The sequence below is a fragment of the Rhizobium sp. PAMB 3182 genome (assembly GCF_052908355.1).
This window is the reverse complement of the sequence record NZ_CM128607.1, coordinates 2018926-2110000: the sequence shown is the minus strand read 5'-3', so window position 1 is coordinate 2110000 and position 91075 is coordinate 2018926. Positions and strand designations below refer to the sequence as shown.

Genomic DNA, 91075 nt, shown 5'->3' with positions numbered 1-91075 from the left:
CTGTTCGAACATGGGGAGACCACTCTCCAAGCCTAAGTACTCGTGCATGACCGATAGCGAACAAGTACCGTGAGGGAAAGGTGAAAAGCACCCCGACAAGGGGAGTGAAATAGAACCTGAAACCGGATGCCTACAAACAGTTGGAGGGGGCAACCCTGACAGCGTACCTTTTGTATAATGGGTCAACGACTTAGTGTAACATGCAAGCTTAAGCCGGTAGGTGTAGGCGTAGCGAAAGCGAGTCTGAATAGGGCGACCATAGTATGTTGCATTAGACCCGAAACCGAGTGATCTAGCCATGAGCAGGTTGAAGGTTGGGTAACACCAACTGGAGGACCGAACCCGCATCTGTTGCAATAGATTGGGATGACTTGTGGCTAGGGGTGAAAGGCCAATCAAACTCGGAGATAGCTGGTTCTCCGCGAAATCTATTTAGGTAGAGCGTCGAGCGAATACCCCCGGGGGTAGAGCACTGGATGGGCTATGGGGACTCACCGTCTTACTGATCCTAACCAAACTGCGAATACCGGGGAGTACTACTCGGCAGACACACGGCGGGTGCTAACGTCCGTCGTGAAGAGGGCAACAACCCTGACCTCCAGCTAAGGTCCCCAAGTCATGGCTAAGTGGGAAAGGATGTGAGGATCCCAAAACAACCAGGATGTTGGCTTAGAAGCAGCCATCATTTAAAGAAAGCGTAACAGCTCACTGGTCTAAATAAGGGTCTTTGCGCCGAAAATGTAACGGGGCTAAAGCCATGCACCGAAGCTGAGGATGTGCAGTTTACTGCACGTGGTAGCGGAGCGTTCCGTAAGTCTGTGAAGGGATACCTGTGAGGGGTCCTGGAGATATCGGAAGTGCGAATGTTGACATGAGTAACGATAAAGGGGGTGAGAGACCCCCTCGCCGAAAGACCAAGGGTTCCTGCTTAAAGTTAATCTGAGCAGGGTTAGCCGGCCCCTAAGACGAGGCGGAAACGCGTAGTCGATGGGAACCACGTTAATATTCGTGGGCCTGGTGGTAGTGACGGATTGCGACTGTTGTACTGACTTATTGGATTGTCAGTGCTGCTTAGCGGTTCCAGGAAATAGCTCCACCGTATAGACCGTACCCGAAACCGACACAGGTGGTCAGGTAGAGTATACCAAGGCGCTTGAGAGAACTGCGTTGAAGGAACTCGGCAAATTGCACGCGTAACTTCGGAAGAAGCGTGACCCTTATTTACGCAAGTAGATGAGGGTGGCACAGACCAGGGGGTAGCGACTGTTTATCAAAAACACAGGGCTCTGCGAAGTCGCAAGACGACGTATAGGGTCTGACGCCTGCCCGGTGCTGGAAGGTTAAGAGGAGGGGTGCAAGCTCTGAATCGAAGCCCCAGTAAACGGCGGCCGTAACTATAACGGTCCTAAGGTAGCGAAATTCCTTGTCGGGTAAGTTCCGACCTGCACGAATGGCGTAACGACTTCCCCGCTGTCTCCAACGCAGACTCAGTGAAATTGAATTCCCCGTGAAGATGCGGGGTTCCTGCGGTCAGACGGAAAGACCCCGTGCACCTTTACTATAGCTTTACACTGGCATTCGCCAAGGCATGTGTAGGATAGGTGGTAGGCTTTGAAGCAGGGACGCCAGTTCTTGTGGAGCCATCCTTGAAATACCACCCTTATCTTCGTGGATGTCTAACCGCGGTCCGTCATCCGGATCCGGGACAGTGTATGGTGGGTAGTTTGACTGGGGCGGTCGCCTCCTAAAGAGTAACGGAGGCGCGCGATGGTGGGCTCAGACCGGTCGGAAATCGGTCGTCGAGTGCAATGGCATAAGCCCGCCTGACTGCGAGACTGACAAGTCGAGCAGAGACGAAAGTCGGTCATAGTGATCCGGTGGTCCCGCGTGGAAGGGCCATCGCTCAACGGATAAAAGGTACGCCGGGGATAACAGGCTGATGACCCCCAAGAGTCCATATCGACGGGGTTGTTTGGCACCTCGATGTCGGCTCATCGCATCCTGGGGCTGGAGCAGGTCCCAAGGGTTTGGCTGTTCGCCAATTAAAGCGGTACGTGAGCTGGGTTCAGAACGTCGTGAGACAGTTCGGTCCCTATCTGCCGTGGGTGTAGGAATATTGACAGGATCTGTCCCTAGTACGAGAGGACCGGGATGGACATATCTCTGGTGGACCTGTTGTCGCGCCAGCGGCATAGCAGGGTAGCTATATATGGAAGGGATAACCGCTGAAGGCATCTAAGCGGGAAACCCACCTGAAAACGAGTGTTCCCTATCAGAGCCGTGGAAGACGACCACGTTGATAGGCCGGGTGTGGACGTGCAGCAATGCATGAAGCTTACCGGTACTAATAGCTCGATCGGCTTGATCGTTCTCATTGATCAATGATCATCGAAAAAAAGATGATCATCTTGTCCTGACGCTGTCGCGGCTTTCGCCGCTACGCTCCGGACGGGCCGCGCCAAAAGGCGCGACGGCCGTTCGGCCTTGCGAAGCTTCGCTTCGTCAAGTGCCAGACGGACAGGCCCAAACGCGATCAAAAATCCAGCTTCTCATGTTTTGCCCTTTGCCGACCTGGTGGTTATGGCGGGGCGGCCGCACCCGTTCCCATTCCGAACACGGCCGTGAAACGCCCCAGCGCCAATGGTACTTCGTCTCAAGACGCGGGAGAGTAGGTCGCTGCCAGGTCTGCAAAAGGCAAAACAAATCTTCTCATTCACAAACCCAAGGGCCTCATGCCCAAGACGAGGCCGCATCCAAAGCGGCCTTTTGCTTTTGAGGCAGACACTCATCAGGCTAAGCCTGAAATCGCTCCCGGGACAAAACCCGGAAACATATAACGCGGGGTGGAGCAGCCCGGTAGCTCGTCAGGCTCATAACCTGAAGGCCGCAGGTTCAAATCCTGCCCCCGCAACCAACGATCCCTGCGATAACAAAGAGCCCCCTCCGTGGGGCATTTTGCGTTTCTGAACGCCAGTATTCGCCGAACTACGAAGCAGCCCCTCGAGCGCTGCAACCTCGGCCAAAAAGGCCGGGTTCTTCTGGCCGCAGGCAAAGGTCAGGATCGCGGCCAGATCGCCGCGTAGCACGATCGCCAGTTCCTCGCCGTCAGGGACGAGATCGATCCGGCTCATCAGCGTGCGGATCCGTTCCGCTTGACCTGCCACTGAGAATTTCCTCCAGATTGGATTAGAGTCCGGCCCATCAAAGGACGGACGAATGAAGAAGCAGCGATTTACGGAAGAGCAGATTATTGCGGTGCTGAAGGAGCAGGAGGCTGGCGCGAAAGCGGCCGACCTTTGCCGCAAGCACGGGATTTCAGAAGCAACGTTTTATAATTGGAAAGCCAAATACGGCGGCATGGAAGTCTCCGAGGCGAAGCGGCTGAAGGCACTTGAAGACGAGAACGCGAGACTGAAGAAGCTGCTGGCCGAACAGATGTTGGATGCAGCCGCAGTTCGCGAGCTTCTTGCAAAAAAATGGTAGGGCCCGCCGCCAAACGCGACGCCGTCACGCATCTGAAGACCGTCATGGGTCTTTCGGAACGGCGGGCCTGCCAGATTATATCTGCGGATCGGAAGATGGTGCGATATCGGTCCTGCCGACCGCCGGAGGTAGAATTGCGGGCGAAGCTGCGCGACCTCGCCAATGAGCGAAGGCGTTTCGGATACCGGCGACTGTTCGTCCTGCTTCGGCGGGACGGAGAGCCGTCCGGCGTCAATCGCATCTACCGGCTCTATCGCGAGGAAGGTCTTTCCGTTCGCAAGCGAAAAGCCCGGCGGCGTGCGGGCGGCACGCGTGCGCCGATCCTGGTTGAAGCGAAGGCCAATGCCCGCTGGTCGCTGGACTTCGTGCATGACCAGTTTGCCTGCGGCAGACGCTTCCGCGTGCTCAACATTGTCGATGATGTGACGCGCGAATGCCTGGCGGCCATCCCGGACACATCCATCTCCGGTCGACGTGTCGCCCGAGAACTGACGACGCTGATCGAACGACGCGGCAAGCCAGGAATGATTGTCTCCGACAACGGCACCGAACTAACCTCGAATGCCATCCTTGCCTGGTCGAAGGATCACAAGGTCGAGTGGCACTACATCGCGCCGGGAAAGCCGATGCAGAACGGCTATGTCGAGAGTTTTAACGGTCGGATGCGCGACGAGTTGCTCAACGAGAGCCTGTTCTTCGGCCTCGATCATGCCCGAAGCGCCATTGCCGAATGGGCGGACGATTACAATACTTTTCGGCCGCACTCATCGCTCGGATACCAAACCCCGGCAGACTTTGCCGGGACCATCGCCGCAACCGGCTCCAACGCTGCGCAAGATGAAAGCTTCGCGTTTCCGCCGGTTGCTCACACCGCGCCTGTTGGCGTATTCAAAACCGCCGCGGCTCTAGTCGCCGCTGGGTGAAAGTTCAGTGGCAGGTCAGTCCCGGCCTGCGTCACCGCACTCAACTCATCTATTCTATTGGTCGGAAGCCGCGCTACTTCGAGGTTTCGATATACGGATGGTGATTTCGTTCAGAAAGGTCATCAATCGCGTCGTGGTGGTTGGCACGCAGCTTAGGGCGAAAGCCTTCTTGGAGTGGCGCTACAGCCGCCGCTTGATCCCTCAGTGATTGACGCGCATGTATGTCTTTGCTGCCTGGCTTCGTTATTTTACTGTTGTCGTGCCCGAGAAGAAGACTTGACCAATCTTCGCGAAATATGTGCTATGAGAATCAATAAAGCTCCCCTAAGTTGCGAAAGATGACTCTGTCGGCAATCGTCTAACCGAGGAAAGACCGACGAGCGATCGACGTGTACGAGGGCAGAGTGGACTCCAAGCTTGTGGCGCATCTGGCGCGTTGCGATTCAACCGCACTGATGGCGCTGCTTGGTGAGGCCACGATGGCTTTGTTGACGCGGGTTGGCAGCGAAGCCATCGTTCCTTCGGGCCTGGCGGAGCTCGTTGTTCATATAATCGGTGAGAGTGGGGCGCTCGGTAACGCGGCCGTTAGGAGCCTTCTTTTTGAGAAGTTGACTCCTGAGGAAGGGCAACATCTCTGCGAGCTTTTGATGGTGGCCACCTACGCGCCTGCGACAACGCTCGCGGGGGTCGACTTCGACAATGATCGGGTCAACGCTGACATGCTGCGGCGCTATTTCAATGTTGCGGCGGAGGGTGGTGACGCTTTTGCCGAGCCCACTCAAAATGCGACGGCAGACCACCAGCTCCGTGCACACCAAGTCAATGCCTATCGCAAGCTACGCCGCTTGATCACTGATCCGACGGCTTCCGCACTCGTCCACATGCCCTTCGGGGCTGGTAAACTTCGTACGGTGGCGACGGCAGTGCTGGATCTTTATAGAGGCGAGGCGGATGGGCGTCTGATAGTTTGGCTGTCGGCAGGAGAGGTCTTGTGCGACGAAGTGTTCGACGAATTGCATGCCGTGTGGCAGCAACTTGGCTCGCGCAATGTTACGGCGTTTCGGGTCTATGGTCGTCACCCAACGCCGGATCTCGATAAGATCGACAACGGGATCGTGGTGGCGGATGTCGAGAAGCTGTTTGATAGTGAGGCTGGCTTGATCAGCCTTGGCCAGCGAACACGTGCTCTTGTGCTTGGCGATGCTGAGCTGCTCAGCAATCCTAGGGCCGCTGGCATTGTCGATTCGATGTCGCGGGAAGGCGAGTTTTCAGTCATTGGCATCTCGGCGTCTCCGGCGAGTGTGATTAAAGCGCGGCCAACACTGCAGGCATTGGCGGGTAAATTCTCCGGGGCTTGTGTTTCGATAGAAGCCGATGATCCGGTGGCTTTGTTGCGCGCGGCGGGCGACGCGGACCCGATAATTGTTGAAGTAATGAAAATAGCGTCGGCAGGTCCAGACCCGCTGACGGCGACGGGCGTCGACCTCAGCACCGAAGAGATGAACGAGATAAGTCGGGATGTAGAACGCAATCATGCTCTCCTGGAAGTCGTGCTGACTGAAGCCAGGGCATCGGCAACGCCGATTGTTTTCTACGCTACGACAGCAGAGCATGCCCGGTTGTTCGCCGGGTTGCTTCGCCTTCGCGGTATGCGCGCAGCGGCTATTACCGGTGAGATGTCCCCGCAGCAAAGGTCACTCGCATTGCAGAAGTATGTCGCGCGCTCAGACAAGGTCTTGTGTCTGCATGATTGTTTTGTCTCGGGTGCCGAGATTCCTAACGTCTCGACAGCGATTCTCGCGCGCCCTACCACGTCGAGTGCCTTGATCAACGAAATGGTCGGGCGGCTCGCTAGTGGTAGGGGCCACCCCGAAAATCCCTTAAGGATTGTCGTGGCCGGTGATCCTCTTCCCGATTATCTGGTTCTGGCGCAAGGACTAGGCACCTGGGACGCCCTTAACATCTAGGAGCAACTATGCCGTTTCCTATTATTCCACAAAATCTTTCAATTACGGCGATGCGAAGCTCCGGTTATCGGGATAGCGCGCACGCCTTGGCCGAGTTGATCGACAACGCCATCCAAGCCGGGCAAGAATCAGGAGGCCAGACGCAGGTGGAACTGATCTGCGTCGATGAGGCGCCGTCGGATGGTATGCGCAAGCGCATTTCCCGTATCGCGGTCTACGACAACGCTGCGGGCATGGATACCGAAACGCTGAGAAAGGCGCTGCAGTTTGGCAATGGCTCTAGACTGGATCCGAAAAACCAGAAGGGTATCGGAAAATTCGGGATGGGTCTGCCGAACTCTTCAATTTCCCAGTGCAAGCGCGTTGATGTGTGGAGCTGGCAGCACGGAAAGGTCTTCCATTCGTTTCTCGACATCGACATGATCCAGAAGGGACGGATGATCGAGGTCCCAGATCCTACGGCATCTGCCATTCCTTCTGAATGGTTGACACTGATTGCCGGGGAGATCGCGCCGCACGGCACTTTGGTGGTCTGGAGTGACTTAGATCGGATTACCTGGAAGCAGAGCTCGACGCTGCTGCGCAATACCGAGTTTGTTGCCGGTCGGGTCTATCGACGTTTCATCACAAGGAAGTCGGTGAGAATTCGGTTGGCGGCCTATGAGCTTTCCGCTGGCAAATATCAGCCCAGCTACGAGAGCTTCGTGCGGCCAAACGATCCCCTATATCTGACCACAGGCACCAATACGCCGGCGCCGTTTGATCAGCTGACGGCGTTCGAACTCTTTGGTGAGCCGGTGCCTTTGACCGTAGGATATAATGGCCAAGAGCACCTGGTTACTATTCGCGCTTCTATTTCTAAGAAAGAGGCGCGGAAGGAGGGCGGGAACCGTCCGATCGGACGCCATACAAAGAAGAACCAAGGCATTTCGGTCGTCCGTGCTGACCGCGAACTTGAACTCAATCGAAGCTTCGAGAATTCGTATGATCCGCGTGAACGCTGGTGGGGCATTGAAGTTGAGTTCGAGCCTGCGCTCGACGATGTATTCGGTGTGACGAACAATAAGCAGGCCGCGACCGGCTTCTATAAAATGGATCTGGGCGATGATGCCTTGGCCGAGGGTATGGACGAAAGCGAATATCGTGACATGCTGAGGGCCGACCGCGATCCTAGACTTCCTATGTACCGGATTAGCCGCGAGATTGATAAGCTTCTGGATGCAATGCGCGCCCGCATCGCCAAGATGAAGGAAGGTGAACGGACAGCCAAGCGGCGTGAATCCGATGAAACAAAGGCCGAAAAAGCAGCCACTGACGCTGTCAATCGCCGGCGCGAGCGCATCGGTGACGCTGGCCGAAGCGACCGCGGTGAAAAAGAGTCATCGGAGGCCCGCACTCAGGCTCTAATGCTGGAAATCGTCAACGACGGTGTCGAGGAAACCGTCGCACAGCAGATCGCGGTTGACTATGTCGGCAAGAAAATCAAATTCCGCTTCCGTCATGCCGAAGTTTCCGGTCAGACCATATTCGACATCTCGACAACCGGAGGGATCATTCTCATAACGCTCAACACGCGCCATCCGGTCCATGAAAAGCTCTTTGAAGCTCTAAGAGACGAGGAAGCTCCGAGCAACGCATATGCTAAAGAGGTTTTATCGCTGATCGCTGCGTGGGCCCGACTTGAAGATGAAGCGCCAACGGAAAAGGCCCGAGTTGCGATTGAAGACATACGGCTGCAATGGGGCCGTATGGCCATGGATTTTTTCGAGCTCGAGGAAGATTGACGGTTTCTAAGTCGAGGGAGCGTGCCAATGAGCGGTCAAGACGCTGTCCGAGGGTTTGCAGTGCAGACGCTCATTTGCTTGCTGAATGCGCTTGAGACGGGCGCAACACAATGGCGGTTTGTCACCATCGAGCCTGATGTTGCCGGAGATAAGGTAGACATTCTGTGGGCCTTCGAGAACGACAGCCTTGCCCAACAGGTTAAGTCCTCGAAGAACCAAATCGGTCGTGCGGCCGTCGAAGCGTGGTGCCTCGAACTAAGCCAATCCAAATCCGCCAAACGATATCAATTGATGCTTGCAGGGCCAATAGCCGCCGCGGTCCTCGACGACGCTCCCTTCCATGGGGTCGAGGTACCTACACCGACATCGATGGACACCCTGGCGCTGATAGATCAAGCCGTTACCAAGCTCGATCGCTATCTTCTAGCGAAAGCGTTCCCTCCAATACCTCTTCCAATGCGCGAGGCAATGGTCAGCTTGGTGTCGGCGCGGCTTATCGACGGGTCAATAAGGGCGGAAAAAGTCTCTAGGGAGGTTTTTGACGGTTGGCTGCAAGAGTGGATATTGATGGCCTATCCTTCCGCCGTCGAACAGAGATTGTCGGCCAATTGCGATATCTTATGGAGCAGCCTGCAACTTGCGGGTCCTATGAGTCTCGGGAACCAGGCCTATGAGATCGTCCTGCCGCTGCAAGTTATCAATGGCGGGCTTACCGTTGCTGTTGTCGAATGGTTCTTGTTGCGGGTGCACCACAAGGATCGCCAGATGCTTTACCGGCCAGAAATGAGGCTGCCCGCGGACGGTGGCTCGGTCGATGATCTGCGCCTTGGGGCGGTCCCATTTGCTGAGTTCGCGGTGAACCCCGGGACAGGCGAGGCAGTCCGCGTTTTGTTTACCCCGATCGAGAGGACTGGGTTTGATACCGGCCTTTGGCCCGACGGTACGCATGAACTGGAACTGTGGGTCAAATACGCAGCCGTTCCAGATCCGCGGAAGATTAAGACGGTGTCCGCTCATATTTCGGTCGACCATCGAGTAGTGCTCGGATCGAGACAAACGCGGACAATTCGCCTCTCGTCGCTCGATAGCTTCCTTGAAATACTCTGATTTGTTTCAATTCGGCTAGCCGCTTGCATTTTAGTGGGGCCGAAATCGGAGGCAGCGTCATGTAAGAGGAGAATGCGGGAGTGCTGTTTGCGGGGTAACGCTTTATGCATGCAGTTTAAAGAGTTGTGTTGTGACGGCGTTTTGGACATTGATCGAATCAATACCTCGTCTACAACTTTACAGAGCTACGGGGGCGGAGCGTGTCAGAAACAGCATCTATACATACGTGGGTCAGGTTTCTTAGGAATTACGGGCCGATCCCCACCAATGACAATATGTATGACGAGACGATCCAGCGCGCGCTCCGGCGCCATAAGATCCGACCGATTGAGCTTCCCGCGCCACTTCGCGACGAGCTTGTTGAAAACTTTCGCGGCCGTTCCCCAGTATCATACATCATCACCGGCACAGCCGGCGATGGAAAAACATATCACTGTCGAGAGGTCTGGATCCGGCTCGGCGGTGATGGGAACCTCTGGAACCGGGGCGACAAGGTTCAGCGAATGGCCATTGGTGACGGCCGCTCACTGGTCGTCGTCAAAGATCTGAGCGAATTGCGCGACGATGAAAGTGCATCGCTTATCGCCGATTTCTCGGCCGACATCGCGAACCCGGACGCTGCAACATCATATCTCCTTGCCGCCAATCACGGGCAGCTCCTCGAGAAACTCAAATCCGCGCCGAAAACACCTGAGATCGAACGGGCCAGCCAGGTTGTCGAAGACCTCTTGGTAACGGGCGTGACAAACGACGCGGGAATTCGTCTCGAGGTGAAGGACCTCAGTCGATCTCCGGCGGCTCAGATGATAACGGCGATCATCGAGGCGATAACCGAGCACGAAGGTTGGCGGGGATGCGAAAGCTGCTCCGCGCGCAGCGACGGCGCTATCTGTCCCATTTTCGAAAATCGCCGACGGCTCATAGGTGCCGGCGAAGATGATCCGTTCAAGAAGCGGCTCGCGGCGGTCATTGAACTCAGCGAGCGCAACGGAAGCCATTTTCCGGTGCGTCAGCTCCTAGCATTGATCGCCAACAGTCTCCTCGGTCATCCCAACGCCCGGGACGGGTTGATGACATGCGCCGATGTGCCCGCCTTGCAGGACGCCGGACACCTCGATCTTGCGAGCATTTACCGGAACATTTTCGGCGAGAACCTGAAGCCAAGCAGGGCGGAGAAGACAGAGCTTTTCCGCAAGCTCAATGCGTTTGGAATTGGAGCGGAGACAAGCAACCGGGTTGACAATCTGCTGGTCTATGGTGCCGACGACCCAGCGTACAAGGCCGACTACGATGAACTTGTAATCTCGGATCCTATCTACGGAGCGACGGCCGCGTTCACCAACGCTCAACGCACTTATCTTGAGGGCGCGGATTCTAATGAACGCGCCGCTTTCCTCGGAGCGCTACGCGCTCAACGGCAGCGCCTGTTCTTTACGATGCCCCAGACAAAAATCGATGAATACGACCTCTGGGACCTCAGCGTCTTCCGTTACGCCGGGCTCTACCTCGAAACGTCTCAGAAGATCGCCGCCGGACAGGCCGCACCCCGGCAGGCGGTGAGCATGATCGTCCGCGGTCTTAATCGTATCTTCACGGGCATGTTGATCCAGAACCAGGATGAGCTCGTGCTCGCGACATCTGGCAGCTTCTCCCAGTCGAAGCGCAGTCCGCTGCTCGATGAAATCATCTCCGTGCCTCGGGCGAGCGGCGAAGAGGTCAGCATTGTCCCGGACACAGCTGGCCGAAACTTCGGAGTATCGGTCAAGCTGGTGCGCGGTGGCGAAATTCCGCCCGTGTTCCTGGCCCTGTCTCCGACCCGGTTCGAGTTTTTAGGGCGGGTAGCCGAGGGCGCCCTGCCCAGCAGTTTTTCGCTTGAATGCCACGAGGATCTACTGGCTTTCAAAGCCCGGTTGCTGCGGGAGACCGAAAACCGCCGCAAGCTCGATGGGGATGATGCGACTGCAGACGGTGAACTTGTACTGCGATTTATCGACGTCAGTTCCGATGGCCGCGCTCAGCCGCGACGTGTGATCGTGCGAGTATGACAATGGAATTTCTGGATCGCCCCACCCACTTTGAAGAACGCACCGGGCCTGCTTATTGGATCGACGAAGCGATCTGGGGACATCGCCTCCATGATGAGCAGTCACCGTGGTTGACATTCCTCGAGTTTTTGACGGTCCTGCTTTCGGAGCATCGTGAAGGCCGGGCACTTAGCGAAGAAACGTATAACAGCCTCTCCTATAAGCCGCAGCTTCAGCTGCGCCTGCGTAACCTCGTGTTCAACAATCCCCATGTGATGACCGTTCGCGCAGAAGCGGGGTCAGACGACGCGGCATGGTCGCTTTGGCTCGGCAAGATGGCGGAAACAGCGGGCGGCATCGACAAGCCTGATTTCAGCTATCTTCGCGATCGGTTCGAAACTTTTGATGATTTTGCGGCGGTCTTGAACTTCCTTCAGGGTTCGGCGATTGAAGGGTCAAGCAACAAGCGGTGGAGCTCCAAATTCGTCTTCCCGTTTGGCCCTAATTCTCTGTTCGAAGACGTCAACGTCAAGCCAAATGGTAGCGTGTCGAACGATCGCCGGTTTTTCGCCCGCACCGGCGAAATCCTCTATCTCATGTTAAGCAGGAGCAAACACGCTGACGAGCTTCGCGCCCTGCTAACCTCCCGTTTCCTGGACCAACCGGCGCCCTACGATACGATGGCACGCGCGCTTCAGGGAGATATCCAGCTCGCCAAGGCTGAACGTGGGGGCGCCTATCTGCCATGTGCACGGCATCCTGTCTTCGATCGGATGGCGGAAGATTGGCTTTCGATCCTGAAGTTGCCCATTCCCGGCCACGACGCAATCCCCCACCTTGTGACCACTGCTGGTCTAAATTTGCTTCTTTATCAACTCGACCGGGCACGAGAGTTGCTCGATCGCTCCCCTGTCGAACTCGTTTGCGAAATCGTCTCGCCCAAAAAGTCCGTTGTTCGGGATCTGTCCGCCGACTCGTATCAACACAATAACATGCTGCCGCAGCTGGCGATCGAGCGATTTATCATGCGCATTGCCGAGACGCCCGCTTGGACCGCCGCCGTTGCATCAGACGAACCCGTGTTGAGGGCCAGCGACCTGATGCAGCGCGAGTTTGGATGGCCGGACGGCGAAGATGACGAGACGGTCGGTGATCCAAAGCAACTGCTTGACGAACTGCTAGGGAAGGCCACCACCCGTCACAAGCAGCACGTTGGTAAGATTCACGCGACATGGTCACGCGCAATCGGATTGTCATCGCGCCGATCAAGCCGAAGGGTGCGCTATGCCCCTACCGATCGACTGCTAAAGACCTTGGTTGTGGCCTGCGTCGAAAACAGGCTTGAATTCAAAGACTTCCTGACGCGCTTAAACCAGCGCTACGGGATCATTATTGGCGACGCGCAGGCCCGGTCGTTTGTCGATACCGGGACCGCAGATCAAGAAGACTTTTCGGACAATGCGCATCGCCTTGAAGAGCGATTGGCGAGCTTGGGTCTTCTCAGGCGCCTGTCCGACAGCTGCGCCTATGTCGAAAATCCATTCCAGAGAGCGAGAGTCGAGTGAACCCCTCTGATCTCATTGGCGCCGCCGGCGCGACATCGATCCGCTTGCGTCTTGACGGGCTCTCGCCCGAAGATGGCATGGCGCGCTACCTCCTCGATCGTCTGACCGGCGAACAGGTGGCCGCTATCACCCAAGCCTTGCTTACCGATGCAAAAGTATCCGCGCTCCTCAAAATCGCGTTGCCGCGTAGCCTAGTCTCACCGTTCGGTCTCCCGGATAGCGTGATGACAGACGAACGGATGGTGGCGATCCGGCACGCCGACTATGACCGACCTGCACTACTTTTTGCCAACACGGATGAAGATCAAGGTGCCTCTCTCGGGGATGTCACCCTGATCGGGGCGAAGCAACTGACAGAGGAGCCAGGCCCTTGGGTCGAGGCAGCCGCCGTCGGGCTTGGTCTGAGCGACAGCCAGATCGCGACCTGGACGGCCGCGTTAAGAGGTCTGACCGCAGCCGATGACTGGACGCTTCATCAGATTGCGACCTATGTCGCCATGACTCGCTTCCGAATTGAAACCGAAGCGGTACCGGTCACGGACGCACTCGGGTGGGCCCTTCCGGCGTTGCGTCTGCCGCGCGATAGCGGTTTCTTCCTTGGGCTTGGCGAACGCGATCGCGAAGTCCCGCGTCGGTGGAAGAAGCTGTTCGAAAAGCTCGTCGCGGATCGAAAACCTTTGATGGTCAAGCAGCGCCCCAATCGTCAGCTTATCGAAAATGAAGAGTTGAGAGAGCAGTTTGCCGAGGTAAGGGACGATATCCCGGCCAATGTCCATCCTGCGATTGAAGCATTCATTGAGGCCGCACCGGGATGGGGGCCGGAAGCAGAAGCACTGAGCGTCTTCGAATGGGAGGCCGAAAGCGTTCTGCAGCTGTTTTCAGGGATTAAGCGGAAGAAAACCTCGCTTGCCCAAGAGACAATCAATTTCTTTGAGTTCACATTCCCGGACCGACTGAGTCCAGCCGACAACGACTACCTGCGCGTCCTCAAGGGGCGATCGCTGAAGGAAACGCGCGAGGACGATCGCGAATTCTTCGAGGCTCATCGCGATGATCTCGCGCAAGACAAGGCTCTCAGGGTCAAGTGGGAGCGCTTCGTCTTCGGTCGCCCGATCGAATGCACCGATTTCCTTGAAGGCTTGCTGCGTGTGATTGAACGTCTGTTTGGCCAGGTCAACCTTGGAGGCGGACCGCGCAAACTGAGCATCAAATCGGCCAGGCGCTCGCGCAACCAGTGGCTCGACCTCAATGCTGACGTTGGCCTTTATTTCGGCGTGCGCTACAGAGGGTTGCCGGCGCTCTTCGGATCAGCCGTGGACTGGGACGTACCGCATCTCTTTGCCTACGAAGAACTGCTCGATCGCGCCAAGACCCGTCAGAAGAAGTACCGGCGAAACGAGTCGACGGCACGAAGTGCCTTGCAGATCAAATTCGATGTGGCTCTGACGGCCGGACGGGAACGAGCAACCGTTCAGCTAGTATGGACCGCTCAGCCATCAGCCATTGGTCTGGAACTTCCGAAGGATCTCGGCCGCCTTCTTAAGCGACCATTCGGACGCAGCAGCGTCGCGCGCCTCTCTGTTAGTCGAAAAGGCGCCCTCCAAACGGTATCTCTAAGCGATACCGGGACACTGCAACCAGCCTTCGGCCAGGATTCCGGGACGCTCATCCCGCGCACCAACACCGGCATCGACCTTGCGAAGGTCTTCCCAAAGCTCTTGAAAGAGGCAAAGGAGGCCGGCCGGATTACACAGCCAGGTGCTGACGACATTGCCGCGGCATGGAAGGAATTCGCCTCCTTGTACGCCGACGCACTTAGCTCGCTGCAGTCGTCAGGGTACGCGTCCGCTACTCTTGTCGCGCAGGCCGACGCCTATGGGGCGCTGCTGAACAGCTTGGCCAAGAATGCCATAGGTGATCTTAACCGCCGCGACATTTGGGAGCCGGCGCTGCGTATCGGCACGATCGAAGTCCTGGGAAGCACGCCGTCAGCCATCGTTGCGCCGTGGCATCCACTGCGTCTGGTCGGTGTCGCCGCGAAAATGCGATCGGTGGCAGGCTTGGCCGACTATCTCTTGTCGGATGTCGATGTGAATTTCGGCGACTCGCGTCTGTTTTTCAGCGATCTTCGCGACGAACTTAGCCATCCGCTCTATCCCGAACTCGCCGTCGGCTATGACAGCGGCGAACCTGTCCTGCTTACGGAAACAAGCACGGTCAACGATTATAGCCTGCTTGAGCGGCCCGTCCGGGATCCGACCGAGGCAACCACGGACGTTGATCCATCGGAGGCCGCGCGCCAGATCCGCGCTCTGCTTGAACGCTACCTTGATCTCCAGCCGCATGAACGGTCGAACCTCAGCATCATGCTCTACAATTGCGACGCTGCCGGCTTGCCGCTCGCAACCGTGAGCGCGCTGAGTTCCGTGCAAGACCAGGAAGAAGTCCGTTGTAACGTGCTCGTCCGCCATCGCGACCGCAGCCGATTGTCCGGCGTTTACACCGAGCTGCTTGAACGATCGGAAAATGATCCCGATGCGGTGGTAGTCAGCGAGACATCACGAAATTTCATGTCGAAGCTGCGTATCGGCGTCATGCTAGACGTCGCGGGCGCATCAAAGTCGGGCGGAGCACGCGAGATAGACGTGGCATTCCTGCATGACGTTGTGTCCCGTCAAGCGCGCGAACAGTGGTTTCCGGTTCCGGCTCTGCCGGATAATCCATCGTTGCTGGAACACGTACCGGCGCGTTGGTCATACCGGCGGGTCACCGCCGAGGACGAACTCAAGGCGACGAGCTACCTGACGTGCCCGCGTCAGCCAGATGCTGGTTGGGCCTATATCGACGCCGTCGCGAACATTGTTCGTCGCCAGTCGCACGCGCCAGACGGGCACTATCTGCCGGCCCGCCAGATCTCCTTCCAGGATGGTGGGCTGAAGGGGATGTTCGACGAGGTGCATAAGATGGCGGAGTGGGTCGCCACCTACGATGATCTTCTCGACAAGCGGCAGCTTGCCGCCCAGGGGATCAACGTGATCCGGTATCGTCGCCAACGCACGCACGGCCGCAACATGGTCGTCTCGTCGACATCGGAGCTGCGAATACTTCACGTGCTGGTCAAGCGGCGGCTTGCGGAACTCTCCTTGGGTCTTGACGACGACCGCCTCGCAGGTCTCGCGCGACGAATGATTGAAGACGCCAATGCCATATCGGGCGATATCGTTCTGCGGGCAGCCAAACGGGGCGTCTCGGCCGGCGAGTTGATCGGTTTGGTGCTAAGCCGGGCCCTGATCGAAGAGGAGCTTGGTGAGCGCTCCGCTGTTGCTTGGTTCCTCCTCGATGATTATGCGGAATGGCTTGGGCAAAAAGAAGAGGGCATCGCCGACATCCTTGGCATCAGCCTCTCGACAGGAGAGGATGGTCTTCCAAAGCTCAGGGCAATCGTAACCGAAGCAAAATACGTCGATCAATCCGGTTTGGCGGAGGCGAGCCGCAAGTCACGCAGCCAGTTGCGGCAGACCGTTTCTCGCATTGATGATGCCCTGTTTGGCGATCCCGGGCGGCTTGATCGCGACCTTTGGCTCTCCAGGATCTCCGATTTGTTGCTGGATGGTACGGCAGCACTGGGCCAGGCAAATCTTCTCGAACGCGTCCGCGACGGAATTCGCCGGGGAGCGGTCCCTATCGATTTGCGCGGTTACTCACACATCTTCGTCTCCGGTCCGGCAACAGACAGCAGTTCGCCGGGTGAGCAGGATGAGTTGCCGGAGATTCATATGGGGCTTCAGGAGACATTTACGCGCGAGGGACTTCGCAAACTGATCAAGGCCTACGAGGCGAAACAAAGCCTTACAGAACTTCGCAGGCAGCTCGGCGAAAAAAACACCTGGAACTTGGTCAGTTATCGTCATCCGGCTCCGCCGGTGGATTGGACCAAGGCCATCCAGAAAGAGCCTTCGATTGCTGCGACCGAACAGGCCATCAGCCATGATTATGACCAGGATGACGACGAAGGGGATTCTGAAGGCGGGATCGTTATCGAGGCTGTAGAACCCGTCACCGGCAATAATCCTTCGCTCGCCGCGGGTGGCGATCGCGGTGGCCTGTCTGGCGGGGAAACCATGCCCGCCTCGGTCTCGGTGCAAACCAAGGACGAGACAGCTATCTCAACACCGTCTCTTAATAACACGCAGCCGGGTGCCCTGGAATTGCCGAGCGTCGAGGCGACTGCACCGACACCCGACGAATATGCCCACGCTCGTATCGATGTTAGTATTGCTGCTCTGGCCGAAGCTCGTTCCCAGAAAGTGCGTGAAAACTCGTCGGACGAACGCGACTGGCTGGACAGCACCGCACAAAAGTTGCGCTCTGCGCTTCTCGGCTACAATCTCCAGGCCAAAATTGTAGGGACGCGACTGACCCCAAATGCCGCACTCATCCGTTTCATGGGGTCGGATCGTCTGCGCGTTGAAGATATCGAAGCGAAACAATCATCTCTTCTCACAACGCATGGGCTTAGGCTGATCACGATTTCACCGTTGCCGGGCGAGATTGTCGTCGGCGTTGCGCGCCCACAGCGACAGGTCGTTTCCCTTTGGGATGTTTGGGGCCGACGGGAAATCAATCGCAATGCCGCAGGGGTGAACACCTCGTTTGTGCTTGGCCTGAAGGAACTCGATGGCGATATCCTCTATCTCAACCTTGGCGGTTCATTCGCCGGCGGCCAACAACACGAGCCTCACACACTCGTCGCGGGCGCAACAGGATCAGGGAAATCAGTGCTGATCCAAGCGCTTCTCCTCGACATCGCTGCGACCAACTCAAGCGATTTGGCGCACATTTACCTCATCGATCCGAAGATGGGTGTCGACTACGCCGCAATCGAGCGGCTGCCGCATCTGCAGGGCGGAGTGATCGTCGATCAATCGCGGGCGGTTGACGTTATGGAGGGTCTCGTCACGGAGATGGAGCGCCGCTATGAGCTGTTCCGATCAAAGGGGGCTCGTGACATTCGGGCATTCAATGCCAAGGTGGAGGCCAGCGAGCGGCTGCCATATATCTTTCTGGTTCATGACGAATTTGCTGAATGGATGCTGACAGAAGATTACAAGTCTGCAGTGACATCCAACGTATCGCGATTGGGCGTTAAGGCACGCGCTGCCGGCATACATCTTATCTTTGCAGCGCAACGGCCTGATGCCAACGTTATGCCAATGCAGCTACGTGACAATCTCGGCAATAGATTGATCCTGAAAGTTGCGAGTGCCGGAACATCCGAAATCGCACTGGGCGTTAAGGGAGCGGAACAGCTCTTAGGCCTCGGTCACCTTGCGGCAAGGCTCAGTGGGGAACCAGCGATCATCTATGCGCAAGCGCCGTTTCTGTCAGATGATGATATCGATATAGCGGTTGATTCAATTTGCTCAAGCGACGCGGGTAGCAGATGAAGAGAGAGCAATCTGCTATCCAACCCGCAATTCGGATTTTCACGTGCGGTTGTGGAAAGCCGGATTGCGTAATGGCGACCCTCGATCCGTTCCGCGAACATATAGCAGCCTTGATCCATGGGATATTTTCAGCGGGACACTTTGGCTTGATCGATGGCTGCGATGACACACAATATCCGTGGCCGGGTGTGACATTTCCCCTGCAAATGGCTGCCAGCATTGAGGACGTCTTCGCAGACCCGTCATATATCGACGAGTCGGATGCCGGCCTTTATTGTGGAAGCGCTTGGGATCACGATGAAGAAGATAGGCATGCAGCGTCAGAGTATGTTGCTGCTTTGACAATCTTCAATTTTGTCTGGATGGCATACGAAGACGCTATACGGCAGTCGAATATTGTTGCCTTTTCGCGTGAGAAACTTCCCGTGCGAGCCAGAAAGCACTTTGCTGAACATGCCAGCCAAATCGATCAGATACCTGCATTGATGTATCTTTATAGGATTGCTCGAAATTGCTGCCTACATGCAGAACCTATAGCTGACGAGGTTAAAGCGATAGAGACCAAGTACAAGCTGACTGGAGCCTCTGCGGCTGCTGAACTCGGGCGCGTGTTTAGGAACTATGTGGTGCACGGCTCTGATCCGATTCCATTGGACGGATTTCCGAAGGGCTGGGGACTCGCGCGGTTCTACACAGTGTCTCGTATGATCTTGGTTCTCATTCAGTGTCTGGTCAGATTGCGCTTAACCGACGCAGGAATGCCGATACCTCTCTCGCTCATGCGCGATCAAGAAGTAGAGGAGGCCGGCGTGATTTTCACGCGGTTGCATCAAAAAGCTAATTTATGGCGCCGATATCCATCGCAACAGGTGAGATAGCTGGCTATTTGTGGCAGACCACACAGCTACTTGTTGCTTCGTCAAGACCATAGATGTCATCGACCGTTTCCGCGGTTCTGCCGGATAGTGGGTTGATCCGCCGGCTGCGCCGCAGGCGTTCCCGGCGTTTCTCGTAATCGGACTTGATCTGTTCAACTCGCTCGGGTGAGATCAGATCCGTTAGGCTTTCGCCTTGGCTCCATGTGAACGGCGAGCCGTCTCGTAGCGCAGTCTTTTCATAGTCAACGGCCTCGGCAAATCGATCTGGATGGTGCTCGGCGAGCCGAACCCACTCGATCTTCTGCTGGTAGAAGCAAAATGTGCAGCCGGACCGGGAGCGCCATTGATAATAGGCTGGTTCGCCAACATCTGACTGCTCAAGTATTTCGATGACCCCGGTACGGTCGACACCTGCTTGACGAAGCGGAAGATGGACCCGCATATTGGGGTGCGTCGCTTGATAGCCCTCGCGGCTTGGCTCATCAGCGCGGATGGCAACGTAGGAGTGGACGATCGTTCCGTTTTCCAGATCCTTTTGCAGCCAATGCTCCAGCGGCCGGAGTTTGAGCTGGCGCGTGCACCAGCGGGTGCGGGGCGAGGGCAGAAAATTGCCGTACTCATCCAACCAGAAATCAAAATCCCGATCGGGGTTAAGCCGGCGGATCGGGCGGCCAAGAAAGCCTTCGAGCTTATCCAGGAATGTATAGACCTCAGGCAGCTCCTTACCGGTGTCTGTGAAGAAATACTCGATCGGCAACTCTGGATAATGCTGCCGCATGTAAACGGCGAGCGCGGCGCTGTCGCGCCCGCCTGAGAGACCGAGGATATGACGTTCCCTACTCATTGCCTACCAACCTCATCTTCGCCATCGGCAGCCATCATCGCGACTGCACGCGCCAATGCAGCAAGCTGCAGTCGTCCACTCTTGTTTTCTGATCTGAGCGAAGCCACCAAGCGATCAGCGATTCCGGCTGCGGCCAGCTTTTCGCTCTCGCTCAGCTCGAAGCTGCGCATCAGCGGCGGCGTCTTAGGGTCGAGGCCGACGACAAGTGCAAGGGCCTCGGTCTGGGAGCGTCGATCTCGCACAATCGCTAGAGCCTCAAGCTCCCGGAAACGTCGCCCGTATCGAGCAATCTCTGTCAAAGCCTCCTGTCGGTCTCTATCAGACCAATTTCGGGCGGGGCGGTGCAACAGGACGCTAACGGTGCTCTCAATGTCGCCTTTTCCGAGTTCCATTGCCGCAACGCGATCTGCGAACGCATCGAAATTGTAATCGTTCGTCAGGCCCTTCAGCAGCGATGCACGTTCCGCAATTCCCGCAAAACTCGCGGCATCGATACCGAGCGCCTTTGCAAGTGCGAGACGCAACTCATCGAGAAGCGCTGGATAGCTCGCTTCGGCGGCTTGGAGGGCATGATAGACCGCCTCGGGGGAGAGATCCTCACCGAGAGCAGCCGGAAGATCGTCAAACAAGAGACGCTCGGGGTCGTCCGACTTCATTACGATGCCGCGGATCTTCACCGCCAAGGGATCAAGATTGGTGGTCCGCTTTGCGAACTGTGAAAGCTCTTCGAACCGCTGAAATAGAGCTGCGGCAACAGGCAATGACCCCCCATGATGGTCAACGCCGAGGAGTTGCGCGAGTCCGCTGAGAAACGCGGTTTCGCGCACGGACCGGTCGATCCGCCTCAAACGGAAGAGGCCGGGCTTCTGCAAAAGCTTGTCGACGACGACGTCATCGATTGCTGTTTGATAGACCCCGTCGATATAGACAGCGACGCTTTCGTGTTTGGCAAGCATATAGGCAAGTGCCAGCACCGGCATGACACCGGCTTTGATGCCGTAGGGCGGCCGAGCCCACTCCGCATAAACAGCGTCGAGAGGCTTTTCGCCCGCAAGGTCGATTACCTCCCACGCAGGCCGAAGCGATGCTCCCTCTTGACTATCGTCTGGCTCTGAAAAACCAAACACGCCGCCCTTGATCTCTTTGTGCAGTCCGAACGGTCGAAGCAAAGTAAGATACAGGCCGAGCTCTGCAGGATACTGGGTCATCCCCAGCTGCTCATCTGCATACGAGTTGACCATCGCATGAGCCAGTTCACGCAAAGCCGCCATCGAATTCGACGATGGTTTGTCTCGCTGCAGCAACTCGCTTTTGATAATCGGCGCGTTGAAGAAACCGGCGTCGGCCAGTGCACTTGAGACGACCGTTAACGGTGCGCGAATGGCGTGGCCCGGTTGAGGCGCCAAGTACCAGCTTGCATTCCCAAATGCAGTCTCGAGTGTCCGATGAAGCTGATCGATACAGTGGGATTGTCTCGCGGCGATCTCCCGCCTCGCTATCCTGTCGCCCTCCAGCTGCGGGTGCTCACGGAAAACACGTTCGACCGCCAGCAACTCTGCGGCCGTTGACCGGAGGGCAAAACTGTCATTTGCACCCCCTACGGCAATCACACGCTCCTCCGTTGCCAGGGCTTCGGCGGCTTTCTGCGCAAATAGATTGACTGATTTTGTCGTCAAAGAACCGTCGCCGAGGAGCAATAGCAAAAGGCCGCTTCCACGAAGGGGACGAGCCAAAATGGCGCTCGTCAAGGACTCAATCGTATCTTGTGGACCGACGACCTGCAGCGCTATCTCAAAGGTCCTGAGCGCGCCTTTCTGGAAATAATGCCGCTTGGCTGTGGCAAAGCCCATCCCGACCCGGCGCGGAATATCCGCGAGTTCAAGCGCGTCCGCCGGCTGAATAGCCCGGCCAATCGCCTCCTCAAGATCGAAGTCGCTACCGGCAAAGAGGGCATATCCACCTAGGCGTGGCTGCCGGATAAGAATAGCCCAATCGACGAGATCCTTGATCGCTCCGCTGATTGCTTTCGTCGTAAAGCCTGGCACGGACGCGCTCAAAAAGTCGTCTGCAAGCACGACGCCAGATCCGTTCCGGAAAAACTCGATGATCGCGGCCGCTTTCGTCAATGCGACGTGTAGACCGGTTCCTTTGACACTGGCCCGCTCGATGGCCTCGAATGCGAGGCTGAAGCGGTTACCGTCCACACCCGCGGTAAGGGCCATTCCGAAGTTCGCAACAAGATAGTCCCAGAGCATTGCGGGATCGTAGGTTCCGGCCTCCAGATCGGTGGTCTCGAGAAACTCTTTGAAGCCGGAGGGTTCAGCTGAACTCAAGAAGCCAAACACGCTTCGCTCATTTTGGGCAAACCGCGCTCGCGAGATCGGCCCGAGCAGAAGTGCGCTCACCGGGTTAAGAGGCCATGTGTGCGCAAGTGCGTCCGCCAGAACGTCAACGTCCGTGGGACGACGTTTGGCGACCGCTTCAGCAACAATGCGGGCGCCGGACCTATCGTGATCAGAGCGCTCCGTGGCGATGGCCCGGCCAAGCAGCGCAACTGTTTCGTCTGCACCTGAAAGAAATGCGATGTCCTGGTAGCGGCCTTGAACCTTGCGCCACTCCTGACGAGCATCGCGGGCGGCACGCGCGGTGTACTGGTCAAAAGACTGGTGCAGAATGCCGATGACAACCAAGCGGCCGCTGCTGCGCGACGCATGCTCGGCGAGATCCTGAAGCAGATGAACGTCGCCGCCCTCAAGTGCTTCGTGCTCAAGAAGCTTGCCAAGTTCGTCGAGAATGAGGAGTGTTCCACTTGACGCGTCTTCGCCGCCCTCGACCAAAGCCTTGATAAGGCGATCATCGCTTGCTGCGAATTGTGACGCAATATCCGGCGACCAGCCAAGCGCGTTGCGTGCGGCTTCGACGATTGCATCCCGGAGCCGTGTACGGCTTCCGGTAACGGCGACAACTTTCCAGGCGCCGCCGGTTTCCGGGAACGCCTCGTCGAACAGGGTCGAAAGAGGCTCCCCCGCGATGTCTCGAGCAATCTTCCTGTTCTTCTTTGCGCCCGCCACCAGGTTCGCGAGCAGCAAGGCAGCGCTTGACTTGCCGCCGCCATAAGGACCGGTCCACGTGAAGGCGCCTTGATGGTGGTCCCGCTGGCTCTCACCAAGGGTACGCAGAGATTTCGCAACGCTTGCCTGCAAGACGTATCCCACCAAAGGCGGCGTGCCGTTCAGGTCCGCGTCGAGCCGGGCCGATCGCGCAAAACGGCGATCAATGGAAACTACGCTGGAAAGCTTGCTCATGCTGCGATCTGACGGTCGAGTTTGCGTGGGTAAGCGAGAGAAAGAACCGTCGTTGGATCGAACTCGGACGTGCGCTGGATCTGGCGAAGACCGGCCGTGTCTACCCATTGCCAAGCGCCTGCAGTCAGATCGTCAAGCCGCATCAGCCTGGAAACTACGCTGTCTTCGTCCAGTTTGAAAACGCGGCCTGGCGAGCCCGCTCCATAACATATCTGCTCAGCCGTCAATGTAGTCGCGCCGCCGGATCGTTCCCAGAACTGACCTAGTGCGAAAGCGAAAACGGCGTCATGGAGGCTTGGCTTGGGACCGCGAACAAACTCGTACCAGCCGCCAAGCCGCGCTTCTCGGATCAGTGCAAGTTCTGCCAACAGAGGCTCTGCGGCGTCTTCGTTCAGAGTATCTGCGCGCCGCACATAACTGCGCAACAAAACCTCGATGTCGCGTTTTAATGTTCCGCGCGTTGCCCGCCATCCGTTGCTCTCGACTAGGACCATGAGCTGGTCAAGCAACATCGCCGGGTCAAACTCGATCGCATTGAGCAAGTTGAATGCGTAGTAGGCAGTTGTTGTCATCACCGGCGTGCTGGCGATATGCCAATGAGCAAGCCAAATTGTTGACGGTTGCTCCAGGTAGGGGTCGAGACCGTCGTCGCTGAGAATCGCATGACCAACCCCGGTCGGGGCAATGACACGATCAATTTCGGAGAAAAAGCCAGAAGCGAGCGCCCAATAGCGCATCGACACGGCCATATTGCGCCCGACGCCGAAACGAGTTATTGCATCTTGTTCTTGGAATGTTCTATAATCAGCTCCGCTTCCGATTGCGTCGAAGGCTTTCTTCAACCATAGCAATCGAAGCGGGAAGGTTTCGTGTCCCGCAAATTGCCCTCTCGAATCGATCTTTATCATAGCGTGTCCCATGAAGGGACCTTACTGGTGAAGCTCTCCAGTTTCAAGCCGAGACAGTGCGGCAGCCTCAACAATGTAGTTGGCGGCGGTCAGTATCTCGTCAGGATCTTGGTAGCGATTACAGAAAATCCGTACAACGCCGCGCGCAGCTGTCTCCGAAAGGCCAATGGATTCAAGTACATGAGAAATTCTGATTTGCCCTGATGAGCATGCGGAGCCTGTTGAAAGCGATACATGGCGCGCAATGCGAGCGCACAGCTCGTCTGCATCAACGTCGAGCAACTGGATGGACGCGGTACCTGGAACCGTTAGCGCATCGCCGGTTATCCGCCGAAAGCGGAGCTGCCGTTGTTGAAGGGTTTGAAGCAACTGCTCGATCAGCCCGGCGCAGTGGTCCCGATCGGATTGAAGACGATGGGTTGCAACCTGTACTGCCGCGCCAAAGCCTGCAATGAGAGCGACCGGTTCAGTTCCTGGTCTTAGACCGCTCTGCTGACCGCCTCCGAAAGTCAGTGGAAGCGGCTTCGGCGCTGAAGCAGCGACAAAAAGCGCGCCTATTCCCATCGGTCCATAGCACTTGTGCGCCGAAAGTGTGAGATAGTCGACATCAAGTTCGAGGACGTCGCAGTCGATCTTGCCGGCAGCCTGCGCCGCATCGCTGTGGAAGAGCGCGCCGCTCGCATGCGCCAAGGCAGCAGCTTCTTTGACCGGTTGTATGACTCCGGTCTCGTTGTTGACCATCATCACGGATGCAAGGAGGAGGTCTTCGTCGACAAGACGTGCGAATTCGGCAAGATCGAGCCGGCCGCGATGATCGACGGGAGCGATGCTGATTTCAAATCCTTCGGACTTAAGGGCCTGTGCAGGTTCCAATACGGCTTTGTGTTCGACCGCCGAAACAAGGATTCGTTTGCGTTTGGGTTCTAGCGCGCGAGCCGCCCGCGCTACTCCCACAATCGCGAGATTGTCGGCTTCGGTTGCGCCCGACGTGAAGGTCATCTCGCTTGCCGCAGCGCCGATGAGATCGGCAACCGCTTGGCGGCCATCGGCAATTGTGCGGGCGGCAATTTCGCCTGAAACATTTGGCGAACCGGCATTGCCCGGGCGTGCCCAAACGGCAAGCATTGCATCGCGAGCTTCAGGCGCAAGTGGCAGAGTGGCAAAGCCGTCGAGATAGATTGGCTGCCCCATTTGAAAATCTTCCCGCTCAGAGCTCGCTTTCGATGCTAAAAAGAATCGAAGGGTGAGGTTTAAGATGTCGAACGATATAGCGAATGAGCCACTACAAGAAAATTCCAATAATTACAGCGCCGCAGAGCGCATCCGGATAGCTGATGTCTATCGAGAGCAGTATGCACATTTCCGGTCGATGAACGACATCTTGTATAAGATCCCTCCGCTTTTTACCGTCGCGCTAGGAGGCCTATGGTATTTCGCAGCTTCTCAGCTCAAAACTGATCGGATTATCGCGGCAGGTATCTTCATATTCTGTGTCATCCTGAGTTTAGCGTTTATAAACATCATGGACAGGTTCGGACGAGCGTTCAACGGTTATCTGAATAACCTTAACAAGCTGGACGGGGAGTATCGAGTAACCTTGAAGCCTTCAAGGATGCCATCGACTGTTAAGACAATCCAACTTCTTCTTCTGGCTTCGGCGGTTGTTTCGCTCGTCGGCGCAGGGCATGCGATCAGAATGCAATTAATACAATCGACCTCCATCAATGAGGCGGCAAAATTGTCAACGACGCCTTAAAGCGAGATCCCGAGAGAGGTTAGAAGATCAAGTCAACCGGCACCGGTTCCGGTTGGGCGGTTCGTATCTTTGGAGATCTAGACTCTTAGGATGTTGGGCGATTTTATCTGAGATTACGTGCTATCTCCAACTATGCGATCAAGGCTAAAATACATGGCGTCCGTTATCTTGCCAAGGGTCCCGTCTTTGCGAAAGCGCCTGCCGGAAACGACAAAGGTGACACGTTTCTCAGTAGAGTAGAGTGAAATCGACTCCGCTGAAATACGCGTTAGCACCCCATTCTGCTGCGACGCGACGATGTCGCCAGGCCTGATGCCGAGAACGGCTTGCGCAAGCTGCGATCGCTCGGCCTCGATTTGCTGCTCCCAACGCTCCAAGTCACTTTCAATATGGACAAATGCTTCGCGGGCCGCCCGAAACGGGCGTTCGGAGCCGAACCAGATCCGGTCCGCCATGGCCAAGGTCTCGTCCGGAACCGACCTGTCCAAGGCGTAGGCGGCGTGGGTGAGCATTTCGAAAATCCGCTCGGCCTCATCGAGTGCCTGCAAACGCGCGAGATAGGGTTTGACCTTTGCTTCGGAAATGCCTGGCGACAGGACCTTGTCCATGTCGCCATCCAGGAAGTCGATCGGCATGACGTCACGCAACTTGATCCTGCTCGTCGCGTGCCTTTCGGGTAGGTCATCCTCGCGCCACGACCGCCGATACCATTCTATCCAGGCCGCGTCTGGCGAAATGCAGAGGTAACTGTTCAGAATGAAATCTGATTCCGGCTGGTATAGATGCGTGCTCGACCATGCATGGTCTGCGGCTGACAGCGGTTGGACCACATGGCTGAGATTCTGGTCCCGCGCGATCCGCGCAAGTGTCGCTATCCTGGCCTGGAGTTCTGCCGTCCACCTGACGAATGCGATCGGACCTGCAGCCGAAAACGAATGTCGCTTGCCTTCTGTCTCGAAGGCCAGCAATTGCGGACGGGCAAGTGGCATCAATCGCTCGACGAGCTTTGCGATGCTTGGCCTGACCGACGTCCCCCATTTGACGTCGACCCGACCACTCTCTGCCCCTTTCTGTGCCTGCCCTTGGATCAAGAGCGTCGTCTCAGAAACTGCCGGGTTACCTGTTCAACTTCCATCGAGATTCTAACGTTCAAAAAACTCACGCCGCCAGCTTTGGAATCACGCGTTCGACCAGTCGCAGGAATCGTTGGTTGCGAGCCCCCGCAACCAATAAAAACACCCGCCGCAAAGGCGGGTTTTTTATTCTCAACGCGTTCAGAATTGAACCCCTCTTCACAGCCCCACAACAAGGCAAAGCCATCGTAGGGCCTATCGCGGTTCTGGACCCGGTTCGCCCAATGCAGGCAAAAGCTCTCACAAAGCTAAAGACGTCGCTTCAACTATAACTCCTCCTCGGATAAGCCATGGGGCTTTCGCCTGATGGCTTGCTGCGCTGTCACTCTGGAAGAATGTGCACCGGTGTGCCCTTGTAGGCCGGCGTTTTCGAACGCTTCTCGTGATAGGATAGCGGAACGAGCGGATTGAGCTCGGGGTAGTAGCCGGCGACGCATCCCGGCGGCAGATCGTAGGGGGTGACGGTCAGGCCGGAGACAGTCCGCTCTATGCCATCGTTGATGTCGCATGTCAGTGATACGGTCTGGCCTTCGTTAAGCCCCAGACGCCGCATCTCGTCGCGGTTGATCAGCACAACATCGCGGCTTCCCTCAAGTCCGCGCAGCCGGTCCGAATAGCCATAGATCGTCGTGTTGAACTGGTCGTTGGAGCGGAGTGTGATGAGGGTCATTCGGTCGGGCGAAGGCCCGGTGGCGCCGGCATCCTCGCCGAGGCTGGTGATCGTCGTCGGCGTCGTGAATTCCGCCTTGCCGCTTTCGGTGTCCCACTTGCGCTCGCGGGCCGAATTGCCGCGATAAAAGCCGCCCGGCTGGTGAAGCCGCGCGTTGAAATCGTGAAACTGGTCCGGATAGGTTTCGGCGATCAGATCGCGGATCAGGTCGTAGTTTGCGGTCCACTCATCCCACTGCAGCCTGGGATTTTCAGGGAGGGTTGCCTTGGCGATGCCGCAGACGATGGCGACTTCGGAAAGCAGCGCATCGCTTGGCGGCTCGGCATTGCCGATGGAACCGTAGACGTGGCTGAGCGAATCCTCCATCGATACCGCCTGGCGACCGGTCGCCTGCTTGTCGATATCGGTCCGGCCGAGACAGGGCAGGATATAGGAGGCGGAGCCGGGTGTCAGATGCGACCTGTTGAGCTTGGTGGCAACGCTGACGGTCAATTGAAGGCGCGGCCAGGCTTCTTCCATTCTTGTCCGGTCGGGCAGAGCCCGCACGAGATTGCCGCCAAGGGAGACCAGCGCCTTCACCGAACCGTCGAGAATGCCCTCGCAGGTCTCGACGGCATTGCGACCGTCTTCACGCGGGGCGGTGAAGTTGAACATCTCTTCGAGCCTGTCGAGCGGAATGCTCGCCGTCTTCTCGCCGATCCCGACCGTGCGCTGGCCCTGCACGTTGGAATGGCCACGAACCGGTGAGATACCGGCGCCCGGGCGTCCCATATGGCCGCGCAGCAGAAGCAGGTTGACGAGCATTCCAAGGTTCAGCCAGCCGTTGACATGCTGCGTCAGGCCCATGCCGTAAATGCCGATAACCCTTGGAGAGGCGAGATATATGTCCGCCGCTTCCGCGATCATGGCCCGGTCGAGGCCCGAATGCGCCTCGATGTCCGCCCATTGCATGGCTTCAACGGCCGCGCGCATCGACCGGAAACCCGTGGTCTCGTTGTCGATGAAAGGTCTGTCCAATACGGTTCCGGGAGCCGCCTCTTCCGCGGCGAACACGCATTTCATCATTCCCGCCAGCACCGCGATATCACCGCCCGGCCGCACCTGGTAATACCGGCTGGAAATTTTCGTCGACTTCCCCACTGTCATCTGGACGATGTTCTGCGGATCCACGAATTCGATCAGCCCGCGTTCACGCAAGGGATTGAACGTGACGATCTTGCAGCCGCGGTCGACTGCCGCCTTCAGCTGATGCAGGAAGCGCGGGCTGTTCGTGCCGGTGTTCTGGCCGAAGAAGAAGATCGCGTCGCACTTTTCAAAGTCCTCCAGCGTGCAGGTGCCGACGGGCGTGCCGATAAAGGTCTTGAGATTAACGGATGTCGTCTCGTGGCACATGTTGGACGACTGCGGCAGGTTGTTGTTGCCGTAGACGCGGGCGAGGAGCGCGTAGAGATAGGAGGCTTCCAGGCCGGCATGGCCCGATGCGTAGAAGACGGTCTCTTTCGGGTCCAGCGCCGTCAGCTCTGCGCCGATGTCGCGAAAGGCTTCGTCCCATTCCACGGCAACATAGCGGTCGGCCGCTGCATCATAGCGCATCGGATGCGTCAGGCGGCCGGCATGTTCGAGATCGTGATCCGGCCAGGTTCTGAGTTCCGTCACGGTATGTTCGGAGAAAAAGTCGGGCGTGACACGCTTCGGCGTGATTTCCCAAAGCGTAGCCTTGGCGCCGTTTTCGCAGAATTCGAAGGTCTTTGGGTTTGCTGGCTTCGCCCAGGCGCAGGAAGAGCACATCACGCCCTTCGGCTTGTTGAGTTTCGCGAGCACCTTGAGCGCCATGGGAGAGCTGCGCTCCTCGCCGTATATTCTCGCCACGCCTTCCAGTGAGCCCCAGCCGCCAGTTGCGTGTTCGTATTCGGGCGTTTCCGGATCATGCCCGACCGCGCTGTGCGACCTGCCTTCATCATTGTCGTTCATTGCCATTTTCTCCTCATGCTCCCGGCGACATCGAAGGACAGAGATTTCCGCAGACGGTCGCATGCAGCTGCAAATCCATTGTCGGGAGTTCGACAGGAAAACGCCGGGCCGTCAGCCTTTGTTCCTGGCTGCGACATCGGTGCCGGGCCGGATCAGACGCGTTCCGCGATCCGGCTTCTCAGAAATGCCAGCAGCAGGGATTCAGTCGTGCTCAATCCGGAATGGAGTTTCGCCCGCCGGCCGCGCCAGTTGCGGAAACGCTTCAGCATGTCCGCATCACCCGAGGCGAGCGCCAGAACGCGTGGATGGACATAACTCTTGCGGCATATGGCCGGCGTGTTGTGAAGTTCAGCCGCTGCGGCCTCGCAGAGGGACTTGATGGTTGGGCGCTCGCCTGCATCCAGGGCCGCGACGGCGCAACCGAAGGCGGCGACCGAGCCGCCCCAGGTGCGAAAGGATTTCGCCGAAATCGCCTGTCCGGAAATAGTCTTGAGATAGTCGTTGAGCCTGCCGGAATCGATCGCGGCGCGGCGCCCTTCTCCGTCCCGCCAGGCAAACAGCTGCCGCCCCGGAAGATCGGCGATCTCTTCCAGAACCTTCTGGAGACGCCTGTTCTTGAGCGTCTTCTGGACGCGGTTGCCGCCCTTCGCGACAAAGCGCAGCTTCAGCCGACCGTCTTCGATTTTCAGATGTCTCTTTTCGAGAGTCGTCGCGCCGAACGTCCGGTTTTCGATCGCGTAGCGCTCGTTTCCCACACGGATATGCGTGAGATCGAGAAGCATGACGAGCGCCGCCAGGACGACCTTCTCCGTGTCGGGACCATTGGCGAGGTCACGGGCAATGCGCCGGCGGATGCGTGGCAATGCGCTGCCCATCTGCTGGAGCTGGGCAAATTTCAGGCCGCTGCGATGCTCATGCCAGTCGGGGTGATAGCGATATTGCTTTCGCTTGCGCGCGTCGAAACCGGTTGCCTGAAGATGCCCGAGCGGATCGAGGCATATCCAGACATCGCTATAGGCCGGTGGAACGGCCAGTCCGTTTATCCTTAGGATCTCGGCCTTGTTGCGTAGTCGCTTGCCGTCCGGCGTATGGTAGATGAAACCATCGGTGGCAGCGCGACGCGAGATCCCCGGTTCGCAATCGCTCGAGAACACGAGGCCCAGATGTGAGATCGCCTTGCGCCCGTTTTTCAACGGATTGCCAAGGCTAGACATCATGGACGATGCATCAACCGGCTGACCTGCCATGTTTTCCTCCCAGACGGAGGGAACAGATTGGGCGTGGAATTGTTCCTGACGGTGCGAAGAGGTTCGGGTCGAAAATCCGGCTTTGAAGGTGACCGCTCTGGTTCATCCAGATGCTCGTTGAAGGAATGAACATGGCTCCGACATCCGGAACAGAAGAAGAGGACGACGGCAAAATGCCGGCTGACGAAAATTCGGCTACGAATCATGACGACGAGCATTTGAGCCGGAACGAAAAGCAGGAAGTGGACGAACGCGCCCAGCTCAGGCCTGTCGCCGTTTACGAGATTGTCAGGAAGGAGGGGGAATCGGAACTCGCCAGGCCGACCAGCAGCCTCCTGTGGTCGGGATTTGCAGCGGGTCTGTCCATCGGATTTTCGGTCTTCAGCCAGGCGGCGCTACGCCACTATCTCCCGGACGCGGACTGGCGACCGCTGGTGGAGTGCTGGGGCTACGCCGTCGGCTTCCTGATCGTCATTCTAGCCCGACAGCAGCTCTTCACCGAGATCACGCTGACCGCCATGCTGCCCTTTCTGGCGAAGCCGAACGTCAAATGCATGTGTGCCATCGCCAGGCTCTGGTCGCTCGTTTTTGCGGCCAATCTGGCCGGCACGCTGATTTTCGGAGCGGGAATTGCGTTCGATATCCTTCACACGCCCGAGGTCAGGGCCGCGGCGCTCGAGATCGCCCGGGAAGCCGTGGAGCCCTCGCGTGGCTACATGTTCCTGCGCGCCATTGCGGCCGGCTGGCTGATCGCCACAGTCGTATGGCTGTTGCCGTCAGCGGAAAGCTCTCGTTTCCCGGTCATCGCGCTGCTGACCTATCTTATCGCCCTGTTCCACCTTTCGCACATTGTTGCCGGTTCGGTGGAAGCTGCTTCGCTCATCTTTTCCGGCGGTCTCGACGTGGGACCCGCCATCACCAATTTCTATCTTCCAACACTTTTCGGCAATGTGATCGGCGGCAGCGCTCTCTTTGCCCTCGTCAGCTACGCCCAGATCGCCGAAGAACTCGAGACGTCTGTCGATCAGAAATAGGAACGGGGAAATCCGATGCAGGGTCGACTGCCCCTGCATCGGAGCAGCCTTGTCCGGCGAAACAAGGCGTTGTGGTCTAGGCCGCTCCAGCCGTGTTCCCCGTCAGCATTTCGATAACATCGGGCGGGATTGCCGCCATCACAGCCGGGCCAGGATTTGCATCATGACAATCACCACCAAGGTGGACCTTCGCGCCGCAAGACCATTATGGGCCGCCACCCCGGACATCAGCGTCGAAACGCAGGCGCTCCCGGGACGCAGGGATTACGACGTGATCATCGTCGGTGGCGGTGTTTCCGGTGCGATCGTTGCCCGGATGCTGGCAGGCGGCAACCGTCGCATTCTGGTCCTCGACAGACGATCGCCCGTCCATGGTTCGACGATGGCGAGCACCGCCATGATCCAATACGAGATCGATGTGCCGCTCTTCAAGCTCTCCGCAATGATCGGGGAAGACAAGGCCGTGAGGGCCTGGCGGAGGTCTGCCAGGGCCGTGAAGGATCTTGTCGACCTCTTGAAGGAGCATTCCATCGATTGCGCATTGGAGGAAAAGAAGACGCTCTTTCTCGCCGGCGACGACCTGGGTTACAGGGCGCTGCGCAAGGAAGCGGAATTGCGCGCTGCCAACGATCTCTCGGCGGAATATCTTGAGGGATCGCGGCTGGTTGAAGAATACGGGCTCGAAAGGACGGGTGCGATCCGCTCGGATTGTTCGGCCTCCGCCAATCCCGCCCGCATGACCGCGGGACTTTTCCGTTCGCTGTCGCAAGCCGACGTGACCGTGTGCAGTCCGGTCGAAATCACCGACTATCGGGAAAGCGGCGACGAAGTGGTGCTGGCGACTGCCGACGGTCAACTGCTTTCCGCGGGACACGTCGTCTTCTGCACCGGTTACGAGTTTTTAAAGCCGATGCGAAGCCAGCATCACCAGGTCATGGCCACATGGGCTGTCGCGACACGCCCGCATGCGCCGAGGCCGGCATGGCTAGGCTCTCACATCGTCTGGGAGGCGAGCGATCCGTATCTCTATTTTCGCGCCACGCCGGACGGTCGCATCATTGCCGGCGGCGAGGACGAAACAACGGCGGCAAACATCACCGATCCGGACATCATGAGGCGGAAGGTCGCCCGCATAGGCGACAAGCTCGAAGCGCTTCTCGGGCGGCGGGTCGGTAAATTCGCCTATCGGTGGTCGGCGCGTTTCGGAACGACGGATGACGGTCTTCCGATCATCGATCACGTGCCCGGATGCAGCCGGGTTCTCTCCGTCATGGGCTTCGGGGGAAATGGCATCACCTTCAGCATGATTGCCGGTCAGATTATAAAGTGCCGCATATCCGGCAAGTCCGATCCGGACAGCGATCTTTTCGCCTTTCGCTGACACGCAAAATGCAGAAATGGCCTGGCAGGGCTTTGGGAATTTACTGGCTGACCGGCGAAATGCAGGGGCGAATCACGCCGCTATAGGAGTGGTACGTATCGGTGCCGGCATCGTAGGAACGATAGCGGGACTGGCACCAGGCCACATGCGCCGGATCGCCGCCGGAATCCTTTTGAGCCATAGCCTGTTCGGTGGGCTTGCTTGCGGAGCCGGGAAACGCGCATGTGCGAATGTCACCGCTATAGGCCCGGTATGTGTTGGTTTGCGGATCGTAGGAACGGTAACGGGCGCCGCACCAGGCAAGCTGTTCAGGCGACACCTGCGCGACTGTGCCGCCAGATTGGTCATTGGTGTGCATTGCGTTGCGGTCTCCAGCCGACGCCGTTTCGCTAGCACTGTCGACCGGGAGCGTGGCAGACGTCGATTTGGGGTTCAAAGACGCAAGTTCGATCGTCTTCCGCTCGTCGTCTGTCACATAGGAAGAAAAACGTGGGGCCAAGCGCTCCAGGCTCTGTCTGGAAGTGTCGATGCGCACGGGTTTTGACACCCAAAGCTGATCGGATTCCATCGGACGTAGCGGGCTGCTGCCCGATGAAGGTGTGACCAGAGACGCCACCGCCACCCCCGTCCAGACCATTGCGATGGAACTGGCAATTCCAAAGGTAAGCGTTGCAGCCGAGCGCATTTGAACCTCCTGATAACCACGGATTTCACTTATTCATCGGGCAGGCTTCAGAAGAAGTTGAATATTGCGCCTGTTGCCTTGGCCCTCTTGCCTCAGATCCAATACGCGTGGCTGGGTATATTTGTTCCCTTCGAGAATTTGTTTTCAGCTGGCTTTTCCTCTTTTTCTCGAAACGGCTGCAGGTATTTCGTATTTGACCGAGGAACAAACCGCTGACGACTTCGTTTCCACTAGGCCTACAAAGGAGAGATGTCATGAATGGAATTATTTATCTCGTTGGCCTGGTGGTCGTTGTGGGATTTATTCTCTCGATGCTCGGTTTTGCATGAGTGTCCGCTGACGACCAAGGTCTTGAAAGTGAGCCGAAGTGCCGGATAGGGCTTCGGCTCCTTTGCATTCGGAAGCCTTTAACGTCTTTTGCATCCAACCTTTTCCGGTACGCGGATCCGGTCGATGGTTTGCCCGACTGAAAGATGCGACCGCTCGACCGGCCGCATAATCCCGGACGTCCAGTGACGGGAATGATTGAGCGGGCGCGATGCTGTCAAAATGGTGTCCGTGATTCAGGGTGAACCCACGGATGGTTTAAGCGCAAAGAAATCGGCGGCGAACTTGTCGTTATCCTCGGCCTTGCCGATGCTGACGCGGATGAAGTCGCGGAAGCCTGCCTGACGCCACGGCTTGACGATGGTGCCCGTCTTCAGAAGCGCGGTCGCGACGGCGTCCGAGGGCTGGCCGGCGTCGAAGAAGAGAAAATTGCCCGCCGATGGAGCGACCCGGAAGCCCTTCTCCGTCAGCATCCGCGCCAGCCTCTCCCGTTCGGAGAGGATATAGCGCACACCGGTCTGGACATGGTCGTCGTCGGCGATGGCGGCCAGCGCGGCGGCCTGGGCGGCCGCGTTGATGTTGAACGGCGTGCGGACCCTGTCGAGGTAGGATTTGAATTCAGGGCTGCTGGCAACGCCATAGCCGATCCGCAATCCCGCAAGGCCATAGGCTTTCGAGAGCGTCCGCAGGACAATCCAGTTGAGGCCCGACCCCTTCAGCTCTTCAAGCGCGGAGGGGAAATCCTCTTCCAGCGCCGCATATTCGAAATAGGCTTCGTCGACGACCAGCAGCGTGTCCGTCGACAGGGAACCGATCAGCCGGCGAAACGCGTCCGTGCCCAGCCAGGCGCCGACCGGGTTCATCGGGTTGGAGAAGATCAGCATCTTGGCGCGATTGCCTGCTTCGATCAGGGCGTCGAGCGGGATGGCAAAGTCACTGCCGATGACGACCCGTTCGACCGTTGCCCCCATCGTCGTCGCATAGTCTTCGTGCAGCGGAAACGAGGGATAGAGCGTCGCCACAACGTCTCCGGGGTTCAAGACCGCGCGGCAGACCGCTCCGATCAGGTCCTCTGAGCCGTTGCCGAAGATGATCGTCTGCGGATCAACGGACAGTTTGTCGGCCAGCGCGGCGCCGACGCTGCGGGCCAGGGGGTCGGGATAGAGCGCGATCGACGTACCAAGCGCATTCATCGCCTGAACGGCCTTCGGCGACGGCCCGAAGGGATTCTCGTTGGAGCCGAGCTTGGCGATGCTTGCTGGCTGGTAGGCCGCCATCACTTCCTCGATCGTCAGGCCGGCATTGTAGGGTGTCAGTGCCCGGACTTCATCGCGTATATGCTTGCCCAATGGCATGGTCTTTTCCCCTTCGCGGAAAGGATGTTGGAGATGCGGCTACCCTCAGTTCTGCGAGGGAATGAAGTGTGCGGTCAGCGTCCATTTGTGGCCCGGATAGGTCAGCCGGGCGAAGGTCACCGGTTCGCCGGCGCGCCATGTGCGCCGCTCGATGGCGAGGCATGGCGCGCCGGCGGCCATGTCGAGGTTTTTCGCCGTCGCCTCCGAAGCTTCTATGGCCGCGATCCGGTGTTCGGCCGCCGTCCATGGCACATGGTTGAGAAGCCAGGCGCCCGGCGACAGCGTCTTGAATTCCTCCTCTGCCGCATCCGGCACGGCGGCCAGATGTATGCTTCTCTCCTCCAGGCAGAATGGCTGTTCGTCCGCCAGATGCAGGCACTCGATGTCCAGCATCTGCTGCCGTTTGGATGGCTGCGATCCGGCTTCCTCATCCTTGGAAATCGGCCGGATGCGCCGTACCAGAATCTGATAGCGATATGGCAGGCCGAGCGCTTTCACCTCGTCCTTGACGTCCGAGATCTCGAGGATGGCGCTGTGGGTTCGTTGCGGCAGAACGAAGCTTCCGGTCTTTCGGCGCCGGACGATCAGGCCGGCCCGGGCAAGCTGGGCCAGGACCTTGCTGACCGTCATGCGCGAGCACTGGTATTGCTCGGTCAGTGCGATTTCAGAGGGTACCCTGTGTCCGGGAGGCCAGGCGCCAGTCAGGATGTTCTGCTCGATTTCGCCGAGGATGCGCTGATGCAATGACGGCGTGACGGTCGAAGCCTTGTTGCTGTCCTTCATCGGATCATCTCGTCTCGCATCTCCTGTTGGGGCCGGTCCATCCTCAAAGCAGGGCGGACGCACCGCGGTCCAGGTAGGTGTCCAGGAACTGTTCGAGCCGGGGATGGCGCGGCTTCTGGAAGACCTCGGAAGGCGGCCCCCGGAACAGCAGCTTTCCGTGGTCGAGGAAGTTGATCTGGCTGGCGACGGAGGCGGCAAAGCCGATTTCATGCGTGACGACAACCATCGTCATGCCTTCCTCCGCGAGGCTGCGCATGACGTTCAGCACCTCGCCGGTCAGTTCCGGGTCGAGGGCCGATGTCGCCTCGTCGAACAGCATGATCTTCGGTTGGCGTGCCAGCGCCCGGGCGATCGCCACGCGCTGCTGCTGGCCGCCGGAGAGCTGCGACGGGTAGTGATTGGCACGGTGCTCCAGCCCGACTTTCTTCAGCTGCATCATGGCCAGTTCCTCGGCGTCGGCCTTCTTCATGCCGTCAACCGTCTTCAGTGCCTCGCTGACATTGCCGAGCGCGGTCATGTGCGGCCACAGGTTGAACTGCTGGAACACCATGCCGATCTGCGAGCGCACCTCACGGATGGAGGAGACGGGCAGCCGTTCGCGCACACCTTTTGCGTTCTCGAAGAAGCCCAGGGCCTGGCCACCGATCGAGATGGTGCCCTGCGTATGTTCCTCGAGGAAGGCGATGCATCTGAGCAGCGTGCTCTTGCCGGAGCCGGAGGGGCCGATCAGGCAGGCCACCTGGCCCTGTGCGACTTCAAGATCGATGTCCTGAAGAACGGTGACGTCTCCGAACGTCTTGGCGAGGTTTCTGACTTCGATGGCGGGTGTCGTCATGGCTAGGAGAACCTGTATCTGGAGAGCCGGGTTTCGGCGGCCCGGCCCAATCGGCCGGCCAGTTCCACCAGACCCCAATAGATGATGGCGAGCAGGAAGATGGCTTCGAGGAAGGCATATTGTTGGGAGCCGAGGGCGCTGATCGTCAGCGTCATCTCGGGAACGGTGATGATCGAGAGCACTGCCGTTTCCTTGAGAAGGATGATCGACATGTTGGTCGATGGCGGCAGAACCAGCATGGTCATCTCCGGCAGCAGAATCCGCCGGATGATCTGGCCGCGGGTAAAGCCGAGGCATTCCGCCGCCTCGATGTGGCCTCTCGGCACCGCGACGAAGCCGGCGCGGAAGATCTCGCTGAAATAGGCAGCACCATAGACGCACAGGCAGAACAGGCCGGCCGGAATGGGATCGAGCGCGATCCCGGCATAGGGGCCGCCATAATAGAGAAGGAAGATCTGGATCAGGAACGGCGTGCCGCGAAGAACCTCGACGCTAAGGGCGAGGACCGCGGCAGCCGGTTTCGGACCATAGCGCCGCACGACCGCCACGAAGAAGCCGAGGATCACGGCACCGATCGTGCCGCCGATCCAGAGCGACAGGGTCACCAGCGCTCCCTTGAAGATCGCCGGCAGGCTGGCAAGGATCAGATCGATATCGAAAGTCATCAGGCTTGCCCCGGCAGGTTTCGTTCAACGACGCGTCCGAGCAGCGCGACCACCCAGTTGATGATCAGGTAGAGCAGTCCAGCGGCGGCAAAGATCTGCAGGGGCTGGAAGGTGCTTGCCGACAGGTCCTGCGCCATGCGGGTCAGTTCGACGACGCCGACCACGGAAATCAGGGACGAGGATTTCAGGATCAGGATGGCTTCGTTTATCAGTGCGGGAAGCGTCATCCGCACGGCGAGCGGCACGCGGATGCGCGTGAAGGTCTGGCGCGGGTTCAATCCGGCCATGTCGGCGGATTCGATCAGGCCTGTCGGTACGCTTTCAAACCCGCCGCGGAGATTTTCCGCCTGGTAGGCCGACGTGCAGAGCGCCAGGCCGGCGATGGCCGCGACCACGCTCGGCACGTTGATGCCGATGACCGGCAGGAGATTGTAGATCAGCAGCAGCTGCACCAGCAGCGGCACGCCGCGAAAGAAGCTGACATAGATGCGCGCAAGCTTGACCAGCCAACGCTTGCCCGAAAGCAGGCAGGCCGAAATCAGGATCGCCAGGATGAGACCGATCACGATCGATATGACGCTGATGACGACCGTGTGGACGGACGCCTGCACAAGCAGCCAGAACAGTTTTGTAGACATTGCCTAGGTCGTCCGCATTGGTTCGACGGCGGAGGGTAGGAGGCCGGAGATGGCACCTGTGGTGCCCGAAGCCGGCCTCCGGTCGATCAATGTCAGAGTGCGGGGTCCTTGACCGCATCTGGCGTATCGAAGCTTGCGCCGAACCACTTCTTCTGGATTTCGGCGAGGCGGCCGTCGGCCTTGATCTTCAGCATGGCCGCGTCGATCGCGTCCATCAGCGAGGCGTGGTCCGCGTCCTTCAAACCCGGATAGCCGAAATAAGCCTTCACGCCGAAGGGTGGCAGCACGACGGCGAATGTGTCCGGACGCTGCTTGGCGACGAAGGAAATGTTCGGCAGGGAATTCGCGACACCGGCGATACGGCCGGCGGCGAGATCGGCATAGGCCTCGGTGTTGCCGGGGTATTCGCGGATTTCGACCGGCTTGTCGAGCTTCTCGCCGAAGGTCTTGAGCTGATCGAGCTGGGCGGATGCCTTGCCGGCGCCGATGGCCTTGCCTGCGATGTCTTCCGGCTTGCTGATCGTGTCATCGCCGGCCTTCTTCAGGATGGCGACGGTCGCTTCGGCGATCGGCGGTGTGAAGCGGTAACGTTCGGTGCGGGCCTTGGTGATGGTTGCCGGACCGGCGACGATGTCGAACTTGCCGGCTTCGAGGCCAGGCAGAACGCCTTCCCACGGCAGGGCGACCCATTCGATCTTCACACCCAGTTCCTTGCCAATTTCGGCGAAGAGATCGACGTTGAGGCCGACATGATCGCCGGCGTCGATATAGTCGAACGGCGCGAAGGCGGTTTCCGTGCCGACCTTCAGGACGCCGGAGCTCTTGACGCTTTCGAGGACGTCTGCCGCATGCGCGGTCAGCGACGAGGCAAGAATGATGGCGGTGGCTGCGGCCGCCTTCAGAATACGATTCATCCGCATGGTTCTCTCCAGTTTTCCCCGTGACGACAGGGGTGATTGTTCCCGGTTATGGCGCGGGTTTTGGTCCCGCTTCTGTATTTGACTATACAAATAGATCGAGAAGAAAACGGTCTGTCAATATGCTTGTGTCGACTTTGCGGGCGACGCCGCCGGTTGCTTGTCTAGCCCGCAACCTGAGGTGCGGACAGCTTTGCCTGCTCGCGCGAAATGCCGACAAGCCAGTTCTTGAAGGCGGCGGCATGCGGCTTCTGAAGGGCGGCGCGATCCCATGCGAGCCAATAGCTTTCGGAAAGCTTCAGGCGGATGTCGAATGGTATGACGAGGCTTTGCGTCGCCAGTTCGTCGGTGATCATCGAGATCTGGGCGAGCACGATGCCGCGGCCGGCGACGGCAGCATCGATGGCGCCGCTCGAGAGCGTGAACGATAGGCCGCTGTCCGTTCGGCTGAAGGGGGCGGAGATCAGGGACGCCCAGTCGGCCCAGCGCGGTGGCGGTTTATACATCGGATCCCAGGCGATGTAGAGAAGCGGCAGCGAGAACAGGTCCTCCGGCCGTTCAAGCGTATGTCCGGCAAGGAGCTTCGGTGAGCACACCGGCACCGCCCAATCGGTGAAAAGCTCGACGAAATGCTCATGCCCCCCAATGGCTTCACCGTAGGTGATGCGGAAATCGGCGACATCTCGGCCCAGCCGCGGCTCGTTGTCCGTCCCGACGATCCGGATGTTGGATTCGGGGTGCTTTTCGTGCCAGTCGAAGATCCTCTGGCCGATCCAGCGTGAGGCCACCGACGGGAGGGCGCTCAGAGTGATGGCGTCTGCGTTGCGGGCGCGGTGGATCATGTCCTGGGCGCCGCGGATCAGCGAAAATCCCTTGGCGATCTCCTGATAGTAGAGCTTTCCCCAGGAGGTCAGTTCCACCGTCCGGCCGCTCCGCTCGATCAGTTTCACGCCGAGGTTTTCCTCGATGAGATGGACGTGCTGGCTGATGGCGCCCGGCGAAACGCCAAGATCGCGCGCGGCGGCCGTGACGCCGCCGCAGCGGCCGATCGCTTCAAACGCCTGCAGGTTTCTCAAGGATGGCTGTTCTGGCATGGGACACGTGGCAATTTTCCCGACAGTTTAGCTCAGCTAAAATTAAAAGCAACTCAGATTGCTTGTCCCGAAACCGGATCGCGATGAACATCAGGGGAGAGCAAGAACGAAAGAGGGTAACATGTTTCTGAAAAACGCTTGGTACGCCGCCGCCTGGGACCATGAGGTCGGCCGGCAATTGACCCCGATGAAGATCCTCGGCGAGCCGATTGTGCTCTACCGGACAGCGGACGGACGCCCGGTGGCGCTGGAAGATGCCTGTCCGCACAGAAAGCTGCCGCTCTCGATGGGACGGTTGAAGGGCGACCAGGTCGAATGCGGCTATCACGGCCTGACGTTCGACTGTTCCGGCGCTTGTACCCGGGTGCCGGGCGCGGAGCGCATTCCGCATGTGGCGCAGGTCAGGTCCTATCCTGTCGAAGAGCGCTACGGCTTGGTCTGGATCTGGATGGGCGAGGCCGAGAAGGCCAATCCCGACGAGATTTTCGAAGTCGAGCACTATGACGATCCGTCATGGGGCATCAATCGCGGCGACTCGATGCAGCTTGCCGCTAACTACCTCTACCTGACCGACAACCTGCTCGACCCCTCGCATGTCGCCTGGGTCCACCAGAGTTCGTTTGCGAGTTCGGCATGTGAGGAAACGCCGCTGCAGACAACCATCAAGGATGATGGCGTCGTGGTCTGGCGGTGGATGCTCGACAGCGAGCCGGCGCCCTTCTACGCGCCTTTCCTGCAGTTTTCCGGCAATTGCGACCGCAAGCAACATTACGAGGTGCGCTATCCGTCGAACGCCATCATCAAGGCCATCTTCACGCCGGTCGGTACTGGCGGTGACGAGACCAACCTGCCGCCCAAGGCCTTCTGGATGGACAGCTACAACTTCATGACGCCGGTCGACGAGAACAGCACCCGGTACTTCTGGTTCCAGATGCGCAATTTCGCTCCCGATGACCCGGATGTCTCGGCCCGCTTCGCCAAGTCGGTTCGCGGCGCGTTCGAAGAGGACAAGGCCGTGCTCGAAGCCGTCCATCATGGAATGGCCAACAAGCACACACCGAACCTCGACCTCAAGATCGACGTCGGCCCGCTGCGCTTCCGCCGGCGCCTGGCGCAGTTGATCGAGGCGGAAAACACAGTAACGGCTGAAGCGGCGGAATGAGCGGATTTCGCAGGTTCACCGTCGTCGAGAAGGTGCGGGAAAGCGCGGTCATCACGTCTTTCATTCTCGAGCCGGCAAAGCAAAGGGACTGGCTGCCTTTCAAGGCAGGCCAGTTCCTGACCGTCAACATTCCCGCCCTCACGGGCGAAGCGGGCAGGTCACTGCGCCGTACCTATACGGTGTCTTCGCCGCCGAGCCTTCATGGACGTTACCGGATCACGGTCAAACGCGAGAGCGCTCCCGGTATCGAGCACGCTTCGGCGCTGCTGCATGACACGGTCAATCCGGGCGACGAGCTCGAAATCGCGGGGCCGTCGGGTGATTTCACGCTCGATACAGACAGCCCGCGCGCCGTCCTCCTCTTGAGCGGAGGCGTCGGGCTGACGCCGATGATCTCGATGCTGCACGAGCTGGCGCACCAGAGCGATCGTCCGGTCTATTTCCTGCACGCCTGCGAGAATGGCGAGGTGCAGGCACTCGGCGGCGAGGTGCGTGCGCTGCAAGCCATCAGGCCCGGCATCCACAGCCACATCTGTTACCGGATGCCGACGGATCAAGACCATACCGCTGTCCGCTTCCAGACGGCGGGAACGATCACGCGCGAGGTGCTGCAGGGCTTCCTGCCGCTTGACGATTACGACGTCTACATGTGCGGGCCCGAGCCATTCATGCAGGCCATGTTCGGTCTCCTGACCGGGCTTGGAATTCGCGAAGAGCGGATCGCCTACGAGTTCTTCACGACCGGCAAGAAGCTTGGTGCGCCCACTCCAGCGCCGATCCGGAAGGATGAGGCGCCTGTCGTGCCGGCCGATGCGTCTTCTGGTCTCGCCATTCGTCTCTCGAAGTCGGAAAAGGACCTGATCTGGGATCCGTCCGCCGCCTCATTGCTTACCTTCCTCGAGGATCAGGGTCTCTCGCCCGAATTCAGCTGCCGTGCCGGGATCTGTGGTTCATGTAAGTGTAATCTTACGGAAGGAAGGGTGGAGCATTTCGAGGAACCGCTTGACGAGTTGGGCGAGAACGATGTTCTGCTTTGCTGCTCCAGACCGCTGCAGCCACTGGTGCTGGACCTGTAACGCCCCCGAAGAAAGACACCGCCGTGAACGCGATCGATAACAGTGCCATCCTGCCCGCGGGCTTCCTCTCGTCACTCGAAGAGGCTGTCGGACCGCGGAACGTGAAGACCGGAGCGGATGTGTTGAGCACCGATCCGGGCTGGCATCCAGACAATCTGCGCTGCGGTGTCATCGTCTATCCGGGCTCCACCGACCAGGTCTCAGCCGTCGTCCGGCTCTGCCGGGAACACCGCATCGCCATCGTGCCGCATGGCGGCAAGACCGGGCTGGTGGGCGGCGGCATCTCGAAGGCCGGCGAGATTGTCGTCAGCCTGGAACGCATGAACCGCATCGAGCGTCTCGATTCCGTCGAGCAGGTCGCCGTCGTCGAGGCGGGTGCCATATTGCAGACCTTGCAGGAGGCCGCCGCCGTTGAGGGGCTCAGCCCCGGCATCGATCTCGCCGCCCGCGGATCGGCGACGATCGGCGGTATGGTGTCGACCAATGCCGGTGGCATCATGGCGTTCCGCAACGGCGTCATGCGGCACCGCGTTCTCGGGCTCGAGGCCGTCCTCGCCGATGGCAGCGTGTTCTCGGATCTGACCCGCGTCGTCAAGAATTCCGCTGGCTACGATCTCAAACATCTCTTCATCGGCGCGGAAGGCACGCTCGGCATCGTGACGCGGGTCGCCGTCAAGTTGGAGCCGGTGGTGCCGGAGGCCGCGACCGCGCTCTTCGGGCTGCCGTCGCTCGCCGCCGTCTTCGCGCTACTGACGAAGGCTCGCTCTTTCGGATCCGGCCAGCTTGCCGCCTGCGAGGCCATGTGGAGCGGCTTTTTCGGCTTTTCAGCCGCCAATCATGGCTGGAGCGCGCCGGGATATCGCACCGACAATCCGGTGAACCTTCTTCTGTCCTTTTCCGGATACGACGAAGCGCGCATAAGCGACGAGATTGCCGGCTTCTATGAGGCGATGCTGGAGCAATTCCCCGAAACCGAGGCGGTGCTGGCGAGTTCGCTTGCCCAGAGGGACGCACTCTGGCGTCTTCGGGAAGACACTGAACAGATCTATCACGCCTACCCGGCGGCCCCGTCCTACGACGTGTCGGTTCCGCTCTCGGAGACCGAGGCCTATGTGGCGCGTCTCGAAGAGGGCTTGCGGTTGGTCGATCCGGACCTGAAGCCCTTCATCTTCGGCCACATCGCCGACGGCAACCTGCACATCATCCTGAACCGGCGCGGCGGCGACATGCCCGCCGAAACGCTCGCCGCCGCAGAAGCCGTCATCTACAAGGACATCCGCTCCCTCGGCGGCTCGTTTTCGGCGGAGCATGGCGTGGGCTCGAAACGCATCCACTCGCTGAACGAGACCGCCGACCCGGTGAAGCTGCACTGGATCGGCCAGATGAAGCGTCTGCTCGACCCGGATAACCTCTTCAATCCCGGCAAGCTTGTGCTGTAGGAAGCCGCCAATCACCACGGCAGCCTAGCCGCCGCCAGGGATGTGAAGCGCGTTCAGCTTGCCGGCTCCGGATCCGGATAAGCCTTCGACAGGTGCGACCAGAAATTTTCCATTGCCGAACTTCCGGGAATATCGCGGCGGAAGGCCAGGACATCGAGATTGACCTCCTCCAGGCCGTTATCCAGCGGAACGAGAGATCCGTTTTTGAGCTCTTCCGATACGGCGCTGTACGGCAGCCAGCCTATTCCCTTGCCCTGCTGGATCATGCGCTTGACGGCTTCGGACATCGAGTTTTCAAAGACCGCGTGCAGTTCGGGTGCCGACGACCGCATCTTGCGGATGAGGTCGGCCTGCACCTTTCCGAGAAAGCAATCCATGCTGTAGGACACGAGCGGTATTCCGGTCTTCTTGCGATCCATTTCCAGCGAGTAGAGCGCAGTCCCGTCCTCCTTCGCCTTCGTCACGAGAAGGAAGGGGTCCGTTCCGATCTTTCTGGAAAGAAACCGCCCCGCCTGCAGCACCGGTGGCCCCAGCGGGTGGCCGTAGCAGAGCGCAATCTCGCATCTTCCGAGCGACAGCGCTTCGATGCAGTCGTAAAAATCGGTGGCGCTCATTCGGGTGATGAACGGTCCCGCCATTTTTTCGATGTCGGTCAGCAGCTCGGGAAAGATGCTGAGTGCGATGGTGTGCAATGCGCTGAAGCTGATTGCCTCCGAACTCGCGCTCGCCTGCTGGCGGCAATCGTCGCGCAGGCGGTAAATTTCGCGCATCAGGTCGCGGCCGGTTTCGAAGAAAATTTCACCAGCCCTGGTCAGCTTGACCGGGAAGCTGCTTCTGTCGATGAGTTCGGTGCCCACCCAGTTTTCGAGAGCCTTGATGCGCCGGCTGAAGGCGGGTTGGGTCACGTGGCGCGCCGCGGCGGCGACGGAGAAATTGCGTACCGCCGCCAGTTCAACGAAATCCTCAAGCCAAATCAATTCCAAGCGTTGCCCTCGTCAAATGCGCATAGGTTATAAGGAAATGGCATTTGCCACAACGGGAGCCAGATGCATGATCGATGAAACACGCTTTCATCCAGCCTGTTTCATCGGAGCACCGCCAGCATGCGCACCGTTTACGTCAACGGCAATTATCTTCCTGAAAACGAAGCAACAATTTCCATCTTCGATCGTGGTTTCATTTTCGCCGACGCGGTCTATGAAGTGACCGCCGTCATCGATGGCAGGCTCGTCGATTTCCCCGGCCATCTTGCCCGTCTTCGCACCTCTTTGGCCGAGATCAAGCTGACACTGACGATGGACGACGACGCCTTGCTGGCCGCGCACCGGCAGCTGATTGAGCTCAATGGACTGGTGGAAGGCCTGATCTATCTGCAGGTGACACGCGGAGCGGCGGACCGTGATTTTCTCTTTCCCCCGGCAGGAACCGACGCGACGGTCATCATGTTCACCCAGAAGAAGACGTTGGTGGACAACCCGGTCGCCGAACGCGGGCAGCATGTGATCCTCGTGTCGGACGATCGCTGGCGCCGGCGCGACATCAAGACGGTTCAGCTGCTCTATCCGGTCCTCGCCAAGAACCTCGCCCGGGAAAAGGGCGCCGATGATGCCTGGATGGTCGAGGAGGGCTACGTCACCGAGGGCTGTTCCAACAATGCCTACATTGTCACGCAGGACGGCACGCTGGTCACCCGCCAGCTGTCGAGCGACATTCTCGCGGGGATCACGCGTCACTCGGTTTTGAAATGCGCCTCCGACCTGCAGATCAAGGTGGAGGAACGTGCCTTTTCCGTCGAGGAAATCAGGAACGCCCGGGAAGCGTTTTCGACGTCGGCATCGGGTTTCGTCAATCCGGTCGTGAAGGTGGATGACACGCAGATCGGCAACGGTCTGCCCGGGCCGGTCGCCCGGCGATTGCGGGAAGTCTACATCGAAGCCAGCAAGGCGATGGCGCTCTGAGCGCCGCCACGAGGCTTCACTCCGCCTCATAGATGCCGATTTCGGGTTCGCCGCCCTCGCATTGGGCGGCGCGGTACATGCCGGGCGTGTTGAAGATCATCACGGGATCCCCGGATGTACCGACCGCTATGATGCCGCCGCGTCCGTCGATTTCCATGAGTTCCTTCATCACCTTGCGAGACGCGGCGTCCGCCAGCGACAGGCCTGCATATTCCATCAGCGCGGCGATATCGCGGGCGACTGTCAGCCGGATGAACATCTCGCCATGTCCGGTCGCCGAGACGGCGCAGGACCGGTTGCTGGCATAGGTTCCGGCCCCGATGAGCGGGCTGTCGCCGATCCGGCCGGGCCGCTTGTTGGTCATGCCGCCCGTCGAGGTGGCTGCCGCCACATTGCCCATGCGATCGCGCGCGACCGCGCCGACGGTGCCGTATTTATTGTCGTTGTGATCGAGCGAAACCTGGTTCTTTGCCATCGCCTTGCGCAGCTGTTCCAGCCGGAAATCCGTCATGAAATAGGTATTCGGGACCATGGCCACGTCATGCTCCCGGGCAAAGCGTGATGCCCCTTCGCCCGCCAGCATGACGTGGCTCGACCGTTCCATGACCAAGCGGGCGAGGCTCACGGGATTGCGGATGTCGGCAACGCCGGCCACAGCCCCGGCGGCAAGATCGGAGCCGCGCATGATCGCGGCGTCAAGCTCGGCTGTTTCGTCCGCCGTGAGAACAGCGCCATATCCGGCATTGAATAGAGGATTGTCTTCCAGCGCGTTGACGGTGGCTTCCACCGCCGCCTCGCTGGCGCCGCCGGATTCAAGCACCTCGCGCCCGCGCGCCAACGCATCGGCGAGACCCTTTCGATAGGCGCTTTCGCGCTCTGCCGTCATGCTTTCCTTCAATATGGTTCCGGCGCCACCATGCAGCGCGATCGCCCAGCCGTTGGTCATGTCTCGTTCTCGTCGTTTTCAAAGCAGTCGCCGCAGCCAAGCATGCGGCGCGCGTTCCATCAATGCTTGCTGCTATGCAAAGACGGCATACGACATGCCGACTTTGCCTTGGACAGCAAGGAAATAGCCGTCTTTGATAGGTTTATTGTGCGGCGCAACAGATTTAACAATTGCCGCCAAAGGGGAACGATTTTGCATGGAAAACGGCGAGCCCGATGGGGTTGGACGTAACGGCAATCTGTTGGAAATCGAAGGCCTCGACATCGCGTTCGGCCACGGTCCGGCCACCTTCACGGCGGTTCGCAATCTTGACCTGTCGATAAGGCGCGGAGAGACCGTCGCGATCGTCGGCGAATCCGGCTCCGGCAAGTCTGTCAGCGCGCTGTCCATCATGCGGCTCGTCGAATTCGGTGGCGGACGGATTGCCGGCGGTTCGATCCGGCTTCAAAGGCGGGATGGCTCGGTCACGTCGATCGAGACCTTGCCGGAGGAGCAAGTGCGCGGGATCCGCGGCGATGAGATTGCCATGATCTTTCAGGAACCGATGACCTCTCTCAATCCGGTTCTGCTGATCGGCGATCAGATCATCGAGGCGATCGTCACCCACCAGGATAGGACGAAGAAGGAAGCAAGCCGGATCGCTCTGGACATGCTGGAGACGGTGCGCATTCCGAATGCAGCAGCCGTGATGAAGCGCTATCCGCATCAGCTTTCCGGCGGCATGCGCCAACGCGTCATGATCTCGCTCGCCCTTTGCTGCAATCCTCAGCTCCTGATCGCCGACGAGCCGACGACGGCGCTCGACGTCACAATCCAGGCCCAGATCCTTCGCCTCATCCGTGATCTTCAGAAGAAGACCGGCATGTCGGTTTTGTTCATCACCCACGATATGGGCGTAGTGGCCGAGGTCGCCGACCGGGTCGTGGTCATGTACCGCGGCGAGAAGGTCGAGGAAGGCAATGTGGAAACGGTGTTCAAGACACCGCAGCACGCCTACACCAAGGCGCTTCTCAACGCCGTGCCCAGTCTCGGCGCGATGCGCGGCACGACCTCGCCGGCGCCCTTCGAGCATCTGGCCTTCGGCGACAGGAAGGCGGCCGCCGCTGCGGGAGACGCGCCGCGCGTCGACTACAAGGCTCCGCCGCTCCTTTCGGTGCGGGGCCTGACGACACGCTTCGACATTACGGGTGGCCTGTTTGGACGCACCCAGTCCCGTGTCCATGCCGTCGAAGGGATCGATCTCGACATATGGCCGGGTGAGACGCTTGGCATGGTCGGTGAATCGGGATGCGGAAAGTCGACCACGGGCCGGTCGCTGCTGCGTCTGGTCGGATCGAGCTACCAGTCGTTCATGTTCGACAACCACAACATGTCGGACCTCGCCAAAGCCGATCTTCAGCGCCTGCGCCGGCAGGTGCAGTTCATCTTTCAGGACCCCTATGCCTCTCTCAATCCGCGCCTGACGGTCGGGTTCTCGATCTGCGAGCCGATGCTGATACACGGCATTGAAAACAAGGCCAATGCAATGGATCGCGCCGTCTGGCTGCTCGAGCAGGTGGGGTTGCAGGCCGACCATGCGCAGCGGTATCCGCACGCTTTCTCCGGCGGTCAGCGGCAGCGCATCGCGATTGCCCGGGCTCTGTCCACCAATCCGAAGCTGATCATCGCCGACGAGGCGGTCTCGGCGCTCGACGTCTCGGTCCAGGCCCAGGTCATCAATCTGATGATCGATCTGCAGCGGCGTTTCGGAATTTCCTATCTGTTCATATCGCACGACATGGCCGTCGTTGAGCGGATCAGCCATCGGATCGCGGTGATGTATCTCGGGCAGATCGTCGAGCATGGTCCCCGCCAGCACGTCTTTGAAAATCCGCAGCACAGCTACACCAGGCGCCTGATGTCGGCCGTCCCGATCCCCGACCCCGCTCTGCGCGACAGAGACCGTCCGTTGATAACCGGCGAAATCCCGAGCCCGGTCCGGGCTCTCGATGATCCTCCACAATTGGTTCAGTTCGACGAAGTCGACAAGGCGCACTTCGTTGCTCGTGAGATGCACGCATAAATCAACAACAAAGTCATAATCCCAGAAGGAGAGAACAAAATGAATTTATTCAGGAAACTGAGCCTCGGTACGGCGCTTGTCGTCGGCCTTGCCATGCTGCCGGCCGTTGCCGGCGCTGCCTCGCTCAAGATCGCGATGGACTCCGACGTCGATACGCTCGACCCGCAGGACAGCACGGCCAATGCGGTCGCATCCGTCTCCTCAGGCATGATGGAGCGCCTGATCGGCTTCGACAAGGACATGAAGCTGGTGCCGATGCTGGCGACGAGTTGGGAAGTGAACGACAACGCCACCGAGTTCACATTTCATCTGCGTCAGGACGTGATGTTTCATGACGGCACTCCCTTCAATGCCGAGGCCGTCAAGGTCAACATGGATCGCCTGGCCGACCAGTCGCAAGGGCTGAAGCGCAACGGCATGATGCGCATTGTCAAGTCGACGGACGTGCTCGACGAATACACTGTCCGCATCAACCTTTCCGAGCCCTTCGGCGCCATGCTGGCAACGCTCGCGCATCCGTCGATTGTCATGGAAAGCCCGGCGGCGCTCGCCAAATACGGCAAGGACGTCAGCAAGCATCCCGTCGGAACGGGTCCGTTCAAATTCAAGGAATGGGTTCCGGGCGAGCATCTGACGGTCGAGAAATTCGACGGATACTGGAAGAAGGGCTGGCCGAAGGTCGACGACGTGACCTTCCTGAAGGTCAAGGAGGCAGCGACCGGCATTGCGATGTTGCGGGCCGGTGAGGTGCAGTATGTCGACAACATGTCGCCGGAACTGGTTAAGTCCATAGAAGCGGAATCCGGCTACAAGGTTCTCGAGGTGCCAGGCATCACGGTGTGGACCGCATCGATGAACATGCTGAAGAAGGAATTCCAGGATCCGCGCGTCCGCGAGGCCTTCAACCTCGCCATCGACAAGCAGGCCTTTGTCCAGGTCGTCTTCTCCGGACACGGCAAGGTTCCGGATTCCCCGCTTGCTCCCAACACGGCCTTCTACTCCGCCCAGCAGCCCTATCCGCACGACGTCGAGAAGGCCAAGGCGTTGATGAAGGAAGCCGGCTACGGAGACGGTTTCAAGATCGAGGCCTGGGCCCGCAATACGACCAAGGAAACGCGCATCCTGCAGATGCTCAAGCAGCAGCTTGCGAAGATCAATATCGATGTCGAGATCTTCCCGCTGGAACCGGCGACCCGCTCCGCCAAGCTGTTTGGCGATGTGAAGCCGGAAGATCAGCCCTTTGGCCTGGCGGTCGGCGGCTGGTCGCCTTCCACGGGTGACGCCGACTGGCACCTGCGTCCGGTCTACGGCACGGAGGGCTGGGTTCCGAAGATCTACAACATGGGCTTCTACTCGAACTCCGATGTGGACAAGGACATCGAGACGGGCCTGAGCTCGGCCGACGACAAGATCCGCGGCGACGCCTATGCCGATGCGCAGAAGCGGATCTGGGATGACAAGCCGGTCATCTGGCTCGCCGTCGACAACAAGCTCGCCGGCGCGACGGCCAATCTCGAAGGTGTTTACCCGATGCCCGACGGCACGATGGTCTACGCCGACGCGGATTTCAAATAAGCAACCGCAAAGCGACCCGGCGGGCTGAACCCGCCGGGCTCCCTTTCAGGAACCGGCTGATGACAAGCTACATTTTACGGCGTCTGCTGGCGTTGATCCCTGTTCTGGCGATCATCTCCCTTTTCGTCTTCTCATTCGTCCACGTGCTGCCCGGCGATCCGGCGAGAATGCTGGCGGGCGAACAGGCGACGATCGATGACGTGAACGCGCTGCGCAAGACGCTCGGCCTCGACCAACCCCTGTTCATCCAGTATTTCGGCTTCCTGAAAAACCTCGCCACCGGCGAACTTGGCAATTCTCTGCGAACCGGCGAACCGGTCTACGACATGCTGGCGCGCGCCTTCATGCCGACCTTCTGGCTGTCGATATGTGCCATCGGCTGGTCGATGGTCTTCGGGCTTCTGATCGGGGTCTTCTCCGCCGTCCGGCATGGCAAGCTGCAGGACAAGCTTGGTATGGTGATCGCGGTTTCGGGTATTTCCATCCCCAATTTCTGGCTCGGCATCTTGTTGATGCAGCTCTTCTCGCTCAAGTTCAAATGGCTGGCGACGAGCGGTTTCGAAAAGCCGAGCGACCTGATCCTGCCGTCCATCACGCTCGGCACCACGGTTGCCGCCGTCATGGCCCGCTTCACACGCTCCGCGCTGATCGAGGTGGTCCGCGAGGACTACATCCGCACCGCCCGTGCCAAGGGGCTGGCCCCACGCCTCGTGATCTGGAAACACGCGCTGCGCAATGCGCTGATCCCGATCGTGACCATGACCGGACTGCAGTTCGGATTTCTGCTCGGCGGCTCCATCGTGGTGGAGCGGGTGTTCCGCTGGCCGGGGCTCGGTTCCATCCTGGTCGAGGCGGTCGCCTACCGCGACTACGCTGTCATCCAGGCGGAGCTCATGCTCTTTTCGCTGGAGTTTCTGCTGATCAATCTCGTCGTCGATATTCTCTACGCGCTGATCAACCCCGCAATCCGGTACAAGTGAGGCTCACCGTCCATGACAGACACGACAGAGATCACTCTGACTGAAATGGCCGCCTCAACCACCAGGGCAACTCTGCGCTCACCGCTCGGAGAATTTTGGCGGCGGATGCGCAAGGAGAAACTGGCGCTCGCGGCCGGCATCGTGCTTCTCGCCATGCTCGTTGCGGCCTTTCTGGCACCCCCTTTCATGCCCTTCGGGCCGGACGATTATGACTACGAACAGACCCTTGCCGGCCCGACGCTCGCCCATTGGGCCGGCACCAACGAATTCGGACAGGACATTCTCGTGCGAATTCTTTCGGGCGCCAAGCTTTCGCTCTACATCGGCTTTGCATCGGTGGCCGCCGGCGCGGTCCTCGGCATATTCCTCGGCCTGATCGCCGGATATTACGCCGGCTGGCTCGACGCCGTGATCATGCGCTTGTGTGACGTGTTGTTTGCTTTTCCGGGCATTCTGCTGGCGATCGGCATCATCGCTGTCCTCGGCCCCGGCCTCAACAACGTGATCATAGCAGTCGCGATCTTCTCGGTTCCTGCCTTCGCGCGGATCGTTCGCGGCGGAACACTGGGATTGAAGCAGACGACTTATGTCGAGGCTGCCCGTGCCGCCGGCGCCTCCGACGGGATCATCATGTTCCGCCATATCCTGCCGGGTGTCATGGGCAGCGTGATCGTCTACCTCACCATGCGCATCGGTTCGTCGATGCTGACGGCCGCAAGCCTTTCCTTCATGGGTCTCGGCGTCGAGCCTTCCACATCGGAATGGGGCGCGATGCTGTCGGCGGGGAGGGAATACATCATGGCCGGCGCGTGGCACCTGACCTTCTTTCCCGGCCTCGCCATCTTTATCACCGTTCTGTGTTTCAATGTTCTGGGCGACGGGCTACGGGATGCCCTTGATCCGAAACTGAACGATTCGAGATGAGGCATGCGCCATTTTCCGCAGGCTGAGAGCTGGTGGACCATACCGCCAGGTCCACGAAATGCGATCACCGATGTCGAAGGCGTGACCGTCGGCCATGCGACTTTTCTCGAAGGGACGGCCAGAACGGGTGTCACCGCCATCCTGCCGCACGGCGGTGACCTGTTCCGCCTTCGCCCTCCCGCAGGCGCCGCCGTCCTCAACGGCTTCGGCAAGAGCCTCGGTCTCGTCCAGGTCGCGGAGCTTGGCGAAATCGAAACGCCGATCCTGCTGACCAACACCTTCGGCGTTCATGCCTGCGCCTCCGCCCTGATCCGCAGGGCAATTGGAGCCAATCCGGCGATCGGGCGGCGTGACAGCACGGTCAATCCGCTGGTCTTCGAATGCAATGACGGGCAGATCAACGATATCCAGGCGATGGCGGTCGGCGAGGATCTCGCCACGGCGGCGATCGGAGATGCCTCGACAGACGTTGCCCAGGGAACGATCGGCGCCGGAACGGGCATGAAGACGTTCGGTCTGGCGGGCGGCATCGGCAGCGCCTCCCGGCGCATCCGCCTTCCCGGCAAGAGCCAGTTCATGCTCGGGGCGCTGGTGCTCTCCAATTTCGGCCAGGCTTCCGAATTCCGCATTTTCGGCCAGAGGGTCGGCAAGCAGGTGCCGCCGCCGGCCGAGGAAAAGGACAAGGGGTCGATCATTGTCGTCTATGCGACGGACGCGCCGATGGAATCCCGACAGTTGACCCGGCTCGCGCGCCGGGCGAGCGCCGCCCTCGGGCGGCTCGGCAGCCACCTGGGGCACGGAAGCGGAGACATCGCACTTGCCTTCTCCACCGCCAACTGCCGTGACATGTCGTCGAAGCAAGACGTCGTTTCCGCCACGCGCCTGCCCGAGCAGCATATGAATATTTTCTTCCATGCCGCCGTCGAGGCGGCCGAAGAGGCCATCCTCAACGCGCTGTGGAATGCGGAGACGATCGAGGGCTATTCCGGCCGCAAGCTGCCGACCCTGCGTGACCTGCTGGCAGCAGGCGGAATGCCCTCACTGGCAAGCTGAACACGCCGGACAGGCGTCAGACCATCGCTCCGGCAATCAGCGCCATGGCCGCCAGGCAGCCGATGGCCTGACGATGGCTTTCCGCCGCGAAGGTGATTTCGCGAGGTCCGGTGCGGATGACGAAGGGCAGGAGACTGACGGCGTCTGTCTGCTGCTGATGATGGAACAGCACCTTCAGGGAAAGAGGCGGCGTGCAGGGCGTTTCGACAGGCGCTGTCTTTGCCTTGGAAACGGCATCCGCCACATCCTTTTCGATCAGCGTGCGGGATTCACCAGGTGACAGGCTGTCGGTGGCATTGGCGCAGATCGCGCGCTTGACCACGATGCATTTTGCCGACGGAAATTGTTCGCCGATCTCTCCTGCCAGCCGGTCGTCGCCGCTGATGGCGAGGAGCGGGACGCCGATCGAGGCGGCATGGCCGGCAAAAAGCGTCGGTTCACCGGTCAGCACGCCATTCATCTCTATGCGCCGGAAGGCGATGCCGCTGATCGTGTGGGACAAGGTGCCGTAGTTGTCGGCTGCGGCGTGATAGCCGATGAGGAGCGCACCGTCGTATTCCTCCGTGATGCCCTCGATCATGGTCAGCGGACGCGGCTTTCCGGATATGAGCCGGGCGCGGGGATCCAGGTCCTCGGCGATGATGTTGCGCATCGGACCATGGGAATCGGCAACGGTTACGCTCGTTGCTCCGCCGGCAAATGCGCCACGAATGGCGGCATTGGCCTCCTCGGTCATCAGCCGGCGCGCCACCTCGTACTCCGGATTGCCCCGGCTTCCCTGAATTTTCTCGGCAACGCCGGCAATGCCCTCGATGTCGACGGAAATGAAGATCTTCATGAAATTGCCTCGTTGGGTGCACTGCATTTCAGGCCGCTTTCGCATATTCGATCAAGCGGCCGGGAGATCGGGGATCGCCGATCGGTGGGGAAGCGGCTGGCCGGGCATGTTCGGGGAAAACGGACTGCCGGATGAGGCCCGCGCCCACTGAGCCCCACCATGGCGTTCTAGCAAGGCAACTTGACGCCGGCCAATTCCGATTTTGCACGGGCTATGCATCGCTTGCATGCGGAGGCAGGTAGCGCGCTCGACGGGCTTGATTTCCGCCTCTGCTCCATCCGGTGCTGGCGGCGAGTGGTCACGGGTCTTTCGTCAGGCGCGCATGCGCAGCGCCCGTTCCGTCCTGTCCGCGATCTGGGTGACGAGGTAGGCGATGACCATGTAGATCACCACGGCGACGAGGAAGGCTTCGAGATAGTAGAAATTGAGGGCTGCGGTCAGCTGCGACTGGGCGAAGATGTCGACGACCTCGATCGCAAATCCGAGGGACAGCGCCTTCATGATCACCATGAAGGAATTGGCGAGGTCGGGAATGGCCGCGACGGTCACCTGCGGCAGGAGGATACGGCGAAACATCTGGCTGCCGCGGTAACCGAGCGAATAGGCCGCATCGGCCTGCCCGGTGTCGAACGAGTTCAGCGCGCCCTTCACCACTTCCGCCTGGAAGGCCGCCACGCAGGCGGTGAGCGCCACGATCAGCGTGACCCAGTTCGGGGTCGTGTGCCCGTTGAAGTCGATGCCGAGCGCCCCCGCGAGGAAGTGCAGCGTTGCGGGCAGGCCGTAATAGGCGAGGAAGACCACGACGACCATCGGCACGCCCTTGAAGGCGATCTTGTAGGCGATGACGAGGTGCCTGAGGACCGGAATGCGGCGGTATTCGGCAAGCGCGAACAGGCTGCCGACAAGCGTCGACAGGACGAAGATTGCAACGGCCATGGCGAGCGTGCGCGGAACCGCGCTCATGATGCTCACGAAATCCGGCCAGAGGACATTGATGTCAAACATGGATCTTTTTCCCTGATCAGACGCTGGGCATGGCGACGAGTTTCACCTGCGCGCCCTTGACCGTGTATTTGGCGGAACGCTGCTCGAAGAAGCGCACGATGAGCCAGGTGATGAGGCAGAGGATGGAGTAGATCACCGCCAGGAGGAGATAGGTCTCGAACTGGTACTGGTTGTAGTCCCTCTCCATGACAAGATGCGCGGTCGCCATCACGTCCGCCGCGCCGATATACATGACCAGGGCGACGTTGTGGATCAGGTAGATGATCGAGTTGCCGTAGCCGGGCAGCGCGATGTGCACGGCCTGCGGCCCGACGATCCGGGTCACCTTCTGCCGGAAGGTGTAGCCAAGGCTGTCGGCGGCGTCGTGCTGGCCGCGGTCGACGGCGAGATAGGCTGGCCGCATCACCTCCGAAAGGTAACCGCCGTGATAGAGGCTGAGGCCGACCATCGCGGCGACGTTTGCCGAGAAGAAATCCGCGACACCGACAAGGGCGACCACCAGCGGCATGCCGTAGAAGGCGACGAACAGCTGCAGGACGACCGGCACGCTGCGGGCATAGGAGACGTAGAGATCGGCGAACTGGCTCAGGACAGGGATCCTGCGGACCCTGAGAGTCGTCGCGAGGAGCGCCAGGCAGAAGCCGGCGGCCATCGCGACGAACATGATTGCCAGCGTCAGCGGCAGTGCCGAAAGCAATTCGGGAATCATCTCGGATAGATTCACGTTGAAACACTCCTTGGTGTGTCTTCAGCCTGCCGCTGACGATATTTCAGGAAATCCGGAGGCCGGATTACTTGATGTACTGGCTGATTTCTTCGCCGAACCACTTCTGGGACAGCTTGTCGATCGTGCCGTCCTCGCGCAGTTCGCCGAGCGCCTTATTCACATCCTCGGCCAGCTTCTCGTTTTCGGCCGACTTGTGGATGAGGATGTAGGTGTTGTTGATCACCACCGGCTCGGAGGCCTCGATGTCGAGCTTCTGGTTGTCGATCACCGTCTGCTCGCCGAGGTTGGACGGCAGGATGAGCGCGTCATACTTGCCGTTCTGAACTTCTTTCAGGCGGTCCGGATAGGGAATGCCGGCGCTCGAGGTGGTAACCTCGATCTTGGAGTCGGGATTGGCTTCCTGCCACTTGGTGACAAAGCGGTAGACGCCGCCGCCGGCCGTGACCGGCACGATCTTCTTGCCGACGAGATCCTTCATCTCCTTGATGCCGCTGTCCTTGCGGCTGTAGATCTTCATCATGCTCGCCCCTTCGGGGTTCTTCGGGATGAGGAACTGCTTGGCGCGGGCGTCGGACCAGTAGTAGCCGCCGGTCGCCATGTCGTATTTGCCGGTGACGAGGCCGGTTTCCTGGGCGATGTCGGCGGCGCCTTCCATTTCGAACTTGTACTGCGGCAGCTTGGCGTTGATGGCCTTCAGGAGTTCGGGCTCATAGCCCTGCGGCTCCTCGCCGAGCGCGCCCCAGGAGAGCGGCTTGGATTCCGCCGCCGTGGCGATCTTGATGGTGCGGACGTCTTCCGCGCCGGCGGGACCGGAGAGCGTCAGCGCCATGAGGACGCCGCCGGCCAGAGCGAGGCCGAACTGCCGGCGGGTAATCGAATGGATGATGGACATGTCTAAGTTCCCTTCTTATTGAAACGAGTATTCAGACTGCAGGAATTGCGCGAGGCGTGGCGTGGAGGGTTCGTCGAAGATGGCGTCCGGACTGCCGTCGGCTGCGACGACACCGCCGTCCATGAAGACGATCCGGTTGGAAATGCTTCGCGCAAATTTCATCTCGTGGGTGACGAGAAGCGACGTCATTCCTGACGACGCGACATCGCGGATCACCTTGAGGACTTCGCCGACCAGTTCGGGGTCGAGCGAGGACGTGGGCTCGTCGAAGAGCATCACGTCGGGCTTGACGGCGAGAGCACGGGCGATGCCGGTGCGCTGAAGCTGGCCACCCGAAAGCTGGGAGGGATAGTGGTTGAGCTTGTCCGAAAGGCCGACGCGATCCAGTTCCTGCAGCGCGATCGCGCGCGCTTCCTCTTTGGATTTGCGCTGCACCACGACAAGCGGGTCCATGACGTTTTCGATGACCGTCATGTTCTTGAACACGTTGAACTGCTGGAACACCATCGCCGTGCGTAGCCGGATCGCCCGGATGGCGGCCTTGTCGGCGCGTTCGTAATCCATGTGGATCTGGTCGAAGGTGATCGTGCCCGATGCCGGCTTGGCGAGGTAGTTGATGCATTTGAGCAGCGTCGTCTTGCCGGTCCCGCTGGGACCGATGATCGAGACGACGTCACCGCGCTTTACCGACAGGTCGACACCGTTCAGGATCCGGGAGCTTCCGTAGGACAGCTTCAGGTCTTTGATTTCGAGCATTTCTGGTTGGTGTCCCCTTGTTTCGTGGCGATGGAGATCGTGTCCGGCGTGGCGATATGGTTGCCGTCACCGCTATTTTTCGCTGTCGGCGTAGCCGAGCACATGCATCAGCCGGTTGGCCCAGCCGAAGATCGAGATGGCGTGGATGAGATCGATGATCTCGACGTCGTTCATGCCGACGGCCCGAAGTGCCGCGATGTCCGCCGCCGTCGCCTCGGAAGGCGCCGCCGACAGACGGTTGGCAAAGGCGTGGATCGCCGCGTCGCGGGGACCGAGATCCTCCGGCCGGTTGAGATAGAGGGCGGTGACCACGTCGTCGTTCTTCGTCAGCTCGGCATGCCGGCGGGCATGCACGACGGCGCAATACTTGCAGCCGTTGACCATTGACGCGCCAAGCGCACCAAGCTCGCGATCGGGCCGGGCAAGGCCGCCATCGACATACATGATGGCGTTGAAGAGCACGGTGCGGGCCACGTAGCTTTCCGGATCATGCGCCAGAGTGAGGACATAGTCCGACACCTTCTTGGCGGACGGCGTGACCTTCATGGCATCCAGCTGCTCGGGCGTTGCTTCGCTGAGCACGACCGGTTCGATATAGGGATGCCAGTTCAAGGGCTTCAAACGGACGGAAGACATTATGCCGACCTCAGCAGTCTGAGACCCGCGGCAACCCGGGTCTGGAAGTTGACGAAGGCGATCAGTTCGGAGAGCGCGACGATCTGGGCATTGCTGAGCCCTGCCGCTTCGAGCTTCTCGATGTCGCCCCTTGCCGCCTTGCTCGGCGTCATGGTGACGAGATCGACGTGGCGGGCGATCGTTGCCAGCGGCTCGTCGAGATCGGTTTCACCATGGGCCAGCGCCAGATGTCCCGGCGAGGGCTCAAGAGATGCAAGTTCCGCGTCATAGCTGTCCATCAGCACCTGGTCGGTGTTGAGCGCGGCCATGCGGCGGGCGAGTGCCAGGCGAAGAACGGGCGGCAGGCCCTGGTCGGTCTTCGGGGCCAGCACCGAAAGACGGCAGAGCTCCGCGCCCTCAACGAACTCGGGGCGGAACCGCCGCGCTTCGAAAACGGCGTCGTCCGGGGTAAGTCCGGCGGCCTTGTCCATGGCATCGATCACAATGCGGTCTCCTTCTGCAAGAGAGGGGTTGAATCTGTCCATTCGTCGCCAATGAGCTCGGGGACGTCATAGGCGACGAGATTGGCGTAATGGGTTTCGACATCTTCGGCGAAGAGCGATGCGGCGATGCCACGAACGAGACGGTCGGCACCTGCGCTGACGGCGGGAATGTCGCCGGAGACCTTGCCGTGGGTGAGCATGGCCGCGTCGTTGAAGCAGTGAATGTGCCTCAGCGCCGGGCACTCGCCCGGCACCTTTTCCTGGAATTCGAAAACGGGCCCGAGATCCGGTGCCTCGATCAGCGAGTCGCGCGGCGGCCCCATGTCTGGCTTGTATCTGCCGTCGGACCATTTGCGGATATGCGGTGCGATCGCGGCGAATTCCGGCCGGCCGTCGAAATTGTTGGTAAAGCCCGTCGCGGCAATCAGGTAATCGTAGCGCAGCGGTCCCTGCGTGGTCTCGATCAGCAGTTCGCCATCCTGCTCGGCCACGGAGACGATGCCGCAATCGAGAAGGAAGCGGGCATTCTCGTGCCGTGAGACGCGCTGTGTCGAGGATCGAGGCGGCGGTGTCTGCGTCGCGGCGGAATAGTCGAAGAATTTCCACTTCCAGTGATCGGCAAGCGGCAGCATCCCGTGCACCATGCCCTGGCTGCCGACGCCGGTCATCTTGTTGATGCGCGGCATTTCCTTGCGCCGGATCAAAAGATCGACGGCCCCCGCGCCGGCCTCGAGCGCGGTTGCCGCATTGTCCATGGATGAGGCACCGGCGCCGATCACGGCAATCCGCTTGCCCTTCAGGGCCTCGAAATCGATGTCGTCTGCCGAGTGCGCCCACAAGGCACGGTCGATGCCCTTGAGGAAATCCGGGACCGCGAAGCCGCCGAGGCCGGAGCGGCCGGTGGCAAGCACCAGACGGCGGGTATGGACCCGCCCCGTTTCCGCGCCTTCAAGATCGATCGCGATCAGGTCGTCTTCGAAGGAAATGCCGGTCATCTTCACGCCGTTGCGCACCGGCAGGTTCAGGATCTTGCGATACCAGACCAGGTAATCCATCCACTGGACCCGCGGGATCTTGTCGAGCGCCTGCCAGGCCTCCGTTCCCCATTGTGCGGTGAACCAGGCGCGAAACGTAAGCTGCGACAGACCAAGGGCCGGGCCGGTCAGCGACTTCGGCGAGCGCAGTGTTTCCATACGGGCGAAGGTGACCCAGGGGCCTTCGAGGCCTTCCGGCGCGGCATCATAGTCGACAACATTGGTGATGCCGGTCAGCACCAGTTTCGCAGTCGCGGCCAGCCCGCACATGCCGGCGCCGATGACGACGACATCGCGCACGCGTTCGCCGCCCGTATAGTGCTCGGGCACCCAGGACTTTGCGGGCATCTCGAGATAGTCGAGGTCTCGTGCCAGCTGCGCCTCAAGGGCGGCAAGGCCTTCTGCGTTCGGCGTCGTGTTGGTGTCCGTGTCGGTCATGCTTCATTTCCGTGGTTTGTGCCCGAGGTGGGGCCTGTCACCAATTGGCCGGCAAGGGCCGGGTCGAGCTTTCTGAATCCGGCAATCGATCGTGCGGCAACAGCTTCCACCGCGTCGATCAGTGCTTCCGCCAGCGGTCGCAGCGGCCGCCTTTCGCCAGCGATCACACCCCAATAGAACGGAACCGTTACGTCGATCGGCCGGATGACCACGCCCGGCAGGCTGAGGCCGTAGGCCGTGACCGGCTCGATGACCGCCACAACTCCGGTCTCGCGGACCAGCTGCAGGGCACCGTAGGAGATGTTTGTGCGGATAACCGGTCCGGTCTCGATGCCCTGGGATGCCAGTGCGCGCGCCACATGCAGCTGGAAGCGCAAGGGGTTGAGCATGGTGGCGAGCCGGCGGCCGGCCAGTGCCGAGAGCGGGACCACGTCGAGACTTGCGAGCGGATCGTCTTCGCGCAGCGCAATGACGTCCGGTGCCGAATAAAGCCGCAGGACATCGAGCCCCGGCGTGTCGAGCGGCAGGCTTGAAAAGCCGATCTCGGCCCGCCCGCTTCGCACTTCCTGAGCGACCACCGGCGGCAGGAATTGCCCAAGATGCGTCTCGTGCGGCAAGGTCGCGTTCTTGAGTTCGGCGAGCGCCGTCGGGATGAGGGCGGTTCCGATCGCCGACGTCGTGGCAATTTGCAGGATGCGCCCCTTGCCGGCTGCGATCGTTTTGGCCCGGGCCGCGAGTTCGGTGAACGACATCAGCAGTCGCCGGGCTTCCTCCTCGAAGGCGACGCCTTCTTCTGAGAGTTGCACCCGTCGACCCACGCGGTGCAGCAGCTCGAAACCAAGCTCGGCCTCCAGATCCTGGATGGTGCGCGTGACCGACGGCTGCGAACGGCCGAGCGCTTCGGCCGCCTTGGTAATACTGCCGCTGTCAGCCACGGCCAGAAAGGTCTGAAGATCACGCGTTTCCATGGGGCCTTGATGCAGATTTTGTATAAATCAAATCATGTCATCCAATTTTAGCATATGTCAATACGACGCGTTCAATCCCTGAGCAGATTCTATCTCTGCCTATTTACTGGGCTTGAAGGCGGCTGGCCGGACGGATTGTGGCAACCGGCATCGGCGATGCTGCGGAGCGCCAGGATGCCCTGGCGGCGACCTAGTGCGTCGTCATTTTTCTGCCGAGGCGTACATGCCGTTGGTGCGGAATTCGGTCGGGCTGATGCCGTAGGTCTTGCGGAAGACCTTCGAGAAATAATTGTTCTCCGGCATGCCGCACAGCGCGGCGATTTCCTTTACGCTCATCTCGCGATTGGCGGTCAGCAACCGCGCCGCCCGGCGCATGCGTCGCTGCTGGACATATTCGGCCGGCGGCAGGCCCGTCATGGATGCGAAGCTGCGTGAGAAATGGGCGCGGCTGAGCCCGGCGACGGAGGCCAGCACGTCGACGCTGAGATCGGCGCTGAGATGGGCGGCGATGTGCTCTATCGTGCGGGTGATCGAGTTCTGCTCCTTCAGCACCCGGTCCGAAGGTCCGAACACGTCGTCGTGCAGATGCATTGCAGCCTCATAGGCGATCGCCGAGGCCGCGCCCGGCGTTTCGGCCTCTCCCTTCAGAAGCCGCAGCGTGCAATTGGCCAGGCGGTCGATGGTCTTCGTCTTCAGTTTCAGGACCGGGCCGTGCGCGTTGAGCACGGTTTCGTGGATGCGCAGGGCGTCGATGCCGTTCATCGAGATCCAGAAATATTCCCAGCGATCACCTTTTTCGAGCCAATAGCGGTGATTGTGCGGGATGATCACAAGCAGCGTTTCACCCGCATGAATCTTTATGTCGCGGTTCTCGTAGCGCAGGGAGCCGCGGCCGCTGATTGTATGCTGAAGGACGGTGAAGGGGGTGTTGCCACGCAACCTTCCGTCCCAGGAATAGTTAGTGTTTTCACGCACTTCATAACCGGCGCTGGTCGGCATGGTGTGAAGATTGACGCGCGACCGGACGACGGAAAGGCTGCGCATGCCTTCGCCGTGAGAGATTAATTCCTGCAGCACAATTTTACCCTCAATAGCATAATGCTCCTCTTTTCATCTCATCAAATCTTGGCATATTCAACGGCGAAGAACGAGGAGTTGCCGACAATCTGGCCTTTGAGAACCGCGTGCCGGACATCCGGGCGGACTGGAGAGGCTTTGTTTTGTGGGGCGTGGAGGATGGAGAGTCACATGAGTTTCAAGATTGCGATCATCGGCGCCGGCAGCGTCGAATTCACGCGCAAGCTTTTTTCGGACATTCTGTCCGTGCCGGAATTTCAGGACGTCGAATTCGCCCTCACCGACATATCGGAGCATAATCTCTCCCTCATCGAAAAAGTCCTGAACACGATCAAGGAGGCGAACGGCCTGAAGGTGCGCATCAGCGCGACGACGGACCGCCGCAAGGCGATCGAGGGCGCGCGCTACATCGTGTCCTGCGTGCGCGTCGGTGGCCTTGAGGCCTATGCGGATGACATCCGCATTCCGCTGAAATACGGCATTGACCAGTGCGTGGGCGATACCATCTGCGCCGGTGGCATCATGTACGGCCAGCGCAACATTCCGGTGATCCTCGATTTCTGCAAGGACATCCGCGAAGTCGCCGAGCCGGGCGCCCGCTTCCTGAACTACGCAAACCCGATGGTCATGAACACCTGGGCGGCGATCGAATACGGCAAGGTCGACACGATCGGTCTTTGCCACGGCGTGCAGCACGGCGGTGAGCAGATCGCCGAGGTGCTGGGCGTCAGCCACGATGATCTCGATTTCATCTGCTCGGGCATTAACCACCAGACCTGGTTCGTCGACGTTCGCGTCAAGGGCCGCAAGGTCGGCAAGGACGAACTTGTCGCCGCTTTCGAGCGTCATCCGGTGATCAGCCAGCAGGAAAAGGTCCGCATCGACGTCCTGAAGCGTTTTGGCGTCTATTCGACCGAAAGCAATGGCCACCTCTCTGAATACCTGCCCTGGTACCGCAAGCGTCCGGACGAGATCTCCAAGTGGATCGACATGTCCGACTGGATTCACGGCGAGACCGGCGGCTACCTGCGCTACACGACCGAAAACCGCAACTGGTTCGAAACCGAGTTCCCGAGTGTTCTCGAAACCGCCCGACTTCCGTTCGGCGAATACGAGCGCTCCAACGAGCATGCGAGCTACATTCTCGAGGCGCTGGAAACCGGCCGGGTCTATCGCGGTCACTTCAACCAGAAGAACAAGGGCGTCATCACCAATCTGCCGGCCGATGCGATCATCGAATCGCCCGGCTTCGTCGACCGCTTCGGCATCAACATGGCCGCCGGCATCACGCTGCCGGAAGCCGCTGCCGCCACCTGCATGGCCTCGATCAACGTCCAGCGCATGTCGGTTCACGCCGCCGTCACCGGCGATGTCGATCTCCTGAAGCAGGCCGTTCTGCACGACCCGCTGGTCGGCGCGATCTGCACGCCGGAAGAAGTCTGGCAGATGGTCGACGAGATGCTCGTCGCCCAGGCCCGCTGGCTGCCGCAGTTTGCCGACGCCGTACCTGCGGCAAAGGAGCGGCTGTCGAAGGCGACCGTGAAGACACGCGACTGGCAGGGCTCGGCCCGCCGCGAGGTTCGCTCGATCGAGGAGCTTCGCGCCGCAAAGCTGGAGCGCAAGGCCGGCTAGGCTGCAAAGGGATGGGCGGTTGGAGGAATCGCCCGGGCCTTCCGTCGAGGATGGAAGCGCCGAACACTTGGCGACGGTCAAACCGTCATCGTCAAACAGGGGAGTGAAAATGAATAGCCGATATCTCAAGCTGACTGCGGCGCTGCTCATGGGCACAGCCGCCCTTACCGTCCAGGTCCGGGCCTCCGATCTGCAGCCCGTGCCGGCGCCGCCGGACTTTCCGGCGCAGACCAAGGTCCAGTATGTGGGCATCAAGGACATACTCGAATTCAAGGCGCTGCCGGAATATCACGAGCCGGCCTGGGTCACGAAGGATTTCGTCGACACCGGCAAGCTGCCGCCGGTCAAGGATCGTCTGCCGAAGGAGCCGATGGTCTACAAGGCTGGCAACATGCCCGACGGCATCGGCGCCTATGGCGGCACGCTTCGCCATGTCATCGGCGGTCGGCCCGAAGGCTGGAACTACAGCGCCGGCCAGAACCAGGGCTGGGGCGGCATCGATATCGGCATGTATGAGTGCCTGACGCGCACCGGTCCGCTGTTTCAGGTCAAGGCCGACGAACTGGAGCCGCTGCCGAACCTCGCCAAGAGCTGGGACTGGTCGGCCGACGGCCACAAGCTGACTATGCACCTGATCGAGGGCGCCAAGTGGTCGGATGGCGTCGACTTCACCTCCGACGACGTGATGTTCTACTGGAACGACAACGTTCTCGATCCGAACGTCTATCCGCTGAACGGCGCGACGCAGGAAACCTTCGGCCAGGGCACGACGCTGAAGGCGATCGACAAGTACACGATCGAGTGGACGTTCAAGGACGCCTTCCCGAAGCAGTTCCTCTACAACATGGCTTACGGCACCTTCTGCCCGGGCCCTGCGCATGTTCTTCAGCCGCAGCATCCGAAATATTCGAAGAACACATACGAGCAGTACAAGAACGCCTTCCCGCCGGATTACATGAATTTCCCGGTCATGGGCGCGTGGGTCCCGGTCGAGTACCGTCCGGACGACATCATCGTGCTGCGCCGCAACCCCTACTACTGGAAGGTTGACGAGAAGGGCAATCAGCTGCCTTACCTCGACGAGGTCCACTACAAGCTGTCGACCTGGGCCGATCGTGACGTGCAGGCCGTTGCCGGTTCTGCCGATCTCTCGAACCTTGAGCAGCCGGAGAACTTCGTCTCCTCGCTGAAGCGAGCGGCCCAGCCGGATGCGCCGGCCCGCCTCGCCTTCGGTCCGCGCCTCATCGGCTACAATCTGATGATGAACTTCTCGGGCAATGGCTGGGGTGATCCGGACGAGCGTGAGCAGGCCATCCGCGAGCTGAACCGCAACGAGCATTTCCGCAAGGCCGTCACCATGGCGATGGACCGCAAGAAGCTCGGCGAGGCGCTGGTGAAGGGTCCCTTCGTCGCGACCTATCCCGGCGGCATTCTCTCCGGCTCGAACTTCTACGACCGCGAATCGACCATGTACTACCCGTTCGATCTCGAAGGCGCCAAGAAGGAGCTGGCCGAAGCCGGCCTGAAGGACACCGACGGCAACGGCATCGTCAACTTCCCGGCCGGAACCGCGGGCGGCAAGGATGTCGAAGTCTCGCTTCTGGTCAACAACACCTACGGCACGGACAAGAACCTCGCCGAAGGCGTGATCGGCCAGATGGAAAAGCTCGGCCTGCGGGTCGTTCTGAACTCCCAGGACGGCAAGAACCGCGACCAGGCCAACTACGGCGGCAAATTCGACTGGATGGTGCTGCGCACCGGTGCCGAACTGGCCTCCGTCGTGCAGAACACGCCGCAGCTTGCGCCGACCGGCCCGCGTACCAGCTGGTTCCACCGTGCCAACGGCAAGGACGAGCTTGACCTGATGCCGTTCGAAAAGCAGCTGGTCGACATCGTCAACAAGTTCATCGCCTCCAGCGATCCGGAGGAGAAGGCGACGTTGATGAAGGAATACCAGAAGGTCTACACGACCAACGTCAACACCGTTGGCCTGGTCGAGTATCCCGGCGCCCTGATCATCAACAAGCGTTTCGCCAACATTCCGAACGGAGCGCCGATCTTCATGTTCAACTGGGCTGAAGGAGCCATCATGCGCGAGCGGCTTTATGTGCCCACCGACAAGCAGGGCGGCTACGAACTGCACAAGGACTCGCTCCCCGGCAAGCCCGGCGGCGCAGGTCCGATCACCGAGTAACCACCTCCCAGCGCCGCATCCCTTCCTGCTTCGGCGGGGAGGGGTGCGGATTGTGCAACCAGGGCGACACGATCCTTGACCATGGACAGCACCCTTCTTGCAGGAGCGCATGAATGATCCGATTTCTTATCCTCCGCATCCTGTCGGCGATACCGGTCCTTTTTGTCCTGAGCGTCGTGACGTTTGCGATCATTCAGGCTCCGCCCGGCGACTACAGCGATTACATCCGCTCGCAGCTCATCAATCTCGGCGGCGCTTCATTCGAGCAGGCCGACGCCCAGGCCAAGGCCTATGCGGTCGAACACGGGCTCGACAAGCCGATGGCGGTCCAGTACCTCAACTGGATCAAGGGCATCGTCACCGAAGGCGATTTCGGCACCAGCCTCTATTATAACAAGCCGGTGGCGGACGTCGTCGCCGAACGCCTGCCGCGCACGCTGCTTCTGGCGCTCACCTGCCACATCTTCGCGTCGATCCTCGGCATCAGTTTCGGCATCCTGGCCGCCACGCGCCAGTACAGCTGGGTCGACACGCTTCTGTCCGGTGTCGCCTTCCTCGGCATGACCGTGCCGCGCTTCCTGATGGCGCTGATCATGGTCTATGTCCTGGTGTTCCATTTTAACGTCAGCGAGATCGGCAGCTTCTTCTCGCCCCGCTACGGCGGCGCTCCCTGGTCATGGGGAAAATTCGTCGATCTCGTCAGCCATATCTGGCCGGTGGTCGCGATCGCCACGCTTGGCGGCCTCGCCTACAACATGCGCGTCATGCGCGGCAATCTGCTCGACACGCTGAATGCGCAGTATGTCGAGACGGCGCGGGCCAAGGGCCTCCGGGAAAGCACGGTCATCATGCGCCATGCCGTTCCCAATGCCCTGCATCCGCTCGTCATGTATCAGGGCGTCGTTCTGCCCTACATGCTGACCGGCGAAATCGAGGTCGCGATCATCTTCGCCCTTCCGACCGTCGGTCCGGCGATCGTCGGCTCCATGTATGTCGGTGACGTCTATGTCACGGCGACCTTCATGCTCGTTCTCTCGGCCACGCTGATCGTCGGAAACATCATTGCCGACATGCTGCTCGCCGCCCTTGATCCGCGCGTCAGACTGGGAGGCGCACGCTGATGCTGACACCCGCTGAATCCACCCTCGACAACGACGTACCGCAGGAGGCCGGTCGCAGCGAGAGCTATGCGGCACTCGTCTGGCGCCGCCTGAGGCATTCCGTGACCGGCATGCTCGGCCTGATCCTTGTGGCACTGCTGCTGTTCATGGCCGTCTTCGCCGGCTTCCTGTCGCCGGTCGATCCGAAGCTGACCGACAGCGCCTACATGCCGCCGGAATCGATCGCGATCCACGACAAGGACGGCAATCTCGTCTCGCCGCGCGTTTATCCGATCGTCGACGGCGACGAACTCGATCCCGTGACATTCCAGCCGATCAGCGGCCCGGATTACGACAATCCGCGCATGCTCGGATTCTTCGTCTCCGGCTTCGAATACCGGTTCCTGGGCATCATCCCGATGAAGACCCATCTCCTGGGCTCCGTCGGCGGCAAGCCGATCCATATTCTCGGCACCGACAAGTTCGGCCGTGACGTGCTGTCGCGCGCCATATACGGGTCGCGCATCTCGCTGATGATCGCGCTGACGGTGGTCTTCGTGGTTACTGTGGTCGGCACGACGATCGGCATGATCTCCGGCTATTTCGGCGGCGCCGTCGATGCCTGGATCCAGCGTTTCGTCGAACTGGTGCTCGCCTTCCCGCAGCTGCCGCTCTATCTGGCGCTCACCTCGCTCATTCCGGTCACCGCGCCGACCAACGTCTTCCTAGCCTTCGTCATTGTCGTCATGTCGGCGCTCGGCTGGGCGCAGATGTCGCGCGAGGTGCGGGGCAAGACGCTGGCGCTCGCCCGCATCGAATATGTGAAGGCGGCGATGGCGATCGGCGCGACCGACCGGCGCATCATCTTCCAGCACATCTTCCCGAACGTCATGAGCCACGTGATCGTCGCCGTGACGCTCGCCATCCCGACGGTCGTGCTCTTGGAATCCTTCCTCGGCTTCCTCGGCTTTGCGGTGAAACCGCCGCTCATTTCCTGGGGCCTGATGCTGCAGGATACCGCCAATTATTCGGTCATCGGCTCCTATCCCTGGATCCTGACACCGGTCGGCTTCGTCCTCGTCACCGTCTTCGCGTTCAACGCGCTCGGCGATGGCCTGCGCGACGCGATCGACCCCTATTGAGCCGGAAGGAGGACGAGCAATGACCGAAGATCTGATCCCGGCGGTACGTTTGGACGCGGACGAGAAAGGCGACAAGCCGATCATCGACGTGCGCAATGCGGGCGTTACCTTCAAGACCGAACACGGTTCGGTGGAAGCCGTGCGCGACATCTCGCTCCAGCTCTATCGCGGAGAAACGGTGGCCGTCGTCGGCGAATCCGGCTCGGGAAAGTCCGTGACGGCGCGCATGATCATGGGCTTGCTCACCAAGCGCGCGACGGTCAACCCGAATGCGACCGTGCTTCTTGACGGCCAGAACATCCTGAAGTTTTCGAGCGAGAAGCGGCGGGCACTACGCGGCGGCCGCATCGCCATGATCTTTCAGGAGCCGATGAGTTCGCTGAACCCGATCTACACCATCGGCAGCCAGATCGCCGAGGCGATCCGCGCGCACCAGAAGATGAGCAAGTCCGCCGCGCGCAAGCGGGCCGTCGAACTGCTCGCCGAAGTGCAGATCCCGCAGCCGGAACTGCGGGTCGACCAATACCCGCACCAGCTCTCCGGCGGCCAGCGCCAGCGCGTCATGATCGCCATGGCCCTCGCCAACAATCCCGACGTGCTGATCGCCGACGAGCCGACGACGGCGCTCGACGTGACCGTGCAGGCACAGATCCTCAACCTGCTGCGCGACCTGCAGAAGAAGCTTGGCATGGCGGTCATCCTGATCACCCATGACCTGACCGTGGTGCGGAAATTCTCCGACTATGTCTATGTCATGCAGAAGGGTGAGTTGAAGGAACACAACAGGACGGCGACGCTGTTCGAAAATCCGCGCCATGCCTATACCCGCCATCTGCTCGGCTCCGAGCCGACCGGCAAGGCGAAGCCGCTTCCGGCGGACCAGCCGATCATACTTGAAGGCCGCGACGTCAAGGTTGCCTTCACGCTGAGGGGCGGCGGCATCTTCAAGCCCACCACGCATGACCTGATTGCCGTCAACGGCCTGTCACTGACGCTGCGCCGTCACGAGACGCTTGGGCTGGTCGGTGAATCCGGCTCCGGCAAGACCACCTTCGGCCAGGCGCTGACCCGGCTGATCGAGAATGACGGTGGCGAGATCTTCTTCGACGGCAAGCCGATCCATGGGTGCAACCGCGACCAGATGCGGCCGCTGCGCTCGCGCATGCAGATCGTCTTCCAGGATCCCTTCTCCTCGCTTAACCCGCGCATGACCATCGGCCAGATCATCGGCGAAGGCCTGGTGGTCAACAATATCGGCACGGGCCGCAAGGAGCGGCTGGACCGGGTCCGCGAGGCGCTCGTCGCCTCCGGTCTGCCGGACAACATCACCAGCCGGTTCCCGCATGAATTCTCCGGCGGCCAGCGCCAGCGCATCGCGATCGCGCGTGCCATCGCGCTGGAGCCGGAATTCGTTCTCCTCGATGAACCAACCTCTGCACTCGACCTGTCGGTGCAGGCGCAGATCATCGAGCTTTTGAGAAAACTTCAGGACGAAAGAGGCTTGAGCTACCTCTTCATTTCCCACGACCTGAAGGTCGTCCGGGCGCTTTGCCACAGGGTCATCGTCATGCAGCATGGCAGGATCATGGAGGAAGGCCCGGTCGATGAAGTTCTGACCAATCCGAAAACCGAATACACAGAAAAACTCGTCAGGGCAGCCTTCGAGGTTGCGGCCTGATCCCGTGGAGATCCGTATGTCAAGACAACCAAAGATCACGTTCATCGGCGCCGGCTCGACAGTGTTCATGAAGAACATCATCGGCGACCTCCTGCATCGCCCGGCCCTGTCCGGCGCGACGATCGCGCTGATGGACATCAACCCGCAGCGACTGGCCGAAAGCGAGATCGTCGCCAGCAAGCTGGCGAAGACGCTCAACACCCAGGCGAAGGTCGAGACCTATTCCGACCAGCGCAAGGCGCTTGAGGGCGCCGATTTCGTTGTCGTCGCCTTCCAGATCGGCGGCTACGAGCCCTGCACCGTCACCGACTTCGAAGTGCCGAAGAAATACGGCCTGCGCCAGACGATCGCCGATACGCTTGGCGTCGGCGGCATCATGCGCGGCCTGCGCACGGTCCCGCATCTCTGGAAGATCTGCGAGGACATGCTGGCCGTCTGCCCCGAGGCCATCATGCTGCAATATGTGAACCCGATGGCGATCAACACCTGGGCCATCGCCGAGAAATACCCGACGATCAAGCAGGTCGGTCTCTGCCATTCTGTCCAGGGCACGGCCTACGAACTCGCCCGCGATCTCGACATTCCGCTCGACGAGATCCGCTACCGCGCCGCCGGCATCAACCACATGGCCTTCTATCTGAAGTTCGAGCACCGCCAGCCGGACGGCAGCTACAAGAACCTCTATCCGGACCTCCTGAAGGGCTATCGCGAAGGCCGCTTCCCGAAGCCCAGCCATTGGAATCCGCGCTGCCCCAATAAGGTGCGCTACGAGATGCTGACCCGCCTCGGCTATTTCGTCACCGAAAGCTCGGAGCATTTCGCCGAATACACGCCCTACTTCATCAAGGAGGGCCGCGAGGACCTGATCGAGAAGTTCGGCATTCCGCTCGACGAATATCCGAAGCGTTGCATCGAGCAGATCGAGCGCTGGAAGTCGCAGGCGCAGGAATACAAGGATGCCGACACGATCGATGTGAAGCCGAGCCATGAATATGCCTCGTCGATCATCAATTCGGTCTGGACCGGCGAACCATCTGTGATCTATGGCAATGTCCGCAACAATGGCTGCATCACCTCGCTGCCGGCAAATTGCGCCGCCGAAGTGCCCTGCCTGGTGGACGCGAGCGGCATCCAGCCGACCTATATCGGTGCCCTGCCGCCGCAGCTGACCGCGCTGATCCGCACCAACATCAACGTCCAGGAACTCACCGTCCAGGCGCTGATGACGGAAAACCGCGAGCACATCTACCATGCCGCGATGATGGACCCGCACACCGCAGCGGAGCTCGATCTCGACCAGATCTGGTCGCTGACGGACGATCTCCTAAAGGCGCATGGCGAATGGCTCCCCGCCTGGGCCCGTGGCTGAATGAAGCAAGGGAGGAGCCACGCAAGGCTCCTCCCTTTTCAGCGTAATGTCGGACAAATTGTAAGTTAATACTAACTAATACAGTTTCAGGCGGCGAACGCGCCGCACCCGGTGCCGTCCGCCTGATCACGGTGCAGAAACAGCACCGACAGGTCGAGCCGCTCGGCGAGTGCTCGTCCATCCTTTTCGCCAAGCACCATCATCGCCGTCGCCCAGGCATCCGCGCTCATGCAGTCGCGGGCGATCACGGTGACCGAGGCCGGAGCGCTGATGAGCGGCATGCCGCGACGGGGATCCATCGTGTGCGATAGTCGGCGTCCGCCAAGCTCCACCCAGTGGCGATAGTCGCCCGAGGTGGCGATGCCGGCGTTGTCCAGTTCGACGATGGAATGCGGTGCCCGCTGGCCGAGGTCGGGTCTCTCCACCGCGACGGTCCAGGGTGAACCGTCCGGCTGCGTGCCGCGACCGACGAGTTCGCCGTCGATGGCAAACAGGCCCGCCTCGATCCCATGCCGGGCCGCCACCGCCGCGAGCCGGTCGACGCCATAGCCCTTCGCGATGCCGTTGAGGTCGAAGCGCATCGCTGCGTGCTTGCGCGCCTTTCCATTGCGGATGTCCAGTTCCAGCACCTGATGAGCAGGATTGCGGTCTGCACGTCTGGCGTTTCGGATTGCCGTCTCGTTGGCTGTATCCGGACCGAATCCCCAGGCGGTCACCGCATCGCCCATGCCGATGTCGAAGGCGCCGCCGGAGGCCTGGCCGACCGCAAGTCCGGCGGCCAGCACCTCGATGATCTCTTGCGGCATGTTCAACCATTCGCCTGTCGGTGCCGCATTGAGCCGGTTGATGTCGCTCTCCGGTTTCCAGGTGGACATCTGGCGGTCGACCGCGCTCACGGCATCCGCCATCGCCCGCTCCACCTCGTTGGCATCGAAGCCGTGCGGCATGTGAAAGAGCGCCGACCAGCGTGTTCCCATGGTCGGGCCGTTCAGCGCGTGCCGTGTGAATTCAGTAAACGTCTTCGCCATAACGGCCCTCCGCCTTCAATGTCACGAGGCTTACCCCGTGCGGGGTCAGGATGTCCGCGAGAGCCGCGGCAACGCCGGCCGCCATGTCGCGACCACCGCAGACGAGAACCTGTCCGCCGGCGGTAATGAGTTTGCAGATCTTTACGGCGTCCTTGCGGATGAGATCCTGCACATAAGCCGGGCTCGCCGTCCGCGAAAAGGCGGTGGAAACGCCCGTCAGTCGGCCGTCCTTCTGCCAGTCGGTCAGCTCTTCCTCATAGAGCGCATCGCTCTTCGGGTGCCTCGTGCCGAAATAGAGGAACATCGGCTTGCGGGCATGATTGGCGCGGGCAAAGCCCGCGAGCGGCCCGATGCCGGTGCCGGCGCCGATCAGGATGACCGGCTTGCGGTTGGCCGCCGGGCGGAAGCCCGGATTGGGCCGCACGAAGGCCGAAACCGTGTCGCCGGGTTCCAGCGCGGTCAATTGCCCGGAACAGAGGCCGCCCGGCTGCTTGCGCACGCAGATTTCGAGGAAGCCGTCTCGGGAGCTGGAAGCCAGCGAATAGAAGCGCGGGACCTCCGAGCCTTCCGGCACGATGCCGACGAGATCGCCCGCCTCGAAGATTGGAACGGCGTTGCCCGTCAGCCGCTGCCAGAGCGAAACCTTCGGCAGGTCGAAGCGCAGGATCGCCGTCGTAGCCTGCACGCTGGCGCCATAGTCGCGGCGGGATGCAAGCTGAAGTTCCCAGGTCTTCGGCACCTCCGGCTGGTGATTGAGCTCGAAGTCGAGATGCAGCGCCTCTGCCAGCTGTCTGCCCCAGCGCGCGAAATCCTGCGGCGACTGTCGGTCGACGGTGTCACAGGGGATGAGCGTCGGCCAGCCGTTCTTCTTGGCAACCTCGGCAATGTCTCTGGCAAAGCCGCAGAAGTGATAGAAGCTCCGGTCGCCGAAGCCGAGAACGGCAAGCGGCAGGTGCTGCGCGGCAGGCGTTGCCCGGAAGCGGTCGAGAAATCCCTTTGCGGATGTCGGTGCTTCGCCGTCTCCGTAAGTGGCGGCAAACAGGATAAGACGCTCCGCCTTGTGCCAGAGGGCCGGGTTGAAGTCCGACATGGAACCGACATGGACCTGCCGGCCCTCCCGGGTGAGCGTGGCCCCCAGGGTTTCCGCAAAGCCCCAGGTGGAGCCGCCTTCGCTGCCGACGAGAATGATCGTGTCGGCGTGGCTTGCCGCGACGGACTTTGGCCGGCGCTTGCCACGCCCCCGTAGCCAAACGGCTATGCCGGTCCAGCTCAGCAAGGGAACGGACAGTGCCGAGAGGCCGAGAAACAGTCCGAGCGAGGCGAGGCCGCGGCCGGTGTGCAGCATCATGACGAACGCACTTGCCCGATCGACGAAGCTCGCATTCTGCCAGCCAAGCAAGGTGCCGTTGCCCTGGTCGATATAGCCTTCGCCCGCATCGGTCGTCAGCGTGTAGACGTCGGTGGCATCCCCATTAGCAGGGAAGCTCAGCGACACAAGCGTGTTGACGGGCGTTTGCTGGAGCCGTTCGATCGTACCGACCGGCATGCGGGTCTTGCCGCTGACGTCAGTAGGAAAGGGCGCTCCGTCCGCGCCTTCCGGCAGGAGGCCGAAGGTCGCGGCCGACATCCACAGCGCTGTCAGCGAAGAGAGAAAGAGGCCGGGCAAGGCGGCGCGGGAGACGATCGCATGGAGCCGTCCGTTGCCGCGACCTCTGGCGGGCTTCAGGATATGTCGCCACCCGCCGGAGCGGCGAGCGAGAATCAGGAGGCCGGACATCGTCAGCGCAAGCATGGCGACCGCGCCGACCGCGGTCGTGATCCGCCCGTAGTCGCCGAGGAACAGCGAACGGTGTAGATTGGTCAGCCAGCGCTCGGCGGGTGACTGGTCGGCGTTGCCGACCGGCTGGCCGGTTGACGGATCGATGACCGACGAGACCGGCTGGTCGCCGTTGAAATAATAGGCGGTGATCCGGCCCGAGGGCGCGCGCTTGATCTGCTCGACTGACGGTTCCGCTGACCACACCCTTGCAGCCAGTTCCGCCACGCTGATCTGTTGCGCGGCAGGTGTGGTGACCGCCTCGAAGGTGGGGAAGACCGACAGGGCCGCACCGCTCATCGCGATGACGACGAGCAGCACGGCGGCGATCAGCCCGAACCAGCGGTGGAGCGACCGGATCATGGCAATAGTCCTTCAATATCAATGCGTATAGGTGAAATCGGAAATATAGCGGGTGCCGGAAATGGGCTTGCCGGAGCCGGCGGAGGTCAGCGGCACGACAATCTCGTTCGGGCTCTCGCGCATGTCCTCTACCGCGGCGTCGATGTGCAGCTGATAGCCGGCATCGAACAGGGCGTCGGTCAGGTCGAGCGAGATCTTCAGCGACTGCCCCGAGCCGACGCTGGCGCCGGTGATGCCGTTGATCTCGGCGGTATTGCCGCCGGTGGCGCGGTACCAGCCGCTTAAGTGCTGATAATAGCGCGAACGACCGCCGGCCATCCACAGGCTGCCGGCATAGTTGCCCTGCGCGTCGGTCAGATAGTAGGCGAGATAGGCGCCGTTGCCGCCGTAGTCGCGCAGGTTTGTCGTCAGCGTCACCTGTCCCGCGGAAGCGATGCCGGGAAGGGTCAGCGCGGTGGTGACCGCCAAAGCGGCCAGAAGCGATTTCAGTCTCATTCCAGTCTCCTTCGTCTGTCCGTGGGTCAGTTGATCTGGACCTGCGGCTTGCTGCCCGGCGTGAACAGGCCGTTGGCCGGCGGGTTGGCCTGCTGCATCATCGGCATTCCCGGATTGCCGCAACCGCCGTCGTCGTCATCATCGTCATCCTCGTCGTCCTGGTAGCGGCAATCGTTTGCCGCATAATGGTCGTCGTCATCGTCGTGATGGCGACGGCCTTCATGGTCTGCCGCCTGCCAGAGGCCGGTGCCCACGCCGAGATGCTTCCATCCGTCGAAGGATTGCGCCTGACTGGCGAAGAGGGCGATGATGCCGGCACCGGCGAGGCCGGCAAGAACAAGCTTGGTATGTTTCATAGTCTGGTCCTCGGTGTTGAAAAGGGAGGCAACACGCCGTCAGCGATGGCCGTGGCGTTCCTCGATTTCGATGACCTCGAGCGTGACGGGATCGATCTTCGCTTCGAAACGGCGGCCGCTTTCATCGAGACCGTAGACCTCGTAGCAGCCGTCATCGATCTTGATGCGCTTGAGCAGCCAGCCGCGTTCCTCCGCCAGCGCGCGAACGGCGTCGCGGCCCTTCCAGTCGCGGGTCGGCTGTTCGCAGTCGTCCCTTGCCTGTGCGGATGTTGCTGCCATGATTGCCATGGCGACGGCGGGCAGGATGCCGGTTTTCATCAATCACGTCCTCTCGTTGTCAAAGCGATCATTTGCCGCCAGCCTGACGGGCACCTGACGAGCGCCGACGCATTGCTTCAGCTTCCCGTAAGGTGGCGGGTGGACTAGAAGGGACGGACAAGAGGAGAAGACCGTCCATGAGGGTTCTGTTGATCGAAGACGATGCGGCGCTGGGCGCGGCGATCCGCGACCAGATTGCCGCCGATGGTCACTCCGTCGACTGGATGACCCGTCTCGACCAGGCGCGCGACGCGCTCGCCGCAGCCAACTACGATCTGGTGCTTCTCGATCTCATGCTTCCCGACGGGCTGGGCATCCCGTTTCTCAAGACGCTGAGGGCACGGGGCGACGTGACGCCGGTCATCATCTTGACCGCGCTGGACCAGGTGACTGACCGGATTGCCGGCCTGAATGCCGGCGCCGACGACTACATGGTCAAACCCTTCGATCTCGCGGAACTTTCCGCCCGAATCGGCTCGGTCGCCCGCCGCTACACCGGCAATCCCAATCCCATCATTGCCCTTGGACCGATCACCATCGATCTCGCCGGCCGCAGCGTGCGGGTCGACGGCAAGCCGGTCGTGCTGACCGCGCGCGAATGGGTTCTCTTCGAAGCCTTCGTCCAGCGTCCGGGTCAACTGCTATCGAAGTCGCAGCTCGAAGAGCGCCTCTATTCCTTCGATGCCGAAGTCGAAAGCAACGCCATCGAGGTGCATGTCAGCCGCCTTCGCAAGAAGCTCGGCGCCAATGTCATCGAAACCGAACGCGGCCTCGGTTACCGGCTGGGTCGCCCATGAGGATGATCTCTTCGCTTCAGGCCCGGCTGGCGATCGTCATCGGTCTTTGCGTGACGCTGCTGTGGCTGGCTGCCGCAGCCGTGACGGCCCATCGCCTGAATGAGGAGATGGAGACGGTCTATGACGACGGGCTGAAGGCGACTGCCGAGCGCATCCTGCCGATCGCCCGCCATGACCTGCGCGAAGGCCACGCAAGGAAATACGAGACCGAAGACGATGACGATGGTGACGACGACGGGAGTGATCTGCGTGGCGCCGGCGAGGCCCGCTATGGCGAGGACGTTACGTTCGTCGTGCGGGATCGGTCCGGGCAGGTCCTGATCGCGTCAAAGGGCGCCGATGCCGCCATTTTCCCGGCCATGAGCGACGTGGGTTTCCAGAGCACCGACACGCACCGGCTTTATTATGACGCCTCCCCGGATGGCAGGTTGACGATCGCCGTCGCCGAGCCGCTGGACCATCGCCGCGACCTGTCGCGCCGCATGCTGATCGGCCTCCTGCTGCCGTTGCTGGTCGTCATTCCGTTGAGCCTTCTCGCCATTCTGTTTGCGGTTCGCTACTCGTTGCGGCCGGTGCGCGCCCTGCGTGAGGGGCTCGCCAGCCGTGGCGCACAGGATCTGTCTCCTTTGCCGGACAGCGGCCTGCCGTCCGAACTCCTGCCGATCTCGGCGAGTGTCAATCAGCTCATGGACAGGCTGTCGTCCGCCTTTAACGCCGAGCGCGCCTTTGCCGCCAACGCCGCGCATGAGCTTCGCACGCCGGTCGCCGGCGCGATCGCCCAGGCGCAGCGCATTCGTTCGGAGACGAAGGAGGAGCTCACCGCCCGGCGCGTCAACGAGATAGAGACGACGCTGAAGCGGCTGATGCGGATGTCGGAAAAGCTCATGCAGCTTGCCCGCGCCGAAGGCGGGCGTTTGCGGTCGGACGAGGCTTCCGACCTGCGGACGGTCGTCACGATGATCGTCGAGGATTTTCAGCGCATGGGAGAGGCTCGCATCGAGCTGACCCTGCCCGAGACCCCGGTGCTGTCGCTCCTCGATCCGGATGCGGTCGGCATATTGTCTCGCAACCTCGTGGAAAACGCGTTGAAGCACGGCGCGAAGGATCGCCCGGTGGAGGTCGCGCTGGACGCTCATGGCCTGCTGACCATTGCCAATGACGGAGTGCCCCTGCCGCCGGAGGCGATGGACAGGCTGATGCACCGGTTCGAGCGCGGCAATATCAGGATCGGCGGCGCCGGGCTCGGTCTCGCCATCGTCAAGGCGATCGCCGACCGCGCCGGGGCAACTCTTGAAGTGCTCTCGCCGCGACCCGTCGGCGAGGGTGGCGTCGAGGTCAAGGTCCGGCTTCCTGTCGCCTGATGTAAGGGTCCAAGAAATATGGCCTGTTGGTGCCTTCCGGCTTTCTCTATGATATGCAGCCGGAGACTGAAATGACGCGAGGGGAATAGAGGGCGTGCCATCCGAGAAACGACAGCCGCGGAAAGTCGGCATCAAGGACGTATCGCGGGAGGCAGGGGTCGCCGTCAGCACCGTTTCGCATGTCCTCAATGGCACTGCGCCGATTTCGCAGGAGGTGCGTGCCCGCGTTCTGGAGGCCGCCCGTGCCCTCGGCTATCTGGCAAAGCGCCAACAGAAGGGCGCCATCGCGTCCCTGAGCACGCTCTATCTGGCAGTGCCCCCGGGCAACCTCCCCCACAACGACATCAATCTCGTTTCCTGGACGTTACTGACCGCATTGTCGCGGGAGTGCGAGGCGCGCGGCATTCGCGTCGTCGCCCATAACGGCTCTCCGCAGCTCGACGCCGCCGAAATCATCGCCGGCGCCCGGGCGGCCGGGGCCGAGGGGATCGTGGTCGTCTATGACGACAGTCCGAAGCTCCTCAAGGGCCTGACGGCCAGCGAAATGGCCGTGGTGCTCCTGAACGGCGAGGATCCGTCGATGAAGGTCGACACTGTCGCTCCGGCCAATCGCTATGGCGCGCGGCTTGCCACCGAATGGCTGATCGAGCGCGGCCACCGCCGCATCCTGCATCTCACCTGGCGCGGCCGCAGCACCATTCTCAGGCGCGAGGACGGGTTTCACGACGCCTTCGGCGAACACGGGCTGCCGCCGGAGCAGGGCCGGGTTCTCTACACCGACGGTTACGAGCCGGCGCATGCGCGCGAGGCGTTGCGGGCTTTCGTGGCCGAGCATGGCGGCCTGGACGGCTTTACCGCAGTCTTCTGCGCTGCCGACAATCTGGCAATCGGTGCGCTCGGCGAGTTGCAGGCGCTCGGCTTCCGCATCCCCGCCGACGTCGCCGTCGTCGGGTTCGATGGCGTGGCGCCCGTGGACCTCACTCAGCCATCGCTGACCACCATCCGCGTCCCGCTCGACGAACTGGCCGCGGCCACCATGCAGGTTCTCGAGCAGCGCCTCTCGAGCGCCGGTGGCGTCAAGCCGGCGACACGCATCGAGCTCGGCTGCCGTCTCGTGGAACGCGACAGCGCGGGGGCTCTGCAGGGCGCCTGAATTTGTGAAAATAATTTTTAGTTTGCATTTCAGCCTGTGATGACCAATTGTCAAACACAGAGCTTTATCGCGTCCTTATAGCGCAATTCTTCGTGTCCATGGCTCGATCATGGCGCATACGTGAATAGAAATATTTTCACGATTGGGTTTTGGCTTTACGGATGCGTGCTTCATGACATTGCACCAGTTCTGCCGATAGAGACTTCTTCATGCCTGAGCCCAAGATCACGGAATTCGCAAATGAGGACGCCGGTTTCGGGGTCGGCCGCGGAGAGACGGTCACCGCTTGGGCGATGTCGGCAATCAATGCCTGGTATTTTCCCGGTAAGTCGGCGCTTGCCGAAGATCGCGTCAATTACCGCTTCATCAACGGCTTCGTCGATGTCGGCGACCTGCCTTGCCGCGTGGCTCTCTGGCAGGAGATCAAGACACGGACCGTCGAGCCCAATGTCGACTTTGCCGTCGACAGCCTCTACCTCCCGGGCTTCAGCCGCCGGGTCGAGTTCTCCGGCTTCTGGCACCGGCCGACACGGCTGGCGCGCTGGCTGAAGACGACGATCGTTCCCGGCAGCGCCGGTGATCATGACTTCCGGCTGGCGACCTGCGGCGGGGTCCGGATCTGGGTCGATGGTGTCGAATGCGTCGTCTTTGAGCCCTTCCAGCGCAACCGCGAATCCGAAACCGTCGTCCAGCTGCCTTTGAAGGCGGATGGATCGGAGGTTCTGGTGCTGACCGAGGAGCTCGCCGAGCGCGACGCGCTCTGGTATTTCGAGCTGACGTCGCTCGCCGAAGAGCCTCTTGTCGTCCGCCTGCCGGTTGCCGTGTCCGGCGCGACCATCGCCTTGCTGAAGGACCTTGCCACCGACGTTCATCCTGAACCGATGCATGTGCGTGACGGTCGCTTGCTGTTGAGGGTCGGTCGCCCGGCGGCGGTGGACGTTACGGTTCACGCCCGCATCCTGCCGAGCGTGCATATGCGCCATACGCCGCCGCTTCTCGATTCGAGCGGCGTTTTGAAAGCGGGTTCGACGCTTGTGGATCTGCCGGGAGCAGAAGCGCTGCCGGATGGCTACCATCCGCTCGACCTGACATTCTCCGTCGGCGAATGCCGGGTCGCGCGGCATATCGCCTTTGCCACCTTCACGGAACCCTTCCTGGACATGGCGGGCCGCCCGCTGGCCGAGCGCAAGCGGCTGGCGCTCGGCCACGCCGCAGCGAAGGGTGAGGCCCGCATCGGGCGGGCGCTCGCGAAACTGGCGATCGGCGAGCCGGTGGACGAAGTCTTCCGGAAAATCCTCGCAGATACAATTTGCGGCATCGACGAGCGGCGCGACTGCTCCGATTTCGTCATGGTTCCGCTCCTCTGGCTTTTTGCGGATTACGGCCAAAGCCTGCCGAAGGATCTGCAGGACGAGATCAGCCGAGCCATGCTCGACTATCGCTACTGGGTGGATGAGCCCGGCAACGACGTGATGTGGTTCTGGAGCGAGAACCACGTGCTCTGCTTCCATGTCTCGCAATACCTCGCCGGACGACTACTTCCGGACGATACATTCCGCTGCTCTGGCCGAAGCGGCGCCGAGCAGGCACGGCTCGGCGAGGAGCGGCTTGGAAAGTGGTTCGATTCCGTCGAGCGACATGGGCTCGCCGAATGGAATTCCGCCGCCTACTACCCGATCGACTTCATCGGCCTCCTGGCGCTCCATCACCTCGCCGACGGCTCCATCAAGGCGCGGGCAACTGCGCTTCTCGACCGGTTGATGGTGATGATCGGCCTTCATACGCTGGCCGGCGTTCCCGCCGGAACGATGGGGCGTGCCTATGACAAGGAACTGCGCGCCGGCCCGCTGACCGAACTTGCGCCTTTCGCCACCGTCGCCTTCGGCAAGGGCTGGCTGAATGATGGCGTTGCGGCCCTGCCGATGTTCTGTACCAGCGCATACGTGCCTCCTGAAACGGCCCTGTCCGTCGTCGAGCCCGCACCCGGCAAGGCGCTGACGGCGCATTACGTTCAGGGCCATGACGAGGCGGCGCGGCTGGTGCTCTATAAGTCGGCCGCCGTCCAGCTCTCCTCGATGATGGACGGCAAGCCCGGTGGGCGCGGACACCAGCAGCACATCGTCGACCTGCGCTTTGCCTCCAATCCCTTCGCGCGGGCCTGGATCAACCATCCGGGTGAAGACGATCCCTGGGGCAGCCAGCGTCCCTCCTACTGGGCCGGCAATGGCTCCATGCCGCGCGCTGCGCAATACGGGAACGTTGCGCTTCTCCTCTTCGATCTCGGCGAGGACGCCCGCCAGCCTTTTACGCACGCCTATGTCGAGGCTGGCGCATTCGACGCGGTCGAGCGCCACGGCAACTGGATCGTGCTGAGGGGCGGCCGTGGCTTTGCTGCCATCAATGCGACGGCGCCGATAGAGGCCGTGACCGAGGGGCCGGGCGCCGACATCGAATTCCGCGCAGCCGGTCGCCGGTGCGGCTGGGTCGCGGTGATGGGTGAGGGTGACGGCGAGGCCGGCTACGCCGCCTTCATCGGCCATCTCGCAGGTGTGACGCTGTCGCTCGCTGAAGCCGGGGCGAGGCTGACGCTTGAGCGCAAAGGTCAGGATAAACTTACGCTTGACTGGGGCGCCGGCCTCTCGTGCGGCCAAACGCCTTACATCTTTCCCAACAGGAGCCTCGATCCGGCCATCCGGACCATCGATGCCTTCTCGTTTTGACCAAGTGCTTGCTGACAGGACCACCGATGCCGATCGACCGAGATACCCTTTCCGAAACCCTCTCCCGCGTGGCGACGGGTCTTGCCCGTCTGAAGGGCATGAACGAAACCGCCGCCATTGCCGAGGGCATTTACGAGCTCCAGTTCGACGAGTGGGACTGGGAGGTCGGTGTCGGCATCTATGGCCTCATCCGTCACGCTGAAGCGGTCAACGACCAGTCGCTGATGGCGGCGATTGCCCGCTGGTACGACTGGCAGATCGGTCGCGGCCTGCCGCCCCGTCAGGTCAACTCCTCCTCGCCCATGCTGGCGCTCTCCGTCCTGATCGACCACGTTGATAGGCCGGACTGGGAAGCGCTGGTCAAGGACTGGGCGGAGTGGTTGGTGACCAAGCTTGCCCGCACCGAAGACAAGGGTTTCCAGCACGTCGTCAAGGAGCGCATGAACGACGGTGAGCTCTGGGACGATACGCTGTTCATGACCTGCCTGTTCCTTGCCCGTGCCGGAGAACGCTTCGGCCGGCAGGACTGGATCGAGGAGGCCTTCTACCAGTTCCTCGTGCACGAGCGCTACCTTGCCGATCCGGTCACCGGGCTTTGGTATCACGGCTGGACCTTCAACGGCCGCAACAATTTCGCCAACGCCTTCTGGGCGCGCGGCAATTCCTGGATCACGGTCGCCATTCCGGAGCTCTTTAGTCTCGTCTCGAAGGTCCCTGATCACCTGCGCCGGCATCTCACCTTCATTCTGTCGTCGCAGGTCAGGACGCTCGTCGCCAATCAGCTCGACAATGGCATGTTCTGCACGCTGGTCTGCGATCCGGGTTCTCCGCCGGAAACATCGGCCACGGCGGCGATCGCCTACGGCATCCTGCGCGGTATCGATCTCGGCCTGCTCGACGAGAGTTTCCGGCCGGCGGCCGACAAGGCGCTTGACGCCGTGCTTGCGCGCATCGACGAAAACGGCATCGTGCTCGAGGTCTCCGACGGCACACCGATGGGCCATTCGCTCGATTTCTACCGCCAGATCCCCAATGTCCCGGCACCTTACGGCCAGGCCCTCGTCATGCTGCTGCTGGTGCGGGTGATGATGGAAGCGGCGATACCTAGCCCAGTCGCCTGATGCGGCATATGCAGAAGGTCCTAGAGAGGCCGGCCGCAGTTGATCTGCGGCCGGTATCGCGTTTTGGATGAACGAAAGTTATAAACATTCCAAAACGTTTCGGGGCATTTTGACGGAAACGCTTTGGACAATGGCGTCATCTGTGTAAATTGCCTCACGAAGTGGGTGAGGAAGGGCTTTTGCAATGGCGACCTTGAAGGATATCAGCCGGCATCTCAATCTGTCGGTGACGCAGGTCAGTCGCGCCCTGAACGGCTACTCGGATGTCAACGAGAACACCCGAAAGCGCGTTCTCGAAGCCGCCAAGGAATTGAATTATCATCCGAATATTGCCGCGCAGAAGCTGGTATCCGGTCGCTCCGGCATGGTCGCCCTGGTGCTGCCCAAGCACCCGCAGCTGTCGTCGGACAACAATTTCCTTGAAGTCGTCAGTGGGTTATCGCAGGTCTTTTCCAGCCGCGACATGCAGTTCGTGCTGCATATCGCGCGCGAAGACGACGAGATCATTTCCGTCTATCGCAAGCTGATCGACCGTGGCGCACTGGACGGCTTCGTCGTGGTCGAGCCACTTCTGGAAGACCCGCGCATCAATTTCCTGCGCGAGCGGCGGGTGCCGTTCGTTGTGCACGGGCGCACGCGGACGCAGACGGACTACCCGTATTACGATATCGACAATGATGGTGTCGGTTATCATCTCACGCGCCATCTGCTCGACAAGGGCCACAGGCGGATCGCATTCATCAACGGTCTGGAAAAGAGAAACTATTCGCTCGCCAGAACCGACGGATACCGCAAGGCGCTGGAGGAGGCAGGCATCGCGTTCGATCCCGATCTGATGCGCTACGGTCGAATGAATGATGCTCTGGGCATGATTTCGGCGGTCCAGCTTTTCACCGGGGCGGCCCCAAGGCCGACTGCCGTGATCTGCGGTAACACATTGGTTGCGCGCGGTGTTTACGCCACGCTGAAGTCGCTCGGCCTCACCGTTCCCGACGATGTTTCGGTCGTCGCCCATGACGACGTGCTGCCGGATGTGCGCGGTTCCGCCTTCTATCCGGCCTTGACGGTAACGAAGGCGGCGCTGCGCAACAGTTGGGCGCCGATGGCCGCCTATCTTGTCGGTGCGATCAATGGCGAGCCGGTCGAGAGCCTGCAGGAAGTCGCGGTTTCCGAGTTCATCGAGCGGGCCTCCGTCGCGCCTCCGAAGTCCTGAAGCAACGCGTTTCTGCAACCTCCGATATCTTCGATGGTCAGTCGTATTGACAGCCATAATGGCTGGTGTTAGCTTTCCGAAACGTTTCGGATTTTCGGCCTCGCAATAGAGAGAAAACACGGAGCGTTAGAAGTCGCAACGGGCGTGGGAGTGCCCGTTCCGCAATTCAACGGGAGGAAATTGGCATGGATATGCAGGGAATTTGCCGTGCGCTGCGCGGCACGGCGGCAACGCTCGCCTTTGTTTCGGTGGCCGGCCTGGCGCAGGCGGAGGAGATCACCTACGTCTCCGGCGCCGTCGGCAATGCGGTTCGGGATTTCAAGACGATCGTCGCGCCGTGGGAGAAGGAAACCGGCAACAAGGTGACCCTTGTCCCGATGCCGGCTTCGACGAGCGACCAGTTCGGCCAGTATCGCCTTTGGCTTGCCGCCGGCAATGCCGATATCGACCTTTACCAGACGGATGTCATCTGGGCGCCGCAGCTGGCCGATCAGTTCGTCGACCTGACGGACTTGGCCAAGGATCTCATTCCGCAGCACTTTCCTTCGATCATCGAGTCGCAGACGGTCGACGGCAAGCTTGTCGCCCTGCCGATCTTCACCGATGCGCCGGCGCTCTTCTACCGCAAGGACCTGCTCGAGAAATACGGCATGGAGGTGCCGAAGACCTGGGAAGAGCTGACCGAGACGGCCAAGAAGATCCAGGACGGCGAGCGCGCCGCCGGCAGCAAGGACATGTGGGGCTATGTCTGGCAGGGCAATGCCTATGAAGGCCTGACCTGCAATGCGCTGGAATGGGTGAAGTCTTTCGGCGGCGGCCAGATCGTCGAGCCGGACGGTACCATCTCGATCAACAATCCGAAGGCGGTCGCCGCTCTCGAGCTGGCCAAGACCTGGCCCGGCAACATCTCGCCCGAAGGCGTGCTGGCCTATCAGGAAGAAGAAGCCCGCGGCGTCTGGCAGACCGGCAATGCCGTCTTCATGCGCAACTGGCCCTATGCCTACACGCTTGGCAATGGCGACGACAGTGCGGTCAAGGGCAAGTTCGACGTGACCACGCTGCCGACCGGCGGCGACAACAAGACGTCGGCCGCAACGCTGGGCGGCTGGAATGTCGCCGTGTCCAAGTATTCCAAGCACAAGGACGCGGCCATTTCGCTGGCGCTCTATCTGTCCGGACCGGAAGCGCAGAAGACCCGCGCGCTGATCGCCTCCAACCTGCCGACCATCGTCAGTCTTTATGACGATGCGGATATCGCGGCCAAGCAGCCGATCATCCCGCGCTGGAAGGACGTCTTCATGAATGCAGTGCCGCGTCCTTCCGCGCCGACCAAGGGCAAGTACAACGAGGTGTCGTCGAAGTTCTGGTCCGCGGTTCACAACACGCTCTCCGGCGACGGCAGCGCGGCGGACAATCTCGAAATCCTTGAGGCCGATCTCGAAGACCTCAAGGGATCCGGCTGGTAGCCTCCGGCCAGCCGCAGGCAGGACGGGGCGGTCTTCGACGGCCCCGTCCGCTGACCAGCATTCCCGGATTGCGCCTCTCGAAGGCCGCAACGAATTGCGACACTGGCATGGGAGCCCGTCATGTCGAGCATTCAGACCGAGACCTATCCATACCCGGCGGCCGACAGAGGGCCAAGCCTGCAGCAGCAGCGTGCCCGCGCCGCCTTCTGGTTCCTCGCACCCATGCTGTTCGCGCTTGTCTGCGTTGCCGCATGGCCGCTGTTCCGGACGATCTATTTCTCGTTTACCGACACCTCGCTCACCAATCTCTATGGCGGCAAATGGGTCGGCTTCGACAACTACCTTTCCTTCCGGCAACTGAGCTCCGGGCGCATTCTCTGGCGCGGCACACTGGTTGATCCGGCCTGGTGGAACGCCGTCTGGAACACGGTGCGCTTCTCGGTCGTCTCGGTCGCGTTCGAAACCGTGCTCGGCCTCATGGTCGCGCTGGTGCTGAACGCCCATTTCGTCGGCCGCGGCATCGTGCGCGCCGCCATCCTCATCCCCTGGGCGATCCCGACGATCGTGTCGGCGCGGCTGTGGGGCTGGATGCTGAATGACCAGTTCGGCATCATCAACGATATCCTGCTCAATCTCGGCATCATCGACCACAAGATCGCCTGGACGGCGAATGTCGACACCGCCATGTTCGCGGTCCTGATCGTCGACATCTGGAAGACGACGCCCTTCATGGCGCTCCTCTGCCTCGCCGGCCTGCAGATGATCCCGCGTGACATCTACGAGGCCGCCAGGGTCGATGGCGTCCACCCGGTCAAGGTCTTCTTCAAGGTGACGCTGCCGCTGGTCCGTCCGGCGCTCATGGTCGCGGTCATCTTCCGGGCGCTCGATGCGCTGCGCATCTTCGACCTCGTCTACGTGCTGACGCCGAATTCGAAGGCGACCAAGACCATGTCGATCATCAGCCGCGAAAACCTCATCGACTTCGACAAGTTCGCCTACGGCTCGGCGCAGTCGACGCTGCTCTTCGCCATCATCGCGATCTTCGTGTCGCTCTACATCTGGATCGGCAAGGTCAACCTGAGCGGGGAGGGCGAACGATGACCATGGATATCGTCAAGAAGACGGCCTTCTACGCCGTAGTCGTTCTGATCGTCGTGATCTCTGTCTTCCCGTTCTATTACGCGATCCTGACCAGCTTCAAGACCGGGACGGCGCTGTTTGAGGTCAACTATTTCCCGACGAGCTTCGATCTCGCCAACTACAGGTCCGTGCTGTCGGCACCCAATTTCACCCGCAGCATCCTGAACTCCGTGTTCATCGCCGGAGTTACCGTCATCTTCTCGCTGTTCCTCGCGGTGACGGCGTCCTACGCACTCGCCCGCGTCAGGTTTCGCGGTCGTGCGCTCCTGCTGATGACGATCCTCGCCGTCTCCATGTTTCCGCAGATCGCCGTGCTGGCCGGCCTGTTCGAGATGGTCCGCTATATCGGCATCTACAATACGCCCTGGGCGATGATCCTCAGCTACACGATCTTCACACTGCCGTTCACGGTGTGGGTGCTGACGACCTTCATGCGCGACCTGCCGGTCGAGATCGAGGAAGCGGCGATCGTCGACGGGGCGACGCCCTGGGTCGTCATCACCCAGGTCTTCCTGCCGCTGCTGTGGCCGGCGCTGGTCACCACCGGGCTGCTCGCCTTCATCGGCGCCTGGAACGAGTTCCTGTTCGCCCTCACATTCACCTCATCGGAAACGCAGCGTACGGTACCTGTCGCCATTGCCCTCCTTTCCGGCGCTTCGGAATTCGAAACGCCCTGGGGCAACATCATGGCGGCGTCGGTCATCGTCACCGTACCGCTGATCATTCTCGTTCTCATCTTCCAGCGCAAGATCGTGGCCGGCCTCACCGCCGGTGGCGTCAAAGGCTAGGTTTGGAGGCTCACACATATGGCCCAGATCAATCTCAAGAATGTCCGCAAGAGCTTCGGCGCGCTGGAGGTCATCAAGGGTATCGACCTTGATATCAAGAGCGGCGAGTTCATGGTGTTCGTCGGACCGTCCGGCTGCGGCAAGTCGACCCTGCTGCGGATGATTTCCGGACTGGAGGACATCACCTCCGGCGACCTCCTGTTCGACGGCGAGCGGGTGAACAATGTCATCCCGTCCAAGCGCGGCATTGCCATGGTCTTCCAGTCCTATGCGCTCTACCCGCACATGAAGGTCTACGACAACATGGCCTTCGGCATGAAGCTCGCCAACGCCACCAAGGCGGAAATGGACGAGCGGGTGCGGAAAGCTGCCGACATGCTGCAGATTGGCCATCTGCTCGACCGCCTGCCCAAGCAGCTTTCCGGCGGCCAGCGCCAGCGCGTCGCCATCGGCCGGGCGATCGTGCGCGATCCGCGCGTCTTCCTCTTCGATGAACCGCTGTCCAACCTCGACGCGGCCCTGCGTGTGGCAACACGCCTCGAGATCGCCAAGCTGCATCATGGCATGGAAAACGCCACGATGATCTATGTCACGCACGATCAGGTGGAGGCGATGACGCTCGCCGACCGCATCTGCGTGCTGCGCGACGGCCGGGTGGAGCAGGTCGGCACGCCCGCCGAACTCTATGAGCGCCCGGCTTCCATCTTCGTTGCCGGTTTCATCGGCTCGCCGAAGATGAACTTCCTGACCGGAGACATCGCCAAGTCCTTCGGATGCGAAACGCTGGGCATCCGCTCCGAGCATATCGATATCGTCGAAGGCGAGGGGCTTTGGTCCGGCGAGGTCGTCCATGCCGAAGACCTCGGCTCGGACAACTACCTTTTTGTCGACATCGGCGTCGGCGAACCCGTGCTGGTCCGCCAGCCCGGAAAACTGAAGATAACATACGGATCGAGGATCAACCTTAGACCGCAGGAACAGCACTTCCATCGCTTCGATGCGAACGGGAAGCCCATCAGCTGATTGAGCCCCCGCCGTCAGGCACGGCGGACCCCAAGTCCATTTTCAATCCGGCAACGCCTGGCGCCGGATGCTGGAGTTATTCATGAAGATCAGAACCGTTGTGTGGGGCGAAAACGTCCACGAACAGAAGAACAAGATTGTCTCGGATCTCTATCCCAAGGGCATGCATGCCTGCATCGCCGACGCGCTGAACACGAACGGCGACATCGAGGCGACGACGGCGACCCTGCAGCAGCCGGAGCACGGGCTGACGCAGGAACGCCTCGCCAAGACCGACGTGCTGATCTGGTGGGGACACGCCGCCCATGGCGACGTCTCCGATGCGGTCGTCGAGCGCGTCTGCGAAGCGGTCTGGTCCGGCATGGGCCTGATCCTGCTGCACTCGGCCCATTTCTCCAAGCCGTTCAAGCGGCTGATGGGCACGCCGTGCAACCTGACCTGGCGCGAGGCCGGCGAGCGCGAGCGCCTGTGGGTGACCAGCCGCAACCATCCGATCACGAAAGATCTGCCCGACCATTTCGAGCTCGAGAACGAGGAAATGTACGGCGAGCCCTTCGGCGTGCCGGAACCGCTGGAAACGGTCTTCGTCAGCTGGTTCCAGGGCGGCGAGGTCTTCCGCTCGGGTCTCACCTACAAGCGCGGTGCCGGCAACGTCTTCTATTTCCGCCCCGGCCACGAGACCTACCCGACATATCACGACGGAAACGTGCAGACCGTAATCCGAAATGCCGTTCGCTGGGCCTACAACCCGATGGCGCGCGTTGAGAACGTCACCGCTGCTCCGAATGTGCCGGTCGAGACCGCACCCGAGAAGATCGAGGAACGCGGCCCGAAACTGCACCAGGCCGGCGAGGAAGGCTACCGCTGAGCGCATGCCGCTCAAGCGCAGTCAAAGATCAGGAACAGGACAATGAAACAGGCCAACACATCCCTTCGGGTGCTGATCCTCGGCACCGGCGGCATGGCACGCGTCCACGCCGAATCCTTCAAGAAGATCCCCGGCGTCGAGGTCGTCGCCGGGGTCGACATGCGCGCCGATGCGCTGGACGTCTTCTGCGATACCCACGGCATCGAGCATCGCTTCAACTCGCTCGAAGCGGCGATCGAATGGGGCGGCTTTGACGCCGCCTCCAACGTAACGCCGGACTCCGTCCACTACGCCACGACACTGACGCTGCTTGCTGCCGGCAAGCACGTGCTGTGCGAGAAGCCGCTGTCGACCGATTTCGGCCGCGCCAGCGAAATGGCGGAAACGGCCAGGGCCGCCGGTGTGGTCAACATGGTCAACCTCAGCTATCGCAACTTCGCGGCAACGCAGAAGGCCGCGGAAATGATCAAGGCCGGCACGCTCGGCACGATCCGCCATTTCGAGGCCAACTACCTGCAGAGCTGGCTGACCCAGTCCAAATGGGGTGACTGGCGCACGGAATCGAAATGGCTGTGGCGCCTGTCGAAGCGCCATGGCTCGAAGGGCGTGCTCGGCGACGTCGGTATCCACATCATCGACTTCGCGACCTATATCGCCGACAGCCTGCCGGTCGAGGTGTCCAGCCGCCTGAAGACCTTCAGCAAGGCGCCGGGCGACAAGATCGGCGAATATGATCTCGACGCCAATGACAGCTTCGTCATGCATGCCGAGCTTGCCGACGGCGCCATCGGCACCATCACGGCCACGCGTTTCGCATCCGGTCACCACAATGACCTGACGTTGCGCATCCATGGTGACCTCGGCGGCATGGAAGTCTCGCTCATCAAGAACAAGGGCTATCTGCGAGTTTGCCTTGGTGAGGATATGCTGACGGAAGAATGGCGCGACGTGCCGCTCGATACCGTGCCGGACATGTACGAGCGCTTTGCTGCCGCCTGCATGGGCAAGGGGCCGATGGAACCGGACTTCGGCCGCGGTGCCGCACTGCAGCGCATCCTCGATCTTGCCGAGGATTCCAGTGTTGCCGGCGGTCTGTCTATGAAGGTCGGCGAACAGGCACTTGCACTGGACGGCGACGCATCGGTAGAGCCCGCCGCCGAGCCGTCCAGGGCGCAGACCG

General features: G+C 60.6%; 70 protein-coding genes, 1 tRNA gene and 2 rRNA genes (2 of these 73 running past the window's edge). 41 read left to right on the top strand and 32 right to left on the bottom strand.

The window, feature by feature from the left end; all coding sequences use genetic code 11:
- The 11 genes from ACU5AZ_RS10385 to ACU5AZ_RS10335 all read left to right on the top strand — a co-directional run.
- Window positions 1-2369, top strand: a 23S ribosomal RNA gene (locus ACU5AZ_RS10385); it begins 432 nt to the left of the window's first position.
- Between the two features lie 201 nt (window positions 2370-2570).
- A 5S ribosomal RNA gene (rrf, locus tag ACU5AZ_RS10380) occupies window positions 2571-2685 on the top strand.
- 152 nt (window positions 2686-2837) lie between these two features.
- A tRNA-Met gene (locus ACU5AZ_RS10375) sits at window positions 2838-2914 on the top strand.
- A 302-nt stretch (window positions 2915-3216) separates the two neighbouring features.
- Window positions 3217-4406 (top strand): IS3 family transposase gene (locus tag ACU5AZ_RS10370; protein WP_446822318.1). Its coding sequence is split into 2 segments (ribosomal slippage): window positions 3217-3469 and window positions 3469-4406, totalling 1191 coding nucleotides; the frame shifts between segments, so codons are not numbered across the junction.
- A 404-nt stretch (window positions 4407-4810) separates the two neighbouring features.
- A complete protein-coding gene (locus tag ACU5AZ_RS10365; RefSeq protein ID WP_446822317.1) occupies window positions 4811-6373 on the top strand; it encodes a DEAD/DEAH box helicase in 1563 nt (520 codons plus the stop codon).
- An 8-nt stretch (window positions 6374-6381) separates the two neighbouring features.
- A complete protein-coding gene (locus tag ACU5AZ_RS10360; protein WP_446822316.1) occupies window positions 6382-8157 on the top strand; it encodes an ATP-binding protein in 1776 nt (591 codons plus the stop codon).
- Between the two features lie 27 nt (window positions 8158-8184).
- Window positions 8185-9264, top strand: a complete 1080-nt coding sequence (locus ACU5AZ_RS10355) for a hypothetical protein (protein ID WP_446822315.1) — start codon at window positions 8185-8187, stop codon at window positions 9262-9264.
- Between the two features lie 275 nt (window positions 9265-9539).
- Window positions 9540-11309, top strand: a complete 1770-nt coding sequence (locus ACU5AZ_RS10350) for a hypothetical protein (protein ID WP_446822314.1) — start codon at window positions 9540-9542, stop codon at window positions 11307-11309.
- Window positions 11310-11311: 2 nt separating this feature from the next.
- The gene (locus tag ACU5AZ_RS10345; protein ID WP_446822313.1) at window positions 11312-12853 is read left to right on the top strand and encodes a hypothetical protein; all 1542 of its coding nucleotides are present in this window, start codon (window positions 11312-11314) and stop codon (window positions 12851-12853) included.
- 77 nt (window positions 12854-12930) lie between these two features.
- A complete protein-coding gene (locus tag ACU5AZ_RS10340) occupies window positions 12931-18300 on the top strand; it encodes an FtsK/SpoIIIE domain-containing protein (protein WP_446822312.1) in 5370 nt (1789 codons plus the stop codon).
- A 71-nt stretch (window positions 18301-18371) separates the two neighbouring features.
- A complete protein-coding gene (locus ACU5AZ_RS10335; RefSeq protein ID WP_446822311.1) occupies window positions 18372-19178 on the top strand; it encodes a hypothetical protein in 807 nt (268 codons plus the stop codon).
- Between the two features lie 4 nt (window positions 19179-19182).
- On the opposite strand, the gene ACU5AZ_RS10330 is transcribed toward ACU5AZ_RS10335, so the two are convergent.
- From ACU5AZ_RS10330 to ACU5AZ_RS10315, 4 genes are read right to left on the bottom strand one after another with little or no spacing between them, the layout of a single operon-like run.
- Window positions 19183-20022, bottom strand: a complete 840-nt coding sequence (locus ACU5AZ_RS10330) for a phosphoadenosine phosphosulfate reductase family protein (protein ID WP_446822310.1) — start codon at window positions 20020-20022, stop codon at window positions 19183-19185.
- Complete coding sequence (locus tag ACU5AZ_RS10325; protein ID WP_446825902.1) at window positions 20019-23327, bottom strand: hypothetical protein; 3309 nt, start codon at window positions 23325-23327, stop codon at window positions 20019-20021. The genes ACU5AZ_RS10330 and ACU5AZ_RS10325 overlap by 4 nt, the downstream gene beginning before the upstream one ends.
- Window positions 23324-24235 (bottom strand): DUF4007 family protein, encoded by a 912-nt coding sequence (locus ACU5AZ_RS10320; protein WP_446825901.1) that lies wholly within the window; start codon window positions 24233-24235, stop codon window positions 23324-23326. The genes ACU5AZ_RS10325 and ACU5AZ_RS10320 overlap by 4 nt, the downstream gene beginning before the upstream one ends.
- A gap of 21 nt (window positions 24236-24256) precedes the next feature.
- Window positions 24257-25426: a cysteine desulfurase family protein gene (locus ACU5AZ_RS10315; RefSeq protein WP_446825900.1), complete on the bottom strand. Its 1170-nt coding sequence runs from the start codon at window positions 25424-25426 to the stop codon at window positions 24257-24259.
- A 64-nt stretch (window positions 25427-25490) separates the two neighbouring features.
- On the opposite strand from ACU5AZ_RS10315, the gene ACU5AZ_RS10310 reads away from it, so the two are divergent.
- On the top strand, window positions 25491-25991 hold the full coding sequence (locus tag ACU5AZ_RS10310; protein ID WP_446825899.1) for a hypothetical protein: 501 nt from the start codon (window positions 25491-25493) through the stop codon (window positions 25989-25991).
- 113 nt (window positions 25992-26104) lie between these two features.
- On the opposite strand, the gene ACU5AZ_RS10305 is transcribed toward ACU5AZ_RS10310, so the two are convergent.
- The 3 genes from ACU5AZ_RS10305 to ACU5AZ_RS10295 form a co-directional block, all read right to left on the bottom strand.
- The gene (locus ACU5AZ_RS10305) at window positions 26105-26980 is read right to left on the bottom strand and encodes a hypothetical protein (protein ID WP_446825898.1); all 876 of its coding nucleotides are present in this window, start codon (window positions 26978-26980) and stop codon (window positions 26105-26107) included.
- Between the two features lie 466 nt (window positions 26981-27446).
- Window positions 27447-29771 carry an FdhF/YdeP family oxidoreductase gene (locus ACU5AZ_RS10300; protein ID WP_446825897.1) on the bottom strand — a complete coding sequence of 775 codons (2325 nt, stop codon included), beginning with the start codon at window positions 29769-29771 and terminating at the stop codon, window positions 27447-27449.
- A 146-nt stretch (window positions 29772-29917) separates the two neighbouring features.
- The gene (locus tag ACU5AZ_RS10295; protein WP_446825977.1) at window positions 29918-30979 is read right to left on the bottom strand and encodes a DNA topoisomerase IB; all 1062 of its coding nucleotides are present in this window, start codon (window positions 30977-30979) and stop codon (window positions 29918-29920) included.
- Between the two features lie 251 nt (window positions 30980-31230).
- Here ACU5AZ_RS10295 and ACU5AZ_RS10290 point away from each other — a divergent pair, with 251 nt between their 5' ends.
- Window positions 31231-32046, top strand: coding sequence for a formate/nitrite transporter family protein (locus tag ACU5AZ_RS10290; protein ID WP_446825896.1), 816 nt, complete (start codon window positions 31231-31233; stop codon window positions 32044-32046).
- A gap of 163 nt (window positions 32047-32209) precedes the next feature.
- Window positions 32210-33427: an NAD(P)/FAD-dependent oxidoreductase gene (locus ACU5AZ_RS10285; protein ID WP_446825895.1), complete on the top strand. Its 1218-nt coding sequence runs from the start codon at window positions 32210-32212 to the stop codon at window positions 33425-33427.
- Between the two features lie 40 nt (window positions 33428-33467).
- Here the strand turns inward: ACU5AZ_RS10285 and ACU5AZ_RS10280 are convergent, their stop codons facing one another.
- The 8 genes from ACU5AZ_RS10280 to ACU5AZ_RS10245 form a co-directional block, all read right to left on the bottom strand.
- Window positions 33468-34112 carry a BA14K family protein gene (locus ACU5AZ_RS10280; RefSeq protein WP_446825894.1) on the bottom strand — a complete coding sequence of 215 codons (645 nt, stop codon included), beginning with the start codon at window positions 34110-34112 and terminating at the stop codon, window positions 33468-33470.
- A gap of 563 nt (window positions 34113-34675) precedes the next feature.
- On the bottom strand, window positions 34676-35794 hold the full coding sequence (hisC, locus tag ACU5AZ_RS10275; RefSeq protein ID WP_446825893.1) for a histidinol-phosphate transaminase: 1119 nt from the start codon (window positions 35792-35794) through the stop codon (window positions 34676-34678).
- Window positions 35795-35839: 45 nt separating this feature from the next.
- Window positions 35840-36577 carry a histidine utilization repressor gene (gene hutC / locus ACU5AZ_RS10270; RefSeq protein ID WP_446825892.1) on the bottom strand — a complete coding sequence of 246 codons (738 nt, stop codon included), beginning with the start codon at window positions 36575-36577 and terminating at the stop codon, window positions 35840-35842.
- Between the two features lie 43 nt (window positions 36578-36620).
- Window positions 36621-37412 carry an amino acid ABC transporter ATP-binding protein gene (locus ACU5AZ_RS10265; RefSeq protein ID WP_446825891.1) on the bottom strand — a complete coding sequence of 264 codons (792 nt, stop codon included), beginning with the start codon at window positions 37410-37412 and terminating at the stop codon, window positions 36621-36623.
- Window positions 37413-37414: 2 nt separating this feature from the next.
- On the bottom strand, window positions 37415-38077 hold the full coding sequence (locus ACU5AZ_RS10260; RefSeq protein WP_446825890.1) for an amino acid ABC transporter permease: 663 nt from the start codon (window positions 38075-38077) through the stop codon (window positions 37415-37417).
- Entirely contained in the window at window positions 38077-38715 is a 639-nt protein-coding gene (locus ACU5AZ_RS10255) for an amino acid ABC transporter permease (protein ID WP_446825889.1), read from the bottom strand. Before ACU5AZ_RS10255 ends, ACU5AZ_RS10260 begins: the two co-directional genes overlap by 1 nt.
- A 92-nt stretch (window positions 38716-38807) precedes the next feature.
- On the bottom strand, window positions 38808-39635 hold the full coding sequence (locus ACU5AZ_RS10250) for a transporter substrate-binding domain-containing protein (RefSeq protein WP_446825888.1): 828 nt from the start codon (window positions 39633-39635) through the stop codon (window positions 38808-38810).
- A 161-nt stretch (window positions 39636-39796) separates the two neighbouring features.
- Window positions 39797-40726, bottom strand: coding sequence for a LysR substrate-binding domain-containing protein (locus ACU5AZ_RS10245; protein WP_446825887.1), 930 nt, complete (start codon window positions 40724-40726; stop codon window positions 39797-39799).
- Between the two features lie 121 nt (window positions 40727-40847).
- On the opposite strand from ACU5AZ_RS10245, the gene ACU5AZ_RS10240 reads away from it, so the two are divergent.
- From ACU5AZ_RS10240 to ACU5AZ_RS10230, 3 genes are read left to right on the top strand one after another with little or no spacing between them, the layout of a single operon-like run.
- A complete protein-coding gene (locus ACU5AZ_RS10240) occupies window positions 40848-41888 on the top strand; it encodes an aromatic ring-hydroxylating dioxygenase subunit alpha (RefSeq protein WP_446825886.1) in 1041 nt (346 codons plus the stop codon).
- The gene (locus ACU5AZ_RS10235; RefSeq protein WP_446825885.1) at window positions 41885-42964 is read left to right on the top strand and encodes a 2Fe-2S iron-sulfur cluster-binding protein; all 1080 of its coding nucleotides are present in this window, start codon (window positions 41885-41887) and stop codon (window positions 42962-42964) included. Before ACU5AZ_RS10240 ends, ACU5AZ_RS10235 begins: the two co-directional genes overlap by 4 nt.
- A gap of 23 nt (window positions 42965-42987) precedes the next feature.
- The gene (locus ACU5AZ_RS10230; protein WP_446825884.1) at window positions 42988-44403 is read left to right on the top strand and encodes an FAD-binding oxidoreductase; all 1416 of its coding nucleotides are present in this window, start codon (window positions 42988-42990) and stop codon (window positions 44401-44403) included.
- A 53-nt stretch (window positions 44404-44456) separates the two neighbouring features.
- On the opposite strand, the gene ACU5AZ_RS10225 is transcribed toward ACU5AZ_RS10230, so the two are convergent.
- Window positions 44457-45386: a LysR family transcriptional regulator gene (locus ACU5AZ_RS10225; RefSeq protein WP_446825883.1), complete on the bottom strand. Its 930-nt coding sequence runs from the start codon at window positions 45384-45386 to the stop codon at window positions 44457-44459.
- A 120-nt stretch (window positions 45387-45506) separates the two neighbouring features.
- On the opposite strand from ACU5AZ_RS10225, the gene ACU5AZ_RS10220 reads away from it, so the two are divergent.
- On the top strand, window positions 45507-46361 hold the full coding sequence (locus tag ACU5AZ_RS10220; RefSeq protein WP_446825882.1) for a D-amino-acid transaminase: 855 nt from the start codon (window positions 45507-45509) through the stop codon (window positions 46359-46361).
- Window positions 46362-46377: 16 nt separating this feature from the next.
- Here ACU5AZ_RS10220 and ACU5AZ_RS10215 read toward each other — a convergent pair whose 3' ends face one another.
- A complete protein-coding gene (locus tag ACU5AZ_RS10215) occupies window positions 46378-47307 on the bottom strand; it encodes an isoaspartyl peptidase/L-asparaginase family protein (RefSeq protein WP_446825881.1) in 930 nt (309 codons plus the stop codon).
- 196 nt (window positions 47308-47503) lie between these two features.
- On the opposite strand from ACU5AZ_RS10215, the gene ACU5AZ_RS10210 reads away from it, so the two are divergent.
- The 5 genes from ACU5AZ_RS10210 to ACU5AZ_RS10190 are packed head-to-tail and all read left to right on the top strand — an operon-like array spanning window position 47504 to window position 53901.
- A complete protein-coding gene (locus ACU5AZ_RS10210; RefSeq protein WP_446825880.1) occupies window positions 47504-49369 on the top strand; it encodes an ABC transporter ATP-binding protein in 1866 nt (621 codons plus the stop codon).
- A gap of 39 nt (window positions 49370-49408) precedes the next feature.
- On the top strand, window positions 49409-50944 hold the full coding sequence (locus tag ACU5AZ_RS10205) for a glutathione ABC transporter substrate-binding protein (RefSeq protein ID WP_446825879.1): 1536 nt from the start codon (window positions 49409-49411) through the stop codon (window positions 50942-50944).
- Window positions 50945-51003: 59 nt separating this feature from the next.
- On the top strand, window positions 51004-51924 hold the full coding sequence (locus ACU5AZ_RS10200; RefSeq protein ID WP_446825878.1) for an ABC transporter permease subunit: 921 nt from the start codon (window positions 51004-51006) through the stop codon (window positions 51922-51924).
- 12 nt (window positions 51925-51936) lie between these two features.
- Window positions 51937-52848 (top strand): ABC transporter permease subunit, encoded by a 912-nt coding sequence (locus tag ACU5AZ_RS10195; protein WP_446825877.1) that lies wholly within the window; start codon window positions 51937-51939, stop codon window positions 52846-52848.
- Between the two features lie 3 nt (window positions 52849-52851).
- Window positions 52852-53901 (top strand): DmpA family aminopeptidase, encoded by a 1050-nt coding sequence (locus ACU5AZ_RS10190; RefSeq protein WP_446825876.1) that lies wholly within the window; start codon window positions 52852-52854, stop codon window positions 53899-53901.
- A gap of 16 nt (window positions 53902-53917) precedes the next feature.
- Here ACU5AZ_RS10190 and ACU5AZ_RS10185 read toward each other — a convergent pair whose 3' ends face one another.
- From ACU5AZ_RS10185 to ACU5AZ_RS10140, 10 genes are all read right to left on the bottom strand, one after another.
- Window positions 53918-54739, bottom strand: a complete 822-nt coding sequence (locus ACU5AZ_RS10185) for a M55 family metallopeptidase (RefSeq protein WP_446825875.1) — start codon at window positions 54737-54739, stop codon at window positions 53918-53920.
- A gap of 312 nt (window positions 54740-55051) precedes the next feature.
- Entirely contained in the window at window positions 55052-55744 is a 693-nt protein-coding gene (locus ACU5AZ_RS10180) for an amino acid ABC transporter permease (RefSeq protein ID WP_446825874.1), read from the bottom strand.
- 16 nt (window positions 55745-55760) lie between these two features.
- Window positions 55761-56468, bottom strand: a complete 708-nt coding sequence (locus ACU5AZ_RS10175) for an amino acid ABC transporter permease (RefSeq protein ID WP_446825873.1) — start codon at window positions 56466-56468, stop codon at window positions 55761-55763.
- 67 nt (window positions 56469-56535) lie between these two features.
- Window positions 56536-57363 carry a transporter substrate-binding domain-containing protein gene (locus ACU5AZ_RS10170; protein ID WP_446825872.1) on the bottom strand — a complete coding sequence of 276 codons (828 nt, stop codon included), beginning with the start codon at window positions 57361-57363 and terminating at the stop codon, window positions 56536-56538.
- A gap of 15 nt (window positions 57364-57378) precedes the next feature.
- Window positions 57379-58119 carry an amino acid ABC transporter ATP-binding protein gene (locus ACU5AZ_RS10165; protein WP_446825871.1) on the bottom strand — a complete coding sequence of 247 codons (741 nt, stop codon included), beginning with the start codon at window positions 58117-58119 and terminating at the stop codon, window positions 57379-57381.
- A gap of 72 nt (window positions 58120-58191) precedes the next feature.
- Window positions 58192-58755: a peroxidase-related enzyme gene (locus tag ACU5AZ_RS10160; protein WP_446825870.1), complete on the bottom strand. Its 564-nt coding sequence runs from the start codon at window positions 58753-58755 to the stop codon at window positions 58192-58194.
- On the bottom strand, window positions 58755-59237 hold the full coding sequence (locus ACU5AZ_RS10155; RefSeq protein ID WP_446825869.1) for a CMD domain-containing protein: 483 nt from the start codon (window positions 59235-59237) through the stop codon (window positions 58755-58757). The genes ACU5AZ_RS10160 and ACU5AZ_RS10155 overlap by 1 nt, the downstream gene beginning before the upstream one ends.
- Window positions 59234-60709 (bottom strand): NAD(P)-binding domain-containing protein, encoded by a 1476-nt coding sequence (locus tag ACU5AZ_RS10150; RefSeq protein ID WP_446825868.1) that lies wholly within the window; start codon window positions 60707-60709, stop codon window positions 59234-59236. The genes ACU5AZ_RS10155 and ACU5AZ_RS10150 overlap by 4 nt, the downstream gene beginning before the upstream one ends.
- Entirely contained in the window at window positions 60706-61677 is a 972-nt protein-coding gene (locus ACU5AZ_RS10145; protein WP_446825867.1) for a LysR family transcriptional regulator, read from the bottom strand. Before ACU5AZ_RS10145 ends, ACU5AZ_RS10150 begins: the two co-directional genes overlap by 4 nt.
- A 201-nt stretch (window positions 61678-61878) precedes the next feature.
- Window positions 61879-62721: a helix-turn-helix domain-containing protein gene (locus ACU5AZ_RS10140; protein WP_446825866.1), complete on the bottom strand. Its 843-nt coding sequence runs from the start codon at window positions 62719-62721 to the stop codon at window positions 61879-61881.
- A gap of 204 nt (window positions 62722-62925) precedes the next feature.
- Between ACU5AZ_RS10140 and melA (ACU5AZ_RS10135) the strand changes: the two genes are divergently transcribed.
- The 6 genes from melA (ACU5AZ_RS10135) to melA (ACU5AZ_RS10110) all read left to right on the top strand — a co-directional run bounded on the left by melA (ACU5AZ_RS10135) (window position 62926) and on the right by melA (ACU5AZ_RS10110) (window position 71869).
- Window positions 62926-64386 (top strand): alpha-galactosidase, encoded by a 1461-nt coding sequence (gene melA, locus ACU5AZ_RS10135; protein WP_446825865.1) that lies wholly within the window; start codon window positions 62926-62928, stop codon window positions 64384-64386.
- 148 nt (window positions 64387-64534) lie between these two features.
- A complete protein-coding gene (locus ACU5AZ_RS10130; protein WP_446825976.1) occupies window positions 64535-66580 on the top strand; it encodes an ABC transporter substrate-binding protein in 2046 nt (681 codons plus the stop codon).
- Between the two features lie 113 nt (window positions 66581-66693).
- Window positions 66694-67701 (top strand): ABC transporter permease, encoded by a 1008-nt coding sequence (locus ACU5AZ_RS10125; protein ID WP_446825864.1) that lies wholly within the window; start codon window positions 66694-66696, stop codon window positions 67699-67701.
- Complete coding sequence (locus ACU5AZ_RS10120; protein ID WP_446825863.1) at window positions 67701-68822, top strand: ABC transporter permease; 1122 nt, start codon at window positions 67701-67703, stop codon at window positions 68820-68822. The genes ACU5AZ_RS10125 and ACU5AZ_RS10120 overlap by 1 nt, the downstream gene beginning before the upstream one ends.
- Before the next feature lie 19 nt (window positions 68823-68841).
- The gene (locus ACU5AZ_RS10115; protein WP_446825862.1) at window positions 68842-70500 is read left to right on the top strand and encodes an ABC transporter ATP-binding protein; all 1659 of its coding nucleotides are present in this window, start codon (window positions 68842-68844) and stop codon (window positions 70498-70500) included.
- A gap of 16 nt (window positions 70501-70516) precedes the next feature.
- Window positions 70517-71869 (top strand): alpha-galactosidase, encoded by a 1353-nt coding sequence (gene melA / locus ACU5AZ_RS10110; protein WP_446825861.1) that lies wholly within the window; start codon window positions 70517-70519, stop codon window positions 71867-71869.
- A gap of 86 nt (window positions 71870-71955) precedes the next feature.
- Here melA (ACU5AZ_RS10110) and ACU5AZ_RS10105 read toward each other — a convergent pair whose 3' ends face one another.
- Genes ACU5AZ_RS10105 through ACU5AZ_RS10085 form a run of 5 tightly spaced genes read right to left on the bottom strand, consistent with a single transcriptional unit; the run spans window position 71956 to window position 76245 of the window.
- On the bottom strand, window positions 71956-72897 hold the full coding sequence (locus ACU5AZ_RS10105; RefSeq protein WP_446825860.1) for an FAD:protein FMN transferase: 942 nt from the start codon (window positions 72895-72897) through the stop codon (window positions 71956-71958).
- A complete protein-coding gene (locus ACU5AZ_RS10100) occupies window positions 72878-75076 on the bottom strand; it encodes a PepSY domain-containing protein (RefSeq protein WP_446825859.1) in 2199 nt (732 codons plus the stop codon). Before ACU5AZ_RS10100 ends, ACU5AZ_RS10105 begins: the two co-directional genes overlap by 20 nt.
- Before the next feature lie 18 nt (window positions 75077-75094).
- Complete coding sequence (locus tag ACU5AZ_RS10095; protein WP_446825975.1) at window positions 75095-75565, bottom strand: DUF2271 domain-containing protein; 471 nt, start codon at window positions 75563-75565, stop codon at window positions 75095-75097.
- Window positions 75566-75597: 32 nt separating this feature from the next.
- The gene (locus ACU5AZ_RS10090) at window positions 75598-75927 is read right to left on the bottom strand and encodes a hypothetical protein (RefSeq protein WP_446825858.1); all 330 of its coding nucleotides are present in this window, start codon (window positions 75925-75927) and stop codon (window positions 75598-75600) included.
- 39 nt (window positions 75928-75966) lie between these two features.
- Window positions 75967-76245 carry a PepSY domain-containing protein gene (locus ACU5AZ_RS10085; protein WP_446825857.1) on the bottom strand — a complete coding sequence of 93 codons (279 nt, stop codon included), beginning with the start codon at window positions 76243-76245 and terminating at the stop codon, window positions 75967-75969.
- 137 nt (window positions 76246-76382) lie between these two features.
- Here ACU5AZ_RS10085 and ACU5AZ_RS10080 point away from each other — a divergent pair, with 137 nt between their 5' ends.
- The 12 genes from ACU5AZ_RS10080 to ACU5AZ_RS10025 all read left to right on the top strand — a co-directional run.
- A complete protein-coding gene (locus ACU5AZ_RS10080; protein ID WP_446825856.1) occupies window positions 76383-77042 on the top strand; it encodes a response regulator transcription factor in 660 nt (219 codons plus the stop codon).
- A complete protein-coding gene (locus ACU5AZ_RS10075; RefSeq protein ID WP_446825855.1) occupies window positions 77039-78403 on the top strand; it encodes a sensor histidine kinase in 1365 nt (454 codons plus the stop codon). The genes ACU5AZ_RS10080 and ACU5AZ_RS10075 overlap by 4 nt, the downstream gene beginning before the upstream one ends.
- Window positions 78404-78497: 94 nt before the next feature.
- Window positions 78498-79556, top strand: a complete 1059-nt coding sequence (locus ACU5AZ_RS10070; RefSeq protein WP_446825854.1) for a LacI family DNA-binding transcriptional regulator — start codon at window positions 78498-78500, stop codon at window positions 79554-79556.
- 209 nt (window positions 79557-79765) lie between these two features.
- Window positions 79766-82276, top strand: coding sequence for a hypothetical protein (locus ACU5AZ_RS10065; protein WP_446825853.1), 2511 nt, complete (start codon window positions 79766-79768; stop codon window positions 82274-82276).
- A 26-nt stretch (window positions 82277-82302) separates the two neighbouring features.
- A complete protein-coding gene (gene bglB / locus ACU5AZ_RS10060; RefSeq protein WP_446825852.1) occupies window positions 82303-83397 on the top strand; it encodes a beta-galactosidase BglB in 1095 nt (364 codons plus the stop codon).
- Between the two features lie 184 nt (window positions 83398-83581).
- Complete coding sequence (locus ACU5AZ_RS10055; RefSeq protein WP_446825851.1) at window positions 83582-84610, top strand: substrate-binding domain-containing protein; 1029 nt, start codon at window positions 83582-83584, stop codon at window positions 84608-84610.
- A gap of 191 nt (window positions 84611-84801) precedes the next feature.
- Window positions 84802-86076: an ABC transporter substrate-binding protein gene (locus ACU5AZ_RS10050; RefSeq protein ID WP_446825974.1), complete on the top strand. Its 1275-nt coding sequence runs from the start codon at window positions 84802-84804 to the stop codon at window positions 86074-86076.
- Window positions 86077-86196: 120 nt separating this feature from the next.
- A complete protein-coding gene (locus ACU5AZ_RS10045) occupies window positions 86197-87177 on the top strand; it encodes a carbohydrate ABC transporter permease (RefSeq protein ID WP_446825850.1) in 981 nt (326 codons plus the stop codon).
- Window positions 87174-88004 carry a carbohydrate ABC transporter permease gene (locus ACU5AZ_RS10040; RefSeq protein ID WP_446825849.1) on the top strand — a complete coding sequence of 277 codons (831 nt, stop codon included), beginning with the start codon at window positions 87174-87176 and terminating at the stop codon, window positions 88002-88004. The genes ACU5AZ_RS10045 and ACU5AZ_RS10040 overlap by 4 nt, the downstream gene beginning before the upstream one ends.
- An 18-nt stretch (window positions 88005-88022) precedes the next feature.
- Window positions 88023-89027, top strand: coding sequence for an ABC transporter ATP-binding protein (locus ACU5AZ_RS10035; protein WP_446825848.1), 1005 nt, complete (start codon window positions 88023-88025; stop codon window positions 89025-89027).
- Window positions 89028-89109: 82 nt separating this feature from the next.
- Entirely contained in the window at window positions 89110-89895 is a 786-nt protein-coding gene (locus tag ACU5AZ_RS10030; RefSeq protein ID WP_446825847.1) for a ThuA domain-containing protein, read from the top strand.
- 42 nt (window positions 89896-89937) lie between these two features.
- Window positions 89938-91075: the 5' portion of a Gfo/Idh/MocA family protein gene (locus tag ACU5AZ_RS10025; protein WP_446825846.1), read on the top strand. Its footprint extends 5 nt past the window's final position; the window shows 1138 of its 1143 coding nt (coding positions 1-1138); it begins with the start codon at window positions 89938-89940; the stop codon falls past the right edge of the window.

Bases quoted from the DNA above. Each gene is read 5' to 3' on its own strand.
- ACU5AZ_RS10360 (WP_446822316.1), top strand. From the start codon at position 6,382: ATGCCGTTTCCTATTATTCCACAAAATCTTTCAATTACGGCGATGCGA.
- ACU5AZ_RS10250 (WP_446825888.1), bottom strand. From the start codon at position 39,635: ATGCGGATGAATCGTATTCTGAAGGCGGCCGCAGCCACCGCCATCATT.
- ACU5AZ_RS10220 (WP_446825882.1), top strand. From the start codon at position 45,507: ATGCGCACCGTTTACGTCAACGGCAATTATCTTCCTGAAAACGAAGCA.
- ACU5AZ_RS10090 (WP_446825858.1), bottom strand. From the start codon at position 75,927: ATGAAACATACCAAGCTTGTTCTTGCCGGCCTCGCCGGTGCCGGCATC.
- ACU5AZ_RS10040 (WP_446825849.1), top strand. From the start codon at position 87,174: ATGACCATGGATATCGTCAAGAAGACGGCCTTCTACGCCGTAGTCGTT.
- ACU5AZ_RS10065 (WP_446825853.1), top strand. From the start codon at position 79,766: ATGCCTGAGCCCAAGATCACGGAATTCGCAAATGAGGACGCCGGTTTC.
- ACU5AZ_RS10130 (WP_446825976.1), top strand. From the start codon at position 64,535: ATGGGCACAGCCGCCCTTACCGTCCAGGTCCGGGCCTCCGATCTGCAG.
- ACU5AZ_RS10190 (WP_446825876.1), top strand. From the start codon at position 52,852: ATGCGCCATTTTCCGCAGGCTGAGAGCTGGTGGACCATACCGCCAGGT.
- ACU5AZ_RS10085 (WP_446825857.1), bottom strand. From the start codon at position 76,245: ATGAAAACCGGCATCCTGCCCGCCGTCGCCATGGCAATCATGGCAGCA.
- ACU5AZ_RS10055 (WP_446825851.1), top strand. From the start codon at position 83,582: ATGGCGACCTTGAAGGATATCAGCCGGCATCTCAATCTGTCGGTGACG.
- ACU5AZ_RS10255 (WP_446825889.1), bottom strand. From the start codon at position 38,715: ATGTCTACAAAACTGTTCTGGCTGCTTGTGCAGGCGTCCGTCCACACG.
- ACU5AZ_RS10320 (WP_446825901.1), bottom strand. From the start codon at position 24,235: ATGATAAAGATCGATTCGAGAGGGCAATTTGCGGGACACGAAACCTTC.
- ACU5AZ_RS10340 (WP_446822312.1), top strand. From the start codon at position 12,931: ATGGCGCGCTACCTCCTCGATCGTCTGACCGGCGAACAGGTGGCCGCT.
- ACU5AZ_RS10325 (WP_446825902.1), bottom strand. From the start codon at position 23,327: ATGAGCAAGCTTTCCAGCGTAGTTTCCATTGATCGCCGTTTTGCGCGA.
- ACU5AZ_RS10240 (WP_446825886.1), top strand. From the start codon at position 40,848: ATGTTTCTGAAAAACGCTTGGTACGCCGCCGCCTGGGACCATGAGGTC.
- ACU5AZ_RS10350 (WP_446822314.1), top strand. From the start codon at position 9,540: ATGTATGACGAGACGATCCAGCGCGCGCTCCGGCGCCATAAGATCCGA.
- ACU5AZ_RS10235 (WP_446825885.1), top strand. From the start codon at position 41,885: ATGAGCGGATTTCGCAGGTTCACCGTCGTCGAGAAGGTGCGGGAAAGC.
- ACU5AZ_RS10035 (WP_446825848.1), top strand. From the start codon at position 88,023: ATGGCCCAGATCAATCTCAAGAATGTCCGCAAGAGCTTCGGCGCGCTG.
- ACU5AZ_RS10080 (WP_446825856.1), top strand. From the start codon at position 76,383: ATGAGGGTTCTGTTGATCGAAGACGATGCGGCGCTGGGCGCGGCGATC.
- ACU5AZ_RS10260 (WP_446825890.1), bottom strand. From the start codon at position 38,077: ATGACTTTCGATATCGATCTGATCCTTGCCAGCCTGCCGGCGATCTTC.
- ACU5AZ_RS10310 (WP_446825899.1), top strand. From the start codon at position 25,491: ATGTCGAACGATATAGCGAATGAGCCACTACAAGAAAATTCCAATAAT.
- ACU5AZ_RS10050 (WP_446825974.1), top strand. From the start codon at position 84,802: ATGCAGGGAATTTGCCGTGCGCTGCGCGGCACGGCGGCAACGCTCGCC.
- ACU5AZ_RS10200 (WP_446825878.1), top strand. From the start codon at position 51,004: ATGACAAGCTACATTTTACGGCGTCTGCTGGCGTTGATCCCTGTTCTG.
- ACU5AZ_RS10165 (WP_446825871.1), bottom strand. From the start codon at position 58,119: ATGCTCGAAATCAAAGACCTGAAGCTGTCCTACGGAAGCTCCCGGATC.
- ACU5AZ_RS10145 (WP_446825867.1), bottom strand. From the start codon at position 61,677: ATGGAAACGCGTGATCTTCAGACCTTTCTGGCCGTGGCTGACAGCGGC.
- melA (WP_446825861.1), top strand. From the start codon at position 70,517: ATGTCAAGACAACCAAAGATCACGTTCATCGGCGCCGGCTCGACAGTG.
- ACU5AZ_RS10185 (WP_446825875.1), bottom strand. From the start codon at position 54,739: ATGAAGATCTTCATTTCCGTCGACATCGAGGGCATTGCCGGCGTTGCC.
- ACU5AZ_RS10245 (WP_446825887.1), bottom strand. From the start codon at position 40,726: ATGCCAGAACAGCCATCCTTGAGAAACCTGCAGGCGTTTGAAGCGATC.
- ACU5AZ_RS10205 (WP_446825879.1), top strand. From the start codon at position 49,409: ATGAATTTATTCAGGAAACTGAGCCTCGGTACGGCGCTTGTCGTCGGC.
- ACU5AZ_RS10345 (WP_446822313.1), top strand. From the start codon at position 11,312: ATGGAATTTCTGGATCGCCCCACCCACTTTGAAGAACGCACCGGGCCT.
- ACU5AZ_RS10295 (WP_446825977.1), bottom strand. From the start codon at position 30,979: ATGTCTAGCCTTGGCAATCCGTTGAAAAACGGGCGCAAGGCGATCTCA.
- ACU5AZ_RS10300 (WP_446825897.1), bottom strand. From the start codon at position 29,771: ATGGCAATGAACGACAATGATGAAGGCAGGTCGCACAGCGCGGTCGGG.
- ACU5AZ_RS10045 (WP_446825850.1), top strand. From the start codon at position 86,197: ATGTCGAGCATTCAGACCGAGACCTATCCATACCCGGCGGCCGACAGA.
- ACU5AZ_RS10195 (WP_446825877.1), top strand. From the start codon at position 51,937: ATGACAGACACGACAGAGATCACTCTGACTGAAATGGCCGCCTCAACC.
- hisC (WP_446825893.1), bottom strand. From the start codon at position 35,794: ATGCCATTGGGCAAGCATATACGCGATGAAGTCCGGGCACTGACACCC.
- ACU5AZ_RS10330 (WP_446822310.1), bottom strand. From the start codon at position 20,022: ATGAGTAGGGAACGTCATATCCTCGGTCTCTCAGGCGGGCGCGACAGC.
- ACU5AZ_RS10285 (WP_446825895.1), top strand. From the start codon at position 32,210: ATGACAATCACCACCAAGGTGGACCTTCGCGCCGCAAGACCATTATGG.
- ACU5AZ_RS10180 (WP_446825874.1), bottom strand. From the start codon at position 55,744: ATGTTTGACATCAATGTCCTCTGGCCGGATTTCGTGAGCATCATGAGC.
- ACU5AZ_RS10160 (WP_446825870.1), bottom strand. From the start codon at position 58,755: ATGTCTTCCGTCCGTTTGAAGCCCTTGAACTGGCATCCCTATATCGAA.
- ACU5AZ_RS10120 (WP_446825863.1), top strand. From the start codon at position 67,701: ATGCTGACACCCGCTGAATCCACCCTCGACAACGACGTACCGCAGGAG.
- ACU5AZ_RS10315 (WP_446825900.1), bottom strand. From the start codon at position 25,426: ATGGGGCAGCCAATCTATCTCGACGGCTTTGCCACTCTGCCACTTGCG.
- ACU5AZ_RS10355 (WP_446822315.1), top strand. From the start codon at position 8,185: ATGAGCGGTCAAGACGCTGTCCGAGGGTTTGCAGTGCAGACGCTCATT.
- ACU5AZ_RS10150 (WP_446825868.1), bottom strand. From the start codon at position 60,709: ATGACCGACACGGACACCAACACGACGCCGAACGCAGAAGGCCTTGCC.
- ACU5AZ_RS10170 (WP_446825872.1), bottom strand. From the start codon at position 57,363: ATGTCCATCATCCATTCGATTACCCGCCGGCAGTTCGGCCTCGCTCTG.
- ACU5AZ_RS10100 (WP_446825859.1), bottom strand. From the start codon at position 75,076: ATGATCCGGTCGCTCCACCGCTGGTTCGGGCTGATCGCCGCCGTGCTG.
- ACU5AZ_RS10075 (WP_446825855.1), top strand. From the start codon at position 77,039: ATGAGGATGATCTCTTCGCTTCAGGCCCGGCTGGCGATCGTCATCGGT.
- hutC (WP_446825892.1), bottom strand. From the start codon at position 36,577: ATGAAGGACAGCAACAAGGCTTCGACCGTCACGCCGTCATTGCATCAG.
- ACU5AZ_RS10125 (WP_446825864.1), top strand. From the start codon at position 66,694: ATGATCCGATTTCTTATCCTCCGCATCCTGTCGGCGATACCGGTCCTT.
- ACU5AZ_RS10115 (WP_446825862.1), top strand. From the start codon at position 68,842: ATGACCGAAGATCTGATCCCGGCGGTACGTTTGGACGCGGACGAGAAA.
- ACU5AZ_RS10215 (WP_446825881.1), bottom strand. From the start codon at position 47,307: ATGACCAACGGCTGGGCGATCGCGCTGCATGGTGGCGCCGGAACCATA.
- bglB (WP_446825852.1), top strand. From the start codon at position 82,303: ATGCCGATCGACCGAGATACCCTTTCCGAAACCCTCTCCCGCGTGGCG.
- ACU5AZ_RS10105 (WP_446825860.1), bottom strand. From the start codon at position 72,897: ATGGCGAAGACGTTTACTGAATTCACACGGCACGCGCTGAACGGCCCG.
- ACU5AZ_RS10335 (WP_446822311.1), top strand. From the start codon at position 18,372: ATGGCGACCCTCGATCCGTTCCGCGAACATATAGCAGCCTTGATCCAT.
- ACU5AZ_RS10265 (WP_446825891.1), bottom strand. From the start codon at position 37,412: ATGACGACACCCGCCATCGAAGTCAGAAACCTCGCCAAGACGTTCGGA.
- ACU5AZ_RS10140 (WP_446825866.1), bottom strand. From the start codon at position 62,721: ATGCGCAGCCTTTCCGTCGTCCGGTCGCGCGTCAATCTTCACACCATG.
- ACU5AZ_RS10030 (WP_446825847.1), top strand. From the start codon at position 89,110: ATGAAGATCAGAACCGTTGTGTGGGGCGAAAACGTCCACGAACAGAAG.
- ACU5AZ_RS10280 (WP_446825894.1), bottom strand. From the start codon at position 34,112: ATGCGCTCGGCTGCAACGCTTACCTTTGGAATTGCCAGTTCCATCGCA.
- melA (WP_446825865.1), top strand. From the start codon at position 62,926: ATGAGTTTCAAGATTGCGATCATCGGCGCCGGCAGCGTCGAATTCACG.
- ACU5AZ_RS10305 (WP_446825898.1), bottom strand. From the start codon at position 26,980: ATGCCACTTGCCCGTCCGCAATTGCTGGCCTTCGAGACAGAAGGCAAG.
- ACU5AZ_RS10210 (WP_446825880.1), top strand. From the start codon at position 47,504: ATGGAAAACGGCGAGCCCGATGGGGTTGGACGTAACGGCAATCTGTTG.